Consider the following 115,343-nt stretch of genomic DNA (forward strand, 5'->3'; position numbering starts at 1 on the left):
GCCGAATGTAGGCCGGATAAAGTGCTTGCACCGCATCCGGCATAAAAACAGGTTGTCATTATCTATAAAGGGCGTAAGCCCCTCTGTTTATCGGGTTTAGCGCGCTATTGCCTGGCCACCGCTGAACTCCAGATTTTGAGGTGAAAACAATGAAAATGAATAAAAGTCTCATCGCCCTCTGTTTATCAGCAGGGGTGCTGGCGAGTGCGCCTGGAATCAGCCTGGCCAACGTCAACTACGTACCGCAAAACACCAGCGACGCGCCAGCCATTCCATCTGCCGCGCTGCAACAATTAACCTGGACACCGGTCGACCAATCTAAGACTCAGACGACCCAACTGGCGACCGGCGGCCAACAACTGAACATCCCTGGTATCAGTGGCCCGGTTGCCGCATACAGCGTTCCGGCCAATATTGGCGAGCTTACTCTGACGCTGACCAGTGAAGTGAACAAACAAACCAGCGTATTTGCGCCGAATGTGCTGATTCTTGATCAAAACATGACGCCATCGGCCTTCTTCCCCAGCAGTTATTTCACCTATCAGGAACCCGGCGTCATGAGTGCCGATCGCCTGGAAGGGGTTATGCGCCTGACGCCAGCACTGGGGCAGCAAAAGCTTTATGTTCTGGTCTTTACCACTGAAAAAGATCTCCAGCAGACGACCCAACTGCTCGACCCGGCAAAAGCCTATGCCAAAGGCGTTGGTAACTCGGTGCCGGATATTCCAGATCCGGTTGCCCGTCATACCACTGATGGCTTGCTGAAGCTGAAAGTGAAGACCAACTCCAGCTCCAGCGTGTTGGTAGGGCCGCTGTTTGGTTCTTCCGCTCCTGCTCCGGTTACGGTAGGCAACACGGCAGCGCCAGCCGTAGCTGCGCCTGCTCCAGTGTCAGCGAAGAAAAGCGAACCTATGCTCAACGACACGGAAAGTTATTTTAATACCGCGATCAAAAACGCTGTCGCGAAAGGTGATGTTGATAAGGCGTTAAAACTGCTTGATGAAGCTGAACGTCTGGGATCGACATCTGCCCGTTCCACCTTTATCAGCAGTGTAAAAGGCAAGGGGTAATTACGCCCCACAGTGCTGATTTTGCAACAACTGGTGCGTCTTCTGATGCACCTTTTTTTTCTCTCCCTTGGTGATTGTTGCGTTATTGTTGCGTATTAGATCACTTAATATGCTTTACATCTCCCGTTAACGCTTTTCTGCGATACAATGCCTTTACGTTATGTAACGGAGAGTTCGGCATGTCACACCCCGCGTTAACGCAACTGCGTGCGCTGCGCTATTTTGCAGAGATCCCTGCGCTGGAACCGCAACTGCTCGACTGGTTGTTGCTGGAAGATTCCATGACCAAACGTTTTGAACAGCAGGGAAAAACGGTGAGTGTGACGATGATCCGCGAAGGGTTTGTCGAGCAGAATGAAATCCCCGAAGAATTGCCGCTGCTGCCGAAAGAGTCTCGTTACTGGTTACGTGAAATTTTGTTATGTGCTGATGGTGAACCCTGGCTTGCCGGGCGTACCGTCGTTCCTGTGTCAACGTTAAGTGGCCCTGAGCTGGCGTTACAAAAATTGGGTAAAACGCCGTTAGGACGCTATCTGTTCACATCATCGACATTAACCCGGGACTTTATTGAGATAGGCCGTGATGCCGGACTGTGGGGACGACGTTCCCGCCTGCGATTAAGCGGTAAGCCGCTGCTGCTGACCGAACTGTTTTTACCGGCATCACCGTTGTACTAAGAGGAAAAAAATATGGAGTGGAGTCTGACGCAAAATAAGCTGCTGGCGTTTCACCGCTTAATGCGTACGGATAAGCCAATTGGCGCGTTACTGCTGCTCTGGCCAACTTTGTGGGCGCTGTGGGTGGCGACACCAGGTGTTCCCCAGCTCTGGATCCTGGCGGTGTTTGTTGCTGGCGTCTGGCTAATGCGCGCCGCCGGTTGTGTAGTGAATGACTATGCTGACCGTAAGTTTGACGGTCATGTTAAGCGCACGGCAAACCGACCGCTTCCCAGTGGCGCGGTGACTGAGAAAGAGGCGCGCACACTGTTTGTGGTGCTGGTGCTAATTTCGTTCTTACTGGTGCTGACGCTGAATACGATGACCATTCTGTTGTCGATTGCTGCGCTGGTGCTGGCATGGGTTTACCCATTTATGAAACGTTATACCCATCTACCGCAAGTGGTGCTGGGCGCGGCGTTTGGCTGGTCGATTCCAATGGCTTTTGCCGCAGTGAGTGAGTCAGTACCGTTAAGCTGCTGGCTGATGTTCCTCGCCAATATTCTCTGGGCGGTGGCTTACGATACTCAGTACGCGATGGTTGACCGTGACGACGACGTAAAGATTGGCATTAAGTCCACGGCAATCTTGTTTGGTCAATACGATAAGTTGATTATCGGCATTTTGCAGGTCGGCGTACTGGTACTGATGGCGATTATTGGCGAGTTAAATGGCTTAGGCTGGGGATATTACTGGTCAATTCTGGTAGCGGGCGCGCTGTTTGTTTATCAACAAAAACTGATTGCCAACCGCGAGCGTGAAGCCTGCTTTAAAGCGTTTATGAATAATAACTATGTTGGCCTGGTACTATTTTTAGGGCTGGCAATGAGTTACTGGCATTTCTGATGATGTAAAAAAAGTCGGATGATTATGGACTGCACCTTAATCAGTTGGGTGTCCAACTTTTGGGGTGCAGTCCATTATCCGGCTTTTTTCTGTGAAAAGCTGCCTGATGCGCTGCGCTTATCAGCTCTACATAACACATCGCAATTTATTGAATTTGCAGGTCATGGTAGGCCAGATAAGGCGGTTTCGCCGCATCCGGCAACGCTCACCAATTACCCTTCGCCCTGCGTCGCACTCTCAATCGTCAAACGCACATCGGATGTAATCAACTCCGCCAGCAACTGGTACACCTTCATCGTCTCTGCCGGTTCGGCGTCGCCGCTGTCGCTGATATACCCTTCATCACGCAGCGTCAGCACCAGAGAACTGAACACCGCTTTGTCGAAGAACTCCGGTGCGTTGATGCCGTGTAGCACAGAGAGACGTTGTGCCACGGTGCGGCTCTCTTTTTCCAGCGTACCGCGGTTGATTGACGGGTTGGCGCTCAGCAGCCAGAAAGTGATGGCATAACGTTGCAGCGTTTCTCGCGCACCTGCGGCAAGCAACTGAAGCGTGCGGGAATGCGCCGGGTTGATATGCAATTCATCATCTTGCAGCGTAATCAGCCCCTGACGTTGCATCTCATTCGCCAGCGCATCAATCACACCCGGTAATTCGTCGCGATCCCAGCGTAGGAACAGCTCTGCTTTCAGCATTGGATACAGCACATTGACGTGCTCCATCAATACGTCGCGGGAGATGTGGCGATGCTGCGTTACAATTGCCGCCATCAGTGAAGGCAGAACCAACATATGCGCAATATTGTTGCGATAGTAGGTCATCAGCACCGCTTGCTCACGCGGCAGAATGATGATGTCACCGATGGTGTCTTTCTCGACTTCAAACTTGTTCATCTGCAGCGCGTGATCGATAAGCTCACTGGCGCTGGCTGAAGGCACCGTTGAATCCGCGGAGTAAGGCACGTTGCGCATCAAATCGAGATAACAGTTGAGTTGCTCGGTTAACTGCTCGCGGGTGAGTGAGCGCTGACGTGACGCCAGAAGCGCAGTACAGCACAGGTTCATGGCGTTTGCCGCCCCTGCGTTGTTAATGCGTACCATCAGATCGGCGGCAATGTTATTCACCGTCGGCGTTAACCAGGCTGGACGCACCGCTTCGATGGGGTCGATTGATTCGCGCCAGTCCGGCACATGCTGGTTGAGATAGGTCATCAACGGCATTGGTTCACCGAAGTTGACATAGCCCTGTCCAAGATTACGCAGTTTGCTTAAGCCGCGCAGCATCTGTGGCAGGCTCTCTTTCTCTTTCGTCGCGCCGCGCAGTTCTTTGGCGTAAGTCCCCACTTCCATGACGTGCTCATAACCGATGTAGATCGGAATCAGCGTAATCGGGCGTGTACCGCCACGCAGCATCGCCTGAATGGTCATCGACAGGGTGCCGGTTTTTGGATCAAGCAGACGCCCCGTTCGCGAACGCCCACCCTCCACAAAGTACTCAACGGAATAACCACGGCTGAACAGTTCACCGAGATATTCGCGGAAAACTGTGGAGTAGAGTTTATTGCCTTTAAACGTACGGCGAATAAAGAACGCACCCAGACGGCGGAAAATCGGCCCGGCAGGCCAGAAGTTCAGGTTGATCCCAGCGGCGATATGCGGCGGCACCAGCCCCTGGTGATACAGCACGTAAGAGAGCAGCAGGTAGTCCATGTGACTGCGATGGCAAGGCACATATACCAGCTCATGACCGTCGTGGGCCAACTGGCGAACGCGCTCGGCGTTATGGACGTTGATGCCCTGATAAAGCCGGTTCCAGGTGAAGCCCAGAATACGGTCAGTCAGGCGGATCATCTCGTAAGAGAAGTTCGCCGCAATCTCTTCCATCAGCGCAATAGCGTTTTGCTGCGCTTTTTCATGGGAGATTTTTTTGCTGCGGGCTTCATCTTCTACCGCTTTGGCAATGGCGCGGGAGGCAAGTAGCTTATTGAACAAGTCCTGACGGGCAGGCAGGCGTGGACCCACGGCAGCAAGGCGCTGGCGGGCAAAGTGCATACGTGCCACGCGCGCCAGTTTCTGGGCGATAATTTTATCCGTGCCGTGTTCATCAGCCATGCGACGCAGCGAAACTGACGGCGAGAAACGCACAAAACTGTCGCGACCAAGCCACAGTACGGCGAAAAATTTCTGCACGCCGTTGAGTATACGCAACGGTGGGTTTACTTCGCCTTTTTCGCGCCCCGGCGCACGACCAAACATCACCGATACCGGCACCATCTGCACATCCAGATTCGGGTTGCTGCGGTGCAGGTCGAGATAATCGTGGAACAGCTTAATGGATTCTTCTTTTGGCGTGTAATAGGTGAAAACACGCGGCCCGCCGTGAATAAACACATAGCGTGGCAGCAGCGTGCCGTCGATCTCCAGCGGCTCTAATGGGTCGGGCAGATCATGTGCCAGACACTGGGCGCGCAACGTCAGCAAATCCGCTTTTGAGTTGTACGGTAAAACGTACATAATTGGACGAGAGGTATCGAGTCCCAGTTCCGGGGCAGGATCTGCCGGAATAGACTTGCTTTTTACCAGGATGCTTAATGGTAAATTCAGTAATTTGTAGTAAATTCGTGGCCAGCCGGACATAAACGATGTAAAGCCTCTGGTTAATAATGCAAATGCGCGGCAAGGATAGCAGAAAGTCATGGGAAATTCTGTGGTATCCGCTCATGTTTCGCGCGGCGTTATGCAAACCCGAGTCATCGGATTTAACGGTACACTGATATTGACGCTCATAATGTAAAAAGGTTCTTTCAATGGCCAATAATACCACTGGATTCACTCGAATTATCAAAGCTGCTGGCTATTCCTGGAAAGGGTTACGCGCAGCATGGATCAACGAAGCGGCATTCCGTCAGGAAGGCGTTGCGGTATTGTTGGCGGTGATCATCGCCTGCTGGCTGGATGTGGACGCGATAACCCGCGTACTGCTTATTAGCTCCGTCATGTTGGTCATGATCGTAGAAATTCTCAATAGCGCCATCGAGGCCGTAGTTGACCGTATTGGCTCCGAATACCATGAGCTTTCCGGGCGAGCGAAAGATATGGGGTCCGCGGCGGTGTTGATCGCGATTATCGTCGCAGTGATTACCTGGTGCATCCTGTTATGGTCGCATTTTGGATAACCCTTCCAGAATTCGATAAATCTCTGGTTTATTGTGCAGTTTATGGTTCCAAAATCACCTTTTGCTGTATATACTCACAGCATAACTGTATATACACCCAGGGGGCGGAATGAAAGCGTTAACGGCCAGGCAGCAAGAGGTGTTTGATCTCATTCGTGATCACATCAGCCAGACAGGTATGCCGCCGACGCGTGCGGAAATCGCGCAGCGTTTGGGGTTCCGTTCCCCAAATGCGGCTGAAGAACATCTGAAGGCGCTGGCACGCAAAGGCGTTATTGAAATTGTTTCCGGCGCATCGCGCGGGATCCGTCTGTTGCATGAAGAGGAAGAAGGGCTGCCGCTGGTAGGCCGTGTGGCTGCTGGTGAACCGCTTCTGGCGCAACAGCATATTGAAGGTCATTATCAGGTCGATCCTTCCCTGTTCAAACCGAATGCCGATTTCCTGCTGCGCGTCAGCGGGATGTCGATGAAAGATATCGGCATTATGGATGGCGATCTGCTGGCAGTGCATAAAACCCAGGATGTACGTAATGGTCAGGTCGTTGTCGCGCGTATTGATGACGAAGTTACCGTTAAACGTCTGAAAAAGCAGGGTAATAAAGTCGAACTGCTGCCAGAAAACAGTGAGTTTAAACCGATTGTCGTTGACCTTCGTCAGCAGAGCTTCACTATTGAAGGGCTGGCAGTTGGGGTTATTCGCAACGGCGACTGGCTGTAATATATCTCTGATACCGCGATGCCGCCTGGCGTCGCGGTTTGTTTTTCATCTCTCTTCATCAGGCTTGTCGGCATGGCATTCCTCACTTCATCTGATAAAGCACTCTGGCATCTCGCCTTACCCATGATCTTCTCCAATATTACCGTTCCCTTGCTGGGGTTGGTTGATACGGCGGTTATTGGTCATCTTGATAGTCCGGTTTATCTGGGCGGCGTGGCGGTTGGTGCAACGGCGACCAGCTTTCTCTTTATGCTGTTGCTGTTTTTGCGTATGAGTACTACCGGGCTTACTGCACAGGCTTTTGGTGCTCAAAATCCTCAGGCATTAGCGCGGGCGCTGGTGCAGCCGTTGCTGTTGGCGTTGGGGGCTGGGGCGTTGATTGCTCTACTGCGTACGCCGATTATCGATCTGGCGCTGCATATTGTTGGCGGTAGCGAAGCAGTGCTGGAACAGGCGCGGCGCTTTCTTGAAATCCGTTGGCTAAGCGCCCCGGCGTCGCTGGCGAATCTGGTGCTGCTTGGCTGGTTGCTCGGTGTGCAATATGCCCGTGCGCCAGTGATTTTGTTAGTGGTTGGCAATATCCTCAACATTGTGCTGGATATCTGGCTGGTGATGGGACTGCATATGAACGTGCAGGGCGCAGCGCTGGCGACGGTTGTTGCAGAATATGCGACGTTGCTGATTGGTCTGCTCATGGTACGTAAAATCCTCAAACTGCGCGGTATCTCCGGCGAAATGCTGAAAACAGCCTGGCGAGGAAATTTCCGTCGCTTACTGGCGCTTAACCGCGACATCATGCTTCGCTCATTGCTGTTGCAACTCTGCTTTGGCGCAATAACGGTTATTGGCGCGCGGCTGGGGAGCGATATTATCGCTGTTAACGCGGTTCTGATGACGTTACTCACCTTCACCGCCTATGCGTTGGATGGCTTTGCCTACGCCGTTGAAGCGCATTCTGGTCAGGCGTATGGCGCGCGTGACGGTAGTCAATTGCTGGATATCTGGCGCGCAGCGTGCCGCCAGTCAGGTGTCGTGGCACTGTTGTTTTCTGTAGTTTATCTGCTGGCAGGGGAACACATTATCGCGTTGCTGACCTCGTTAACCCAAATTCAGAATCTGGCCGATCGTTACCTTATCTGGCAGGTCATTTTGCCGCTGGTGGGAGTCTGGTGTTATCTGCTGGATGGCATGTTTATTGGCGCAACGCGCGCCGCCGAAATGCGAAACAGCATGGCAGTGGCAGCGGCAGGTTTTGCACTTACGTTACTCACATTGCCGTGGTTGGGTAATCATGGGTTGTGGTTGGCATTAACCGTCTTTCTGGCTCTGCGCGGGCTTTCTCTGGCGGCTATCTGGCGGCGTCACTGGCGCAATGGAACCTGGTTTGCTGAAACGTGATGGTTAAAAATTCTGAATAAATAATCCTGAGCCAAATTCCTGACTACACTTAATCCCACGTTCAGAAGAAAAGCGAGCGTACTCTCATTCACCACCTAACGATGAGGACTTGAATATGAATAAAGACGAAGTCGGCGGTAACTGGAAACAGTTCAAAGGTAAAGTGAAAGAGCAATGGGGAAAACTGACCGATGATGATATGACGGTCATTGAAGGTAAACGTGACCAGTTAGTGGGTAAAATCCAGGAACGTTACGGTTACCAGAAAGATCAGGCAGAGAAAGAGGTTGATAGCTGGGAAAAACGCCATGATTACCGCTGGTAATTAATCCCTCCTGCCCGATGTGTACAAGGAAGTACGCCCTCTTAACGTGGTTTCTTTTTCACCTGTACAGAGTGGTCATGCTGGCACTGATCATGATGGCGACACGCTTCTATTTCCACGCATGCTGCACATAATCCGTGCGCTTCAATCACATTATGCCGCAGGGCAAAACCCATTTTTGCCGCCAGTGTATGCATGATGTCTTCTACACCTTCCGCACACTCTTCTTTCACTGCGCCGCAGCGATCGCAAATAAACATTGCGGAGGTATGAGTTGGCTGATCGAACAGATGGCAGAGCACATAGCTGTTGGTGGATTCCACCTTATGTACAAAACCCTGCTCAAGCAGAAAATCTAGTGCGCGATAAACCGTTGGCGGCTTGGCTTGCGGCTCGGCTTCACGCAGCAAATCAAGCAGATCGTAGGCGCTGATTGCCCCTTCCTGCAGACTCATCAAACGCAACACTTCCAGGCGCTGCGGGGTCAGGCGCACATTTCGCTGCGCACAGAGTTTCTCAGCCTGCGCTAATAACTCCTGCGTTGTGGTCTTTTCCATTGGGCACCTCAAAGTGGGGTTAAGAATGTCCTTACTTTACCATAGTTCTCACTTAAACGCCGAGAACAGGGGACATAGCTGTCACATTGCCTGATCGCATATTCGTTATGCTATAGTAGCGCCCCAAATTCACCGGATGCTTAAAAAATCGCCATGTCAGCAGAATCACAAACCGCTTATCCCGCACACCGTTTCTCGATTGCTCCTATGCTCGACTGGACGGACAGACACTGCCGCTATTTCCTGCGTCTGCTTTCCCGCAATACGTTGCTCTATACCGAAATGGTGACCACCGGGGCGATTATTCACGGTAAAGGTGATTACCTGGCGTACAGTGAAGAAGAGCATCCGGTGGCGTTGCAGTTGGGTGGAAGCGATCCGGCGGCGCTGGCGCAATGTGCGAAGCTGGCACAAGCGCGCGGATACGATGAGATCAACCTGAATGTTGGCTGCCCATCTGACCGGGTGCAGAACGGGATGTTTGGCGCGTGCCTGATGGGCAATGCGCAATTGGTAGCCGACTGCGTGAAAGCGATGCGCGATGTGGTGTCGATTCCGGTGACGGTGAAAACGCGTATTGGCATTGATGATCAGGACAGTTATGAATTTCTCTGTGATTTCATCAACACTGTTTCCGGCAAAGGTGAATGCGAGATGTTTATCATCCACGCGCGTAAAGCCTGGCTTTCTGGTTTAAGTCCGAAAGAAAACCGTGAAATCCCGCCGCTCGATTACCCGCGCGTCTATCAACTGAAGCGTGATTTCCCGCATCTGACGATGTCGATTAACGGTGGTATTAAGTCACTGGAAGAGGCTAAAGCGCATTTGCAACATATGGATGGTGTGATGGTCGGGCGCGAGGCGTATCAAAACCCCGGCATTCTGGCGGCGGTGGATCGTGAGATTTTTGGTTCCTCGGATACCTATGCCGATCCGGTGGCGGTGGTACGAGCCATGTATCCGTACATTGAACGCGAGCTTAGCCAGGGTACGTATCTCGGTCATATCACCCGCCATATGTTGGGGTTGTTCCAGGGGATCCCTGGCGCGCGGCAGTGGCGGCGTTATTTAAGTGAAAATGCCCATAAAGCAGGTGCCGATATTAACGTGCTGGAACGCGCGCTCAAACTGGTGGCGGACAAGCGTTAATTTTTCACCATAAAGTAGTCAAATTCACTACGCCCTGCGCACGGTCGCGGGGCGTTTTCTTTGATAAATCAATATATTAGTTTTTGGCATGATTCTTGTAATGGCAGCAAGAGATTTCATTTTTGGGAGAACATCATGCTGGAACTACTTTTCGTTATTGGCTTTTTTGTCATGTTGATGGTCACTGGTGTTTCGTTGCTGGGTATTATCGCCGCGCTGGTTGTGGCGACGGCCATTATGTTCCTCGGCGGTATGCTGGCATTGATGATCAAGTTGTTGCCGTGGCTGTTGTTGGCGATTGCAGTAGTGTGGGTAATCAAGACGATTAAAGCACCAAAAGTGCCGAAATATCAGCGCTATGACCGCTGGCGTTACTAAGGGATTGTGCGGATGATCACAACCTAAGGTTTTATCCTTAGAACAAAATAGGAATTGATAATCAAATCTGTCACTATTGCGCGTCAAACAAATTCATCGAGCTGTACCCTACATACAGCCGAACTATAAAAGAAAGGGCTTCCCAGGTGGAAGCCCAATTTCTTTATGGGATCAGTAGACTGGAACCCTGCGTTGCCCGGCTTTCCAGAATCTCATGCGCGCGCCGCGCATCCTTCAGCGGATATTTTTGTTGCTCCGCGACATCGACCTTAATCACGCCGCTGGCAATTAATGAAAACAGTTCATTACTGGCTTCGGTTAACTCATCCCGCGTGGTGATATAGCCTTGCAAGGAAGGGCGCGTCACATACAGCGAGCCTTTCTGATTGAGAATGCCTAAGTTCACACCGGTAACCGCGCCTGATGAGTTGCCAAAACTGACCATTAAACCGCGACGTTGCAGACAATCCAGCGACCGTTCCCAGGTATCTTTGCCTACGGAATCGTATACCACGCGCACTTTCTTGCCGTCGGTGATCTCTTTTAATCGCTCGACCAGATTTTCGTCGCGATAGTTAATCACCTGCCATGCCCCGGCTTTTATGGCACTTTGTGCTTTTTGCGCGGTGCTCACGGTGCCAATAAGTTTCGCCCCTAAGGCTTTCGCCCACTGACAGGCTATCAGGCCCACACCACCCGCCGCGGCATGAAACAGGAATTGCTCGTCAGGTTTGATTTCATAGGTTTTACGCAGCAGATAATAAACCGTTAAGCCTTTCAGGAACGAGGCGGCAGCTTGCTCAAAAGAGATCGCTGCTGGCAGAATCGCTGCTTTATCAGCATTGACGTTATGCACAGAACTGTAAGCCCCTAATGCCGCCTGCGCATAGACCACGCGATCGCCTGCTTTAATATGTTTCACACTACTGCCGACTTTACTTACTATGCCAGCCGCTTCGGTGCCTAATCCACTGGGTAGTGATGGCGGCGGATAAAGGCCGCTGCGGATATACGTGTCGATAAAATTGATGCCAATCGCTTTATTTTCGACCTGGATTTCATTCTCTGCTGGATCGGCAGGAGTAAACTCCACGGCTTGCAGTACTTCCGGGCCACCATGCTTGTGAAATTCGATGCGCGTTGCCATTTAAACTCCTTTACTGAGCGACATATCTGTTTTAAGCCTAACAGTAGTCGCCAGGCCACGCGGGGATTTTTTCCGGTCTGCGGTCACAACCCGGAATATCTCTGGTCAGTATGAAACAGCGTCGCCAAAATCCAGTTTTGCCACTGGTGCTCAAAGTTGGTTAGCGTTAATACGCCTCGCTCACGGCACGGGCGAGTCCAGGTTTGGTAACTATTAGCATCCAGACAAACACAAATCATAAATTGCCGGGCATCCTGATTTTCAGGCCGAAAACGCCAGGTCAGGAGTGGCCCACCGGGTGTTTGCGGTGCGATACCGGCTTCACCATCATAGATCGCTCTGGCACCACGACTTCCTCCACCGTTTTCGATATAGCATTGTAAAGAGCGCAGTACCGCCAGCGCCAGTTGCGCACTTTGCCGCCACTGGAAAGATTGGGCGAGGCTGTTTTCATCGCTTTGAATACCTTCCCGGCGAATATCTTCACAGAGTGTTGCTATGGTTTGCGTGGCAGCGTTGAGCCCCTGTGTATGACACAAAATTGCGGCATGGTGGCTCATGGTATTTTGTATCGCTTCTCGCACGTCGTCGCGCAGCAGTCCTTGATTCAGGTACTGTTGCGCCTCGTTAATCGTACTGAGAATTTGTTGCCTCTCGAGAGGGAGGTTTTGGCTTTTCTGATGAGCAATATGCAATGCACAGCGGCGGGCAAAAACTTGCCCGGCATTGAGCGCTGATCCACCAGGGCGCGTGACACCATGTGTTCCGGCATTTTCTCCGACAGCATAACAACCAATTAGCGAGGTACGCCCCCAAATATCAACATCAATTCCGCCATTAAGATGTTGATTGTTTAACGTAAATTTTAGTGGTGAGGCAGTCAGGTCATGACCATGCATCTGATACAAACGAAGAGCCAGTGGATTCATCTGTGTTAATCGCGCCAGTGGTTGCGCCAACAGAGCGTGATTTTCTTGCAGATAGCCGATGACATCATCATCCAGTTCCTGCAGGTTGAATGGCGTTCCGTCCGCTGCGGGGGCCGGTTCCTGCAGAAAATCGAGGAAAACATCGCGCCCTTTTTGTGTCTCCTCATATACCGCGACATCTAGCAGGCTGGAGCCATAGTCCAGCATTCGTTCCGCGTGAAACGGCCATTGGTAACCTTTGCGAAATATAGCGGAGGCCAGCATACGAGTCGTGGGGTAATAAGCTGCCAGAAAATTATACTGACGTCCGGAGTGGTCCTGCGAGTAGATGCGCGGCATTGCTTGCATGTAAGTACCGGAAAGATTCCACGGAAACTGGCTGCGCGGTGTACCGATACCAAACTGACTTTCCGTAAGATTCACCAGGGTTATACCTGCTTCCAGTGCCATGCCCAACGCACTAAAGCAGTTCACCGGATAGACACTGTCACGATAAAGTTCACCAGGCCCGCCCGTGGCTAAAACCAGATGTTGGCAGCGAATCACTACCATTCGCCAGGGATTATCCCGACAGGCTTTATCGATTGCGATCACCCCTGCGACTCGTCTATTTTCTCCTTCATCACTGGTCAGGATACGAATCGCTGTTGTGTGATCGCAAAGAGGGATATTAAGGCGCATTGCCTCCTGAGCCAGCACCTTAACCATCAGGCGCGATGTGCGTGGGCCGCAACAGGTTGCGCGGCCAAACTCATCGTGATCGGTTTGATAACGCAACGTTGCGCCAAAGAGATCTTCTGGCAGATCCAGACCCAGATATTTCAGTACTTCACAGGTGTTCACTGATCCGACGGCCTCAACATATGCAGTGTCATAATCCATCGAACCACCCGCCGCCAGAGAGTCACTTAATGCCAGAAAATGGTCACCATTTGCACGAGTATTGGCGGTGTGAAGCGTTTGTTTATCAGAACCAGAACAGGCGGAAGTGCCCCAGAAGGCTTTGCTGGAGGCTACCATCACATCGACATTCTGTCGCTTGAGCTCAACTGCGGCACGCCACCCGGCGGCACCGCTTCCCAAAACCAGAGTGTTGCAAAGGTACTCTGGCAATAGTGAACCGTTGAGGTCGATATACCCGCTGGTCTGAGCCAGCGGTGCGTAATGGGGCATTTTCACGTCTATCAGGGAATCGATAATGGATTCAGAGACATTATGCGTCATGGTATGACCCCGTAGTTTGATTGCGTCGGGAGACGGTGATCACGCTTGCATCGGCCAGATCATCAAGATCACGATCGCGTGTTTCTGGCGCAAAAAAGGTCGCAATGATCGTGCCAACGGTCAACAGACTGAGGTAAATCGCAATTGGCATCCAGGCGGCAATACCGCTTGGATCGTTGGTGTGAATTACCCAGGAGATGATGGCTGAGCCAACCAGCGGGGCGATCCCACCCGCGATAACTGCAGAAACTTCCCTTGCCAGTGCTACGCCAATATAACGATGGCGGGCACCAAACAATTCCGGCAGGAAAGCGCCCTGAGCGCCGAACATCCCCCATGCCCCAACACCCAACGCCAGAGAAAGAGAGACAATCGTGACCGGAACATTGCCGTGGCTGAAAGACCACCATACCGGAAAGGTGATCAATAGCTGAAAAATTGCCAGGCTGCGATAGACAATAACCCTGCCGAAGCGGTCTGTCAGCCAACCAGCAACGGGCACCATAATTGCGCCTACCACCACCGCGGACATTAGACACAGTGTGCCGACCGATTTATCCAGCCCAACCACACCAACGATATAGCTAATAGCTAAAGCCTGATAAATCGAAGAGCCGCCGTTTTCTGCCAGGCGCAAACCAATCCCCACGAAGACGTTGCGGCGTGACGTTTTCAACAAATTGCGTAAAGGTGATTCTGTAACTTGTTGGCGAGCTTCAAGTTTGGCGAATGACGGTGACTCTTTAAGATGCAGACGAATATAAATGGCCACCGCGATAATCACCACGCTGGAGAGGAAGGGCAGACGCCACCACCAGGTTTCGGCAAGATTTGTCACATTGTGGAGCAGGATGAAGTAAACGGCAGATGCCATAAACGTGCCAATCTGAATACCAAGGAACGGCAGCGCAGCGTAATAACCCCGTTTGCCGTTGGGGGCATATTCGGTCATCAGTACAGCCGCTCCAGCCTGTTCCGCACCCGCGCCAAGCCCTTGTAACAGGCGTAATGCGATAAGCATGATCGGTGCCCAGATCCCTGCTGTTTCGTAGGTGGGTAAAACCCCAATCAACGTGCTGGCGATCCCCATTAACAACACCGTTGCGAGCAGGACAAATTTACGTCCCAGACGATCACCTAATGAGCCGAAGAGAATGCCGCCTACCGGTCTGACGGCAAACCCGAGAAAGTAAGTACCAAAACTGGCGATAAGCGCCATTCCCGGTTCCTGATTAGGAAAAAAGAGTGGCCCAAAAATAATGGCGGAGGCCAGGCTGTAAAGTGCGAAATCGTAGTATTCCAGTGCGCTGCCGAGAGAGCAGGTCCACGCCGCGCGACGCAGATCTGCTGATGAAACATTCGTTTTTTCAGCTAGTTGTGTAGGTTGCATGATGTATCTCCTTTCAGACGGATAAAAGAGATCCGCCCAAAATCAATGGGATTCTGCGTTGTTGTTAAAATCCAAAATGAAACGTTAAGTTATCGGGCGCTAAAGTTCGGTTGACGCTTCTCGGCAAATGCCTGACTGCCTTCACGAGCATCTTGAGTAGTGGAGGAAAAAGCGCCAGCCAGTGCTTCAAGCGTTGAGGCCACGGCAATACCTTCACCGGCATCAATAACCTGTTTGGCTAGCTGCACAGCAATGGGAGCGCGCTGGGCGATACGTTGTGCCAGTTGCTGCCCGGCATCGTGTAACGCTTCTCTGGCGACAACACGATTTACCAGTCCGCAGGACAGTGCACGTTGCGCATCCAGTGGTTCGCCCGTAAATATCAATTCTTTCACCAGTGAGCGCCCAATCAGTGCCGTCAGCCGCTGAGTACCTGACCAGCCAGGCACTGTCGCCAGCCCGGTTTCTGGTAGCGCCATCCGTGCTTCGTCGCTACAAATACGGATATCGGCGGTAGCAGCCAGTTCCAGGCCACCGCCATAGGCGAGGCCGTGCATCAGAGCAATTACGGGCTGTGGCAGTTGTGCCAGTGCGTCAAATGCCTGATGACCGCGACGGATCCAGTTGCGCCACATATCGAGCGCAGAAAGAGAGGACCAGCGATGAATATCCGCGCCGACACAAAATGCTTTTTCACTGGCACTGGTCAGTAGTACCACGCGGATCTCCGAATCAGTTTCCAGCGTATGGCAATGTGTCAGTAGCTGTTCAAGCATCTCCGGAGTTAATGCGTTGAGTTTCGCCGGGCGGTTAATCACCAGTGTGGCAACGAAATCGTTGCGCAGGAGGTCAATGGTGCCGTTACTCATGGTCACTTCCTTGTTGAAAATAGAGGGGATTCATTAACTTGAGATCGTCTGCCAGACGGAGTGGGGCATCGCTTTGGGAGAGAATGTCGCGTTCAGGCTCAATACCCGGGGCAATTTCCGTGACCAGTAACCCGTCTGGTGTTAATTCCAACACGCAGCGTTCAGTGATGTATTGCACTTGTTGACCTCGCGCCATCGCGCGTTTGCCAGAGAACGTCACGTGGGCGACTTCTTGCACCAGTTTTTTGGCTTTGCCTTCTTTAATGATACGTAGTTGGCCATCTTCCAGTTGTAGCTGTGCACCTGCATTGAAAAAGCCAGAGAAAATAATCCGCTTCGCATGTGAAGTGATATCAATAAAACCACCGCATCCGGCAGTCACATGTGGACGAGCGGGCAGATGCGAGACGTTTACTGAGCCATCTGCGCCGATTTGTAAAAATGACATCAGAGTGAGATCAAAGCCACCGCCCTGGAAATAGGTGAATTGCTGGGGAGAGGGCAAAAATGCTTCCGCATTAGAAGCGCAGCCGAACTGAAATTCCAGCAGTGGAACTCCGCCAATCGCCCCTTGTTCCAGCAGCCAGGTGACGTCACCGTGGCGACCTTGTTCCAGCAAAATACGCGGCACGTTGGCAGAAATACCAAAGCCAATATTTACCGCATCACCACGTTGTAGTTCTTGCGCGACTCGCTGGGCAATAACCCGCGCCGGGCTATGTTCCATATAACTAAAGTCTGACAGCGGACGACTGATTTCGCCGGAAATAGCAGGTTCGTATTGCGTTTGCGTGGTTTGTGTTTGTTCCGGTGCAATTACGATGTAATCCACCAATACACCAGGAATACGCACCTCTTTTGGTTTCAGGCTTCCGGCAGCAACCTGCCGTTTTACTTGCGCAATTACGATTCCACCGTTATTGCGAACGGCGGTGGCTTGTTCCAGTGGCCCAAGATAAGCCCCTTCATGTTCATAAGTCAGATTGCCGCGTTCATCGGCAGTAGTAGCGCGAATGATAGCCACCTGGGGCACGATACTGGGGAAAAACAGCCAGTCGTCGTTAGCAAATCGAACACGTTCAACCAGAGATTGTTGCGCCGCTTTTTCATTCATTGCACCGCCCTGCAACAGGGGATCTACATAAGTATCCATACCTGTTTGTGTCAGCACGCCAGGGCGATGAGCCGCGGCTTCCCGGTGCATATCAAATAAGATCCCGGAAGGCAGATTCCAGGCGGGGATCGCGTTGTCATTGATCATTTGCCAGATTAACGGAGGCGTCATTGATGATGGCCCGGAGGGGTAGGAGCCTGCGATCACTTTTGCCAGTAAGCCCGGTTGCGCCAGATGATCGACACCTTTTACGCCATACATATCACCTGCAGCGATAGGGTGGATGGTAGTGATGTTTTGCGGATGTCCGGCACGTTGAAAGCGTTCACCTATTGCCGCCAGCACGACATCCGGGCAACCCATTCCACTGGAGGAGGAGACGGTGACAACTGCGCCATCAGCAATCAAATCTGCAGCTTCCGATGCAGTGATCGTGCGTACAGAGCACATAATAATTTCCTTATTTCGATATAAAAATAATTAAAAATATGCATGTATAACAATGTAATAGTGATTATAAATTAATTGGAACGATCTAATTTATGCGTAATTTGTACGATTGGTGTGCAAAAAAAACAATAAGCGAAGTGTGAATCTGTGATCGAAACGACGATCTCCTGCGATCCCGGGGGTAACGGATCGCATGAGCAAAAGGAGATTATGATAAAGTAAATGCCTTGATCTTATGGGGGATTGGAGTAGTCATGGCGAAGTCGGATACAGGAAGAAAGCGGGTAACATTAACCGATGTTGCACGTGCGGCTGGCGTTTCGAAATCGACCGTGTCGCTGGTACTCAACGACAGTCCGTTGATCAAAAAAGAGACTCAACAAAAAGTCCAACAAGCCATTGAGCAATTAGGCTATGTCTATAACCGTTTTGCCGCCAATCTACGTTCGCAAAAATCACTGACTATCGGCGTGGTGATTGATGATTTGACCAACCCTTTCTTCGCTGAATTTACAATGGGCCTTGAGATGACGCTGGCGGAGCACGGTTTTATCACCGTAATGTCCAATACCTCCCAGCGTAGCGATCGGCAAAAACAGGTACTTGATACCTTGCTGGAACACCACGTCGCGGGCATTGTCCTCTGTCCAGTAAACAGCACCTCAGAAGCCGATTTACAGCGTTATGCCAACAGTTCCACACCCTTATTAATCACGATGCGCCCTCTGGACTGGCAACAATTGCCCGTCGATTACGTTGGCGTGGACAGCCACGCCGGTGTCCGGGAAGCTACGGAATATCTCATTCAACAAGGACACCGGGACATCGTGTTTATTGGGGGGCTTACGCACCATATGCGTTATCAGGGATATCTGGAGGCGATGAACCATCATGGTTTACAACCGTGGAGTACTGATGCTTTTTCGCTGCGTGCTGAACCGACTCAGGCCAACGGCTACCAGTTGATGCAACAACTGTTAGATATGCCTTCGCCACCGACAGCAGTAATTTGTTATAACGATCTCATGGCTTTTGGCGCGGAATCGGCGTTAGGCGAAAGAGGGGTGCTTGCCGGAAAAGATATTTCGCTGATTGGTAATGACGGCGTGGCGGCTTGCGCTTACAGTAACCCGCCGTTAACCACCATTGCGGTAGAACCACTGGCGCTGGGGAAACAAGCGGCGCAGCAAATTCTACGGCGTATCGCGCAACCTGATGCGCCGCTCAGCCATTACGTTTATCGCCCAACCCTGCAAATTCGCGCTTCCACCGGAAAGCAGGGGCGTTAAATGCTGTAGCGAGAAACCGTTTCTCGCTATACTCTCTTGTCCCCCGTTCAACATCAGGTAACACCATTCGTTATGGCAGGCAATAAACCCTTCAACAAACAACAAACTGAACCCCGCGAACGCGATCCACAAGTTGCCGGGCTGAAAGTGCCTCCGCACTCGATCGAAGCGGAGCAGTCGGTGTTGGGCGGTTTAATGCTGGATAACGAACGCTGGGATGATGTGGCCGAGCGTGTGGTGGCAGACGATTTCTACACCCGTCCGCACCGTCATATCTTTACTGAAATGGCGCGTTTGCAGGAAAGCGGTAGCCCCATCGACCTGATCACCCTGGCAGAATCGCTGGAGCGCCAGGGGCAACTCGACAGCGTTGGTGGTTTTGCCTATCTGGCGGAACTGTCAAAAAATACGCCAAGTGCGGCAAACATCAGTGCATATGCCGACATCGTGCGCGAACGTGCCGTTGTCCGTGAGATGATCTCGGTTGCTAATGAGATTGCCGAAGCCGGTTTTGATCCGCAAGGACGCACCAGTGAAGACCTGCTCGACCTTGCTGAGTCTCGCGTCTTTAAAATTGCCGAAAGTCGTGCCAATAAAGACGAAGGACCGAAGAACATCGCTGATGTGCTCGACGCCACGGTGGCGCGTATTGAGCAACTTTTCCAGCAGCCGCACGATGGTGTAACCGGTGTTAATACCGGCTACGACGATCTCAACAAAAAAACCGCGGGTTTGCAGCCGTCGGATTTGATCATCGTCGCGGCACGTCCGTCGATGGGTAAAACGACATTTGCGATGAACCTCGTTGAAAATGCGGCGATGTTGCAGGATAAACCGGTATTGATCTTCTCGCTGGAGATGCCATCAGAACAGATTATGATGCGTTCTCTGGCGTCACTGTCACGTGTTGACCAGACCAAAATCCGTACCGGGCAGCTTGATGATGAAGACTGGGCGCGCATTTCCGGCACGATGGGCATTTTGCTCGAAAAACGTAATATCTATATCGATGATTCCTCCGGCCTGACGCCAACGGAAGTGCGTTCCCGCGCGCGCCGTATTGCCCGTGAGCACGGCGGCATCGGGCTTATCATGATCGACTACCTGCAATTGATGCGCGTACCGGCGCTTTCCGATAACCGTACGCTGGAAATTGCAGAAATCTCCCGCTCGCTAAAAGCGCTGGCAAAAGAGCTGAACGTGCCGGTGGTGGCACTCTCGCAGTTGAACCGCTCTCTGGAACAACGTGCCGACAAACGCCCGGTCAACTCTGACCTGCGTGAATCCGGCTCCATCGAGCAGGATGCGGACTTGATCATGTTTATCTATCGTGATGAGGTTTATCACGAAAACAGTGATTTAAAAGGCATCGCGGAAATTATTATCGGTAAACAACGTAACGGCCCAATCGGGACGGTACGGCTGACCTTTAACGGTCAATGGTCGCGCTTTGATAATTACGCAGGGCCGCAATACGACGACGAGTAATAATTATTTTATAAATCAGGTAATTAAAGCAAACACTTATCAAGGAACACAAATGCAAGCGGCAACTGTTGTGATTAACCGCCGCGCTCTGCGACACAACCTGCAACGTCTGCGTGAACTGGCACCTGCCAGTAAACTGGTTGCGGTGGTGAAAGCGAACGCCTACGGTCACGGTCTGATTGAGACCGCGCGAACGCTCCCCGATGCTGACGCTTTTGGCGTCGCCCGTCTCGAAGAAGCTCTGCGGCTTAGAGCGGGGGGCATCACGCAACCTATTTTGTTACTGGAAGGTTTTTTTGAAGCAGACGATTTGTCGACGATCTCCGCTGAACATCTGCATACCGCCGTGCATAACGAAGAACAGCTTGCTGCTCTGGAAGAGGCTAATCTGGAGGAGCCAGTTACCGTCTGGATGAAACTCGACACCGGTATGCACCGACTGGGCGTGTTACCGGAACAAGCTGAGGCGTTTTATCAACGACTTACGCAATGCAAAAACGTCCGTCAGCCGGTGAATATTGTCAGCCACTTTGCTCGCGCTGATGAGCCAAAATGCGGCGCGACTGAGAAACAACTCGATATCTTCAATACCTTTTGCGAAGGCAGGCCCGGCAAGCGTTCAATCGCCGCATCGGGTGGAATCTTGTTATGGCCACAGTCGCATTTTGACTGGGTGCGCCCCGGCATCATTCTTTACGGTGTATCGCCGCTGGAAGATGGCTCCACCGGTGCTGATTTCGGTTGCCAGCCAGTGATGTCTCTGACCTCCAGTCTGATTGCTGTGCGTGGGCATAAAGCCGGGGAGCCTGTAGGTTATGGCGGAACATGGATCAGCGAACGTGATACCCGTCTTGGCGTTGTGGCGATGGGTTATGGCGATGGCTACCCTCGCGCAGCTCCGTCCGGTACGCCAGTGCTGGTCAATGGCCGCGAAGTGCCAATCGTCGGGCGAGTTGCGATGGATATGATCTGCGTAGACTTAGGCCCAGAGGCGCAGGATAAAGCGGGTGATCCGGTGATTCTGTGGGGTGAAGGTCTGCCGGTTGAGCGAATCGCTGCAATGACAAAAGTAAGTGCTTACGAACTTATCACGCGCCTGACGTCAAGGGTGGCGATGAAATACGTCGATTAATCGTTCAGCAATATTTGATTGTCTGTGCCGGGTGTGGTGTGAAAGCCTTATCCGGCCAGCAACGCGATGTAAATTCAATAAATTGATACACTCTTGTCGTTTGTGTCACTGGAGGTTTTGCGTTTTTCATCAGCCGCGCTACGTTATTAATTGCCGCTCATTGCTAAACATCCTCTCGATCTTCCCCATCTTCCGGTTTATTGTGTTTTAACCACCTGCCTGTAAACCTGGAGAACCATCGCGTGTTTCAAAAAGTTGACGCCTACGCTGGCGACCCGATTCTTTCGCTTATGGAGCGTTTTAAAGAAGATCCTCGCGGCGACAAAGTGAATTTAAGTATCGGCCTGTACTACAACGAAGACGGGATTATCCCGCAACTAAAAGCCGTCGCAGAAGCGGAAGCGCGCCTGAATGCGCAGCCTCACGGCGCTTCGCTTTATTTGCCGATGGAAGGGCTTAACAGCTATCGCCATGCTCTTGCGCCGCTGTTGTTCGGTGCGGACCATCCGGTGTTGCAACAACAGCGTGTGGCGACCATTCAAACCCTCGGCGGCTCGGGGGCATTAAAAGTGGGCGCTGACTTCCTGAAACGCTATTTCCCTGAATCAGGCGTCTGGGTCAGCGATCCTACCTGGGAAAACCACGTAGCAATATTCGCCGGTGCTGGATTCGAAGTGAGCACTTACCCCTGGTATGACGAAGCGACCAACGGTGTGCGTTTTAGCGACTTGCTGGCGACGCTGAAAACACTGCCCGCCCGCAGTATTGTGCTGTTGCATCCGTGTTGCCATAACCCAACAGGCGCCGATCTCACCAATGACCAGTGGGATGCGGTGATTGAAATCCTCAAGACACGTGAGCTTATCCCATTCCTTGATATCGCCTATCAAGGATTTGGTGCTGGTATGGACGAGGATGCCTATGCCATTCGCGCCATTGCCAGTGCCGGATTGCCCGCTCTGGTGAGCAATTCATTCTCGAAAATTTTCTCGCTGTACGGCGAACGTGTCGGCGGTCTTTCGGTAGTGTGTGAAGATGCCGAAGCCGCAGGCCGCGTGCTGGGGCAATTGAAAGCCACTGTGCGCCGTATTTACTCCAGTCCGCCGAATTTTGGTGCGCAGGTGGTGGCAACGGTGCTGAATGATGAGGCGTTGAAAGCCAACTGGTTGGCAGAAGTAGAAGAAATGCGTACCCGTATTCTGGCAATGCGTCAGCAACTGGTGCAGGTGCTGAGTACTGAGATGCCGGGGCGTAATTTCGATTATCTGCTTAAGCAACGCGGTATGTTCAGCTATACCGGTTTAAGCGCCGCCCAGGTTGACCGACTGCGTGAAGAGTTTGGTGTTTACCTGATCGCCAGCGGGCGTATGTGCGTGGCGGGGCTTAACTCTGCAAACGTGCAGCGTGTGGCAAAGGCATTTGCTGCGGTGATGTAAGGTTCGCCAGCAGGCGGTTGAATAGCCGCCTGCTCTATTATTCTATGGAAATACATTAAGTTATTAAATATTAACAAACATGGGCTGGTCTCATGTGATCCTGCTCCCTTTCTTCACAAAAGCCGCAGATAATCCTTCCTTTCTCACACTGCTGGCGTTATGGTCAGATGGTTTTTTCAACAAATATCACAATAAAAAGTTTCAACTTACTGACTATTTAGGGAAAAATATGCGCAAGATCACACAGGCATTGAGTGCCGTTTGCTTATTGTTCGCTCTAAACAGTTCCGCTGTTGCACTGGCCTCTTCACCTTCACCGCTTAATCCCGGCACTAACGTTGCCAGACTTGCTGAACAGGCACCTGTCCATTGGGTATCGGTCGCACAAATTGAAAATAGCCTCGCAGGGCGTCCACCAATGGCGGTTGGGTTCGATATTGATGACACGGTTCTGTTTTCCAGCCCCGGATTCTGGCGCGGCAAGAAAATATTCTCGCCAGAAAGCGAAGATTATCTGAAAAACCCGGCCTTCTGGGAAAAGATGAACAACGGTTGGGATGAATTCAGCATTCCAAAAGAGGTTGCACGTCAGCTAATTGATATACATGTCCGCCGCGGCGACGCTATCTTCTTTGTGACTGGCCGTAGCCCAACGAAAACAGAAACGGTTTCAAAAACATTAGCTGATGACTTTCATATCCCGGCAACCAGTATGAACCCGGTCATTTTTGCGGGCGATAAACCAGGACAAAACACAAAAACGCAGTGGTTGCAGGATAAAAATATCCGAATGTTTTATGGTGATTCTGATAACGATATCACTGCCGCGCGTGATGTTGGCATTCGTGGTATCCGTATTCTGCGAGCCTCCAACTCTACCTACAAACCCTTGCCACAAGCGGGTGCTTTTGGCGAAGAGGTGATCGTCAATTCAGAATACTGACAGAGCGGGAGAGTATGACACTCTCCCGAATGCTGTTTTTTTAATCAAACCTTTATCCTTTCGCTGTCTTGCTGCAAACTGATTAAGAGAGTTTTATCAAGGAGCAGCACATGTGGTATCAAAAAACGCTCACGCTTAGCGCCAAATCTCGTGGATTCCATCTGGTAACGGATGAAATTCTGAATCAACTGGCTGATATGCCGCGTGTTAATGTTGGTTTACTACACCTGTTGCTGCAACACACCTCCGCCTCTCTGACACTTAATGAGAATTGCGACCCCACTGTACGCCATGACATGGAGCGTTTTTTCCTCCGTGCGGTTCCCGATAACGATAGCTATGAGCATGACTATGAAGGAGCAGACGATATGCCTTCTCATATCAAATCCTCAATGCTGGGGGTATCGCTCGTATTGCCAGTGCATAAAGGGCGTATTCAGACCGGCACCTGGCAGGGGATCTGGCTGGGGGAACATCGTATCCACGGCGGATCGCGTCGCATCATCGCGACACTACAAGGGGAGTAAAAAATGACTATTTCGGAGTTGCTACAATATTGCATGGCAAAACCAGGCGCAGAACAGAGTGTGCATAGTGACTGGAAAGCAACGCAAATCAAAGTTGAAGATGTGCTGTTTGCGATGGTGAAAGAGGTGGAAAATCGCCCAGCGGTTTCGCTGAAAACCAGCCCGGAATTGGCGGATCTTCTGCGTCAGCAGCACAGTGATGTTCGCCCCAGCCGACATCTGAACAAAGCGCACTGGAGCACTGTTTATCTCGATGGCTCGCTGCCGGATTCGCAAATCTATTATCTGGTCGATGCGTCGTATCAGCAGGCGGTGAATTTGCTGCCGGAAGAAAAACGTAAATTGCTGGTGCAACTCTGAAAGGAAAAGACCGTTCAGCAAGCGGCCTGAGAATGATGACAAACACAAAATTGCCTGATGCGCTACGCTTATCAGGCCTACGTAATCCCTGCAATATATTGAAATTGCATGTTTTTGTAGGCCGGATAAGGCGTTCACGCCGCATCCGGCAAGAACAAAGCGCACTTTGTCAATAATCTGAGGCCGCTCAGAAAGCGGCCTTAACGATTACAGCATTGGCTTGAGGAAGCGCGCTGTATGCGATGCTTCACACTCTGCGACGGTTTCTGGCGTGCCGGAGACGAGGATCTCACCGCCGCCGCTGCCACCTTCTGGCCCCAGATCAACAATCCAGTCAGCGGTTTTGATCACGTCGAGATTGTGCTCAATCACCACAATGGTATTGCCCTGATCGCGCAGTTTATGCAGAACGTCGAGCAGTTGCTGAATATCGGCAAAGTGCAGACCGGTGGTCGGTTCATCGAGAATATACAGCGTCTGCCCGGTGCCGCGTTTTGACAATTCACGCGCCAGCTTCACACGCTGGGCCTCACCACCGGAAAGCGTGGTTGCTGACTGCCCGAGACGGATGTACGTCAGACCAACATCCATCAGCGTTTGCAGTTTACGCGCCAGTGCGGGCACAGCATCAAAGAACTCACGCGCTTCTTCGATGGTCATATCCAGCACTTCGTGGATGGTTTTACCTTTGTACTTAATCTCCAGCGTTTCGCGGTTATAACGTTTACCTTTGCACTGGTCGCACGGCACGTAAATATCCGGCAGGAAGTGCATTTCCACTTTGATTACACCATCGCCCTGACAGGCTTCGCAGCGCCCACCACGGACGTTAAAGCTGAACCGTCCAGGCGTATAACCGCGCGCACGGGATTCCGGTACGCCCGCAAACAATTCGCGTACAGGCGTAAACACGCCGGTATAGGTCGCCGGGTTGGAACGCGGAGTACGACCAATTGGGCTTTGGTCGATATCGATGACTTTGTCGAAATGCTCCAACCCCTGAATATCGCGATAGGGTGCAGGTTCAGCAATTGTTGCGCCATTCAACTGGCGTTGGGCAATCGGGAACAGCGTGTCGTTAATCAGCGTCGATTTACCAGAACCTGAAACCCCGGTGATGCAGGTAAACAGACCTACCGGCAGCGTCAGTGTCACATCTTTCAGGTTGTTGCCGCGCGCGCCTGTCAGTTTCAGCACTTTTTCCGGATCTGCGGGTACGCGTTTCTTCGGCACTTCAATTTTGCGTTTACCGCTCATGTACTGGCCGGTTAACGACTCCGGAACTGCCATAATCGCTTCCAGCGGACCTTCCGCGACCACTTCACCACCGTGTACACCTGCGCCCGGGCCAATGTCGATGACATGGTCAGCCGCGCGAATAGCGTCTTCGTCGTGCTCCACCACAATCACGGTATTACCGAGATCGCGCAGGTGGATAAGCGTACCCAGCAGGCGTTCGTTATCGCGCTGATGCAGGCCGATAGACGGTTCATCCAGCACGTACATCACGCCAACCAGCCCTGCGCCAATCTGGCTTGCCAGACGGATACGCTGGGCTTCACCGCCGGAAAGGGTTTCTGCCGAGCGGGAAAGTGTCAGGTAGTTCAGCCCGACGTTAACGAGGAATTTCAGGCGGTCGCCAATCTCTTTAAGGATTTTTTCCGCAATCTTCGCGCGTTGCCCGGCGAGTTTGAGATTGTTGAAGAACTCCATCGCATGGCCGATGCTCATGTCAGAGATGGCAGGCAGCGGTGTATTCTCAACATAAACGTGGCGTGCTTCACGGCGCAGACGCGTCCCTTCACAACTGGCGCACGGACGATTGCTAATAAACTTGGCTAACTCTTCGCGTACCGCGCTGGATTCCGTTTCTTTATAACGGCGCTCCATATTGTGCAGCACGCCTTCGAACGGATGGCGGCGGATAGACGTATCGCCACGATCGTTCATGTATTTGAATTCGATATTTTCCTTGCCAGAACCGTAAAGCACCACTTTATGCACGTTCGCACTCAGGCTGCCCCACGGCGCTTCGACGTCGAACTTATAGTGGTCTGCCAGTGATTTCAGCATCTGGAAGTAATAAAAATTACGGCGATCCCAGCCGCGGATCGCGCCGCCCGCCAGCGATAGTTCCGGATTTTGGATCACTCGGTCAGGATCGAAATATTGTTGAACGCCGAGGCCGTCACAGGTCGGGCAGGCGCCCGCCGGGTTGTTGAACGAAAACAGACGCGGTTCCAGTTCGCGCATACTGTAGCCGCAAATCGGACAGGCGAAGTTGGCGGAAAAGAGCAGCTCTTCCGCTTTCGGATTGTCCATATCGGCAACCACCGCCGTACCGCCGGAAAGCTCCAGCGCCGTTTCAAATGACTCCGCCAGGCGTTGGGTAAGATCGTCACGCACTTTGAAACGATCAACTACCACTTCAATCGTGTGTTTCTTTTGCAGTTCCAGTTTCGGCGGATCGGAAAGATCGCAGACTTCGCCATCAATACGTGCGCGGATGTAACCCTGACTCGCCAGATTTTCCAGCGTTTTAGTGTGTTCGCCTTTGCGCTCTTTAATGATTGGCGCGAGTAGCATCAGACGTTTGCCTTCCGGCTGCGACAGGACGTTGTCTACCATCTGGCTGACGGTTTGCGCCGCCAGCGGGACATCGTGATCCGGGCAGCGCGGCTCACCGACGCGAGCGTACAGCAGACGCAAATAGTCGTGGATTTCGGTGATTGTCCCCACCGTGGAGCGCGGGTTGTGGGACGTCGATTTCTGTTCAATCGAGATGGCGGGTGAAAGCCCCTCGATATGGTCGACATCCGGCTTTTCCATCAGTGACAGAAACTGCCGCGCGTAGGCGGAAAGGGATTCAACGTAACGACGCTGCCCTTCGGCATATAAGGTGTCGAAAGCGAGCGAGGATTTGCCAGAACCCGAAAGCCCGGTAACGACAATCAGTTTGTCGCGGGGGATAACGAGGTTGATATTTTTGAGATTATGGGTGCGGGCGCCCCGAACTTCGATCTTATCCATTCACCTTTCCCGGATTAAACACTTTTTGCCCGGCGGCATGGCGCTACCGGCGATCACAAACGGTTAATTATGACACAAATCGACCTGAATGAATATACAGTATTGGAATGCAGAATCCGGAGTGCTGTGTAACAATGTCGGACCATGTTTGTTTCCCGGAACCGAGGTCACATCGTGGTAAAACCGCTATTGGTAATGCTACAATCGCGCGTTTACACTTATTAGACCGTTTTTTTCAGGAGACACGAACATGGCCAGCAGAGGCGTAAATAAGGTTATTCTCGTTGGTAATCTGGGCCAGGACCCGGAAGTACGCTACATGCCAAATGGTGGCGCAGTTGCCAACATTACGCTGGCTACTTCCGAATCCTGGCGTGATAAAGCGACCGGCGAGATGAAAGAGCAGACTGAATGGCACCGCGTTGTGCTGTTCGGCAAACTGGCGGAAGTGGCCAGTGAATATCTGCGTAAAGGTTCCCAGGTTTATATCGAAGGTCAGTTGCGTACCCGCAAATGGACCGACCAATCCGGTCAGGATCGCTACACCACAGAAGTCGTGGTGAACGTTGGCGGCACCATGCAGATGCTGGGTGGTCGTCAGGGTGGTGGCGCTCCGGCAGGCGGTAACATCGGGGGCGGTCAGCCGCAGGGCGGTTGGGGTCAACCTCAGCAGCCGCAGGGTGGCAATCAGTTCAGTGGCGGCGCGCAGTCTCGCCCGCAGCAGTCCGCTCCGGCAGCGCCGTCTAACGAGCCGCCGATGGATTTCGATGACGATATCCCATTCTGATTTTGTTTTAAAACAATAGATTATATTGTTTTAAGGTAGGTGATTAACGCATCTGCCAGGGATAAAAAAGAAGCCTCCATATGGAGGCTTCTGCATATCACACCAAAATCATTGGCCATTGTGGCGGTGCCTGATTTGTGGTTTCCACTATTACCGACTCAATATTGTGCCAGATTGCGGCAATATCCATCATTGTGATTCCGAGCAGTCCCATCGCGAACCAGCAGGCGGAAACAACGCCCAGACCACTACTGATCACTGCCAGCCCGATATAATCAGACCGCCGAAAACGGATGTTGAGCGTACTAGCCAGAAACATCAGTATGGCGCTAAGAAGCTGCCAGCGAAGAAGAACCACGCCCGTGGTGAGGGTAGCCATCAAACATTTCCTCAGAAAATTGCCAGACCCTGGACAGCGCGGCATTTCTCACGGGAGGCGTGGTACACTCTGGCTATCGCGGGGCTTTCAGAACACAAAAATGAAACACTTTTGCTGTTTCATAAATTTCGTGAACTATATCACAATTGGTTGTTTGTTAGCCAGATTATGCCGCGACTTTATTACTGCACTAATGATGTGGTTTATTCAGTGATGTCGAGGCAATGTACAATAAAGAAATATTGTAATTTCCTGCCTGACCTGCATTTTTCCAACAAAGCTCTTTTGATATCAGCGAGTTATTTTTATGCAAATAACGATTATAAAGGTATCAATTTCAAATCAGGCAAAAGTGCTATTTATACCGTAAGATTTATCTAACGTCGTCGGTAGTCAAGGTTTTCACCTTGCAATGACCAGGTATAACCAGGCAGGGAATTGATAGAAATGAGTCAAAGTGCACGACGCAGGATGCTGGCGTTGCCGGGCATCATCTTTGTGGTACTCCTTCCTGTTATCCTTTCACTATGGATTGCCCTCCTTTGGGCTAAAGCGGAAGTGAATAATCAACTTCGTGCTTTTGCCCGGTTAGCCCTGGAGAAATCCGAGTTGGTCATTCAGCAGGCAGATTTAGCGAGCGACGATGCAGAACGCTATCAGGGACAAATTTGCACTCCCACTCATCAACAACAAATGCTGAATATTATCCGCGGTTATCTTTATATCAACGAATTGATATATGCCCACGATAACCTTTTTTTATGTTCAACATTAATAGTTCCCGTTAACGGCTACAGGATGGCGTCAGCAAACTATAAGCGTGAACCTGATGTCTCAATCTATTATTACCGTGATACGCCTTTTTTCTCAGGTTATAAAATGACCTATATGCAGCGAGGAAACTATGTCGCGGTAATTAACCCTTTATTCTGGAGCGAGGTAATGTCTGACGATCCGACGCTGCAATGGGGGGTTTATGATACGGTGACGAAAACCTTTTTCTCTTTAAGCAAACAGGCCTCCGCAGAAAATTTTTCACCATTGATTCATCAGAGGGAAATAACCGTACAGCAGAATGGTTATTTATATGCGATAGTTCATTCAACAAAACGTCCCATTGCCGCTATCGTAGCAACCTCAAACCAGCGTATTTTTTCGCATTTTTATAATCACCTTGTATTTGCCTTGCCGGCAGGTATTTTGGGCAGCCTGGTGCTGCTTTTACTCTGGTTGCGTATAAACCAGAAGTACCAGTCTCCTGAGCGTAAATTGCAACGTGCTCTCGAAAAACGGCAACTTTGTCTCTATTACCAGCCAATTGTTGATATTAAAACGAATAAATGTATTGGCGCTGAGGCGTTGCTACGTTGGCCGGGGACTCAGGGACAGGTAATGACGCCAGCGGAGTTTATTCCACTGGCGGAACAAAAGGGGCTAATTGAGCAGGTTACCAATTATGTCATTAATAGGGTGTTTGACGATCTCGGTGCCTGGCTGGCGAAACATCCTGAACTCTCTATTTCAGTTAACTTATCCGCCTCTGATTTTCATACTTCAAGGGTGATTGCCCTAACCAATCAAAAAATCGAGCAATTTACCGTGCGTCCGCAGCAAATTAAATTTGAAGTCACTGAACATGCGTTTCTTGATGTCGCCAAAATGACGCCGATTATTCTGGCTTTCCGTCAGGCTGGTTACGAAGTGGCGATCGATGATTTTGGTATTGGCTACTCCAACTTGCATAATCTTAATTCATTGAATATCGATATCTTGAAAATCGATAAATCGTTTGTTGAGACGCTAACCACGCACAAAACCAGCCATTTGATTGCAGAACACATTATCGAACTGGCACACAGTCTGGGTCTAAAAACGATTGCAGAAGGGGTGGAAACTGAGGATCAGGTCAACTGGCTGCGCAAACGCGGCGTGCGCTATTGTCAGGGTTGGTACTTTGCAAAGGCGATGCCGCCGCAGGTTTTTATGGCATGGGCAGAGCCAGTACCCGCGCATGACGTCATGCGCGGGCAGTAAACCCTAGATCCGGTGGCGATAATCGCTGGGAGTGCGATCAAACTGCCGACGGAAAACGCGGGAAAAAGTCTGCTGTGAGACATAGCCCAGATCCATCGCGATATCAAAAATAGGGCGTTCGGTGGTGCGCAACTCAACGGCAGCCAGTAGCAGGCGGCGTTGACGAATGTAATCGCCAAGCGTCTGATGTGTCACCGTACGGAACATCCGCTGTAAATACCACTTTGAATAACCTGATTTTTTCGCCACCACATCAATGTTCAGCGGCTGGTCGATATGCTCGTCAATCCATGCGATAAGATCCTGAATAATTTTCTGATGGGACATAAATCTGCCTCTTTTCAGTGTTCAGTTCGTTAATTCATCTGTTGGGGAGTATAATTCCTCAAGTTAACTTGAGGTAAAGCGATTTATGGAAAAGAAATTACCCCGCATTAAAGCCTTGCTTACTCCAGGCGAAGTGGCGAAACGTAGTGGAGTGGCGGTATCGGCGCTGCATTTCTATGAAAGCAAAGGTTTGATTACCAGTATCCGTAACAGCGGCAATCAGCGGCGGTATAAGCGTGATGTGTTGCGATATGTCGCCATCATCAAGATTGCTCAACGTATTGGTATTCCGCTGGCGACCATTGGTGAAGCGTTTGGTGTGTTGCCCGAAGGGCATACATTAAGTGCGAAAGAGTGGAAGCAACTCTCATCACAATGGCGTGAAGAACTGGACCGGCGAATTCATACCTTAGTTGCGTTGCGTGACGAACTGGACGGCTGTATTGGTTGCGGCTGCCTTTCGCGTAGCGACTGCCCGTTGCGTAACCCAGGCGATCGCTTAGGCGAAGAAGGTACTGGTGCGCGTTTGCTGGAAGATGAACAAAACTAAAGCGCCACAAGGGCGCTTTAGTTTATTTCCGGCCTTTGTCTTTCACTCTATCCCGCTGGTACACAGGAGGGTTTCCCCCGACGTCAACACACCTCATTCGAGCACGTGGTGGAGGTTCCGGTTGGTGTTGATACTTTAATTGTATGCCACCGCCGTTTCTTCGCCAGTGCAAAGTGATCCTTTTTAGCCGCAATATTTTTTTCATCTTGCGTGATTTTTTACCGCAAACTTTTGCTACAAGTTGCCTACAAATGCCGTAATTTTGCGCATCGACGATAACGTTTGCGCATCAGTTGCCTGGTTTTTCATCGTCAATACAAGAAAAGGGAAAAAAGCAGCAAACTTCGGTTGAAAAAGCCGCTATGATCGCCGGATAATCGTTTGCTTTTTTTTACCACCCGTTTTGTATGCGTGGAGCTAAACGTTTGCTTTTTGCGACGACCCCGATTGTCGCAAACCAGAAGCAGGAAGATAACGTTTCGCTGGCAGGGGATTGTCCGCCACGCATCTTGACGAAAAATAAACTCTCAGGGGATGTTTTCTTATGTCTACGCCATCAGCGCGTACCGGCGGTTCACTCGACGCCTGGTTTAAAATTTCACAACGTGGAAGCACTGTTCGTCAGGAAGTAGTTGCCGGGTTAACAACGTTTCTGGCGATGGTCTATTCGGTTATCGTCGTTCCGGGCATGTTGGGCAAAGCGGGCTTCCCGCCAGCGGCCGTTTTTGTTGCGACTTGTCTGGTTGCCGGGATGGGTTCTATCGCGATGGGGTTGTGGGCCAATCTACCATTGGCTATCGGCTGCGCCATCTCCCTGACTGCATTTACCGCATTCAGCCTGGTGCTGGGGCAACATATCAGTGTTCCGGTGGCGCTGGGTGCTGTGTTCCTGATGGGGGTGCTGTTTACGGTTATTTCCGCAACAGGTATCCGTAGCTGGATTTTGCGCAACTTACCGCACGGCGTGGCGCATGGCACGGGGATTGGTATCGGCCTGTTTTTGCTGCTGATTGCTGCCAACGGCGTCGGTCTGGTGATTAAAAACCCGCTTGATGGTTTGCCGGTTGCGCTGGGTGATTTCGCGACATTCCCGGTGATTATGTCGCTGGTAGGTTTGGCTGTGATCATCGGCCTGGAAAAACTGAAAGTACCGGGTGGCATTCTGCTGACCATTATCGGTATCTCGATTGTGGGCCTGATCTTCGATCCTAATGTCCATTTCTCCGGCGTTTTTGCCATGCCTTCATTGAGTGATGAGAACGGCAATTCGCTAATTGGCAGCCTGGACATTATGGGGGCACTGAACCCACTGGTCTTGCCGAGCGTGTTGGCGCTGGTGATGACGGCGGTCTTTGACGCTACCGGAACCATCCGTGCAGTTGCTGGTCAGGCGAATCTGCTGGATAAAGACGGGCAGATTATTGACGGTGGTAAAGCACTAACTACAGACTCCCTGAGTAGCGTTTTCTCCGGCCTGGTTGGCGCGGCACCGGCTGCGGTATACATCGAGTCTGCGGCGGGTACAGCGGCGGGCGGTAAAACCGGCCTGACGGCTATCACCGTTGGCGTGCTGTTCCTGCTGATTCTGTTCCTCTCTCCGCTCTCTTATCTTGTTCCGGGTTACGCAACGGCTCCGGCGCTGATGTACGTTGGCCTGCTGATGCTGAGCAACGTGGCGAAAATCGACTTTGCTGATTTTGTCGATGCAATGGCGGGTCTGGTAACGGCAGTATTCATCGTGCTGACCTGTAACATCGTAACAGGCATCATGATCGGCTTCGCGACTCTGGTGATTGGCCGTCTGGTCTCTGGCGAATGGCGTAAGCTGAACATTGGTACGGTCGTTATCGCTGTGGCGCTGGTCACCTTCTACGCGGGTGGCTGGGCTATCTAATCTTTAATAAGATTCTGAAAACGGGTAGCAATTGCTGCCCGTTTTTATTTTCTCCGTACATTGTGTGAGCTTTTGCGATATTCTGAAAAACTGAGAATCCGGGTATAAAACCTTTCTCAAATCATAAAAAACATCGCAAACAGGGAACGCATGGAAATCTTCTTCACCATACTGATAATGACCCTCGTGGTCTCGCTGTCCGGGGTGGTCACTCGTGTCATGCCCTTTCAGATCCCGCTTCCGCTTATGCAAATCGCCATTGGTGCGCTACTGGCGTGGCCGACGTTTGGTTTGCATGTGGAATTTGACCCAGAACTCTTTTTAGTCTTATTTATCCCGCCGTTGCTGTTCGCGGATGGCTGGAAAACGCCGACCCGCGAATTTCTTGAGCATGGCCGGGAGATCTTCGGTCTCGCGCTGGCGCTGGTCGTCGTCACCGTGGTCGGCATTGGCTTCCTTATTTACTGGGTGGTGCCAGGTATTCCGCTGATCCCCGCTTTTGCGCTGGCGGCGGTGCTCTCTCCGACCGATGCTGTAGCGCTCTCCGGGATTGTTGGAGAAGGGCGCATACCGAAAAAAATTATGGGCATCTTGCAGGGCGAAGCGTTGATGAATGACGCCTCCGGCCTGGTGTCGCTGAAGTTTGCCGTGGCAGTCGCGATGGGGACGATGATCTTCACCGTTGGCGGCGCGACGGTCGAATTTATGAAAGTGGCAATTGGCGGTATTCTCGCCGGTTCTGCGGTGAGCTGGCTGTATGGTCGCTCGTTGCGTTTCCTGAGTCGCTGGGGCGGTGATGAACCGGCAACGCAGATCGTACTGCTGTTCCTGCTGCCGTTCGCCTCTTATCTTATTGCCGAACATATTGGCGTTTCCGGCATCCTCGCAGCGGTTGCCGCCGGTATGACCATCACCCGCTCCGGTGTGATGCGCCGTGCGCCGCTGGCGATGCGACTGCGTGCCAACAGCACCTGGGCGATGCTGGAATTTGTCTTTAACGGTATGGTGTTCCTGCTGCTGGGCCTGCAATTGCCGGGCATTCTGGAGACGTCGCTGATGGCGGCGGAAATCGACCCCAACGTCGAAGTCTGGATGCTCTTTGTCGATATCGTGCTGATTTATGTCGCCTTAATGCTGGTTCGTTTTGGCTGGTTGTGGACGATGAAAAAGCTCAGTAACCGCTTCCTGAAGAAGAAGCCGATGGAGTTTGGTTCGTGGACCACACGAGAAATCCTGATCGCGTCTTTCGCTGGGGTGCGCGGGGCAATCACTCTGGCCGGTGTGCTCTCCATTCCTCTGCTGTTGCCGGATGGTAACGTCTTCCCGGCGCGTTATGAGCTGGTGTTCCTGGCGGCTGGCGTGATTCTCTTCTCGCTGTTTGTTGGTGTAGTGATGTTGCCTATTTTGCTGCAACACATTGAAGTCGCGGATCATTCCCAGCAGTTGAAAGAGGAACGCATTGCACGCGCGGCAACGGCTGAAGTAGCGATTGTGGCGATCCAGAAAATGGAAGAACGTCTGGCGGCGGACACCGAAGAGAACATCGATAACCAGTTGCTCACAGAGGTGAGTTCTCGTGTGATTGGTAACCTGCGTCGTCGCGCCGATGGGCGTAATGATGTTGAAAGTTCAATCCTGGAAGAAGACCTGGAACGCCGCTTCCGTCTGGCGGCACTGCGTTCTGAACGTGCTGAACTGTACCACCTGCGCGCCACGCGGGAGATCAGCAACGAAACGCTGCAAAAATTATTGCACGATCTTGATTTGCTGGAAGCGTTGTTAATTGAAGAAAATCAGTAACGCTCTGACGGCGTAAGATAGCCTGACGCAATCGGTAAAAAGGTGCAGTACATCGCACCTTTTTACCGTTGGTCAGGCGACCAGGGACAAACGGAGATTAATGCGCGCGGCCCTGCTCAACGCCAAAGCCGGTCTGGGAACGGATAAATTGCGCACGGAACAGTTCACGCTCGCGCGCGCCTTCCGCTGAATTATCGGTTGCCGAGAAGAACCAGATACCGAGGAATGCCACGGAGATGGAGAACAACGCCGGGTATTCATACGGGAAGATGGCTTTTTCGTGACCGAGGATCTGCACCCAAATCGTTGGGCCGAGGATCATCAACACTACCGCTGTAATCAGGCCTAACCAGCCGCCCAGCATCGCACCACGCGTAGTCAGTTTCGACCAGTACATGGAAAGCAGAATGATTGGGAAGTTACAGCTCGCGGCGATAGCAAACGCCAGACCCACCATGAAGGCGATGTTCTGATTCTCAAACAACACGCCGAGGATAATCGCAATCACACCCAAAATCAGCACGGTGATTTTCGATACCCGCAGCTCTTCACGTTCGGTCGCGCCTTTTTTGAAGACGTTGGCGTACAGATCGTGAGAAACCGCCGATGCGCCTGCCAGCGTCAGACCTGCAACCACCGCGAGGATGGTGGCGAAAGCAACCGCTGAAATAAAGCCGAGGAACAGGTTGCCGCCCACCGCATTGGCCAGGTGAACCGCCGCCATGTTGTTACCGCCAATAAGATGGCCCGCCGCATCTTTATATTCCGGATTTGCACCGACCAGCATGATCGCACCAAAGCCGATAATAAAGGTCAGGATATAGAAGTAACCCATAAAGCCGGTGGCGTAGAACACGCTCTTACGCGCTTCGCGAGCATCGCTAACCGTAAAGAAGCGCATCAGAATGTGCGGCAGACCTGCCGTACCAAACATCAGTCCCAGCCCCAGCGAGAGTGCGGAGATTGGATCTTTTACCAGCCCGCCCGGCTTCATGATGTCGACACCTTTCGGGTGTACTGCCATCGCTTCGCTGAACAGATTGTTGAAGCTAAAACCGACGTGCTTCATCACCATAAAGGCCATAAAGCTGGCACCGAACAGCAGCAAAACGGCTTTGATAATCTGTACCCAGGTGGTTGCTAACATGCCGCCAAACAGGACATACATCATCATCAATACGCCAACCAGAACCACGGCGATGTGATAGTTAAGGCCGAACAGCAGCTCGATCAGTTTACCCGCACCAACCATTTGGGCGATGAGATATAGCGCCACCACCACCAGAGACCCACAGGCCGAAAGAATGCGGATTGGCCCTTGTTTCAAACGGTATGAGGCGACATCCGCAAAGGTATAGCGACCCAGGTTACGCAGACGTTCGGCAATCAGAAACAGAATGATTGGCCAGCCTACCAGGAAGCCCAACGAGTAGATCAGGCCGTCATAACCGGAGGTAAACACCAGCGCGGAGATCCCCAAAAATGAGGCGGCAGACATATAGTCACCGGCTATCGCCAGACCGTTCTGGAAGCCGGTGATATTACCGCCTGCGGTGTAGTAGTCGTTACGGGAACGCACGCGTTTTGATGCCCAGTAGGTGATACCAAGCGTAAACACGACGAAAATCAGGAACATAATAATCGCCTGCCAGTTTGTTGGCTGGCGTTCTACGGCCCCGCTAATGGCATCCGCGGCGTTCGCTGCGAAAGGGAGTGTGGCGGCAAGCGCCGTCATAACTCTTTTCATGACGCTTGTACCTCATGCAGGACTTCGTTATTAAGGCGGTCGAATTCGCCGTTCGCCCGCCAGATGTAGATACCAGTGAGAACAAAGGAGATCACAATCACCCCGACGCCAACGGGAATACCGCGTGTGACGCTGGTGTTCGGATTCAGCGGAGTGCCCAGCCAGCCAGGCGCAAAGGCAATCAGTAAAATAAAGCTGATATAAACTGTCAGCATAATAATCGACAGGATGGTGGCAAACCGTTGCCGTTTTTCGACCAACTCCCTGAAATGCGCATTGTCTTCTATCCGCTGATAAATAGTGCCATTCATCACAGATTCTCCAGAGGTAATGTAGGGATTGTTTTAATTCCCGCTCCCTTGTGGGAGAGGGTTAACGCCCAGGTAACCCATAGCCTGATGCGCCTTTTCAGGCCTACAGCCGTTGCCGAATGTAGGCCGGATCGCATCAGGCAATTGTGGGTTACGATGGCATCGCGATAGCCTGCTTCTCTTCAAGCAGCTTCTCGACCACGCCAGGATCGGCAAGCGTCGAGGTATCGCCCAGGTTGCTGGTATCGCCCGCCGCAATTTTGCGCAAAATACGGCGCATAATTTTGCCGGAGCGGGTTTTAGGCAGGGAGTCGGTCCAGTGCAGCACGTCTGGCGTCGCCAGCGGGCCAATCTCTTTACGCACCCAGTTGCGGACTTCTGCGTACAGTTCTGGTGACGGTTCCTCCCCGTGATTAAGCGTGACGTAGGCGTAAATCGCCTGGCCTTTAATATTGTGCGGAATACCGACCACCGCGGCTTCGGCTATCTTCGGATGCGAAACCAGCGCCGATTCAATCTCCGCAGTCCCCAGACGGTGACCAGAAACGTTCAGTACATCGTCCACACGCCCGGTGATCCAGTAATAACCATCTTCATCACGACGCGCGCCGTCGCCGCTGAAATACATATTTTTGAAGGTGGAGAAATAGGTCTGTTCAAAACGTTCATGATCGCCAAACAGCGTACGCGCCTGGCCCGGCCAGGAGTCAGTCATCACCAGGCTGCCTTCGGTCGCGCCCTCCAGCGGATTGCCTTCGTTATCTACCAGTGCCGGTTGCACACCGAAGAACGGACGCGTTGCCGAACCGGCTTTCAGTTCGGTAGCGCCAGGAAGTGGGGTAATCATGAAACCGCCGGTTTCGGTCTGCCACCATGTGTCGACCACCGGGCATTTCTCGTTGCCGATTTTCTTCCAGTACCACTCCCACGCTTCCGGGTTTATTGGCTCGCCTACTGAACCGAGAATGCGCAGCGACGAACGGTCGGTGCCTTCAATCGCTTTATCGCCTTCCGCCATCAGTGCGCGAATGGCTGTTGGCGCGGTATAGAGAATATTGACCTGATGCTTATCCACCACTTGCGCCATACGGGCAGGCGTCGGCCAGTTTGGCACACCTTCAAACATCAGCGTGGTCGCGCCGCAGGCCAGCGGGCCGTACAGCAAATAACTGTGCCCGGTAACCCAGCCCACATCGGCGGTACACCAGTAGATATCACCCGGATGATAATCAAAGACGTATTTAAAGGTGAGCGCCGCGTAAACCAGATAACCGCCGGTAGTGTGCAGCACGCCTTTCGGTTTTCCGGTAGAACCGGAGGTATAAAGAATAAACAGAGGATCTTCGGCGTTGACCTCTTCCGGCTGGTGCTGATCGCTGGCTTGCTCAACCAGGTCGTGCCACCACAGGTCGCGGCCTTCCTGCCAGCCGATTTTTCCGCCAGTACGCTTCAGTACAATGACATGTTCAACGCTGGTGACATTCGGGTTTTTCAGTGCGTCATCAACGTTTTTCTTCAGCGGAATGCTGCGCCCGGCACGCACGCCTTCATCAGAGGTGATCACCAGTCGTGAGTTAGAGTCGATAATGCGCCCGGCCACCGCTTCCGGCGAGAAGCCGCCGAAAATCACCGAATGCACCGCGCCAATACGGGCGCAGGCCAGCATTGCGACCGCAGCTTCCGGCACCATTGGCATATAAATCGCCACAACATCGCCTTTTTTAATGCCCAGCCCGAGCAGGGTATTGGCGAAGCGGCAAACGTCGCGATGCAGCTCTTTATAGCTGATATGTTTGCTCTGGCTGGCGTCGTCGCCTTCCCAGATGATGGCGGTACGATTGCCGTTTTCTTGTAAATGGCGATCAAGGCAGTTTGCCGCCAGATTCAGCGTGCCGTCTTCGTACCATTTAATCGAGACGTTACCCGGGGCAAAGGAGGTGTTTTTCACCTTCTGGTACGGTTTGATCCAGTCGAGAATTTTTCCCTGTTCGCCCCAAAAAGTATCTGGTGCGTTAATGGATTGTTGGTACATCGCCTCATACTGCTGAGGGTTTATCAGGCAATGGTCTGCGATGTTGGCAGGAATAGTGTGTTTGTGAATTTGACTCATGCTTTTGTTCTCCTTGTAGGATGTTAATAATATGTGGCATAAGCGTTAAATGTAGGGGTATTGGTAGTTTTGTTTAGTATTTGGGCGGCAGATCACGCAAAAGCAGAATAGTGCAAATAAACGGCAGGGTATTTTTGAAGGTCACTAACAAAAGTTGATTAATTCTTTGAGGAACATGCAGTTATGCATACCGTTGGAAACGGGAAAAATACCGACTAACTCTAAAGTGGTATTTTACATGCGCTTACAATTGATTAAAGACAACATTCAGAGTGTGGTTATTTGTTACACATAGGGGCGAGCAATGTCATGACAGTGTATGTGCGGTTACTGTTATGAAAAAACAATAAAAACTGCCATTGCCTCAATGGCAAAATTTGGATGAAGCCCCTATGACAAGGATAAAAATAAACGCACGCCGTTTCTTCAGCTTGTTGGTTCCTTTTTTCTTTCTCACTTCTGTTCATGCTGAACAAACGGCCGCTCCCGCGAAACCTGTAACTGTGGAAGCGAAGAATGAAACCTTTGCCCCGCAGCATCCCGATCAATATCTCTCCTGGAAAGCCACCTCGGAACAGTCAGAGCGTGTTGACGCACTGGCGGAAGATCCACGACTGGTGATCCTGTGGGCGGGGTATCCTTTCTCGCGCGATTACAACAAACCGCGCGGTCATGCCTACGCCGTTACCGATGTGCGCGAAACCCTGCGTACCGGTGCGCCGAAAAATGCCGAAGATGGCACGATGCCAATGGCCTGCTGGAGTTGTAAAAGCCCGGACGTGGCGCGTTTGATCCAGAAAGACGGAGAAGATGGTTACTTCCACGGTAAATGGGCGCGCGGGGGCCCGGAAATCGTCAACAACCTGGGCTGCGCTGACTGCCATAACACCGCTTCGCCAGAGTTCGCCAAAGGCAAACCAGAGTTAACTCTTTCCCGTCCGTATGCGGCACGTGCGATGGAAGCCATTGGTAAGCCTTTTGAGAAAGGTGGTCGTTTTGACCAGCAGTCGATGGTCTGCGGTCAGTGCCACGTGGAGTATTACTTTGACGGTAAAGATAAAGCCGTTAAATTCCCGTGGGATAACGGCATGAAAGTCGAAAATATGGAGCAGTATTACGACAAAATTGCCTTCTCCGACTGGACCAACTCCCTGTCGAAAACGCCGATGCTGAAAGCGCAACACCCGGAATATGAAACCTGGACTGCGGGCATTCATGGCAAAAACAACGTGACCTGCATCGACTGTCACATGCCGAAAGTGCAGAACGCGGAAGGCAAACTCTACACCGACCATAAAATTGGCAATCCGTTTGATAACTTCGCCCAGACTTGTGCGAACTGTCATACCCAGGACAAAGCCACGCTGCAAAAAGTGGTCGCGGAGCGTAAACAGTCGATTAATGACCTGAAAATCAAGGTTGAGGATCAACTGGTTCACGCTCACTTCGAAGCGAAAGCGGCACTGGATGCAGGCGCTACGGAAGCCGAGATGAAGCCGATTCAGGACGACATCCGTCATGCCCAGTGGCGTTGGGATCTGGCGATCGCTTCCCACGGCATTCATATGCATGCACCGGAAGAAGGTCTGCGGATGCTCGGCACGGCGATGGATAAAGCCGCTGATGCGCGTACCAAACTGGCGCGCCTGCTGGCGACCAAAGGTATCACCCATGAAATCCAGATCCCGGATATCTCGACCAAAGAGAAAGCCCAGCAGGCAATTGGCCTGAACATGGAACAAATCAAGGCCGAGAAGCAGGACTTTATCAAAACGGTGATCCCGCAGTGGGAAGAGCAGGCACGTAAAAACGGTCTGTTAAGCCAATAACCCCGTTCCGCCTCGCAAGGGGCGGAAAACACAATGGAGTGAATATGAGCGTATTACGTTCGTTATTAACTGCCGGGGTGCTGGCGTCGGGCCTGTTGTGGAGCCTGAACGGAATTACCGCTACCCCTGCAGCGCAGGTATCTGATGATCGCTACGAAGTTACCCAGCAGCGTAACCCGGACGCCGCCTGTCTGGACTGTCATAAGCCAGACACCGAAGGTATGCATGGCAAACATGCTTCCGTTATCAATCCGAATAACAAACTGCCGGTTACCTGCACCAACTGTCACGGCCAGCCGTCGCCGCAACATCGCGAAGGGGTGAAAGATGTGATGCGCTTTAACGAGCCGATGTACAACGTTGGAGAGCAGAACAGTGTCTGTATGTCCTGTCATCTACCGGAACAGTTGCAAAAAGCATTCTGGCCGCACGATGTTCATGTCACTAAAGTGGCGTGCGCCAGTTGTCATTCCCTGCATCCACAGCAAGATACGATGCAGACGTTAAGTGACAAAGGACGGATTAAGATTTGCGTCGATTGCCACAGCGATCAGCGCACCAATCCGAACTTTAACCCGGCGTCTGTTCCGTTGCTTAAGGAGCAGCCATGACCTGGTCTCGTCGCCAGTTTCTCACCGGCGTCGGCGTGCTGGCAGCCGTCAGCGGCACCGCAGGGCGCGTGGTGGCGAAAACGTTGAATATCAATGGCGTGCGTTACGGCATGGTGCATGACGAGTCGTTATGCATCGGCTGTACCGCCTGTATGGATGCTTGTCGGGAAGTGAACAAGGTGCCGGAAGGTGTTTCGCGCCTGACGATTATTCGCAGCGAGCCGCAGGGCGAATTTCCTGATGTGAAATATCGCTTCTTCCGTAAGTCTTGCCAGCACTGTGACCATGCGCCGTGCGTTGACGTCTGCCCGACCGGTGCATCTTTTCGCGATGCCGCCAGCGGGATTGTCGATGTTAATCCGGATCTCTGCGTCGGTTGTCAGTACTGCATCGCCGCCTGTCCGTACCGCGTGCGCTTTATCCATCCGGTCACGAAGACCGCGGACAAATGCGACTTCTGCCGTAAGACCAATTTGCAGGCCGGTAAGCTGCCCGCGTGCGTTGAGGCTTGCCCGACGAAGGCGCTGACATTTGGCAATCTGGATGATCCCAACAGTGAAATTTCAAAACTGCTGCGCCAGAAAACCACTTACCGCTACAAGCTGGCGCTGGGAACCAAGCCGAAGCTGTACCGCGTGCCGTTTAAATACGGGGAGGTAAGCCAATGACTCAGGCTTCCGCATTTCATTTTGAATCGCTGGTGTGGGACTGGCCGATTGCCATCTATCTGTTTTTAGTGGGAATTTCTGCGGGGTTGGTGACGCTGGCTGTGTTGCTGCGTCGTTTCTATCCACAGGTGGGCGGTGCAGACAGTACGTTGCTGCGTACCACGCTGTTTGTCGGGCCTGGCGCGGTGATCCTCGGTTTGTTGATCCTCGTCTTCCACCTGACGAAGCCGTGGATCTTCTGGAAACTGATGTTCCACTACAGTTTTACCTCGGTGATGTCGATGGGGGTGATGCTGTTTCAGCTCTACATGGTGGTGCTGGTGCTGTGGCTGGCGAAAATCTTTGAACAAGATTTGCTTGCCCTGCAACAACGCTGGTTGCCGAAGCTGGGGATCGTGCAAAAGGTTCTGACCCTGCTGACGCCTGTTCATCGCGGGCTGGAAACGCTGATGCTGGTGCTGGCGGTGTTGCTGGGGGCTTATACCGGTTTTCTGCTGTCGGCGCTGAAATCGTATCCGTTCCTCAATAACCCGATTCTGCCGGTGCTGTTCCTGTTCTCCGGCATCTCGTCCGGTGCGGCAGTGGCGCTGATCGCCATGGCGATACGCCAGCGCAATAACCCGCATTCCACGGAAGCGCACTTTGTTCACCGTATGGAAATACCCGTTGTATGGGGTGAAATCTTCCTGCTGGTGGCGTTTTTCGTCGGTCTGGCGTTGGGCGATGACGGTAAAGTGCGGGCGCTGGTGGCAGCATTGGGCGGCGGTTTCTGGACAGGATGGTTCTGGCTTGGCGTTGTCGGGCTGGGGCTGATTGTGCCAATGCTGCTCAAACCGTGGGTGAATCGCAGTTCCGGCATTCCCGCCGTGCTGGCGGCGTGTGGAGCCAGCCTGATCGGTGTGTTGATGCTGCGCTTTTTCATTCTCTACGCTGGGCAGTTGACGGTGGCGTAGGCCAGAAAAGAGGTGGTTTCTGGACGTATTCCTTCCTGAAGTCGGTTTTCTGGCGTTGTTGTTAAGTCTCGGGGTCAACGTGTTGACCCCGTTGACGACCTTCGTGGGTGTGCGACTGCGCTGGCCTGCTATGATGCGGCTCACCAGCATCGGCACTCTGGCACAGTTCGCGCTCCTGCTGCTTGCCTTTGGCGTACTGACGTATTGTTTTCTCACCAGCGATTTCTCGGTTATTTATGTCGCTCAACATAGCTACAGTTTGCTGTCGTGGGAACTCAAACTGGCGGCGGTGTGGGGCGGTCATGAAGGTTCGTTGATGCTTTGGGTGCTGTTGCTTTCCGCCTGGAGCGCGCTGTTTGCCTGGCATTATCGGCAGCAAACCGGGTCGCTATTTCCGCTCACGTTAGCCGTTTTATCTCTCATACTCGCCGCGCTGCTGCTGTTTGTGTTGCTGTGGTCTGATCCCTTTGTGCGCATATTCCCACCAGCAATCGAAGGCCGCGATCTCAATCCGATGCTGCAGCATCCAGGTCTTATCTTCCATCCGCCGCTGCTTTATCTCGGCTATGGCGGTTTGATGGTGGCGACGAGTGTGGCGCTGGCGAGTTTACTGCGCGGCGAGTTTGATGCAGCCAGCGCCCGTGTCTGCTGGCGATGGGCGCTGCCGGGGTGGTGTGCATTAACGGCGGGGATCATCCTCGGTTCCTGGTGGGCCTATTGCGAACTGGGTTGGGGCGGCTGGTGGTTCTGGGACCCGGTGGAAAACGCCTCCTTATTACCCTGGCTTTCTGCCACTGCGCTGCTGCACAGTTTGTCTCTGACTCGTCGGCAGGGAATTTTCCGCCACTGGTCGCTGTTGCTGGCGATAGTTACGCTGATGTTGTCGCTGCTGGGTACGTTGATTGTTCGTTCCGGCATTCTGGTTTCGGTTCATGCGTTCGCGCTGGATAACGTTCGCGCCGTGCCGCTGTTCAGCCTGTTTGCACTGATTAGCCTTGCGTCTTTGGCGCTGTATAGCTGGCGGGCGCGGGACGGTGGCTCTGCGGTGCGTTTTTCGGGGGTATCGCGGGAAATGTTAATTCTCGCAACGCTGTTACTGTTTTGCGCGGTGCTGCTGATCGTACTGGTGGGAACGCTGTATCCGATGATTTACGGCCTGCTGGGCTGGGGGCGTCTCTCCGTTGGTGCGCCGTATTTTAATCGCGCGACATTACCGTTTGGTTTGTTGATGCTGGTGGTGATTGTGCTGGCGACGTATGTCTCTGGCAAACGTGCACCGCTTCCGGCGCTGCTGGCACATTCTGGTGTGCTGTTATTTGCCGCCGGGATCGTGGTTTCCAGCATTAGCCGTCAGGAGATCAGCCTGAATTTACAGCCGGGTCAGCAGGTGACGCTGGCGGGTTACACCTTCCGTTTTGAACGCCTCGATCTGCAAGCCAAAGGCAATTACACCAGCGAAAAAGCGGTAGTGGCGCTGTTTGACCATCAGCAACGTATTGGTGAACTGACGCCGGAGCGGCGTTTTTATGAAGCGCGCCGTCAGCAAATGATGGAGCCGTCTATTTGCTGGAACGGCATCCATGACTGGTATGCAGTGATGGGGGAGAAAACCGGGCCAGATCGATACGCTTTTCGTTTGTATGTACAAAGCGGCGTGCGCTGGATCTGGGGGGGAGGGTTGTTGATGATTGCGGGTGCATTGCTAAGCGGATGGCGGGGGAGAAATCGCGATGAATAAATTGCTTCTCACGTTACTGTTGATATTTGCCTGTTTTGCACACGCCCAGGTCGTAGACACCTGGCAATTCGCCAATCTGCAACAACAGGAACAGGCGTTAAATATTGCCAGTCAGTTACGTTGCCCGCAGTGTCAGAATCAGAACTTACTGGAATCCAACGCGCCGGTGGCAGTCAGTATGCGTCATCAGGTTTACAAGATGGTGGCGGAGGGGAAAAGCAAAGCTGAGATTGTCGGCTGGATGACCGAACGCTACGGTGATTTTGTCCGCTATAACCCACCGCTGACCAGCCAGACGCTGCTCCTGTGGGCGCTGCCAGTGGTGTTGTTACTGCTGATGGCGCTGATCCTCTGGCGGGTGAGGGGGAAACGATGAAACAGCCTCAAGTGCCGGTAAAAACGCTGGTGGCGCTGGCGGTTGTGATGGCGCTGCTCTGTATCGGCGGTTATCTGTTAAGTCCGAAATGGCAGGCGGCACGTGCGGAGTATCTGCGCCAGCGCGATCCGTTACATCAGTTTACCAGCCAGCAAACACCGGAGACACAGCTTCAGGCATTGCAGGATAAAATTCGCGCCAACCCGCAAAATAGCGAACAGTGGGCGCTGCTGGGCGAGTATTACCTGTGGCAAAACGATTACAGTAATTCGCTGCTGGCGTACCGTCAGGCGCTGCGACTGCGCGGTGAGAACGCTGAACTGTACGCGGCGCTGGCGACGGTGCTTTATTACCAGGCCAGCCAGCATATGACCGCCCAGGCTCGTGCGATGATCGACAAAGCCCTGGCGCTGGACGAAAACGAAATCACCGCCCTGATGCTGCTGGCTTCTGATGCGTTTATGCAGGCGAACTACGCGCAATCCATCGAACTATGGCAAAAAGTGATGGATCTCAACTCACCCAGGGTAAACCGGACACAGTTGGTTGAGTCGATTAATATGGCAAAACTGCTGCAGCGGCGATCGGATTAATCATCCGGAGCTGAAGATTATGTTATTGAGCTGCATAAAAATTAACCGAATGAACGCATTCAGAAAATAATCACCAATCAGTATTATTGCAAATTAAACAAATAAAAATCTTTCCATAACAAATGGTTATGCATTAATCTTGCCATAAACTCGCGTTATTATGCATTAATGCAGCGAAAAGCTCTGTTGTTAAAGGGTTGCGCAACATACCGCGCAAATGATACTGATCATAAGCGTTAAAAAAATCTACAAACCAACGCAACACAATTCATGCCCTGGCAGTATGTCACGTTCTCACGTTTTTGAACGGGAGAGCGGCGCTCCATTGAGGAAGTTATTCTGATGAAAAATATAAAATTCAGCCTGGCCTGGCAGATTCTGTTTGCTATGGTGCTGGGCATTCTCCTGGGAAGTTACCTGCACTACCATAGCGACAGCCGCGAATGGCTGGTCGTCAATTTGCTCTCTCCGGCGGGTGATATTTTTATCCACCTGATCAAAATGATTGTTGTGCCGATTGTTATCTCCACGCTGGTTGTTGGGATTGCAGGTGTTGGTGATGCTAAACAACTCGGACGAATTGGCGCGAAAACCATTATCTACTTCGAGGTGATCACCTCCGTCGCTATCATTCTGGGGATCACTCTGGCGAACGTCTTCCAGCCCGGTTCCGGGGTGGATATGTCGCAGTTGGCGACTGTCGATATTTCGAAATATCAGAGCACCACGGAAGCGGTACAAAGCAGTTCCCACGGCATAATGGGCACTATTTTGTCGCTGGTGCCGACGAACATTGTGGCGTCGATGGCGAAAGGCGAAATGCTGCCGATCATCTTCTTCTCGGTGTTGTTTGGTCTGGGACTTTCCTCCCTGCCCGCGACGCATCGTGAACCGTTGGTGACCGTGTTCCGCTCCATCTCCGAAACCATGTTTAAAGTGACTCACATGGTGATGCGTTACGCGCCGATTGGTGTGTTTGCGTTGATTGCGGTGACAGTAGCTAACTTTGGTTTTTCTTCTCTGTGGCCGCTGGCGAAACTGGTGCTGCTGGTGCATTTTGCCATTCTGTTCTTTGCGCTGGTGGTGTTGGGAATTGTGGCGCGCCTGTGCGGGTTAAGCGTCTGGATCCTGATTCGTATTCTGAAAGACGAGCTGATTCTGGCGTACTCCACTGCCAGCTCTGAAAGTGTGCTGCCGCGGATTATCGAGAAGATGGAAGCCTACGGCGCACCAGCGTCAATCACCAGTTTCGTGGTGCCAACTGGTTACTCCTTTAACCTCGATGGTTCGACGCTGTATCAAAGTATTGCCGCTATCTTCATCGCCCAGTTGTATGGCATTGACTTGTCCATCTGGCAGGAAATCATTCTGGTACTGACGCTGATGGTGACCTCGAAAGGGATTGCTGGCGTGCCGGGCGTGTCGTTTGTGGTGCTACTGGCAACGCTGGGTAGCGTGGGGATCCCGCTGGAAGGCCTGGCGTTTATTGCCGGTGTTGACCGTATCCTCGATATGGCGCGTACTGCGCTGAACGTGGTGGGTAATGCGCTGGCGGTGCTGGTAATTGCCAAGTGGGAACACAAATTTGACCGCAAAAAGGCGATGGCCTACGAGCGTGAAGTGCTGGGCAAATTTGATAAGACTGCGGATCAGTAATTGAAGATTGCCGGGAAGTTATATCCACCCGGCAATGTGTGGATGCCTGATGCGACGCTTACCGCGTCTTATCAGGCCTACGCCAGACTGCACAATAGCCTGATTTAGCGTAATTTTTGTAGGTCGGATAAGGCGTTTACGCCGCATCCGACACCCCAATTTTAGCCATTAGTTAACTTTTCAAATTCTTCACATCCGGTATCAAACCCTTCCATACAGCTCAGGTTCAACCAGTGCAGCGCCTTTTGTTTGTTCTTCTCGATAAAACCTTCTTCACCGTTTAAGAACATCATTCCCGCCCAGTACTCGGAATACCCGGTACGGGAAATGGTAGAGCTACGCTTGAAATACCAGGTTGCTTTGTCATCGTCGGCCTTGATGCCCACGCCGTTGGCGTAAATTAAGCCAAGCAGCATTTGGGCATCAACGGCGGAGTCGTTCTCCAAATCTTCCGAGGCGTTTTCTAACAGTGAAATCGCTTTCGGATAATCCGGTTTACCTGCCTGGGTATTAACCAGAATATGTGCCAGCGTCACTTCACCTTCTTTACTGCCAGCTTGCGCCGCTTTTTCGGCAAGCACTTTTGCTTGTGGATAGTCCAGACTGACCGGATTAGTGATTTTGATCTGCGCTAACAGCGCGCAGGCATCGGCATCACCGCTGTCAGCGGCTTTCTGTGCCCAATATTCGGCTTTGCTCAAGTCGCCGGAGCTAAACCAGCTATCGGCAAGAAAATATTGTGCGCGTTTATCTCCGGCCTCTGCTGCCTTTACATACTGGCTGCCTGGCTCGGAGTCGTCTGCGTGGGCAAAGAATGTCAAAAATAACATCAAAGTGATAATTTTTTTCATTTTGATAATGAGGTTTGGTAGGGTATAGACAGTATAAAGTGTTCGGATGGACAAAAAAACAACTGTAAAAAGACCTGCAGGCAGAATGATTTAATGCGATGTAAGGATTTTTAATCCATCCGATGCTCACCTTTTTCCAGAGCGTTGCGATCGAAAAATCGCTGAATTTTCCCCCCATCCATCATTGCCGCCCGGTCAGACATGTGCGCGATGACATCTGCATCGTGGCTGACCAGCAGATAGGTCATTTGGTGCTTCCGCTTCAGTTGATTCAACAAATTAAGAATTTCCGCTTGTACCGACATATCCAGTGCTGAGGTGGGTTCATCCAGCAGAAGAAGTTGTGGCCGTAATAATAGGGCGCGAGCAATAACCACACGTTGTCGCTGACCACCGGAAAGTTGATGCGGGTAGCGGCGAGCGGCGTCGGCAGGTAAACCAACTTGTTCCAGTGCGGTATGGACGTGTTTTTCTATTTCACGTTCACCACGGATTTTGAGTGGTTCAGCCAGCGTTCGCCACAACGTATGATTGGGATGCAATGAGGCATAGGGATCCTGAAACACCATTTGCACATTGCGGCGGAGATCGCCCTGAAAACGCATGCCTGGTTTGATGGTGCGCCCAAACAGCGATACCTGGCCGCGCCAGTCGCGCTGTAATCCGGCAATTACGCGCAAAATTGTGGATTTTCCACAGCCTGATTCGCCAATTAAGCTAAATGTTTCTCCGGCATTAACCGAAAAACTGGCGGCTGAAACTGCGGTTTTCTCAGCAAAAGTAACCTGCAAGTGATTAATTTCAACAATCGTCATGGTATTTCTCCGGCGTCATCGCCGTCCTGTCCAGCGTCGGCAGCATCTGTCCGTAAGTTTGCGCACTCGGGCGGCAAGTCCACAGTGTGCGCGTGTAAGGGTGTGTTGCTGTGGGTAGCGCATCGGCGCGCATTTCATCCACCTTACTTCCCTGATACATCACCAGCACCCGGTGGCAAAATTGGGCAACTAATGGCAGGTCGTGACTGATCAGCAGCATCGCCATCTGTCGTTGTTCACACAGGGTCACCAGCAGTTCCAGAATCTGATTGCGCAGGCGAACATCCAGTGCCGATGTTGGCTCATCGGCAATCAATACCCGGGGATTGTTGATGAGCGCAATTGCAATCATCACTCGCTGCCCCATCCCGCCAGAAAGTTCTCGTGGATAGCTTTGCAACACTCGCGTATTAAGGCCGACAGCCTGAATTGCGGTATTTATTTTCTCTTCTTTTTCGCGGCGACTCAGGCGTTGGTGAAGCGTAAGTGCCTCTTCCAGTTGCGCTTTCACAGTTTTCACAGGATTAAGTGCATAACGCGGATCTTGCAATACCATTGCGATATCGTTACCGCGCAGTTGTTGCCATCCACGCGCGTTAAGGGTGAGCGCATCACGACCCAGGATGTTAAGTGTGTCTGCGGTTACCACTCCGGGTTTGCGTACCAGCCCCATCAGGGCGCGGGCGGTCATGGACTTACCCGAACCTGACTCACCGACCAGCGCCAGACGCTCATTGCCTAATGTAAAACTGATATTGTTAACGACCCGGGAACCCGGATAGTCGACACAGAGATTGTTGATACTAAGGCGCGGATCAGTCATGTTGTGGCTCCAGAACATCGCGCAAGCCATCGCCCAGTAGATTAAAGGCCAGGCTGGCAATTAAGATAATTGCGCCGGGCGCGGCGGCAATCCACCATTGATCGAAAATGACCTGCATACCATCAGCGATCATGGCTCCCCATTCCGCCATTGGCGGACGAGCACCAAGACCAAGAAAACCCAGGCCAGCAGCCGCCAGAATGATGCCTGCTAAATCCAGCGCCAGGCGGACAATGGCCGATGGCAGGCACAATGGCAAAATATGACCAATAAGCAGACGCCAGCCGCGGATGCCCATCATCTCTGCAGCAGCAAGATAATCACTGTGTCGTAGACGTTGGATCTCACTGCGCGCCTGACGCGCATAAGCGGGCCAGGTGGTTAACGCCAGCGCCAGCGCGCCGTTAACCAGCCCCGGCCCCAGCATGGCAACGAAAGCAAAGGCCAGAATCAAACGCGGCATTGACATCACCACGTCAGTAAAACGCATCAGCACGCGTTCCAGCCAGCCACCATAGTATCCGGATAAAATGCCAATCAGCAGGCCGACCGGGAGTGTAATGATGGTCACCAGTGCCACCAGACCCAGCGCTGGTCGGCTGCCGTAGATTAAACGTGAAAGCAGATCTCGCCCGTAACTATCTGTTCCGAGCCAGTGCTGGCTACCCGGCGCTTGTAACCGTGCAGCCGCATCCTGCCAGTTAGGATCGTGAGGAGCCAGCCACGGCGCGAAGAGCGCAATTAGCATCAATAACAGGATAATTATCAAACCGCAGAACGCGGCGGGTGAATGACGCAAACGGCGTAAAAAGAGAAACATCGGCATCAGCGCAACCTCGGATCGGTCAGCCGGATCAGCAGGTCGGTGAGGTTATTTATCAACACAAAGCAGACGCCAATCAGCAATGTTCCCCCCATGATTGCTGTAGTGTCGCCCGCGAACAGCGCCGTGGTGAGATAGCGCCCAATGCCAGGCCATGAAAAGACAGTTTCTGTCAGTACCGCGCCTTCCAGCATCGATGTATAGGCGAGAGCGATAACGGTGAGCAAGGTGCCGCGAATGTTGGGCAAAACATGACGTAGCAAAATTGTCATCTCGCTGGCCCCTTTGGCGCGCGCCAGCAGAATATATTCTTTATTCATTTCGCCAAGACAAGCGGAACGTGTCAGGCGCGTAATACTGGCGAGTGAGAAGTACGCCAGTAATAAAACCGGCAGTATCAAATGGTTGATGGCATTGGTAAACGCCTCGCGATCGCCAGAAAGCCACGTATCAATCAGCGCAAATCCGCTGCGGGGGTCAATGGTGAATTGATAAATATCATCCAGCCGACCCGGTCCGGCACTCCATTGCAGTCTGGCGTAAAACAGTGCCAGCATCAGCAGACCAAGCCAAAAAATGGGGACGGAATTTCCCAGCAGAGTCAGTGTCCGCACGGCGAAATCCAGCGGTGAACCGACATAACGGGCGCAAAGTACACCCGCAATAACGCCGACAACGGAGCCGACAATAAGCGCCAACGTCGCCAGTTCCAGGGTCGCCGGAAACGCCGATAGCAAGTCCTGGAGAACCGGTTGCCCGGTAGCGCTGGCAATGCCGAGATCGCCGTGAGCCAGATTCACCAGGTAATGCCAGAACTGGACGGCTAACGGTTGATCTAACCCTAACTGGTGGCGCACCTGATCATAGGTGGACTGGCTGGCGTGATCGCCAACGATTTGCAGTACCCGATCGACCGGTGAGAGGGCCGAAAGCGCAAAGGTAATCAGCAGCAGGCCGAGCAACGTCAGAGAGACGGTAAACAGTCCCTGCAAGAGCGCGAGTAGAGGGCGTTTGCCTCGCCATCTCGCGTGAGTGGAAAAAGCGGCAGACATGATCTTTCCATACAGTGAAAAATCAGCGACTGGTCTGCAGTGCGGACCAGCCCTGGTAACCGCGCCCGATAACGTTGTCGGGCGCGAGTGGCGTACAGGATTATTTGGTTACCTGATCAAACCAGACCATATCGGCATTCAATCCTTGTTGATAACCCTGCACATTATCACGCATGACAATTTGCGTTTTGCCTTGATCAATAAAGACATACGGGGAACTACGTTGCAGTTCTTGTTGCATTTTTTTATATAAATCAAGACGTTTAGCATTATCGGGTTCAGCGACTGCCGCCAGCGTTTCTTTGTTCAGTTCCGGGATTTTCCAGCTATTTAACCCGGCAACGGTGCTGGATTTGCCATCGTTATAGGCGAAAGAGCTGGCGTTGGAATGTGCGTCAAAATAATCAGGCAACCACATACGAATGGCCCCCTGATGCTGATGGGCGCGAACCCGTGAGTAAACCTGGCTCCCCGCGGCTGGCAGCAAATCCACTTTTACACCACCCTGAGCAAAGCTGGCCTGAATTGACTGCGCGATGGTAATAAATGGCGGTTTATTTTCGACATCAAGCGTGAAGTGCGGGTCTTTGATTCCAGCTTTAGCGAGGATCTCTTTTGCTTTGGCAGGATTAAAGGTGAACGGTGTCTCTTCCAGTGCTCCGGGGAAACCTACTGGCAGGAAACTTTGATGGGTAAAGTATTGTCCTTTCAGCAGATTTTTGGTGATGCCGTCGTAATCGACCAACCAGCGAGCAGCTTCCCAGAACGCAGGATTACTCATCAGCGGGTTATCCTTGTTGCCGGTATTAAAGGCCAGATAGTTCTGCTCAGCGGAGGCAATACTCATCACTTTGACGCCAGGTTTACCCTGTAATGCATCAATTTGGTCTGCCCCCAGATCGCGAGCCATATCAGCATCGCCTTGTTGGATTAGCAGGCGACGCGTTGCAGGATCGGGAACATTTTTGATGATGACGCTTTTCAGCTTCGGTGCGCCGGTCGGTGAACTGGCGTTGGCTTCCATCACGATGGCCTGATGCGGTTGGTAGGTACGCATTTTAAACGCGCCGCTGCCAGCGGAATGCATCTTCAGCCATTCATTACCAAAGTCGTTATTTTTGGCGTTTGGCGCAACCAACTTCTCGTCAACAATTGAGGCAATTGGCGTAGAGAGAATATTCAGCGCCAGCGCCGGACTGACGTCAGCACTCCACTGTACCTGGACAGTATGGTCGTCGATTTTCTTCAACTGGCTGGCGATATTTTCCGGTTGCCAGCCCAGTACATTGAGAATAAACGCACCGGACTTATTCAGCGTGACGGCACGGATATAAGAGTAAATCACATCTTCCGGGCGCACCGGATTACCGGAGGCAAATTTCGCATCGCTTTTGAGTTTTATGGTCAGCGTTTTTGCTACAGGATCAGCCTGCCAGCTTTCGGCCAGAATCGGAGTGATTTTCGCGGGATCGTTACGATCCGGCTGCACAACGCGTTGATACAGGCTTGGTACAGTCTGAATACTGGAGAGTTCATTAGCTTCTGCCGGATCCAGACTCACAATATCATCCAGTCCCTGGGCAACAACCAACGTATTCGGCGGTGTCGCGGCAAAGGCGGTGGCGGAAATTGCGCTTAATACCAGTAAAGATAATAGTTTTTTAATCATATGCTTCCCAATCCCTGAAGTTACTTTGAGGTTATCAATACGCTATCTGACGGGGCATTACTGCATAAATTGCGCCAAAATATCCCTTTAATAGAGCATGTTAGACGGTCGATGATTTCTCACCTTGCCGAAATTTTAATCATCAAATGTAAAGTATTATTACGTTAGGCCGCGATGGGAATTGAGTAAAGATAATTCTCATTTGCACTTGTGATTGGATGAGAATAACAACGGAGAGGATGTCGCTGATAACCAGGATGGACTGGTCTGACTGCGCGGGTATGTATAAAAAATCCGGAAACGGATGAGCGTTCCCGGATTGATACAAAGGCGTTGGGTAATACCGTCGCCTTTAACGTGAGTTAAAGCGGTATTACGCCAGCGCCGCTTCGCGCAGGCGAGTTTTCAACTTGTTGTACTCGTCAATCACGTACTGCTCGGCGGCGCGCTGATCGGAAATCGGCTCGACGCGCACGGCGCAGTATTTGTACTCCGGCGTTTTGGTAATCGGGCTTAAGTTTTCGGTAACCAGCTCGTTACAGGCACCAATCCACCACTGGTAGGTCATGTAAATCGCCCCTTTGTTCGGACGATCGCTGACCTGCGCGCGGGTGATAATTTTGCCTTTACGCGAGTGCACCCAAACTAGTGCCTCATCTTCAATACCCAGACGTTTTGCGTCTTCGGTATTGATTTGTGCGTAGCCAGGTTCATCAGCCAGAGCTGCCAGTGCCGCACAGTTACCGGTCATCGAACGACAGGAGTAGTGCCCAACTTCACGCACCGTTGACAGTACCATTGGATACTCGTCGGTGAGTTTGTCGATTGGCGCTACCCAGTCGCAGGTGAAGAACTGCGCCAGGCCGTTCGGGGTATCAAACTTCTCTTTAAACAGATAAGAAGTCCCCTGATCGGCATCTGAAGTATCGCGGCAAGGCCACTGAATGAAGCCCAGTTCGCCCATTTTCTCGTAAGTCGCACCGTAGAAATCCGGGCACAGATGACGCAACTCATCCCAGATCTCCTGGGTATTGTTGTAGTGCATCGGATAACCCATACGGGTGGCAATTTCACTGATGATTTGCCAGTCCGTTTTCAGATCCCACTTCGGTTCAACCGCCTTGAAGAAACGCTGGAAACCACGGTCAGCCGCAGTATAGACACCTTCATGTTCGCCCCACGAGGTTGACGGTAAAATGACATCCGCCGCTGACGCAGTTTTGGTCATAAAGATGTCCTGGACGATGACCAGTTCCAGATCTTCAAAGGCTTTACGTACTGCCGACAGTTCCGCGTCAGTTTGCAGCGGATCTTCGCCCATAATGTACGCCGCACGGACTTCGCCATGCGCTGCGCGGTGCGGTAACTCGCTGATGCGGTAACCGGTATGGGCTGGCAGACTTTCTACACCCCAGGCTTTGGCGAATTTCTCGCGGTTAGCCGGATCTTTCACGTACTGATAGCCAGGATACGTATCTGGCAGTGCGCCCATATCGCAGGCACCCTGCACGTTGTTCTGACCACGAACCGGGTTAACGCCCGCATGCGGCTTACCGAGGTTACCAGTCAGCATTGCGAGGCTGGTCAGAGAACGCACGGTTTCCACGCCCTGATAGAACTGGGTAACACCCATGCCCCACAGAATGGATGCGCTTTCCGCCTGGGCATACATCCGCGCCGCCTGACGAATCTCACTGGCACTGACGCCGGTGATATCTTCAACCGATTCCGGCGTGTAGCCTTCAACGATTTTACGATACTCTTCAAAGCCTTCCGTACGGGAAGCGACGAACGCTTTGTCGTACAGATTTTCTTCAATAATGACATGGCCCATCGCATTTAACAGCGCGATGTTCGAGCCGTTTTTCAGTGCGATGTGCATGTCAGCAATGCGCGCAGTTTCAATTTTGCGCGGATCGCAGACGATAATTTTCGCCCCGTTACGTTTAGCGTTAATCACGTGATTCGCTACGATCGGGTGGGAATCCGCTGGGTTATACCCAAAGACGAACACTAAATCGGTATTATCAATTTCGTTAATGGCATTGCTCATTGCGCCGTTACCGACCGATTGGTGCAGACCTGCAACCGATGGGCCGTGTCAGACGCGAGCGCAGCAGTCAACGTTATTAGTACCAATAACGGCGCGCGCAAATTTTTGCATTACATAGTTGGTTTCGTTACCCGTACCGCGCGAGGAGCCGGTCGTCTGGATGGCATCCGGACCGTACTTCTCTTTGATGGCGCTCAGGCGCTCGGCAACGTAATTTAGTGCCTCATCCCAGGAAACAGGTTCGAGTTTGCCGCCACGCTGGCGACGGATCATGGGGGTTTTCAGGCGCGGGGTCAGGATCTGGGTATCGTTAATGAAATCCCAGCCATAATAACCCTTCAGACACAGAGTACCCTGGTTGGTTTTCCCCTGCGCTGCCTCCGCCCGGACGATTTTGCCGTTATCGACGACCAGGTTGATTTTGCAACCTGATGCGCAATATGGGCAAACCGTGACGACTTTTTTCATCGGTCTCGCTCCAGTTAATCAAATCACGCATACGCGCTCTCGACTACAGTATGCATCTTTTATGCCACCTTTTATTTGGGGACATTCCCTGATATTACGGGCGCTTTTTGTTCAAAACTCTGACGAAAAACAGGCTGTCGTCAGTTTTGACGTGACGAAACGATATGCCGCGTGACAGCCATCACGCGACGTCTGTTTTATTTCTTCTCAACGATCGGGGCAGCCTGATACCCGCCGCCCAGCGATTTCATCAACTGAATACTTTGAATCACGCGGCGACTATCCAGCATGAGTAAGGACATTTCTTCGGCAAGTACCGGCAACTGGGCTTCGGTTGCCTGTAAACGGCTGGTTAATCCACGTCTGTAGGCGGCGTCGGCGGCGCGCTGGGTGAAGCGAGTCGCTTCTACGCGTTCTGCCTGCATCTCCCGTTCTTCATTCAGCGTTTGCAAACGCGTGCCATTGACTGCAACGTCGCGCACCACGTTCAGTACTGACTGGTTGTAACGTTCAATCATTATGTTGCTGGCGGCGCGCGTGCCTTCGAGATTGGCATTCAGGCGTCCACCGTCAAACAGCGGCAATTTCAGACCTGGTATGAAGTTGAACTGGCGGCTGGTTTTTTTGAACAAGGTGTCCAGGTGAATGGAATCCAGTCCGAAAAACGCTTTGATATCAAAGCTCGGGTAGAACAGCGCCCGTGCGGAATCCACCTGATTTAATGACGCCTGAACATACCAGCGCATGGCTTGCAGATCCGGACGTCTGGCGAGCAACTCATAAGAGAGCGTCGCCGGAATGCCAGTCTGTACTTGCGGTAACGCCACCGGTTTGATCTCTGGCATATCGCTGGCTCCCGCGCCAATCAATGCGCGCAGGGATTCTCGCGTTTCGGTGATTTGCCCTTTGACGGCAGCAATTTGTTTATCGACCGCCAGAATCTGTGCCCGCGCGCCGTGGAAAGGCACTTGCGCTTCCAGACCATGCGTCACTTTACTCTGGTGCGCTCTCACCGCGTAATCAATCACACTGCGGGTTTGTTCTAACAGATCGAGCATCTGGTAGCTGGCCTGCATACTGTAATAAAGCTGCGCCACGCCAGTGGTCAGCGATAACTCCACCGCTGCGGTTTCTGCCAGAGCCGCGTTATGCGCGCCAATGGCGGCAGCAAGCGCTGAGCGATGCACACCCCACAAATCGAGATCCAGTCCAGCAAACAAACCTACTGTAGCTTCGGTATAGTACGGCCCGTCCATTCCCAGTGCGGGCGCATCCATCGCATAAGGGCTTAAAAAGCCGTTTGCCGAAACGCGCTGGCGGTTAAGCATCCCTAACGCCGCAACCTGTAATTGTGAACCGGCATCTAACAAATCAGCTTGCGACTGCGTTTTTTCCTCCCGCAATTTCGCTTCAGCGAGGGTGTGCGAACCGCTTAACGTCCGTTGGATCAGCGCATCCAGTTGTGGATCATGAAACTGTTTCCACCACTGTGCTTGTGGCCAACCGGAACTGGCCAGATGGATATCATCGGCAAGTTTGATTTGCTCTGGTTCAAGTTGTTGATGAGGGGCTGAATCCTTACGCACCAACGCACAACCGGAAATCAGCGTCGCGCTGCCGAGAATGCTGCACAACAACAAGCGTGAAAGTTGACGATTGATCATTGAGTGGCTCCTTGTGCCTGTTCCGTGGCGGGCGTTAATGCCGGGGCAGTCCAGTCTGGCAAGTGGGCGATGAGCTGACAGACGTGTTGCTCCTGTTTTAATAAGGTGGGCAGGATGGCCTGCGAGGCAGGTGTCTCTTCAAGCGCTATCACTGGCGAATGGCTGATTGTGGTTGCCAGACCCGTGGAGTATTTCTCCAGCGCCTCAGCAAACTGGCTTGCCCTGTCCGGCTGGAGCGCGTGATCCAGTGCCTGCGCCGAGTTCCAGGTAGCGTCCCAGGCGTGAAGAAGGTCACGGCTCTGGCGAATCACTGTTTGCGAACGTTCAACCAACAAAGCACGCTCTGAGCTATCTAGTTGACGCTCCAGCGCCACACGTTGACACATCTCTTCACAGGCATTAATCGCTGCATGCAGACCAATACGAATTTGTATATAGGTACGCAGCGTTGTAGCTTCCTGCTGGCGAGGAATACGCATCAGTTTGCTTAACATACCCAGCGCGCCAGCCAGTTTTTGCGGTAGTGTGCGCGCTTCGCTTTCAGGCCAGACAAAGGTGTAAATCACTGCCGATACCGCAGTGCCGATAAGAATACCGATGGCGCGATCGCGTATTTCCACCAGGTCATACACCGGACCAAAAACGTTTTCGAGTGTGGCGAGCGCGAAGGTCACCACCATCTGCGTTCCGATATAAGAAGAACGTTCAGAGCTGGTGGCAACCCACGCCCCCAACAGGAAAATCGGTGCCAGCACAAACAGCAATTCGACAATATTGTCCAGCCAGGGGATGACTAAAATGGTCATTAGCAGCGCCAGAATTGCCCCACAAAAAGCCCCGCCAAAACGCAACGCCATCTTCTGGTACGATGAACCAACATTTGGGTTAGCGACGATCACGCAGGTCAACATACAGGTGTGAATGCCTTCCCAGTCCACGCCGCTATAGAAGGTGTAACAGATTAAACAGGCCAGCAGCGTTTTCACTGCATAGCGCATATAGTCCGGATTGGTAAAGGCATCGGGTACGAATGAAGGTGGTTTGGCGGCGGGTGTCGGCGGCGTATGCGGGTCCATCTGACCAAGATGTAACAGCGTCTGGCAGATATTCTCCAGGTTACATTCCCGCGCCGCCATTGCTTCCTCTTCACTTAACCGCCAGTTGCTTTTCCAGCATTGACCTTGTGCAATAGCATGTTGCAGTTTGTTGATTTCCAGGGCTAGTTTTTGCCGGAACTCAATGATTGCCAGCGAGTCAGCAAACGCGGTGGGATCGTAGCGATTCAGCGTCGAGTAAATGTAGGTTACCGTTGCCACGCAGCTTTGCCACCATGCGCTATGGGTTCGCCAGTCGGCGTCATCCGCGAGGCAAAAGACACTGAGTTTTTGCAGCGCCAGCGCCTCTCTTTCAATCCGCGTTTCAGGTAGTGGCGTGAGGCTTTCTGTCATGTGGCTTACCGCTTCATCAAGTCGGTCATTAAGTGCCTGATGCATTTGCGTGATGGCGCGGCTGGGAAACCACAACACGCCGATTAACGTCATCAATAACGTCGGGTAGAGGCCGACAACAATACACCACAGCGTTAAGCGCACGACGACTTCCGGATAATCGAGCATGGCGGGGAAGGTTTGCCCGTAAATGGCGACGATAGCGACGGCAAAAAAGACCAGCCCCAGCCGATGGGTGCGCATCAAAAACATACAGCCCATCAGGATCGGCCCGGCGATGATCAGTCTGATCAACGGTTCGCTGTAAGACCATTTGTAGATCAAAAACAGGCTGCCGATCTCCAGCACTGTGGCGACCACAAACAGGAACGCCACAAATTTGGTGTAAAACGCGTTCGACTGAATACCGTAAAACAGCACTGCCAGTGATAACGCCACGAAGGGGATCTCGAAGGTCATCGAGATTAGCACTACCAGCAGGCAGCCTACCCAGAGCTGCACGGTCTGCGGCACGCGACCTGGCCGTTGCTCGCTTAGCTCTTCATGAAAGAACGCCAGCAGCCTGACCACCGGTAATGGCAGGGAGTTGAGGGCGCTCATTATTGCGGCTCAAGATTAGCGACTGCCGATGCGCCGATACGGAACATTTCCGGGTCAGGTTTATCGACCATGATTTTGACCGGAAAACGCTGGGCAACGCGGACCCAGTTAATAGAACGAGACACTTTCGGCAGACCGCCAAGCACCAGACCACCGTCATCCGGCAACACACCGTAGCCAATGGAATCTACTTTACCTTCGAAGGTTTTGCCGCTGTCGCTCATCAGGCGAATTGTCGCAGGCGTACCGGCATGAATGTTTTTCAGATCGGTTTCGCGGAAGTTGGCGATCACGTACCAGTGACGGGTGTCGATTAGCGTGAAAATAGGATGCATCGCGGAGGCAAATTGCCCAACCGAGGTTTTGAGGGAAATCACCCGACCATCGAACGGTGCGCGAACAGTGGCCATTTCCAGATGCAGTTTGGTCAGGGCAATATCCGCTTCGACCGCCGCGCGTTGCGCGACCAGTGCATCGACGCCGCTAACGGCGCTGGCGGCTGACTGTGCCTGCAACAATACAGCATTAAGATCGGCTTCTGCCGCACGCTGTGCGGTTCTCGCGCGGTCTACATCTTCCGCAGAGACAAAACCTTCCTTCAGTAGCGGCTCGGTACGGCGTAATGTATCGTTGGCCTGTTTGGCAGCGGCGCGAGCTTTTTCTACCGTGGCGTTAACCGAGTCAGCACCGAACTGTTGGGCATTAACGCTACGCTGAGTGAGCATAATTTGCTTATCCAGCGCGGCGAGGGAAGCTTCGGCTTTCGCCAGATTAGCTTCGTACGGGCGCGGGTCGATGCGAAACAGTAAATCACCTTGTTTAACTGCCTGGTTGTCGGTGACTGCCAGTTCTACAATGCGACCGCTGACTTCCGGTACTACATCAATGGTATCGGCTGACGCGTAAGCGTCGTTAGTTGATGGCGCACTGTCGACGCGCCAGATAACAAAAACAGCGGCAACCAGTGCCAGCGCAACCACCAGCAGGGCAGGGAATTTACTGCGAGGAGCTTTTTTCGGCGTACTTTCCATGAGCGCATCTCAAAATAGATTAGAAAAATGCCAGCCAGAACAGCATGGCGTAGAGAGCAAAAAGGGCGGTATAAATAATTCCGACAAATGCCAGATTGATATTTGCCCGCTGAATAATTCGCCTTGTGATGAGAGTCACAATAAGGCTGGCAATAACGCAGAAAAACCAGCCGGGATAATAAGCGCCGATTACCGGGATCGCCGGAGATAATGAGCATCCCGAAACCATGAAGACGGGAATTATCCAGGTTGCTTTTTTGAGTTGCATCACCATGCGAGAGAGAACTGTTGGCATAATAAATACATCCTGTCTGCTGCGAACAATATCTGTAGTGAATGTCAATATCCATTGAAGGCGTCAGTATGGCTATTTTCTTGTGGAATAAAAATAGCTTTATTCAGCCACCGCATTCATAACTTATTTATTTTATGTATTAGTTAATGATTTATATTTTTAATATAAATGCTTTCGGGAGCTTAATTGCCCCCGAAAGTGAGTGGAATTAATTTGGGGTAACGATATTCACCCACAAATCAAAATTATCCAGACAGGCAATAATTTCTTCCAGTTTCGCACCATTGCCAATAATTTTGGCTTTCTTCGCTTTTACCAGCTCTGCCATTTTCGCCTGTCCGGTCAGCACCGCGTGCAGATCTTCACGGCTGATGTAGAAAGCGGCGTTGGCTTCAGGCTGCAGCGTTTTACGGTAGTTAAGCACGCTATCGTTCAGCGTCAGGTTGAGGTTATCGCCGTTACTCATATTGAAGTTCAGGCTGATATTTTTGCCAGCGGCTTTTTCGCTATCGAGGCGCACGGACATAAATTCGAACAGCATTTCGACTGACATCCCGCGAATGGTGTCCGGGGAACCGGTGGTGCCGTGGCTGAACTTATGTACTCCTTCGCGCAGCTCTTTCGCACCAGTCAGGTAGAAACCGCGCCAGGTGGCGGACTCGGCCTGATAACCAAGCTGTTCAAAGTTTTTGGCTTGCAGATTTTTCGCTACCTGGTCACCCGGATTGGCGGCAATCACCTGTTTCAGTAATTCTGCCGACCAGCGGTAATCCCCTTGCTTATTCGCTTCCTGTGCCAGGTTGATCACGCGCGCGGAACCGCCCAGCGCCTGTACATAACGCTTGCCCATCTCCACCTGACCATATAGATGCAGGTTAGCCGGATTGCCATCGTAGTAGCCAAGATAGAAGTTATACACCGCGCGGGCGTTATGGCTAACAGAGCCATAGTAGCCGCGGCTGGCCCAGTTGTTGGCAAGTGCTGGCGGCAACTTAATCATGTCTCCGATTTCATTCATGGTGTAGCCCTGGTTTGCCAGGTGCAGGGTCTGATCGTGAATGTACTTGATGGTATCGCGATATTTACCAATATAATCATTGATATGCTTATTGCCCCAGACTGGCCAGGTGTGTGGCATAAACAGTACTTCCGCTTCGTTACCCCACATATCCAGCGTTTCGTTCAGGTACTCGGTCCACTTGCTGGTGTCGCGGGTTTTCGCGCCGCGCAGGGTGTAGAAGTTGTGCAGGGTGTGAGTGGCGTTCTCGGCGGTGCACAGCGCTTTCAGGGCCGGAATATAGAAATGCATTTCCGCGGGTGCTTCGCTGCCTGGGGTCATCAGGAAGTCAAACTCCAGACCATCGATAATCATCTTCTCGCCAGTTCTGACAATTGTTTTGGTTGGCGCAATAATGCTCGGGTCGCCGGTCGCCAGCGTAACACCGAGGCCATTACCCACGTTGCCCTGTGCGTTGTGCGGCAGTAACAGGCCGTAAGAGTAAAGGGCTCGGCGGCTCATGATGTTACCCGCCAGCACGTTTTCGCTGATAGCTTCGTCCATAAAGCCTGCCGGAGCGATTACCTGAACTTTCCCTGATTTAACATCAGCTTCAGTGATAATGCCTTTCACTCCGCCATAATGGTCGGCGTGGCTGTGGGTGTAGATAACGGCAACAATTGGTTTTTGCGGACGATGCTGGAAGTAAAGGTCAAGTGCGGCTTTCGCGGCTGGCGGCGTCACCAGTGGGTCGATAACAATAATCCCTTTCTCGCCTTCAACGAACGTAATGTTAGAGATGTCCTGACCGCGCACTTGATACATTTTATCGGTGACTTTAAACAGGCCAGAAATGCCGTTGATCTGCGACTGACGCCACAGACTGGGATTTACGGTTTCCGGTGCGGCGGCATTAATATCAAATTTGTAATCATCTGCCCGATAATAAACTTTTCCGTTAGCATCACGCAGAATACCTTCATCCAGTAGCGGGGCGATAAATCCACGTTGGGCATCGTCAAAATCCTGACGATCGCTAAACGGCAATGATTTGGCGTAGTTCTGGTTAATTTGCTGAGTATATTGGCTGGCAGCCTGAGCTTCTTCTTTCGCGTAAGCGGTATTTACCATCATGCCGCTGGCGGCGGTTAATGCAATAACAATCCTGCTCAAACGGAATAACCGTGAGTTATTCATATAAATCTCCATTTATCATTTGTGTCGTAAATATATGACCCATACAAAATACGTCATTTGAAACTGGCGTTATCATAATTGGGAAACTTCGACTTTAATAAGAGTAAGTGTGAGCAGAACACGCTATTTTATTAGGCATTAGTGCTGAAGAAGGAAGACGGCGATAGTTTTATTTTTTCTATAAATAATACGAAACGGTTTATTCTTTAATTATATATATTAACGGTAATATCGTTAGCATAGCGGGATTTTGATTTGTGGTACAGGTGTCGGCATTTCGATAGCGGCGAACAAGTTTGCCGGAGTTCGTGCGGTCGTCTGTAGCGAACCTTATTCCGCGCAACTCTCGCGGCAACATAACGACACCAACGTGCTGGCTTTTGGTTCACGAGTGGTTGGCCTCGAACTGGCGAAAATGATTGTGGATGCATGGCTGGGGGCGCAGTACGAAGGCGGTCGTCATCAACAGCGTGTGGAGGCGATTATGGCAATAGAGCAGCGGAGGAATTGAGATTCATCCACTGTTTGCATGGATGAGTAATGACTAATGTGGATAGAGTCTCTTTCTGAGGTTAGTTAATGAAACGCTATCCGCTGTTATTTTTATTTACCCTGCTCACGCTGACCGCTGTTCCGACTCATGCCGATATTATCGATGACACCATTGGCAATATTCAGCAGGCGATTAACGACGCTTATAATCCTGACCGTGGACGCGATTATGAAGATTCGCGTGATGACGGTTGGCAGCGTGAAGTGAGCGACGATCGTCGCAGACAATATGATGATCGCCACCGCCAGTTTGAAGATCGCCGCAGGCAACTGGATGACCGCCAGCGCCAGCTTGATCAGGAGCGTCGGCAACTGGAAGATGAAGAACGGAGAATGGAAGATGAGTATGGGCGTTAGTCGGATCGTTTTTGCCTGATTGCTGGTTAACCCCGGTTCCAGTTTATCCGCAACGATCGCCTTCAGAAGCGTAACTCACTCCTCGACTCTGTGTATAACAAAGTCACTTGTGACAAGAACGTCTGTTCACATCGCGGGAGGACGAGCCTCCCGGTGGGGCTTATTTTGTGGGCTGCTGTTTAACGACATTAATCATCCACGGCACTCCATATTTATCGGTGACTTTGCCGAAGCCATGCGCCCAGAAGGTTTCCTGCCAGTCCATTTCGATTTTTCCATTGGCAGCAAGGTTGTCAAACCAGCGTTTCCCTTCTTCGACCTGTTGCGAATCGAGCACCAGCGTAAAGCCGGAGTAGCTGGCTTTTCCTGACGGTATGGCATCGCTCATCATGATATCGCTACCGGCAATGCGCACGTTAGCATGGGCGATGGCAGTATCGGGGAATTGCATTCCTGATGGGCAGCCTTCGGCGCTTTCCTGTGCGGGTTTCGGCATTTCTCCGAAGCTGATTTTATACAGTAGTTCCGCGTCCAACGTGCGTTGATAATAGGCTATTGCGTCGGCACAGTTACCGGCAAAAGAGATGTAGGGACTTAACGGCATGATGGTAACCTCAGTGAAGAGAAGTCAGTTAAGTGTAGTTTGAATTTTGTACAGATGAAGAGTAGGCCTGATAAGACGCGGCGAGCGTCGCATCAGGCATTGGCACAGTTGCCGGATGGTGTGGGAATTTGTAGGCCTGATAAGACGCGGCGAGCGTCGCATCAGGCATTTGGCACCATTGCCGGATGCGGCGTAAACGCCTTATCCGGCCTACGGATAGCGCGGGAATTCCCCGGCCTGATACGATGTGCAAGCGTCGCATCAGGCATTGGCACCGTTGCCGGATGCTTCGCACCCGGCAATCGAAATCAGTTCTTTTTCACAAACTCAGATTTCAGTTTCATCGGGCCAAAACCATCGATTTTGCAATCGATGTTATGGTCACCTTCAACCAGGCGGATGTTTTTCACTTTGGTGCCGATCTTCAGCATCGAAGAGCTACCTTTTACCTTCAGGTCTTTAATGATGGTAACGCTGTCGCCGTCAGCCAGCAGGTTGCCGTTAGCATCTTTAACGATCAGCTCGTCGCTTTCCTGTGCAGGTTCAGCGTCGTTCCATTCGTAGGCGCATTCCGGGCAGATGTACATGCCGTTATCTTCGTAAGTGTATTCGGAGTTGCATTTCGGGCAGTTTGGTAATGACATGTGGATTTCCTCAAAGTCAGCAGGGCAAAAGCGCCAAAAAACGGCAGATTGCCGAAAAAGGCCGCAATTATACACAAAATCCCTGAGTTTGTCGGGGGTACTGCTGATTTTAGACGACAAACGTTTTCATTTGAAAGACAACGCAAAAAGAAAATAATCTTTTTGCCTCCATTTATTATTTAAGTTAAGGTTAGCTCTCTTCTTGTTCTTTTTTTAATTCAATTATTATTTCTATCTTTCTGACATTTTAAATGTATCGGAAGAGGCTTATTCATTCGGATAAAAACACTATATTAATTATAAGAGTTATTTACTGCTGTAATTATAAAATCCGAAAGCAGAACTAAAAAACAATCTGGCTAAATAAAAGTAATAAAATTTGCTTTAAGGAAGAATTTTCCATGTACACACAGACAATATATGAGTTAAGTCAGGAGGCTGAACGCCTGTTACAGCTTTCCCGACAACAGTTGCAGTTACTGGAAAAAATGCCTCTCTCTGTACCCGGAGAAGATACACCACCACTGACTTTGCCCTGGGGGCAGCATAATATCGACGAGCATCATGCCATGTTGAGTAATGAGCTGCGTAAAATCTCCCGTCTGGAAATGGTGCTGGCGATTGTTGGCACCATGAAAGCAGGGAAATCAACCACCATTAACGCTATTGTTGGCACTGAAGTTCTTCCTAATCGCAACCGTCCTATGACTGCGCTACCGACGCTTATTCGCCATGCTCCGGGGCAAAAAGAACCGGTGTTGCATTTTTCGCATGTCGCGCCAATCGACCGTTTAATCCAACAATTACAACAGCGCTTGCGTGATTTCGATATTAAACATCTGACCGATCTGCTGGAAATAGATAAAGATATGCGCGCACTTATGCAGCGGATCGAAAATGGCATCGCTTTCGAAAAATATTATCTTGGTGCCCAGCCTATTTTTCATTGCCTGAAAAGTTTGAATGATTTGGTGCGTCTGGCGAAGGCGCTGGACGTCGATTTTCCCTTTTCTGCTTATGCCGCCATTGAGCATATTCCAGTGATTGAAGTGGAGTTTGTCCATCTGGCGGGGCTGGAGAGTTATCCCGGGCAGTTAACGTTACTGGATACTCCCGGGCCAAATGAAGCCGGGCAACCACATCTACAAGAAATGCTTAACGAGCAACTGGCGCGCGCCTCCGCAGTGCTGGCGGTACTGGATTATACGCAACTGAAGTCAATCTCCGATGAGGAGGTTCGTGAGGCGGTTTTAGCGGTGGGGAAATCAGTACCGCTGTATGTACTGGTCAATAAGTTCGATCAGCAGGATCGGAACAGTGACGATGCCGAACAGGTGAGGGCGCTGATTTCCGGGACGCTGATGAAAGGTTGCGTTACGCCTGGGCAGATATTTCCGGTGTCGTCGATGTGGGGCTATCTGGCGAATCGGGCACGCCATGAGTTAGTCAACAACGGTAAATTACCAGCACCGGAGCAACAACGCTGGGTGGAGGATTTTGCTCATGCGGCGCTGGGCAGGCGCTGGTGTAACGCCGATCTGGCGGATATCGACCATATTCGTCATGCTGCCGATCAACTGTGGGACGATTCGCTATTCGCCCAACCGGTTCAGGCGTTACTCCATGCCGCCTACGCTAACGCGTCGTTATATGCTCTGCGATCTGCATCGCATAAGTTGTTGAATTACGCCCTGCAGGCGCGGGAATATCTGGATTTTCGCGCACACGGGCTGAACGTCGCCTGCGAACAATTGCGGCAAAATATCCGCCAGGTTGAAGAAAATATGCAGCTATTGCAGCTCAATCAGGTACAGGTGAGTGGCGAGATTAAACATGAAATCAAGGTGGCCCTGACGTCAGCCACCGACTTTCTGTGTCAGCAGCAAAATGAGGTGAATGCCCAGTTAGCTGCGCTGTTTCAACATGATTCGTGGCCGTTAAGTGAGATCCGCACCCGCTGCGAGACGTTGTTACAGACGGCACAAACCAAAATCAGCCGTGACTTCACGCTGCGTTTTACTGAACTGGAATCAACCCTTTGCCGGGTGTTAACCGATGTTATTCGTCCCATTGAGCAACGGGTTAAAACGGAATTGAGTGAGTCCGGGTTTCGTCCTGGATTTCATTTTCCTGCTTTTCACAGCGCAGCTCCCCACTTCAATACTCGTCAGTTGTTCAGCAATGCAATATCTCGCCAGGAAAAAACGGATGAGCAGATCACCCGTTTTGGCATTGTGCGTGAGACTTTCTCGCGCTGGCTGAATCAGCCCGACTGGGGGCGGAGTAGTGAGAAATCTCCGCCGGAGGCTATTGATTACAGCGCGCTACAACGAATGTTAACCGCGGAAGTCGACCTTTATTGCCAACAAATGGCTAAAGCTTTGGCGGTTCAGGTCGATGATTCTGTCACGGCAGACATGAGCACTTTTTTTGCTGATTTCGCTTTATGCTTGACGGAATTACAGACGCGTTTACGCGAAAGCCTGGCTCTGCGTCAACAAAATGAATCTGTAGTTAAGATGATGCAGCAGCAATTGCAGCAGACTGTGATGACTCACGGCTGGATTTATACGGACTCTCAGTTGTTACGCGATGATATTCAAACACTTTTCACGGCAGAACGATATTGACTAAGACGTTACTGGACGGCCCCGGTCGCGTGCTGGAGTCGGTTTATCCCCGCTTTTTAGTGGATCTGGCGCAGGGCAATGACGCCCGCTATCCACAAGCCCATCAGCAGCAGTTTCGCGAACGGCTGATGCAGGAGATCCTTGCTCGCACACAGCTTCAGACGTGGGCGAACGCAGGAATGTTAAATGCGCCGCTTAGCCTGCGCCTGACATTGGTGGAAAAACTGGCGGCGATGCTTGATCCCGCTCATCTGGCGCTGACGCAGGTCGCGCAACATCTGGCACTTTTGCAAAAAATGGATCACCGCCCACAATCTGCTTTCCCGAAACTTCCGCAGCAAATTGCCGCGTTGTATGGGTGGTTTTCCAGCCGTTGTTGCTGGAAGGAAAAAGCGTTAATGCAACGAGGATTACTGGTGCAGGCGGGCGAGCAGAGCGCGCAAGTTTTTACCCGCTGGCGTGCTGGTGCGTATAACGCCTGGTCGTTGCCTGGGCGTTGTTTCATTGTTCTGGAAGAGTTGCGCTGGGGGGCGTTTGGTGATGCCTGCCGTCTGGGAAGCCCGCAAGCGGCGGTGTTGTTGCTTGACGATTTGCGCGTGAAAGCGACGCAATATCTGGCCGAAAGTATCAACGCAGCACCGACTACTCGTCATTATTACCCTCAGTGGTTTACCTCTCCCACTACCCCGACTGGCGGAGATTATGCTGACTTTTTAAGCTGGCTGGGCAAGTGGTCCGATGCCGATAAACAGCCCGTTTGCTGGTCAGTAACCCAACGCTGGCAAACTGTCGCGCTGGGGATGCCACGGCTCTGCTCAGCACAGCGTCTGGCGGGGGCGATGGTAGAGGAAATCTTCACTGTAAATTAAGTGTAAATAATCGGTTACACCAATGAGTGTTAAACGAAATCCATGTGTGAAGTTGATCACAAATTTAAACGCTGGTAGGGTAAAAAGGTCATTAACTGCCCAATTCAGGCGTCAACAGGTTTGGTTGTACAGTTCTTAATCAGAACGTGTAAATAAACCCGCTACGCTTGTTACAGAGATTGCACCCTGCAATTCCCGCTCCCCTTTTGCGGGCGCCACGTCGATTTGCCTGACGTGTGCGGAAATGGGCTTACTCTGCGAGGAAAGCTATGCTGAAAAGGAAAAAAGTAAAACCGATAACCCTTCGTGATGTCACTATTATTGATGACGGTAAACTGCGAAAAGCCATTACTGCAGCATCGCTGGGTAATGCAATGGAATGGTTTGATTTTGGTGTTTATGGTTTTGTTGCTTACGCATTAGGTAAAGTCTTTTTCCCTGGGGCTGATCCCAGCGTGCAGATGGTTGCTGCACTTGCCACCTTCTCCGTTCCCTTTCTGATTCGACCGCTTGGCGGGCTCTTCTTTGGTATGTTGGGCGATAAATATGGTCGCCAGAAGATCCTCGCTATCACCATTGTGATTATGTCGATCAGTACATTCTGTATTGGATTGATACCGTCCTATGCCTCGATTGGTATTTGGGCACCGGTTCTGCTGTTGATTTGTAAGATGGCGCAAGGTTTCTCGGTCGGCGGCGAATATACCGGAGCATCGATATTTGTTGCGGAATACTCTCCTGACCGCAAACGTGGCTTTATGGGTAGCTGGCTGGATTTCGGTTCTATTGCCGGGTTTGTTCTGGGCGCGGGTGTGGTGGTGTTAATTTCTACCATTGTCGGTGAAGAGAACTTCCTCGACTGGGGCTGGCGTATTCCGTTCTTTATCGCTCTGCCGTTAGGGATTATCGGACTTTATCTACGTCATGCTTTAGAAGAGACACCAGCGTTCCAGCAACATGTTGAGAAACTGGAACAGGGCGACCGCGAAGGTTTGCAGGATGGCCCGAAAATCTCGTTTAAAGAGATTGCCACGAAGCACTGGCGCAGCCTGTTGACGTGTATTGGTCTGGTGATAGCCACTAACGTGACTTACTACATGCTGCTGACCTATATGCCAAGTTATTTGTCGCATAACCTGCATTACTCCGAAGATCACGGGGTGCTGATTATTATCGCCATTATGATCGGGATGTTGTTTGTGCAGCCAGTGATGGGCCTGCTGAGTGACCGTTTTGGCCGTCGTCCGTTTGTGATCCTCGGTAGTGTTGCGCTGTTTGCACTGGCGATCCCGGCGTTTATTCTGATTAACAGTAATATCATCGGTCTGATTTTTGCCGGACTGTTGATGCTGGCAGTGATCCTCAACTGTTTTACGGGCGTTATGGCCTCAACGCTGCCAGCGATGTTCCCGACGCATATCCGTTACAGCGCGCTGGCGGCGGCATTTAATATTTCGGTGCTGATTGCCGGTCTGACGCCAACGCTGGCGGCATGGTTGGTAGAAAGTTCGCAGGATCTGATGATGCCAGCGTATTACCTGATGGTAGTGGCGGTGATTGGTTTGATTACCGGCGTGACCATGAAAGAGACGGCGAATCGTCCGTTGAAAGGCGCGACACCGGCGGCGTCAGATTTGCAGGAAGCGAAGGAAATTCTCGTTGAGCATTACGATAATATCGAGCAAAAAATCGAAGATATTGACCACGAGATTGCCGATTTGCAGGCGAAACGCACTCGCCTGGTACAGCAACATCCGCGAATTGATGAGTAACCTGAAACGGATTACCTGATGCGACGCTGTCGCGTCTTATCAGGCCCCCAATCGGTCTGACCCGACTCTTAAGGTTCACTTAATCTCTGGCGTGCATACTCTCCTCCAGTTCAATGGAGGAGAGTGCAATGAAAAACCGTATTTATGAAAGTTTAACTACCGTGTTTAGCGTGCTGGTAGTAAGCAGCTTTCTTTATATTTGGTTTGCCACGTATTGATCTTTCTTCAGCCGTATCCAGGCGCGCGTGCCGGAAGTCTCTTCCCGGTTTTGCAGGAAAAACTGCCCGTGATGCAACTGCGTGATGCGGCTGACAATACTTAATCCCAGACCAATTCCGCCATAACGGCTGTCCATCCGTACAAACGCTTTGCTCAACTCTCCGCATTTACTCTCATCAATACCAGGCCCTTCATCTTCAACTGCCATTACCGCACCGCCATCTTCTTGCAGTTTAATCATAATGTTGCTGCCTTCGGGACTATAGCGATGGGCGTTTTCTACCAGGTTACGCAACAACATGCGTAGTAGAGTGGCGTCGCCCTGGACAGTGATGTCGGCGGCGCTTTCTGGCAACAGCAAGGTTTGCTGACGCTGGTCGAGCATGGTGCTGAGTTCGTCATAGGAGGGCAGGATCACATCATCCAGCAACTTTACATGCTGGTAATTACCCGAAGAGAATGACTGTCCGGCGCGCGCCAGTTGTAACAACTGGGAGACGCTGGCCATCATCTGATCGAGCCGCGCGACTAACGGCGCTACGTCAATGTTGTGCGTTTTCGCCATTAACTCCAGATGCAAACGTACCCCTGCCAGCGGCGTTCGTAGTTCGTGAGCGACGTCAGCGGTAAACAGCCGTTCGTTATCCAGCGTGCTGGTCAGGCGACTGACCAGATCGTTCAATGCAGAAACTACCGCTTCGATTTCGAGGGTGGCACTGTGAATAGCAATAGGTGTCAGGTTGTCGGCGGTACGCGCTTCCAGCTCTTTTTGCAGTTCCGCCAGTGGGCGGGTGATGCGAAGTACCGCCTGATAGCAGATAAACAGCGTCAGACTGACCATAAACACGCCAGGAACAATCAGACTGGCGACCGCCTCACGGATTTCACGCATGATGTGGCGATCGTTGTTGCGATTGTCGCGCAGCGCCTGCTCAAATAGCTGAATCTGCTCGGTGCTTTCATGCCATAGCCAGAAAACGCTGATCAGCTCAAATACCAGCAGAATTGCCCCAATGGTCAATATCAGCCGTTGACGCAGCGATATTGGTCGACGCAGAAAACGCATCAGGTTCAATTAGTTTTCCTCATTAGCGACCAGCATATAGCCAAAGCCGCGCACGGTGCGGATACGGGCTTTGCCCACTTTGTCGCGCAAGTTATGGATATGCACTTCCAGGGTATTCGTTGAGGGTTCGTTGTCCCAGTTGTAAATGTCGTTGTAGAGAATTTCCCGATGCACCGGACTACCCGCCTTGAGCATCAGGCGCGACAGCAGGGCATATTCTTTTGGTGTCAGGATCAGCTCTTCACCGCCCATCCATACCTGACGGCGACCCATATTCAGCGTCAGGTTGCCAACCTTCAGCTCGCTTTCGCCCTGATTATTATGGCGTCGCAGCAGGGCGCGGATGCGGGCGTGCAACTCTTCCAGCGCGAAAGGCTTCACCAGATAGTCGTCGGCACCGACATCCAGCCCGGCGATTTTGTCGGTAAGCGTGTCGCGGGCGGTGAGGATCAGTACCGGCAGGGTGTATTTTTTCTGCCGGATACGAGCGAGAAAATGCAGTCCATCTTCGTCGGGTAAACCTAAATCCAGCACCACCAGGCTGTAATGACCGGCTTCCAGGCTTTGTTCCGCCATCCGCGCGGTCGTGACGCCATCACACGCGTAGCCTTCAGTTTGTGCCGCCAGAATCAATCCCTGCAATAACAGTGTATCGTCTTCAACAATTAGAATTTTCATTCAGTCGTTCTCCTGCATGCCTGCAGAATATCATCCGCGGCTTGATAATACTTCGTCTCGACGCCGGTTAATCCCAACAGGGTTGAGAATAAATTGTCCTGTGAATAGTGCTGCGTTTGTGCTTGTTTTTGCAGGCAGCTTTGATCAACCTGATACCGTTTTTGATAATCCTCCGACAACCACAGCAGCATCGGAACCTGCTTTTGGCTATCCGGGGCGATGCTATAAGGCAAGCCGTGTAGATAGATGCCATTTTCACCTAACGATTCACCGTGGTCAGAAAGATAAATCAGGCTGGTGGTAAATTTATCCTGATGTTCTTTCAGCAGATTAATCGCTTTATCAACAATATAGTCGACGTAGAGCAACGTATTGTCGTAAGTATTGACCAGTTGCTCTTTGGAACAGGTCTGGATCTCGTTGGTGTCGCAGGTGGGAGTAAATTTCCTGAACTGCGGTGGATAGCGGTTGTAATAGGTCGGGCCGTGGCTGCCGATGGTGTGTAAGACAATCACCCCATCGCCTTGCAGATTATTGATGTACTCCTCCAGCCCGTGGAACAGCACTTCGTCATAGCATTCGCCGTTGATGCACTGACCGGGTAAGTTCAGGGCAGTGACGTTCTGATGAGGCACGCGGTCACATGCGCCTTTGCAGCCGCCATCGTTGTCATTCCATAGTACGTTGATGCCTGCCCGCTGAATGATATCCAGCACGCCTTCCTGGTGTTGTGCCAGCTCTTCTTTGTAATGCTCGCGCGGCATATCTGAGAACATGCACGGTACGGAGACAGCCGTTGCTGTGCCGCAAGACGCAGTATTAGGAAAATAGATCACGTTATCTTTCGCCAGTCGCGGGTTGGTTTCACGCGGGTAGCCATTGAGTGAGAAATTCTCCGCCCGCGAGGTTTCCCCGACGATCAAAATGGTCAGGTTTTTCCGGTTTCCTTTTTGCATTAACGGGTTGCGGTGTGCGTCCTCACCAATGCGTACCAGTGGCAGATTTGCCAGTCGCTGGTGGGAATACCATGACCAACTGGCAACAATGCTGTTGGAGGGGCTTAAAGATTTCACCAGCTCTTTGTTGTTGCGAAACAGCGAGGCGTAGTCTTTATAAAAAAGCACGGCAACCAGCACAATCAGCAGTACAGATATCAGGATACTGGCTCCACGGAAAAGAACACTGCGCAGGCGCGAGGCAGCAGGTTTGATTTTTATCCAGCAGGCAATCAGCGCAGCAAGTACGCCGCTTAACCCTAGCGTTAGTAACATGCGTGGCGTCATCAACGCATAACTTTCCGCCGGTGTGGTATCAATGATATTGGCAATCATCGAACGGTCGATGACGATGCCATAAGTCATGATGAAATATTGCGCAGATGCGCCAACGAGAATAAACAGACAGGCTAGTGGTCGATTAAGCCATAAGAAAGAGCCTAGTGTCAGAACAATATTAATCACGCTGAACGCGACGACTGGCATCGACAAGAAAACCAGCACGTTATGCAGCGAATCCAGCGGTAACGCCTGTAACACCTGTTTAAAAAAGGCAATGTTCAGGCAGATAGCAATATAAAAAGAGGCCAGCAATAGCCAGGCGAGTAAATTCAAAGAGGGTCTTTTTAAAAGGCGCTTTAACATCACGGTGTTTCCATCGAACAAAGTGCGCATATGCTCGCAAAGCAAAGTTAAGCCAACCTTAAGTTCTTAAGGTTGGCTTTTATGTTTGCTGGATTAAGGAGGCTTAATCTTTGCTAATGGGTGGATCTAAAGGATACGGGTTTTTATGCAGCCGGTTGTAGTTCAGCGTGTACATAGCGGTGATCACCATCAGAGTGACAAATGACCACATGACTTCTTGTGCACCAGAACCAACCACCGCCCAGATGCAATAAAGGAAGGCGATAGTTGTGATGACCAGATACGCCGGACGCGCTTTGCCAAAGTGACCGTGGCCTAAAAGCAGTAAAGCTGCACAGGTATAAAGATAAGGCACCAGGGTAAAGATAACCGATACGGAAGAGACCAGACCGAACTCTTTGGTTGCGTTTGGTGAGATGCTGCTGAACTGGAAGATAGTCATCAGGATACCAACGATGATCAACCCGGCTACCGGTGTGCCTGCTTTGTTGACGCGGGCAAAAATCGGTGGGAACAAACCGTCATCGGCAGCGGCTTTCGCCGTTTGTCCAGCCAGTAACGTCCAGCCGCCGAGCGAACCCAGGCAACCAGCCGCCGCACAGAAGGAGACAATGGCTCCTGCGGTATCACCCAGCGCCATCCGTGCAGCATCACCGAATGGCGAGGCGGAAACGCGCAGTGCGGCATTCGGGATCATCCCCATAATTGCCGTGGTCGAGAGCACATAGCAGACGGCAGCAATCAGTACCCCACCAATGGTGGCAATAGGGACGTTGCGTTTCGGGTTTTTCACTACACCCGCTGCAACAGAAGCACTTTCTACCCCGATAAATGACCACAGCGTTACGTTTAAGGTGCTTTGAATTGCGCCGAAAGTGCCCAGACCGCTAACGTTCCAGGCCGCCATATAGGTTTCTCCGTGGAACCAGAACCAGCCGAATACGGCAATCCCGACGATGGGGATCAGCGCCAGTACAGTGGCGATGGCCTGCACGCGGGTAATCATTTTCGGCCCGACGATATTAAGCAGAACGAAGATCCACAGCACCACAACACAGGTGATAGTTAATACCAACGGATCTTTCAGTACCGGGAAGAAATAGCTCAGGTAGCCGACGCCAATGACCACCATAGCAATATTGCCGATCCAGCAGGCCAGCCAGTAGAGAACGTTAGTTTGATACCCGAGGAAAGGACCAAAACAGCGGCGCGCGTAGGCATATGAACCGCCAGGGCTGGGATCGAGGAACGACATTTTGGCGTAAACCATCGATAAAGCCAAAGCACCGATAATTGTCACCAGCCAACCATATATAGCAATCCCCCCCGTCGAGGCCAGATTTGCAGGTAACAGAAAAACACCTGACCCCATAATATTCCCCGACACCATCAGGGTGACGGGGATTAAGCCCACTTTGTGAGCATCAGCATCCGAAGACATAATAAAACTCCTGCGAAGGCGAGCTTCGTGACAATAAATTACGTCATATCATACGCCTGCATTCGCGTGTTGAATTATCGTCGGCTGGCTTATCGCTGATGCTGTTATTAATATATCTCTTCGTTAAGGTTATAAATCAGGCGATAGAACGTTCTCTATGCTGGCTAACATAATGGAGTGGGGTCATGCCATAGAAATCTTTAAATACAGAAATAAAGTAAGACGTACTGTTGTAGCCACAGGACTGTGACACCTGTGAGATATTTTTACCATCCATCATTAATTCATTTACGGCATAACGCATCCGGCAGGTGGTTATTATTTGGCTATAACTGGTGTTTTCGCTTTTCAGCTTTTTCTTTAACAAACTTGGGCTAAGGCATAAACAACTGGCTACCATACTAAGATTCCAGTCTTTATGGATATCGCTTTCAATGATTTGATAAACGCTGTCGCTAACACAATTACGTAACATATGCATTAGCAGTGAAAGGAATTTTTTACTGTCGAGAAAACGAGATAGTACAGTGAATAATAATGCACGTGTTCGTTCCTTTTCCGACTCTGTTTCAGCGGGCATTATGCTGTGTTGCGCTGCGACGCGAAACACCTCTGGTGTCAGGCATGACAGGGAAATAAAAGGCGTGGCGCTACGCTGCCAGACCGGTATTTTCGAGAGATCTTTATTCAGAAAACGGAGATAATCTTTGATGATGTCGAGGCTAATATACGCAACCAAAGTGTTATTCAGAGAGGAGACGTCGATAATATTGTTTTCACAACTTAATAACGTTATATGGTTAGCTTTCAAACTTATAGGTTCTTTCCCATTCACTCTTAGCCAGACATCTTTTTCAGTTAATAAAACTATACAAGGTTGGTTGCTGCAAATCCTCATACATGTACTCCTGAAATGCAAAGAAAATAGTGGATCTCGCCAACATAGAGAGATACCGGGGACTGGTTATATAATTGTATGACGAATCAAAACATGCATAAAAATAACGTGTTTTGCTAATATTACAAATTTTTATAGTAATTTCTCATGTACAAAAATTTTTACAGAGTGAAGAAGTGTAAATAACAAACAAAAAAAGCGCGGGGTGGGACCGCGCAAAAAGTATGACATTTTTGTTTGCAGCAATTTTTATGAAAACGTTGCCATACTCAAAAGGCCTCAGGCCAGGCGGCGTAATGTTATTTAAACAATTACGCCTTCAGCGGAATAGTGGTTACGCTTTCACACACATTACGTGGTAAATACCGTCAATAATTTCGGTGCCTTCCGTTTCGTGTTCAAAACCAGGGAAATGATGATCCCAGGATTGCAGTGAGCGTAAATAGCTTACTTGTGGGCTGTTTTTATCGCCAAAGTTTTCACCGGAAAGCAGCATTGGGATCCCGGGCGGATATGGGATGACTGAGTTCGCCGCAATACGTCCCGGCAGGTTTTCAATGGATACCAGTTCAACGTTGTTATCGACAATTGCGTTGTATGCTTCGCGCGGAGTGATTTCTGCCACCGGCAGGCCGGAATAGGCTTCGTTCAATCGTGCGCCAGGATTGTTTTCTTTCAGCCAGGCAAACATTTTGTCGCCCAGATCGTGAATACCCATGTTCGCATAAGTGTCAGGATATTGTTCAACAAGTTCCGGCATTACCTGAGCCAGCGGGGTGTTAGCGTCGTAGTGGCGTTTGAAGGAACAGAGGGTGTTAGCCAGCGTTCCCCATTTCCCACGGGTTACGCCCATTGAGAACAGGAACATAATCTGGAAGTCGGTGGTACGGGTGGGCACAATGCCGTGGCGACCCAGCCATGCGGTAACCAGTGCCGCCGGAACACCGGTTTCTTCCAGTTCACCGTCTTCACCCATCCCCGGAGCGAGGATGCTGACTTTAATCGGGTCAAGCATACTCCAGTTATCCGGAATATCTTTGAAGCCGTGCCAGCTTTCGCCCGGATGCATTACCCAGCAGTCCTGAACGGTGGTCAGCAGTTTGTGCGGTGCGTCGGCAAAGTCATAGGTTTTGCCGGTTTCCGGATCGGTAACCACTTCTTTATTCCACGGCTTAAAGAACCAACTACCTTCGTCAGCAAACTCTTTATACAACCGTGCCATTGCCTGGCGGAAATCGACCGCTTCGTCGATCACTTCCTGAGTCAGCGACAGGCCGCTGTTGCCGTCCATCATTGATACAGCCACATCGTTTGACGCGCAGATGGCATATAGCGGGGAAGTGGTGGCATGCATCATGTATGCCTGATTAAAGCGGGAGAAGTTAATCGCGCCGCGGCCTTCACGTACATGAATATAAGACGCCTGCGACAGTGCATTCAGCAGTTTATGAGTGGAGTGAGTGGCGAAAACGGTAGGACCGCTGTGATCACCCGGCTCACCGCGCATCGCGTAGTGATCGGCATAGATCGGATTAAAACGTGCGTAACCGTACCAGGCTTCGTCGAAGTGCAGACGATCGGCGGTTTTTTCCAGCAGATCCTGCGCGTCTTTGGCGTTATAGCATACGCCGTCATAGGTGCAGTTGGTTACCACGCAGTAAGAGGGTTTTTGCCCGACTTTGTCTTTGGTCAGCGGGCTTTCGCTGATTTTCTTCTGCAAGGTTTCAGGCTGCATTTCCTGCGGATAGATTGGCCCGATAATGCCGTAGCGGTTGCGGCTTGGCACCATGTATACCGGTTTCGCGCCAGTCAGCATTAAACCTTGTTCGATGGATTTGTGGCAGTTACGGTCAACAACAACCACGTCGTTATCTGTCATGCAGGCTTGCATGATGGTGCGGTTAGACCCTGAAGTGCCGACGACGACTGACCAGGAGTGGTCGGCACCAAATACGCGCGCGGCATATTTTTCGCTTTCGCCAAATGCGCCAGTATGGTCAAGTAAAGAACCGAGGGAAGTTCGTTCGATGCCCATGTCGGTGCGGAACAGGTTTTCACCATAGTAGTCATGGTAGAAACGTCCGGCGGGGGTTTTAGTGAAGCCAACACCGCCCTGGTGACCTGGCGCGGCCCAGGAGTACTCATGGATGCCGCTATATTTCATCAGCGCGCTGAACAGTGGCGGCAATAGCTGTTGGCGGTAACGGGACATCGCTGCGATGGCGCGTCCGGCGATAAAGTCAGCGGTATCTTCCAGAATCCAGGCGAATTCATCGACAAGCTCCAGCAGATCGCGATCCAGCGCGGCGATTGATTTTTCCCGGTCGCCTAACAGGAATACCGGCACATTTTGCTGACGCTCATGAAGCTTACCGATCAATTCTCTGACATTTTGGTGTTCGTCCGGATGCTCCATTTGATAACTGAACATCAGACAATCAATGGCTTCATTTGAAGAGAGAATGGCAAAGCCATCATCAAAGGAGGTGGATTTAATCACGGTAACATTTTGTTGGCTCAAGGCATTTGCCAGACGCTCAACGGCGCTACCGACCCAGGTGTCCTGATGTAGAAACTCGCTTTCAACAATTAATACTTTCATCATTGCTTACCCGGTTGTGAAGGAATCTTCGCTGCGGGCAAGTATCTTCCGGGCATTTCAGGCTGTAAAGTGATTGAAAAACAAGCGTTTTTAAAATTTTTATATTATAAACAAAAGTTTAAATTAATTTTTTAATTGATTTTCAATGTTTATTATCGACAGCTAAATTATTTTTTTGGCTGATACTGATATCGTTTTTAGCCGGGAAGCATCTGGCGGCGTTGTTGGCTAAGTTTTCGGTATTGTTGCGGCGACATGCCGACATATTTGCCGAACGTGCTGTAAAAACGACTACTCGAACGAAAGCCTGCCGTCAGTGCAATATCGAGAATACTTTTATCGGTATCGCTCAGTAATGCGCGAACGTGGTTGATGCGCATCGCAGTAATGTACTGTTTCATCGTCAACTGCATGACCCGCTGAAATATCCCCATTGCATAATTGGCATTAAGTTTGACGTGCTCGGCCACATCGTTGATGGTCAGCGCCTGATCATAGTTATCCGCAATAAAGCCCAGCATCTGGCTGACATAAAACTGCGCATGGCGCGAGACGCTATTTTTGTGCGTGCGCGAAGTTTTATTGACCAGAATAGGCTCCCAGCCGGAGAGGCTAAATCGCTTGAGCATCAGGCCAATTTCATCAATGGCGAGCTGGCGGATTTGCTCGTTTGGGTTGTTCAACTCCTGCTGCCAGCGGCGTACTTCAAACGGACTAAGTTGCTGTGCCACCAGTGATTTAATCACCATGCCGTGAGTCACATGGTTTATAAGGTCTTTATCCAGTGGCCAGGAGAGAAACAAATGCATTGGCAGATTAAAAATTGCCATGCTCTTGCAGGTTCCGGTATCGGTTAGCTGGTGCGGCGTACAGGCCCAGAACAGCGTGATATGGCCTTGATTGATACTTACGTGTTCATTGTTGATCAGGTATTCCACATCGCCATCGAAAGGCACATTTACCTCAACCTGACCATGCCAGTGGCTGGAGGTCATGACATGCGGCGCGCGAAATTCAATTTCCATCCGCTGATATTCCGAGTATAGCGACAGCGGGCTGCGGGTCTGCTTTTCATCACTGCTGCACATAAATGTGTCTGTATTCATCGATAGCCCTCTTTCCTGGATTATCAGAATCATGGCAGAAGTTGGCAGGGGTGACTGCGAATGACGACACAAAACGTAAAGAGAGAGGAATGGACAGGGCTTTATAAGGGCTAATTACTCTGTTTTTTAGGCAATTTATTCCCGAAAACTCAGATTTACTGCTAAGCAACCCAGGATCTGAGTTTTTGGGAATGCTCAACGGGGAAGCCGGAGGTTTTCTGCGAAATCGCCTGCCATGATGAAATCATTCAAGCAAGCCAGGAGACCTGAATGATGTCTGCACCCAAAATTACTTTTATCGGCGCTGGTTCGACGATTTTCGTTAAAAATATTCTTGGTGATGTGTTTCATCGCGAGGCGCTGAAAACGGCGCATATTGCCCTGATGGATATCGATCCCACCCGCCTGGAAGAGTCGCACATTGTGGTGCGTAAGCTGATGGATTCAGCAGGAGCCAGCGGCAAAATTACCTGTCATACCCAACAGAAAGAAGCCTTACAGGATGCTGATTTCGTGGTGGTGGCATTTCAGATTGGCGGTTATGAACCCTGTACGGTCACCGATTTTGAGGTTTGTAAGCGTCACGGTCTGGAACAAACTATTGCCGACACGTTGGGGCCGGGCGGCATTATGCGCGCGCTGCGTACCATTCCGCATCTGTGGCAGATTTGTGAGGACATGACGGAAGTGTGCCCCGACGCCACCATGCTGAACTACGTTAACCCGATGGCGATGAATACCTGGGCAATGTATGCCCGCTATCCGCATATCAAACAGGTAGGGTTGTGCCATTCGGTGCAGGGAACGGCGGAAGAACTGGCGCGCGATCTCAATATCGATCCCGCTACACTGCGTTATCGTTGTGCAGGTATCAACCATATGGCGTTCTACCTGGAGCTGGAGCGCAAAACCGCAGACGGCAGTTACGTGAATCTCTATCCGGAACTGCTGGCAGCCTATGATGCGGGCCAGGCACCGAAGCCGAATATTCATGGTAATCCCCGCTGCCAGAATATTGTGCGCTATGAAATGTTCAAAAAGCTGGGCTACTTCGTCACGGAATCATCAGAACACTTTGCTGAATATACGCCGTGGTTTATTAAGCCAGGCCGTGAGGATTTGATTGAACGTTATAAAGTGCCGCTGGATGAGTACCCGAAACGCTGCGTTGAGCAACTGGCGAACTGGCATAAAGAGCTGGAGGAGTATAAGAATGCGTCCCGGATTGATATTAAACCGTCGCGGGAATATGCCAGCACAATCATGAACGCTATCTGGACCGGTGAACCGAGTGTGATTTATGGCAACGTTCGTAACGATGGCCTGATTGATAACCTGCCGCAAGGATGTTGCGTGGAAGTCGCCTGTCTGGTTGATGCTAATGGCATTCAGCCGACTAAAGTCGGTACGCTACCTTCGCATCTGGCAGCACTGATGCAAACCAATATCAACGTACAAACGCTGCTGACGGAAGCGATTCTCACGGAAAATCGTGACCGTGTTTACCACGCCGCGATGATGGATCCGCACACCGCCGCTGTGCTGAGCATTGACGAAATTTATGCTCTTGTTGACGACCTGATTACCGCCCACGGCAACTGGCTACCCGGCTGGTTGCACCGCTAATACGCTACTGCGCCGGGGTATGTCTTCCGGCGCACACCTCTGACGATACCAATAACAGAAGGCGGGCGTTGGTAACAGCGACCCGATACCCTATGAGCATTTCAATGACGACAAAACTCAGTTATGGATTTGGAGCGTTCGGGAAGGATTTTGCGATCGGCATTGTGTATATGTACCTGATGTATTACTACACCGATGTTGTCGGGCTGTCGGTTGGTTTGATTGGTACTTTGTTTCTGGTGGCGAGGATCTGGGATGCTATTAACGATCCGATTATGGGGTGGATCGTAAATGCTACGCGATCGCGATGGGGTAAGTTTAAGCCCTGGATCCTGATCGGTACGTTGGCTAACTCTGTAATCTTATTTCTTCTCTTTAGCGCGCATCTGTTTGAAGGTACTACTCAGATTGTCTTTGTTTGCGTGACCTACATTCTTTGGGGCATGACTTACACCATAATGGATATTCCCTTCTGGTCACTGGTTCCAACCATAACCCTCGATAAACGTGAGCGAGAACAACTGGTTCCTTATCCGCGCTTTTTTGCCAGTCTGGCGGGTTTTGTTACGGCAGGCGTGACGCTGCCATTTGTTAATTATGTCGGCGGCGGCGATCGGGGATTTGGCTTTCAGATGTTCACACTGGTGCTGATTGCGTTTTTTATTGTGTCGACCATCATCACTCTGCGTAATGTGCATGAAGTCTTTTCGTCAGATAATCAATCGTCTGTCGGAGAAAAACACCTGACACTAAAAGCCATCATTGCGCTTATTTATAAAAACGATCAGCTTTCCTGCCTGTTGGGAATGGCTCTTGCTTATAATATTGCCAGCAACATTATCACCGGCTTTGCTATCTATTATTTCTCGTATGTTATCGGTGATGCGGATCTGTTTCCCTATTACCTGTCGTATGCGGGAGCAGCTAACCTGGTGACGTTAGTGTTCTTCCCGCGTTTAGTTAAATCATTATCCCGACGTATTTTATGGGCCGGAGCCTCTATTCTTCCGGTATTAAGCTGTGGTGTTCTTCTGTTGATGGCATTAGTGGGCTATCACAACGTCGCTCTTATTGTGATAGCCGGTATTTTGCTGAATGTGGGGACGGCGCTGTTCTGGGTATTACAGGTCATCATGGTGGCAGATACCGTTGACTACGGTGAATATAAATTGCACATCCGCTGTGAGAGCATTGCTTATTCCGTGCAGACGATGGTGGTGAAGGGCGGTTCGGCATTTGCGGCTTTTTTCATTGCAGTTGTGTTGGGGATGATTGGCTATGTCCCGAATGTTGAACAGTCTACGCAAGCCATATTAGGTATGCAGTTTATTATGATTGCTCTACCTGCTCTGTTCTTCATGGTCACGCTGATTCTCTACTTCCGTTTCTATCGCCTCAATGGCGACACGCTGCGCAGGATCCAGATCCATCTGCTGGATAAATATCGTAAAGTGCCCCCCGTACCTGTTCATGCTGATATTCCGGTCGGTGCAGTGAGCGATGTGAAAGCCTGACGGACGTTGGCAATAGCGAATGAAAACATTGCCTGATGCGACGCTGGCGCGTCTTATCAGGCCTACAATAAGAAATGTAATTGATTGAATTTGCACATTTTGTGGGCAAAATAAGGCGTTTACGCCGCATCCGGCATAAACAAAACGCAGGTTGTCATCCGGTTATCAAGCCATAGCGCCGTAACTGGTGGCAGTGAAAGCGAGCGAGGAATATCACCGCGGTTAATGCGCCCAGCAGCGCACAGAACATATCGGATTGCGTATCCCACTGGTCGCCCTGGGTGCCGAGAAAATCATCCGCGCCCTGGCCCATCGCCAACGCTGCCCACCACTCAACCAATTCATACATTGCGCTTATCGCCAGCGCCACGCAGCAGACCAGAAACGCTACCATTTTACGTCCGCGCACGTACATCCCACGCACAAGGATCTCTCGCGCCACCAGTGCAGGCACCAGCCCCTGAAAAAAGTGCCCCAGCTTGTCATACGGATTACGACTCAGCCCCAGCCATTCCTGCACTTCAAAACCGATGGGAACTTTTGCGTAGGTATACTGACCGCCAACCATCAGGATGATGGCGTGAAAGAAAATCAGCGTATAGAGCAAGGGCGTTAATGGATAACGTCTGGCGGTGGCAAGCAGCAACGGTACGACAATAATCACTGGCGTCACTTCCATCAACCAGGTCAGTTTGTCATGAGCCGAAATGCCGGTGTAAATCAGGATGAATGTTAGCGCCAACGCGCCAGTGTTAAGAATTAACGGCTTGAGTGTGCGGATCATGGTGAGTTCGCAAGTCAGGGAAAATACTGACTATTCACCAGTAAGCGTGAAATTACAATCGCAAAAGAGGTGGCCCGGGGGGATCACCTGGCAGTATACCGCCAGGCGCCGGGCCGAAGAGGTTACTTAGTGCAGTTCGCGCACTGTTGATTGACGATCTGCTGGAAGAAGTCGTTGCCCTTGTCATCGACCAGGATAAACGCCGGGAAATCTTCCACTTCGATTTTCCAGATAGCTTCCATACCCAGCTCCGGATAGGCAACACATTCCAGATGCTTAATGCTCTGCTGTGCCAGCACTGCCGCCGGGCCGCCAATGCTGCCGAGGTAGAAGCCGCCGTGTTTATGACAAGCGTCGGTGACCTGCTGACTGCGGTTACCTTTCGCCAGCATGATCATGCTGCCGCCGTGGGATTGCAGCAGATCCACATAGGAGTCCATACGTCCTGCGGTAGTTGGGCCAAGTGAACCGGAAGGATAACCAGCAGGCGTTTTGGCCGGACCTGCGTAGTAGATCGGGTGATCTTTGATGTACTGCGGCAGTTCTTTACCGGCGTCGATCAGTTCTTTCAGCTTAGCGTGCGCAATATCGCGACCAACGATAATCGTGCCGGTGAGCGACAAACGGGTGGAAACCGGATACTGCGAAAGCTGGGCGAGGATCTCTTTCATCGGACGGTTAAGGTCGACTTTCACCGCTTCGCCTTCACCTGCCTGACGTAGCTCTTCCGGAATGTACTGGCCTGGGTTGTGCTCCAGTTTTTCTATCCAGATACCTTCGCGGTTGATTTTTGCTTTGATGTTACGGTCAGCGGAGCAGGAGACGCCCATACCTACCGGGCAGGATGCGCCGTGACGCGGCAGACGGATCACGCGGATGTCGTGGGCGAAGTATTTACCGCCAAACTGCGCGCCGAGGCCGAGCTTCTGGGCTTCTTCCAGTAGTTCCTGTTCAAGCTGGACATCGCGGAATGCCTGACCGTGTTCGTTCCCTTCCGTCGGCAGTTCATCGTAATAGTGAGCACTTGCTAACTTAACGGTTTTCAGGTTGGTTTCAGCGGAAGTTCCACCAATCACAAATGCGATATGGTACGGCGGGCAGGCTGCGGTGCCGAGGGTGCGCATTTTCTCAACGAGGAAGTTTTTCAGTTTGCCGGGGGTTAGCAGGGCTTTCGTTTCCTGGTAGAGATACGTTTTGTTGGCAGAGCCGCCACCTTTGGCAACGCAGAGGAATTTGTACTCGTCGCCATCTACCGCGTACAGGTCGATTTGCGCAGGCAGGTTAGTGCCGGTGTTAACCTCTTTGTACATATCCAGCGGCGCGTTCTGTGAATAGCGCAGGTTATCTTCGATATAGGTGTTATAGACACCTTTTGACAGGGCTTCTTCATCACCGCCGCCGGTCCATACGCGCTGACCTTTTTTACCGACAATGATCGCGGTGCCGGTATCCTGGCAGGTCGGCAGCACGCCTTTGGCAGCGATTTCAGAGTTTCTCAAGAATTGCAGCGCCACATACTTATCGTTTTCGCTGGCTTCTGGGTCGTGAAGAATAGACGCAACCTGTTTCTGGTGGGCCGGACGGAGCATGAAAGATGCGTCGTGGAAGGCTTGCTGCGCCAGCAGGGTCAGGGCTTCTGGTTCCACTTTCAGAATGGTTTCACCGTCAAATTCGGCAACGCTGACGTAATCGGAGGTGAGCAGATAATATTCGGTATTGTCTTTCCCCATCGGGAAAGGTGCCTGGTAGATAAATGGTTTGTTTGACATAGCTTCCAGCCTGTAACTCTGTATTTGTTATACGAAAATTGCGTGCCGCACAGCGACGGGCAGCACGCATAGTGCAATTACAAGAACCCGTACATCGCGGCGAAGATCCAGCCAAAGACGCAGGATACGCTCACGCCAATCAACCCTGGCAGAATGAAGCTGTGGTTGATGACGAAGCGACCGATGTGGGTGGTTCCGGAACGGTCAAACTGAATCGCTGCCAGGTCGCTAGGATAGGTCGGCAGGATGTAATAACCGTAGCAAGCCGGTGCTGAAGCCACGATGTATGCCGGGTCAACGCCGATCGCCAGTGCAACCGGAACAATGGCTGCCAGCGCTGCGGCCTGGGAGTTCACAAACTTGGAGACCAGCAACAGAACAATGGCATAAGCCCACGGATACTCTTTCACCATTTCGCCCAGTACGCCCTGAATTTCAGACATATGCGCACCGAACATGGTTTCCGCCATCCACGCGATACCGTACACCGCCACGATGGCGATCATACCGGAACGGAAGACTTCGTTTTTTGAGATAGACGCGGGATTGGTTTTGGTCAGGATAATAATCAGCGCCCCGGTCAGCAGCATAAACATCTGAATAACCAGTACCATTGATAGCGGTTTGCCACCAAAAGATGGACGCAGGTCTGAATCAGCACCGAGAAGCGCGACCACGGCGATTGCCCCGAGGAAGATCCACATTGCCAGCCAGTTGCTTTTCGGCAGTTTTTTATCCAGCAGCGTAGCGGTATCACCGTAAACATACTCTCGGTTTTCCGGTACAGAGATGAATTTCTGGAATTCTTCGTCTTTATCCAGATCTTTACCGCGGAACCAACTGAAGATACCGATCGCCAGGATTCCTAACAAGGTAGATGGGATGGTGATAGCGAGCAGGTCAAGGAATTCAAGATGACGACCGTCAAAGGTGACGTTACCCAGCATTGCGACGAGTGATACTACCGCAACGGACACCGGACTGGCGATAATTCCCATTTGCGCGCCGATAGAACTCGCCGCCATCGGGCGTTCCGGGCGAATGTTGTTCTTAATGGCGACGTCATAGATGATCGGTAGAATGGTGTAGACCACGTGGCCAGTACCGCAAAGAATGGTCAGTATACAGGTGACAAACGGCGCGACAATGGAGACATATTTCGGGTTGCGGCGCAGCAGTTTTTCGGCAATTTGCAGCATGACGTCAAGGCCGCCAGAGGCTTGCAAGGTCGCAGATGCCGCCACCACCGCGATGATGACCAGCATTACATCAACGGGGGGTTTACCCGGCTGAAGGTGGAAGACGAAGACCAGAATGACCAGGCCGATACCGCCTAATAACCCCAGCGCGATACCGCCCTTTCTGGCACCATAAAACAGACATATCAGTATTATGATAAGTTGGATAGTAAATAACATGTGTGAACCCTCGCGATAATCCCATTTAAATTCTTGTCGAATAGATCACAGTCACGTTCTGTTTTGGATGAACTGTTTTCAGAGCCTGACTAAATATCCGTTTGGTCGTTACTGGCTTGAGTAAATACTTCACAGTAAATATTGGCTGATTAAAACAGCAGAAAATTTATGCACTGTGATAAGTGACTTTTTCAGAGAGAAATACTCTCTGGCGATGGGTTTATCGTTTATGTTTTGCAGATGTTAATGACTTGTTTGTTTGCTATCTTGTTGATATTTATCAGTCTGTTTTTGTTCTACAGGAAGATGTCATTAAGTTTATAGATTATTCTGATCTACCTATTTGTGGGTAAAAATACACATAATGCAGGTAACATAATAGTTAATTAACTTTTGTTAGCGTTTTGAAATTAAAAACTCTATTTATCCGAAAGGATATTAATTTGCTGGACTGAAGAAGGGAAATTATATTTGATCTGGCACAAGTTTTACTGATAGGGGATGTAACTTGTGCCAGTGCTGGTTTGCGTTACTACAATAATTGTTACTTCCAGATAACGAATAACGCTTTATTGACAATATTGCTTCAGTAATGAGTAATGCTCTGCCTGAATACGGTAACGATAAACCGGACGACCAGTGACACCATAATGGATGCTGGTAACTAAGATGTGGCAATTCACCAGCCAGATCAAATATTTACGGCACGAAACGCGTGAGATGTTAACCTCGTTGGCCAACTCGTCGGTTGAAAACTCATAGTCCTGATGAGCGTCAATCCACTGGCACAGCGTGCGTAAAGTCTGTGGCGTTAAGCCTTTCGGCAGACGACGCGTATCCTGTTCGTTGGATGAACTGCCATGAATTAGCTGGTCCAGTTCCGCCTGGTCGTAATACTGCTGCTTCTCCAGCGCCATTTTTTTTTGTCGCCAGCCGGTGAGTGCCTCTTCAAAACGTGATGCCTGGAAGGGTTTAATCAGGTAATCAACGACGCCGTAATGTAGTGAATCTTTAATAGTTGCGGCATCGGCAGCGGAAGAGATGACAATCACATCGCTTTTGCAGTGAGCGTTGTGCAGGGCGGGCAGTAAATCGAGTCCATTCTCTTTTTGCATATAGATATCGAGTAATATCAGGTCGATGGAGGTGTCGCTGTTGAAGATAATCTCTTTGGCTTTCTCAAGCGTAGAGGCGGTGCCGCAGCACTGAAAGCCCGGTATCTGTGCGACATAGCGGCGATTTAGTTCCGCTACCATTGCGTCGTCATCGATAATTAATACATTAATCATTTGCTCGACCTCTCCCCATCCCAGGGTAATTGGACAAAAAATTGTGTGAAAATTCCGGGTTCTGATTCCACGGCAATGCTGCCGCCGAGATTTTCAACCTGTTGTTTGACAAGTGCCAGACCGATGCCTCGTTCGCTTCCTTTTGTCGAGACACCTTTGTCAAAAATGTGATCGATTTTATCGGGGGGAATCCCCGGCCCATCATCGTTAATTTCACAGTGCAGCAAGCCGTGACGATAGTGTAACGTGACGCTGATTTCGCCACCAGGTTGCGGCCCTAATGCCTCCAGCGCGTTTTCTATCAGGTTTCCCAGCGTGGTAATTAGCGTCGCGACCTGATCTTCACTACCACTGTCTGGCAACTGGCTTTCACTGTTTAAAATCAGCGTATGGCCTAAATCGGTCGCACGGTTAATCTTGCTGATTAAAAAACCAGCGATAACCGGAGATTTGATCTTACCCAGCAGAGAGCCAATCTCTTCCTGATAGTTGTTGGCTGTTTTGAGAATGTAATCTTCCAACTGCTTATAACTCTTCAGATGCAATAATCCGAGAATCACGTGCAATTTGTTCATAAATTCGTGGGATCGTTCACGAAGGGCATCGGCATAGTTGACCAGACCGTCCAACCGTTGCATCAGCTTACGAACTTCTGTTTTGTCTCTGAAGGTAGAGATGGCTCCGATGATAATGCCATTACTGCGCACCGGAACGGTGTTGATCAGTAAGAGTCTGTCTTTAACGGTCACCTCTTCATCTCGTCGCGGCGTGCCGTCGCGTAACACTTCCGAGACATCAACTACCTGCGACCATGCCTGACTAAGTGTCGATAACTTTTCGTCATCCTGCGATTTGTGGTAGTTGAGCAGTTCTTGCGCGGCATCATTAATTAGTGTGACTTCGCCACGAGCGTCCACGGCAACGACGCCTTCCTTGATCGATTGCAGCATTGCCTGGCGTTGCTCAAACAGAGTAGAGATTTCGTAGGGTTCCAGGCCGAACAGGATGCGCTTAAGTACTTTGACCAGTATCCAGGTGCCCAGACCGCCAACCAGCACACCGAATAAAATTGACCAGATAATGCTCCAGCGGCTGTCATTGATCTGCTGTGTTACACGGCTTAACTCCAGACCAATCGCCACCACGCCGATCTGTTTATGATTTTCGTCGTAGACAGGGGTAAATACGCGTAAGGCTTGCGCCAGAAAACCGTGATTAATAGCAACATTTTCCTCGCCGTTCAAAGCTTTAAGGATGTCATCACCTTTAAATGGCTGACCAATTCGCGGGGCTTCAGGGTGTGAGTAGCGAAGACTTTGCATATCGGTAATGACAATAAACAGCAGATCGTTCCGTTTGCGTACATCTTCAGCGATGGCCTGGATACCGCTCTCCTGCGGTGTTTTTTGTAAGCCCCGTCGGATTTCCGGCGAGTCAGCAAGGGTTCGCGCCACAGCCAGCGCCTTGTTGGCTAGTCCGTCACGCGTCATATCGCTGATCTGCGAGAAGTAAATCAGATGCACTACCAGCAACACCGAGAACAGCACTGCGCTGACCATTAAGATCACCGTGGTACTGAGTTTCATCGGACGTTTGCGTAACATGCGGCAGGGCAGTGAATGTCTCATCAGCTTCCTTGTATGACAAATTTCCTAAGCATTATCCCTGATGATGCGGGTAATTCAAAGGGAGTAAGGGGGATTGGCTATTTGGAGCAGAGGAGCTGGTCATTGAAACTGCCAGTGTCGTCTGGCGATTCGGGAGCTATGCTTATAGCGAAAACCATACTTTTGATGGGGGAAGGTCATGGATCAAGCTCTACTGGATGATGGTTATCGCTGCTATACCGGCGAAAAGATAGATGTCTGGTTCAACACCGCGATGTGTCAGCATTCCGGCAACTGCGTACGTGGCAACGGCAAGTTATTTAATCTCAAACGTAAGCCGTGGATTATGCCGGATGAAGTTGACGTCGCTACCGTAGTGAACGTTATTGATACGTGCCCAAGTGGCGCACTGAAATACCGTCATAAATAAGCGAGGGAAAAATGGAAATACGTGAGGGCCATAATAATTTTTATATTAATGATGCGCAGGGAAAGCAAATAGCAGAAATTGTCTTTGTGCCAACCGGAGAAAATTTAGCCATTATCGAACATACCGATGTTGATGAAAGTTTGAAAGGGCAGGGGATTGGTAAACAACTGGTGGCAAAAGTCGTGGAAAAAATGCGCCGGGAGAAACGAAAAATTATCCCGCTGTGTCCGTTTGCGAAACACGAATTTGATAAAACGCGTGAGTATGATGATATTCGTAACTGATGGGAGAGTGTGGAGTAATGATATTTTCATGTTCTGCGTAACGTCATTCAGGAGAGTATCTGAAGGGTAGGGGGATGCACAAATAATGGTCAGAGAGAGCGTTTTTTTGTCCCAAATCATCCCCTCTATTGAGCAAAAAAAAAAGAATATCTCCTATATGAGAATCATCAATCGGGGTTAATAAACTTTGCATCCCCAGGGCGTATAATATTGATAGGAGTCATTTTATGGAAGGTATAAACAGGTTCAAAACTTACGTTGTTTCTTTTGATTATCCATCATCTTATTACTCAGTTTTCTTAAGGTTAAGGTCGTTAATGTATGATATGGATTTCTCCTCTATAGTTGCTGATGAATATGGAATACCACGACAATTGAATGAGAATGCTTTCGCAATAACGACATCATTAGCCGCAAGTGAAATTGAAGATTTAATCAGGCTCAAATGCTTAGACTTACCAGATATTGATTTTGACCTCAACATTATGATAGTCGATGACTATTTCCGTCAGTTCTACAAATAGATGGGAAGGATAAGAAGATATTCAAAATGGCACTATTCTCTAAAATATTAATTTTTTATGTGATTGGTGTGAACATATCCTTTGTCATTATCTGGTTTCTCTCACATGAGAAAACACATATTCGTTTACTTAGTGCATTCCTGGTAGGAATAACCTGGCCAATGAGCCTGCCCGTGGCATTACTTTTTTCTCTCTTTTAGGAGCTGTGGTTGAGTGGACCCGCTGGTTATCTTGAAACGAAGCGTCTCTCCTCAAAGCTGGACTTGCGGAACGACGAACGAAGCAGTCATCAGGCTGCTTCGTTCATTAAAGTAAAACTTATTTCTGTGGGCGCATAGCCGGGAAGAGAATAACGTCGCGGATAGTATGACTGTTAGTAAACAGCATAATCATTCGGTCGATACCAATACCTAAACCAGCGGTTGGCGGCAGACCATATTCCAGCGCAGTAACGTAATCTTCATCGTAGAACATGGCTTCGTCGTCACCTGCAGCTTTAGCGTTAACCTGCTCCTGGAAACGTTCGGCCTGATCTTCTGCGTCGTTTAATTCGCTAAAACCATTACCGATTTCACGACCACCGATGAAGAATTCAAAACGGTCGGTGATTTCCGGGTTAACATCATTACGGCGCGCCAGCGGCGACACTTCCGCCGGATACTCAGTAATAAAGGTTGGCTGAATCAGATGTGCTTCTGCCACTTCATCAAAGATTTCGGTGACAATACGTCCCAGCCCCCAGCTTTTCTCTACCGTAATACCGATAGATTCGGCTAATGCTTTAGCGGCATCAAAATTATCCAGGTCTGCCATATCGGTTTCTGGACGATATTTTTTGATTGCTTCGCGCATGGTGAGTTTTTCAAACGGTTTGCCAAAATCAAACACATGCTCACCATAAGTGACTTTAGTTGTACCCAGTACCTCTTGTGCCAGGGTGCGGAACAGTGACTCCGTCAGTTCAATCAAATCGTGGTAATCCGCATACGCCATGTAGAGCTCCATCATCGTGAACTCAGGATTATGACGAACAGAAATACCTTCATTACGGAAGTTACGGTTGATTTCGAATACTCGTTCAAAACCACCTACAACCAGGCGTTTCAGATACAACTCTGGCGCAATACGCAGGTACATATCCAAATCAAGAGCATTGTGATGGGTAATAAATGGGCGAGCAGATGCCCCACCTGGAATTACCTGCATCATCGGGGTTTCTACTTCCATAAACCCACGAGCGACCATGAACTGGCGGATAGCGGCCAGAATTTTTGAACGAACAACAAAAGTTTGACGGGATTTATCGTTAGCGATCAGGTCCAGATAACGTTGACGATAACGGACTTCCTGGTCCTGTAAGCCATGAAATTTATCTGGCAAGGGACGCAGTGCCTTAGTCAGCAGGCGTAACTCAGTACAGTGAATGGAAAGCTCGCCAGTTTGTGTCTTAAACAGCGTACCGCGTGCGCCGATAATGTCACCCAAATCCCATTTTTTAAACTGGTCGTTATAAACACCTTCTGGCAGGCTATCTCGCGCAACGTACAGTTGAATACGGCCACCTACATCCTGCAACGTTACAAAGGAGGCTTTCCCCATGATGCGACGGGTCATCATTCGGCCAGCAACCGAGACTTCAATGTTTAAGGATTCCAGTTCCTGGTTATCCTTCGCATCAAATTCCTCGTGCAACTGGTCAGAGGTATGGTCGCGGCGAAAATCATTGGGAAACGCCACACCTTGCTGACGCAGTGCTGCCAGTTTTTCGCGACGATTTCTCAGTTCATCATTAAAATCAATAGCCTCATTGGCTCCCCGTGTTTCTTGTTCAGACATTTTGGTTCCTCTAAATCCAGCTTTCAATTTAGCGTAGATAAAGAGACAGATCGGTACACTGTATTATCTGCCTCGACTATTAATAACTCAGTTTATCTTATCGAAACCAACGCTCACCTCAAGTTGATATCACTAATAAATAATCATAAAAATAGTTTAAATATCTTATTAATCTTGATTTGCTAGAGTGATTAACTAAAAGTCAATTTATTCATAACCAATTGTTTTCACGGCAGTTAATCGTTGCTTTCCTGTATCATATTGGTCGGCGTGCTAAACAGAAATCGGGTAGCAAAGGCCAATACCACGATGATCGCGACACAAGCCAACGTCCACTCTCCCATCTGGGAAAAGAATCGCTGGTAAGCTGCAATTGCCATACCGCTAATTTGCGACTCTGTCGTCTGTTGTGCCACTACGCCTGCCAGCCAGTTGGCGACCGCGCCTGTTGCCAGCATATAAATACCGGTTAATACGCCAGACATTTTCAGGCGCGTGATTTGCGCAATCGCCACCGGATCAATAAAGAGTTCGGCAAAGCCCATTAGCGCCAACCCGGATATCATCACGCCCATTGACGCTTGACCGCCAGCCGCTGCATGTCGGGCATCAAATGCCAGCAACATAAAGCCACAAGCCATCAGCAGTAAGCCAAAGGCAAACTTCAGCCAGACGCGCAATGTTGAGTTGCCGCGGCTTTCTGGCGACGCCAGCCAGGCAAGTACAACCCCAGCGAGCATCACCGCAATTGCATTCACCGACTGGAATAGCGCAGTAGGTACTTCAATATTGAATGCCTGACGATTCACAAAGCGATCGATAAACAAGCTGATGGTACTGCCGCCCTGTTGTGCCAGTACCCAGAACAACGTCCCGACAAACATCAACAATACAATTTGCCAAAGAGCACGGCGGTGTTCGGGGAATTTGATCATCATGCGGGCAATGATTTGTGCAGCAATAAGGCAAACGATCGCCAGCAAATATCCGGACCAGTCGTTTTCCAGCAATAGGGTAAAAAATACCGGGGCTAAACAGAGCATCACCACCAACCAACTCCATACCGGCAAGGCAAACTTCACGCGAGTGAGTGCTTTTTTATCCATACCTCGCGTGGATTGGAAATGACGATGACCACTCAGGAATATCAACAAACCGATAAACATGCCGCCGCCCGCAAGGGCAAAGCCAACATGCCAACCATACCACTGTGCAGCCAGGCCACAGGCGATGGGGGCGGCGATAGAACCGATATTGCCCGCGGCATATAGCAGCGAAAAACCACCATCACGTCGATGATCGTCCGCGTCATAGAGCTCGCCAAGTAAACAGCTAATGTTTGATTTGAATAAACCGTAACCACAAATAATGATTGCCAGCGCCAGATACAGGCTAAAGGTTGAATTTGTATCAATGCCCAGTACCACATGGCCAAGGGTCATTAACAGCGCGCCGGCAATTACTGCAGTGCGGTTGCCGAGCAGGCGGTCGGCAAGCCAGCCGCCGAGAATAGGGGTAACATAAACCAGAGATGCATATGCGCTGAACAGGCTGATGGCATGGTTATCATCAAAACCAAGCTGATGGGTGAGATAGAGAATGAGTAAGGCACGCATGCCGTAAAAACTGAAGTACTCCCAGATCTGGATCGCCACGATATAGTATATCGCGCGCGGCTGTGAGGGTGTTTTCATGTGTTCTCCTTATGAGCAAAAAAGGGAAGTGGCAAGCCACTTCCCTTGTACGAGCTAATTATTTTTTGTTTTCTTCTTTCAATACCTTAACGGTATAGCGGCCATCAGCCTGACGGTATGCACCGTGAATGTCGGTTTCAAAGCCCGGATAGTGAGCGCCGATTTCACACAGCATCTGCAGGAACTCCAGAACCGGACGGCTTTCTTCGGTGATCATTTCACCCGGCATTACCAGAGGAACTCCCGGCGGATACGGAAGGATCATATTGGCGTTAATACGACCTACCATTTCGTCGAGGTAAACTTCTTCGGTCATACCGTGCAGCTCTTTCTGGAACGCAGCATACGGAGTCATTACCATCGTCGGCAGAACTTCAAATGCGCGATACATCAGATCCGGCAGATTGTGGTGAACAATCAGTTTGTGGATATTCTGCGCCAGTTCCTGAATACGCATGTTTTCATAGAATTCAGGATCTTCACGATACAGAGACGGCAGCATGTTTTTCACACGCAGGTTCAGGTCGAACGCACGTTTGAAGTCAGTCAGAGCACGCAGCAGGCTCAGTGCTTTGGTCTTATCGATACCGATGCTGAACAGGAACAGCAGGTTATACGGACCGGTCTTCTCAACAACGATGCCATGTTCGTCGAGGTATTTCGCCACGATGCTGGCCGGAATACCGAACTCGCTCATGGTGCCGTCTTTTTCCATCCCCGGAGTCAGCAGGGTGACTTTGATCGGGTCAAGATACATGTGTTCATTATCGATGTTTTTGAAGCCGTGCCAGGTGCTGTCAGAACGCAGCGGCCAGCATTCAGTGGTATCGATATGATCCGGCTGCCATACATCAAAGAACCAGCCATCAGATTCCGTTCTCAGGCGTTTGATCTCTTTACGGAACTTGATCGCACGTTCAATGGAACCGTTGATCAGACGCTTACCGGCATTACCTTTCATCATCGCCGCAGCGGTTTCAGTGGAGGCCACGATACCGTAGTGCGGAGAGGTGGTGGTGTGCATCATGTAGGCTTCGTTAAAGGTTTCTTCGTTTACATCACCTTTAACGTGGATCATGGAAGCCTGAGAGAATGCCGCCAGCAGTTTGTGAGTGGACTGGGTTTCATAAATCACTTTCCCTTCTACACGGCCACCGCTCATACCACATTTACCTTCGTAAATTGGAGAGAAGTTGGTGTAAGGCACCCATGCGGAGTCAAAGTGGATGGATTTTACATCCAGTGTTTTCTTGATGAAGTCGGTGTTGTACAGCAGACCATCATAGGTAGAGTTAGTAATTACGGCATGTACCGGCCAGGTTGCGTTTGGTGTTTCTTTAACGCGCTTAGCAATGGTAGCGTGCTGGAATTCACTCTGTGGGATACCACCAAGAATACCGTAAGCGTTACGGGTCGGGCGGAAATAGATTGGTGTAACATCGCTCATCATCATCAGATGGGTCAGCGATTTGTGGCAGTTACGGTCAATCAGAATGGTGCTGCCTGCCGGAGCCGAGTACATACCGACAATTTTGTTGGCAGTGGAAGTACCGTTAGTCACCATGTAGCTGCGGTCTGCGTTAAATACGCGGGCGATATACTGTTCTGCTTCTTTGTGTGGACCGCTGTGATCCAGCAGAGAACCCAGTTCAGATACTGAAATGGAAATATCAGATTTCATGGTGTTCGGACCAAAGAAATCATAGAACAGGCTACCTACCGGGCTTTTCTGGAATGCAGTACCGCCCATGTGACCAGGAGTACAGAAAGTATATTTACCTTCACGAACATATTTAAACAGTGCTTTGGTCAGCGGAGGCAGAATAGTGTTGATATATTCGTCAGTGGTCTGCTTGATCTTGTTAGCAATATCATCAGCAGCACCCAGCGCATATTCAAAGAAGCTAATCTGTAAACGCAGATCGTTCAGGCTTACATCGAGAGTGGAATACGTATTAGCGAACGCGTACAACGGCAGGTTCTCGTTCATTTTGCTAATTTCTTCGCACAGCTCGAGATTATATTTATCCCAGTCAAAAATAACACCGCACAGACGCGCATTGTTTTCGATCAATTTTAATAAGTCGTCACGGTCGTTCGGGTAAACAATCTGGAAGTTCAGACGTTCAAGCGCGCGATGAAGTTCACGGATGGGTTCTTCTTTAAAATAAACCCCCATGTGATTCAATATTGCAATAACGTTCATAGTCATATCTCCAGGTAAAGAAGGCCCCTCCCAACACATGGGACAAAATGAAAGGAGGAGCCTCGGAAAATACTTTTAATTAATGTGCGTTAGATGCTGTGTGGTTATCCATTGAGTGGCTCTGGCGCTCGTGCATTTTGCGAGCGTAGAACATCAGGATAATCAGGCTGACGATGAAGGTTCCTGCCAGCTCGAAGGAGCTTGCACCCATCAGAGCGATGAAGCAGAACACGCAACCCAGTACAGAGCAGATCAGGCTGACAAAGTTGCGGATGTTAACGCCTTCAAAACGAATCAGGTCAACGCAAGAGTAGAAGTACGGCAGCATAGTCAGCAGTACTGCGATACCGGTCAGTTCACCAAACAGGTCAGATGCTTTACCACCGGCAGAGTTCATCAGGGTGATCAGGATCATCAGGGCAGTCATTTTCACAGCAGCCAGCAGCAGACCTTTTTTCGGAATACCGTTGCTGTCGACTTCGCCATAAACTTTCGGGAAGTTACCGTCGTTAGCGGCACGCACACCTGCCTGGCCTACCAGCATCATCCAGGAACCCAGAGACGTCAGGCATGCAAAGGCGGTGAATGCAGAAACCAGCGGCGCAGCCCAGTTACCCAGGATAGTAGAAGCACTGATTGCAAACGGAGCACCGGAAGCTGCCATTACAGAAGACGGATACATACCGGAAAGCACTTGAGTTGCAGCAATATAAACAATACCTGCTAAACCAGTACCCAGCATGGTTGCCAGTGGAACGGTACGTTTCGGGTTTTTAACCATACCCGTACTTACCGCTGCGGATTCCACACCCACAAAGGCCCACAGGCAGAGCAGAATACTTTTAATGATCGCATGGCCATCAGTGGTATTAGCAGTGTTCCAGTTAGCTGCATAAGTTGCAGCATCAAACCAATGCCAGCCAACAATAGCAGTCATAACTACAGGAATAAGAACCAGCACCAGACCAATAGTGGTTAAACGGCTTACCCAAGTACCGCCGAGCATATTTACAAAGGTAAATATCCAGACGATAGCAATACAGGCGATACCCGCCGGGACAGGATCATTTAATACCGGGAAGAAGGTGGAAAGATAAGATACAGCGGTAATACCAATCGCCAGGTTACCAATCCAGTTAGCATGGTAATAAAGAACACCTGTCTGAAAACCAAATGCAGGAGAAATTTCTCCGGCATAAGCAATTGGGCCACCTTGTTGCGGGTTTTTTGTTGCCAGTCGGGCATATACATAAGCCAACGACATTGCACCAATAATAGAGATAATCCAACCCCAGATAGCAATACCACCGATACTTGCAAGGTTCGCAGGTAATAATGCAATACCGCTCCCCATCATATTACCGGCAACAACACCGGTACAGGCAAATAGCCCGATCTTCTTGGCAGAACTCATGCTCTTCTCCTAATTTCATTTTTGAATTTGGAGTCCGGGTCATGATGCGTAACTATTTACTGACCAGACCAAACTGGCGACAAGATTACTCAAAAAAAAAGATTAATCCTAAAGATTAGGTGAAATAATACAAAAGTTTATGTAAGTGAGAATTTGAGCTCTCCATTAACAGATAAGAATCGCAAGTTGATATCATGAAAAGATAAACATTTAATGTTTACAATGGGTTATGTTCAGGTTTGTGGTTAAAATTATGTAATAAAAATTATGCGACAAATAAAATGCCGCAACATATTATACCAATAAAAACACACAAAAATTCAACATCCAGTATTCCCGTGCATGAATCAACGCGGGAGTCACTTATTCTGAAGCGAGAAATTTATCGAGATAAGGAACAACATAAGGAACAGAAGTCTGGAATATACCATTTTCAATCCAGTAAAGGGTGTTTGTACCAGGACGTAAATTAAAGGCTGTGAGATATGCATCAGCAGCTTCACGGTTCATCCCCTTCATTTCGTAAACTTTGCCAAGCAACACATAGTTTAGCCAGGACATTTCAAGATCAATTCCAGTATTTATCGCCTGATACGACTCCTCTATTTTTCCATTTTCCAGGGCACTGACAGCTTTTATTTGATAGAAAATGGCTAGATTATTCATGCCCGGCATTGTAGCAATGTTATCAATTTCTGTATTCAGTGCTGCTAATTGTTTTTCATCTAAAGGGTGCTGAGAATGACGTACTATATCAACTAATGCTTTTTCTGCTCTCGCATAGATAAATTCAGGAGATGATTCAATAATCTCACCTAATAATTCACTGGCACGGTTCAATGATTTTTCATCACCATGCATTAAATAATCATGCGCTTGATAAAAATTAGTTAATAAAGCACCTCGATGAGGCAATATTTGTTGGAACATCTCCTGCATTCGTTGTGGCCACGGTTGATTCAATGCCTTTGATAAACTCTCAAGTAAATCATTTTGAATTGCCAACTGGTTACCGTTAGTGATGACATAACGTTTATCCAGCATGGTTGAACCATCTGCATTGTCTACCAATTTCACCGACATAAAGCACTGCTGAGCGCGGTATTGGCGTTGATTAACAAATGCAATAGATAACGTTTTACCAGAGCTGCTCGGTTCATCAATGTTGTAGTTAATTTTGTCATGCACCATAAAGGTGGAGAAGGTATTAAGTGACGTAGCCACCAAATCGCCCACACCTATCGCGTAAGAGCGCTGATACGGAGAAGTCCAATTGTTACAACTGTTATTCACCATATTAATGTCAATATCGCGTGGATTGAGCAAAATACGCGATTTACTCAAAGGAAGACGCGTTTCCAGGCTGGAGAATGCCACGAGTACGACACAGATACCTAACGACAACAGGAAAAAAAACCATACCCAAAAGGCAGTTAATCGTTTGCATCTAACTGGGGGATGTTCAGGTGGCTTTGGGGGGTATTGGATATCTGGACTGTGGATGGGGGGATCTGTGTCAGGAGTCGCCTCTGGTATAGGAGGAGACGAAGATAACATCATTTCCTCCCCTTCCTCTTCGCTGCACCATATAACCGGAACCATTAATTTATAACCGCGCTTCGGTACAGTAGCGATATAGACAGGACTATCTTCATCATTATCTTTTAATGACTTACGCAGTTCTGAGATACTCTGTGTTACAACGTGATTGGTGACGATACTCCTCTTCCACACATTATCGATAAGTTCATCTCTACTAAGTACTTCACCACTATGTTGAGCAAAGAAAACCAGAAGATCGATTAATCGTGGCTCCAGGGTTAGTTGACGCCCGTTGCGACTTATTTGGTTTATGGACGGAGTAACAAGCCATTCGCCAACGCGAACTACAGGTTGTTGCATAATAGAAACTCACTCGAAAAGGGACTGGCCCAATGATAATTGCCATAACCTATTTTTACCATCTATTGATGAATGTCTTTACATATTATTGGTGAATAGAATACGTTATTCTTACCAGCCATAAACTTCTTGATTACATAGCCTTACGAAAGAACTTTAATGAGAACCAGAAGTAATTTGCCTTACCATCAAAATTCATCATCTTTGCCAAAGAAAAATGTTCAGAAAATAATTCCCGGAAAATGGCCCGAAGCGCTTACTATTTTAATGGATTGTTAGTCTTTGCATGAGCAAACGGACTGATACATTTTTCTTTGTTCGCATTCAGAATCTCATCAGTCGGCGTTCTGTTTATGGATGCATTACGCTCCTGATGACGTCATTTGACGTTCAACAGCATTACGGGGCCGCGCGACATTTCGCGTCAGTCAGTGCTATAGCTTAGGGACAAATTTTCTCGAACCGGGATATACCCGCAAAATGCTGGTGATGTGGGGGAGAATCGGGTTGAGTTCGGCAGAATTGATTTGGAGGCAGAACGCTTAAATTGTGGCGTCCTGAAACGAAAAACGGACCTCCGTGGAGGTCCGTTTATATGAATTTGGTGCCCGGACTCGGAATCGAACCAAGGACACGGGGATTTTCAATCCCCTGCTCTACCGACTGAGCTATCCGGGCAACGGGGCGCATTAAACCGTAATCTGCACATCTCGTCAACCTAATTTCAGTAAAAACGATTCAATTGCTTAAGTTTGCGGCAAATCGCTTGTTTTCTGTATTTCTGTCAGGTCAGTGCCCCGCCCTGACGGCAGCGGGCGAAGCGCAGGATATCTTCCGCCAGTCGGTGTGCGGTGTCGACATCCGCCTGGCTGCGATTCACCAGCATGCGACTTAAACACCCTTCCAGCACCAGTTCCATCTGCTTTGCCACCATTGCCGGGTCGTCAACTTCCAGGGTGGTTAACAGTTCGTGGGTGAAATCATACGCCGCGCTTTTTTGCTGATCGGCCAGTTGATGGATAGGGTGGTCGGGATCGGGATAAAACGTGCAGGCAGCGATAAACAGACAGCCCGGATAGCGGTTGTTTTTAACGCATTCTGATAATGCCTGATAACGCGCCAGCAGCTTTTGTTCAGCAGACTGCGTTTCATCCAGCATCAGTTGACGACGCCAGACATCTATCTGTTGGCTAAGATAGCGCAGCGCATCGTAGAGGATGGCCTCTTTGTCTGGCCAGAAACGCTGGAGCGCTTCCAACGGATAATCCACTCGTTCAGCAACCATCTCCAGCGTAGTGTTAGCAATCCCTTGTAACTCTAATAATTTCAGGGCTTCTCCCAGTACATCTTCACGTTGCACGCTATTTTCCTCCGTCTTTCCCACTGAAGTGTCGTTCACGGTTGGCGATCGCGCAAATGTGCGCTGAAGGTTTCTGCATCCATAAAGCCCGTGACTCGTGCTTGTGGATGCTCCTGACCTTGTCCGTCAAAAAACAGAATCGTCGGTAGGCCAAGGACATTTAGATGTTTTAACAGCGCCACATCTTGTGCGTCGTTGGCAGTGACGTTGGCCTGAAGTAATACCGTGTCTGCTAACGCTTTTTGCACCTGCGGGTCACTGAAGGTGTATTTTTCGAACTCTTTACAGGCGACGCACCAGTCGGCATAGAGATCTAGCATTACCGGTTTGCCTTTGGCTGCAACGAGCGCCTGATTTAACTCATCTACTGTTTTGATTTTTTTAAAGTTGAGATGGGCCTGAGATTGTGCCGTGCTCGTCGCGCCAAACGCCCAATCCTGGAGTGGGCGCACGCTTACCAGCGCGGCTGCCAGCAGGATAATTTGTACCATGCGCATCCAGCCGCGTTTGGCTTGTAAGCTGGAGACAAACGCCCAGCCAAAGAACGCGACGCCAAGCGCCGACCACAAGCGTAATCCCCAGGCATCGCCAATCACCCGCTCCAGCAGGAAGACCGGCAGCGCCAGGATTACAAAACCAAACGCGGTTTTGACCTGTTCCATCCACGGACCGCTTTTCGGCAGCAGACGGTTGCCGAAGACAGTAATGAGTATCAGCGGTAGTCCCATGCCCAGCGCATAGAGATAAAGTGTACCGCCGCCCAGCCACATGTTCCCGCTTTGGGCGATATACAGCAGAATCGCGCTAAGTGGCGCGGTAGTGCATGGTGAACAGATCAATCCGGCAATTGCGCCCATAACAAACACACCGCCAGGCGAGCCGCCTTGCTGGCGATTACTCATCAGCGTGAGGCGTGTTTGTAGGGAAGAGGGAAGTTGCAGGGTAAACAAGCCAAACATCGACATCGCCAGCAAGGTAAAGACGATAGCGAGGCCGATAAGCACGTAAGGATGCTGTAGCGCCGCCTGGAACTGTAATCCCGCGGCGGCAACCACCAGACCCAGTGCCGTGTAAGTCAGCGCCATCCCCTGAACATAAATAAAGGTCAGCAGCAATGCTCTGGCGGTGGATAGCCGCTGTTTACCGCCCAGTACGATGCCGGAAATCAGCGGGTACATCGGCAGCACGCATGGTGTGAAGGCGATGCCGATACCGATCAACAGCGCCCAGAGTGCAGAAAAGGGCAGTTGCGCGGCGGGTTGCTCTTGCTGCGGAACTGGCGCAGGTTGTGGCGCCGCGTTGTTGGTGAGCACTTCGCTTAACGGCACTATTTTAGTTTCTGGCGGATAACAGAAACCGGCGTCGGCGCATCCCTGGTAAGTAATCGTCAACGTCGCACCAGCACCCGCCTGATTGATGGTAACGGGAAGCGTCAGCCGCCCACGGTAAATCTCGCTTTTGCCGTAAAACTCATCTTCATGCCAGACACCTGACGGCAGTTGCACGTCGGCAATCTTCGCCTGTTCAGGCGTAATACGGATCTGTTTACGGTAGAGGTAATAACCGTCTTTGATCTGCCAGCTCAGATTAAGGTCATGCTGGTTTTGCTGAAAATCAAAAGCAAAGGCTTGATCCGCGGGGACAAATTGGGAACGTCCAGGCGCGTCGAATAATCCGGCAAAAACGGAAGTGCTGCAAAATAGCAGGATCAGCGTAAAGATGCGTTGAGCCATGAGAGGTAATCTGTGTCTCCATGTGTAACAGGTAAAACCAGAAGTTCAGGTGTTTGATAAGGATGATGAGCCTTCAGGCATTCCAGCAGTGCCTGCTGGTGAGCTTTATCGGTTTTTAAGATCATCTGTACTTCATATTCCTGTTCCAGCTTACCCTCCCAGTAATAGAGAGAGGTTGCACCGGGGATCAGGGTTGCGCAGGCCGCCAGTTTTTCTGCCAGCGCTTTGGCAGCCAGATCCTGGGCTGTCGCTTCATCCGGCGCGGTACACAGCACCACGACAGACGCGGTATTCGAACTTTTTTCATCAAGCATAAACACCTCGCTAGAACAGATGGAACCGCAAGAGAGAGGTCACTATACAACGGACGAGGGAAGGATGTTAGTCGGTGGGAAAGAAAGCGGGGCGTGAACGCCCCGCGATTTGTTATTACAGCATCACACTGCCCAGCAGGAAGCCGAAGCAAACGGCCAGGGCAACACCCAGAGTACCCGGGATGAAGAACGGATGGTTGAAGACGAATTTACCGATACGAGTTGTACCCGTGTCATCCATCTGTACCGCAGCAACCAGCGTCGGGTAGGTCGGCAGAATGAACAGGCCAGACACGGCTGCGAAAGAAGCAACAGCGGTCAGCGGAGAAACGTTCAGCGCCAGAGCCATCGGCATCAGTGCTTTTGCGGTTGCAGCCTGAGAGTACAGCAGAGCAGAAGCAAAGAAGAAGATGACAGCCAGCAGCCACGGATGACCCTGAATCACTTCACCAGCGGTATCTTTGATCCAGTCGATGTTGTTGGAAACGAAAGTATCGCCCAGCCATGCAACACCCAGGATACAAATACAGGCGCTCATACCTGCTTTGAAGGTGCTGGAGTTGAGGATGTTGTCGGTATCCACTTTGCAAAGAATAGTGGTCAGGGTTGCAACACTCAGCATGATAATCAGGATGGCGTTAGTGGTGTTCATCAGCGGTTTCTCAACCAGACCCATGCTCGGGCTGTTGATGATCGCATAGATAACCACGCCGACTACGCCCAGCAGGAACAGCCAGACGGACGCTTTCGCGCCTTGTTTGATTTCAATCTGCTTCTCACCGCGCAGTTCAACTAAACCTTCTTCCAGACGCTTGCGATAAATCGGATCGTCAGACAGCCTGGAATTGAACAGCATGGTGACCAGGAAGGACATCACCAGAACCGCCAGCAAGGTGGACGGGATGACCACGGAGAGCAAATGGAGGTAGCTGATGCCGTGACCTTCCATTACGGAAGACATGTAAACCACTGCCGCAGAGATTGGCGATGCGGTGATCGCAATCTGCGCGGAAACTACCGCAGTAGACAGTGGACGGCAAGGTTTAACGCCTTGTTCCTTCGCTACTTCAGCGATAACTGGCAGCGTTGCCAGAGAGATGTTGCCAGTGCCCGCAAAGATGGTCAGGAAATAGGTCACGATCGGTGCGAGGATCGTGATGTATTTCGGGTTACGGCGCAGCAGCTTTTCTGTCTGGTGAACCAGATAGTCCAGACCGCCAGCAACCTGCATGGCAGAAATAGCAGCGATAACCGCCATGATAATGGAAATTACATCGAACGGAATGTTACCAGGCTTGACGCCGATAGCGGCAAGAACCAGCACCCCCAATCCACCTGCAAAACCAATACCAATTCCCCCTAATCTGGCGCCCAAAAAGATCGCCAGCAAAACGATGATGAGTTCTACAACTAGCATATTAGCCTTCCTTGTTTTTTAACAAGTTGATATCAGGTTGTTGTTTTTAAGTTACTGCTCACAAGAAAAAAGGCACGCCATCTGACGTGCCTCTTTTATTTGTACTACCCTGTACGATTACTGTTCGCTTTCATCAGTATAGCGTTTTGCTTTGTAAGCCGGATGCATCAGGTTCTGTACGGAGAAAATATCGTCTAGTTCCGCTTCAGTCAACAGACCGCGCTCCAGAACGACTTCGCGCACGCTCTTACCTGTTTCGGCACAGATTTTACCCACGATGTCACCGTTGTGGTGACCGATGAACGGGTTCAGGTAAGTGACGATACCGATAGAGTTGTAAACGTAACCTTCACACACTTCTTTGTTAGCAGTGATGCCGTTAATGCATTTTTCCAGCAGGTTGTAGCAAGCATTGGTCAGAATGTGAACGGATTCAAACATCGCCTGGCCAATGACCGGCTCCATAACGTTCAACTGAAGCTGACCTGCTTCTGCTGCCATGGTAACAGTGGTGTCGTTACCGATGACTTTGAAGCATACCTGGTTAACTACTTCCGGAACTACCGGGTTTACTTTTGCTGGCATGATAGAAGAGCCTGCCTGCAGTTCCGGCAGGTTGATCTCATTCAGGCCGGCACGTGGGCCAGAAGAGAGCAAGCGCAGGTCGTTACAGATTTTGGACATCTTCACAGCCAGGCGTTTCAGCGCGCCGTGAACCATAACGTAAGCGCCGCAGTCAGAGGTCGCTTCGATGAGGTCTTCAGCCGGAACGCATGGGAAGCCAGTGACTTCAGCCAGTTTTTTCACTGCCAGCGGAGAGTACTCTTTCGGCGTGTTCAGGCCAGTACCGATGGCAGTTGCGCCAAGGTTAACTTCCAGCAGCAGTTCAGAGGTACGTTGGATGTTTTTCACTTCCTCTTTCAGCAGGATGCTGAAAGCGCGGAATTCCTGACCAAGGGTCATTGGTACTGCGTCCTGCAGTTGGGTGCGACCCATTTTCAGGATGTCCTGGAATTCGACAGCTTTACGCTCAAAACCTTCGCGCAGTTGGTTAATAGCATCTACCAGTTTAATCAGGGAAGAGTAAACTGCGATGCGGAAACCGGTCGGGTAGGCGTCGTTGGTGGACTGACATTTGTTAACATGGTCGTTCGGATTCAGGTACTGATATTCACCTTTCTGGTGTCCCATCAGTTCCAGACCGATATTGGCCAGCACTTCGTTGGTGTTCATGTTTACGGAAGTACCTGCGCCGCCCTGGTAGACGTCTACCGGGAACTGATCCATGCATTTTCCGTTATTCAGGACTTCATCACATGCAGCAATGATTGCATTCGCTACACTTTTAGGAATGGTTTGCAGCTCTTTGTTTGCCATAGCTGCGGCTTTTTTAACCATTACCATACCGCGAACAAATTCAGGAATATCGCTGATTTTGTTGTTGCTGATATAGAAGTTTTCAATCGCTCTCAGAGTGTGAACACCATAGTAGGCATCAGCTGGAACTTCCCTGGTACCCAACAGATCTTCTTCGATACGAATGTTGTTTGACATGTGAACCTTCTTTTTCAAGCTGCCAATGATTTGCTTTAAACACACAGAATATATGTGGTTTCGAATGTTTTTCGACCGACGATTATCCCCTGCATCAGTCGAATACTCGGGATCATATGTTGCTTGAGGATTTCTACCGTAATCTGGATCACTTTAAGTGTCGGTTTTTACCCCTTAATTATTAATTTGTGAAATAGATCACCGCTTTGGGATTACTACCAAAAATAGTTGCGCAAACGTCTTGAAATTTTGCTAATGACCACAATATAAGCTGAACGCGATTCGCAACCCATTCAGGCGGCCGGATTTAACCGGTTGCTATTACAGGAGAAACCTTTGCGCTGGTTACCTTTTATTGCCATTTTCCTTTATGTCTATATTGAGATTTCAATCTTTATTCAGGTTGCCCACGTATTGGGGGTATTACTCACTCTTGTGTTGGTTATATTCACGTCAGTTATTGGTATGTCGCTGGTACGTAACCAGGGATTTAAGAATTTTGTGCTGATGCAACAAAAAATGGCGGCGGGAGAAAATCCGGCGGCGGAAATGATTAAAAGTGTTTCGTTGATCATTGCCGGTTTGCTGCTTTTATTACCGGGCTTTTTCACCGATTTCCTCGGTCTTCTTCTTTTATTGCCACCAGTGCAGAAACATCTGACCGTGAAGTTGATGCCGCATTTGCGTTTTTCCCGTATGCCGGGCGGTGGATTTAGTGCCGGAGCCGGTGGCGGCAATACTTTTGATGGTGAATATCAGCGTAAGGATGACAACCGCGATCGCCTTGATCATAAAGACGATCGTCAGGATTAATGTTGAAACGCCGGATTATGTGGTTATGCCATTTTCCGGCGTTTTTCGTTTCGGCAGGAACAACCACAGCCCCGCCAGCATGATCAATGCATACACGCTTTTCCAGCCGACCATCGCCAGCAACAGGATGCATAGCAGTCCGCCAATCACCGCCAGTAGCCGATAACGTCCCTTCAATAATTTACAGCCAGCCAGCATGCACAGCAGATAGATCATAATAAAGATGCCGTTGGCATAAATGATGAGTGCGTCCAGATTGATCTCTAAAGTGTGAATCACCAACGTGCTCACCACGCAACAGCCGAGCACTGCATTGAGGGCATTGTTCGGGATATGGCGAGAAGAGAGGCGCGCCAGGTAGTGGTTGGGTTTATCTTGCGCCTGCGACCAGACCAGGCGGGCGAAACTCTGTATATAAATGTTGAGGCTGGCAAAGCAGGCCAGATAGCCAATCACGCAGGCAATCCACAGCGCCCCTACACCGAACAGTTGCACCACAATTTCCGGAAGCGATGCTGCCGCCGCCATTTTTTCACCGTAGGCGTCGAAGTGTAAGACGACAACCGTACCCCCCCAGTAGACTAAACCTGCCAGCACCAGACCAATCATCAGAGCGCGGGGGAAATCACGCTCCGGATTTTTAAATTCTGAGGCAAGGTGAGCAAACGCCTCCAGACCGACAAAGCACCAGAACATTACCGATAACGCAGCAAATAGCCCGGAAAGTTCGATATCACCTGGCGCAGGGAAGGGGATATTCGCAGGTTTAATATCGGCCGCCCACCAGACGGCGACAATCAGCGCGACGATAAGTCCGGCAATAACCGTTTGTAGATTCGCACTGGAACTGGCACCGCGAGTACCGATATACCACACCAGCGCCAGCGTACCGAGTTCAGCCATCAACAGTTGCCAGCCATGCCAGCCAAACATCGCCTGGCCGAATCCGGCGGCAATTTGCAGCGCAGCGGGCAAGCCAACGGGAATAACTGATAAAAATAACCAGCCTGTGACTCGCTCAAGCCGCGAACCGAACGCCATGCCGACAAAATGCGCCACACCGCCCGCGCTGGGGTAGTGGCGACCCAGAATCGCAAACACGATCGCAATCGGGAAAACTAAGATTATCAGAACAGGCCAGGCCCACAGGCTATTATTGCCTGCCACCAGGGCGGCTAAGGCAGGAACGGCAAACACGCCGGTGCCTAACAATGAAGTCGATAACAGGCCGATGCCCTGGGCCAGCCCCAGTTCTTGTTTGAGTCCACTCATGGGTTGATGTCCGATTGCGCCCAAATTTTGGGCAACTGCGCAGGTTTTTGATGGTAGCACAATCAGATTCGCTTATGACGACGATGTCGAAATTGCGATGAAACGTGAGGTGAATCAGGATTTTTACCCGATTTTGTGCTGATCAGAATTTTTTTTCATTTTCCCCCTTGAAGGGGAGAGGCCTCATCCCCATTTCTCTGGTCACCAGCCGGGAAACCACGTAAGGTCCGGCGTCACCCATAACAGATACGGACTTTCTCAAAGGAGAGTTATCAATGAATATTCGTCCATTGCATGATCGCGTGATCGTCAAGCGTAAAGAAGTTGAAACTAAATCTGCTGGCGGCATCGTTCTGACCGGCTCTGCAGCGGCTAAATCTACCCGTGGCGAAGTGCTGGCTGTAGGCAATGGCCGTATCCTTGAAAATGGCGAAGTGAAGCCGCTGGACGTGAAAGTTGGCGACATCGTTATTTTCAACGATGGCTACGGTGTGAAATCTGAGAAGATCGACAATGAAGAAGTGTTGATCATGTCCGAAAGTGACATTCTGGCAATTGTTGAAGCGTAATCCGCGCACGACACTGAACATACGAATTTAAGGAATAAAGATAATGGCAGCTAAAGACGTAAAATTCGGTAACGACGCTCGTGTGAAAATGCTGCGCGGCGTAAACGTACTGGCAGATGCAGTGAAAGTTACCCTCGGTCCGAAAGGCCGTAACGTAGTTCTGGATAAATCTTTCGGTGCACCGACCATCACCAAAGATGGTGTTTCCGTTGCTCGTGAAATCGAACTGGAAGACAAGTTCGAAAATATGGGGGCGCAGATGGTGAAAGAAGTTGCCTCTAAAGCGAATGACACTGCAGGCGACGGTACTACCACCGCAACCGTACTGGCTCAGGCCATCATCACTGAAGGTCTGAAAGCTGTTGCTGCGGGCATGAACCCGATGGACCTGAAGCGTGGTATCGACAAAGCTGTTACCGCTGCAGTTGAAGAACTGAAAGCGCTGTCTGTACCGTGCTCTGACTCTAAAGCTATTGCTCAGGTTGGTACTATCTCCGCTAACTCCGACGAAACCGTAGGTAAACTGATCGCTGAAGCGATGGACAAAGTCGGTAAAGAAGGCGTTATCACCGTTGAGGACGGTACTGGTCTGCAGGACGAACTGGACGTGGTTGAAGGTATGCAGTTCGACCGTGGCTACCTGTCTCCTTACTTCATCAACAAGCCGGAAACTGGCGCAGTAGAACTGGAAAGCCCGTTCATCCTGCTGGCTGACAAGAAAATCTCCAACATCCGCGAAATGCTGCCAGTTCTGGAAGCTGTTGCAAAAGCAGGCAAACCGCTGCTGATCATCGCTGAAGATGTTGAAGGTGAAGCTCTGGCAACTCTGGTTGTTAACACCATGCGCGGCATCGTGAAAGTGGCTGCGGTTAAAGCACCGGGCTTCGGTGATCGTCGTAAAGCAATGCTCCAGGATATCGCTACTCTGACCGGTGGTACTGTAATCTCTGAAGAGATTGGTATGGAACTGGAAAAAGCAACCCTGGAAGACCTGGGCCAGGCTAAACGTGTTGTGATCAACAAAGACACCACCACCATCATCGATGGCGTGGGTGAAGAAGCTGCAATCCAGGGCCGTGTTGCTCAGATCCGTCAGCAGATTGAAGAAGCAACTTCTGACTACGACCGTGAAAAACTGCAGGAGCGCGTAGCGAAACTGGCAGGCGGCGTTGCAGTTATCAAAGTGGGTGCTGCTACCGAAGTTGAAATGAAAGAGAAAAAAGCACGCGTTGAAGACGCCCTGCACGCGACCCGTGCTGCGGTAGAAGAAGGCGTGGTTGCTGGTGGTGGTGTTGCGCTGATCCGCGTAGCGTCTAAACTGGCTGACCTGCGTGGTCAGAACGAAGAGCAGAACGTGGGTATCAAAGTTGCACTGCGTGCAATGGAAGCTCCGCTGCGTCAGATCGTACTGAACTGCGGTGAAGAGCCGTCAGTTGTTGCTAACACTGTTAAAGCTGGCGACGGCAACTACGGCTACAACGCTGCAACCGAAGAATACGGCAACATGATCGACATGGGTATCCTGGATCCAACCAAAGTAACTCGTTCTGCTCTGCAGTACGCAGCTTCTGTGGCTGGCCTGATGATCACCACCGAGTGCATGGTTACCGACCTGCCGAAAAACGATGCGGCTGACTTAGGCGCTGCTGGCGGTATGGGCGGCATGGGTGGCATGGGCGGCATGATGTAATTGCTCTGCACCTCGCAGAAATAAAGAAACCCTCAGGCAGAAATGTCTGGGGGTTTTTCTTTTAGTCATCTTTCTAGTATAAGATTCAAACACGGACGACGCGAGGGGCGTCCAGCTCATTGATTATGGGGAATAACATGCACGTAAAATACTTAGCAGGGATTGTCGGTGCCGCGCTACTGATGGCGGGTTGTAGCTCCAGTAACGAATTGAGTGCTGCCGGTCAGAGTGTTCGCATTGTGGACGAGCAACCAGGCGCAGAGTGCCAACTTATTGGTACTGCGACAGGTAAGCAAAGTAACTGGCTTTCCGGACAACACGGCGAAGAAGGCGGTTCTATGCGTGGTGCGGCAAACGATCTGCGCAATCAGGCTGCCGCAATGGGCGGTAACGTGATTTATGGTATTAGCAGCCCGTCGCAGGGGATGTTGTCCAGCTTCGTTCCGACTGATAGCCAGATTATCGGCCAGGTTTATAAGTGCCCGAACTGATGTGATTCCGAGGCTGGGTGACAAACGTATAATTGCCTGATGCGCTTCGCTTATCAGGCCTACATCAGGCATTGCAACTGATTGAATGCTTGAGAATTTATAGGCCGGATAAGGCGTTTACGCCGCATCCGGCATGATCAACGATCACGTTATCAGTCATTTCAGGCTGGATGGCTCCAGCCTCGCATTAGCAAAGATGGGATTATTTCGCTTGTAGCGCGGCTTTGCTGATGGACTGAACACGTAAGTGATGCAGTATGCGTAAGCATTGATCCTGGGTCAGCGGTTGGGCGTTATTTGCCGCTACGGTGCGAACGTAGACCTGACACGGCACTCCAGCGAGCTTTTTCAGTCGAGGGCTGAAATCAAGCATCCGGCGGGTGATGGCCTCCACTTCTTTACCTGCTGTCGCTTCACGTGTTTTCACCACTGCACCGCTAAATTGTTCTTTGCCACTTTCATCTTTAAAGCGATAAAGCACCGCCAGATAATGGCTAAACAAGTTTTGTTTCCATTCTGGCTGTGAATAGGTGTCATATTCCAGATTACCATTATCCTGGCAGTCGACGTCATATAATGGCAGGAAATCTAACAGCGATGTAATACGTAATGCCAGTTCACGCATTTCCGCATTATTAATTGCGTGAATGATTGCTCGCGCCAGCATTTCAATTTGCAGTTCATTGACAACTAATTCAGATTTGCTGCCGTCATGCAGAGTTAATAGGAATGTGAGATTTTCACCCTGATTATCGGTAAGTTCCAGTGTATTTACACGGCGATTAATATCAGCATTTTTAAGTTCTTCAATCTGAATTTGAGGAATATTTTCTGCCATCTTTTTCATGGCCTTATCGCGCGCTTGCTCATACTGAAGACGGTGATCAGCCTCCAGTTTATGCTTTTGATGCAGACGGCTTTCCAGCGCTATCAGCAGGTCGCGCAGTTCCATCACAGACATGAAGAACAACGATTCTTTATTGCGAGGCTCTTTTATTTTCAGTGCCAGTGCAATGAAGTTATTACTCTTGCGAATAACACCAGTGTTAACACCCTTGATGCTTATGGCCATGTAGGTTCTCCCTAACCATTTCTCAATAAAATAAATAATATTAATTTATAAGCCAGATAAATGGGCTTGGTAGTAATAGTTGTTAAAATAACATAAATAGCGGCGCTCGCTCTATATAAACAGAAAAGAAAGGTTAATTATTGATATCAGCTATATAAATAATAAAAATAGCAAAGCATATGAATAATTAATGGTTATGCAACGGAAAAGATTAAACTTCCCTATTTAATGACAGGTCGCTGTACGCGTGTTCGTTGCTCTTGCCGGATGCGACGTAAACGCCTTATCAGGCCTACAGTTCATTGAAAATTCAATCAGTTGCAATGCATCATGTAGGCCTGATAAGCGCAGCACATCAGGCAATTTCACATTTATCATCAGCTTCAACTTCCCTGTTGAATCAGTTATTGCTGACGTAGCTGCAAATCCAGCGGTGTTTTGCTGGGTTCTCCGCCTATCTCACGCGCCAGTTTTGGCACCAGATATCCCGACACCAGCGTCAGCAACTCACGCATAATCTGCCGTGCTTCATCATCGCTCACCATGAAATGCGCCGCGCCCTGCACTTTATCGAGCACATGCAGGTAATAGGGCATCACGCCCGCGTCAAACAACGCATTACTCAGGTTTGCCAGCGTTTGCGCGTTGTCGTTCACGCCACGTAACAGAACACTCTGGTTAAGCAGGGTGACGCCCACGCGTTTTAACTTAGCCATCGCCTGACGGAATGTTTCATCCACTTCATTGGCATGGTTGATGTGATTCACCAGCAGGATTTGCAGCGTAGAACGGGCAAAGCGTTCAACCAGCGCCTCAGTGATGCGCGCCGGGATCACAATCGGCAGACGGCTGTGAATACGCAGACGTTTGATGTGCGGGATGGCTTCCAGTTGCGTGAGCAACCAGTCCAGTTCGCGATCTTTCGCCATCAGCGGATCACCGCCGGAGAAAATGATCTCGTCCAGTTCTGGATGTGCGGCAACATACTCAAGTGCAGTCTGCCAGTTACGCTTGTTGCCCTGATTTTCGGCATACGGGAAGTGGCGACGGAAGCAATAGCGACAATTTACCGCACAGCCACCTTTCACCAACAGTAATGCCCGGTTGTGGTATTTATGCAACAAACCAGGCACCACGCTGTGCTGTTCTTCCAGCGGGTCGGTGGAAAAACCGGGGGCAGTGATATACTCATCTTGCGAGGTAAGTACCTGACGCAAAAGTGGATCGTCAGGATTGCCTTTTTCCATGCGATCGATAAATGAGCGGGGCACGCGCAGGGCAAACAGCTTTTTGGCGCTGCGTCCGGCCAACAGTTTTTCGTCCGCGTCTATATTCAAAAGACGCAGAAGTTCATCAGGATCGGTCACAACATCGGCAAGTTGCGCTAACCAATCTTCTCTGGATGGGGTGTTTAGGGTTACAATATGCGCCATTTTGTGGCTTAGCTACCAATTAACAAATTTCAGAGGGCCTTATGGCAACGTACTATAGCAACGATTTTCGTGCTGGTCTTAAAATCATGTTGGACGGCGAACCTTACGCGGTTGAAGCAAGTGAATTTGTGAAGCCGGGTAAAGGCCAGGCATTTGCTCGCGTTAAACTGCGTCGTCTGCTGACCGGTACTCGTGTAGAAAAAACCTTTAAATCTACGGATTCCGCTGAAGGCGCTGATGTTGTCGATATGAACCTGACTTACCTGTACAACGATGGTGAGTTCTGGCACTTCATGAACAACGAAACCTTCGAACAACTGTCTGCTGATGCAAAAGCAATTGGCGACAACGCGAAATGGCTGCTGGATCAGGCAGAGTGCATCGTGACTCTGTGGAACGGCCAGCCGATTTCCGTTACTCCGCCGAACTTCGTTGAACTGG

The 115,343-nt window shown here is 50.6% G+C and carries 97 protein-coding genes, 1 tRNA gene and 1 pseudogene (1 of these 99 cut by a window edge); 46 read left to right on the plus strand and 53 right to left on the minus strand.

What is annotated here, in order from left to right; translation table 11 throughout:
* Positions 1-149: 149 nt before the first annotated feature.
* The 3 genes from malM to ubiA all read left to right on the plus strand — a co-directional run bounded on the left by malM (position 150) and on the right by ubiA (position 2,632).
* On the plus strand, positions 150-1,070 hold the full coding sequence (gene malM, locus A1SC_RS04705; RefSeq protein WP_001517567.1) for a maltose operon protein MalM: 921 nt from the start codon (positions 150-152) through the stop codon (positions 1,068-1,070).
* Between the two features lie 179 nt (positions 1,071-1,249).
* On the plus strand, positions 1,250-1,747 hold the full coding sequence (gene ubiC / locus A1SC_RS04700; RefSeq protein ID WP_000019214.1) for a chorismate lyase: 498 nt from the start codon (positions 1,250-1,252) through the stop codon (positions 1,745-1,747).
* 12 nt (positions 1,748-1,759) lie between these two features.
* Positions 1,760-2,632, plus strand: coding sequence for a 4-hydroxybenzoate octaprenyltransferase (gene ubiA, locus A1SC_RS04695; protein ID WP_000455236.1), 873 nt, complete (start codon positions 1,760-1,762; stop codon positions 2,630-2,632).
* A 212-nt stretch (positions 2,633-2,844) separates the two neighbouring features.
* Here the strand turns inward: ubiA and plsB are convergent, their stop codons facing one another.
* Entirely contained in the window at positions 2,845-5,268 is a 2,424-nt protein-coding gene (gene plsB / locus A1SC_RS04690; protein WP_001517568.1) for a glycerol-3-phosphate 1-O-acyltransferase PlsB, read from the minus strand.
* A 170-nt stretch (positions 5,269-5,438) separates the two neighbouring features.
* Here plsB and dgkA point away from each other — a divergent pair, with 170 nt between their 5' ends.
* The 4 genes from dgkA (at position 5,439) to A1SC_RS04670 (ending at position 8,248) form a co-directional block, all read left to right on the plus strand.
* Positions 5,439-5,807 carry a diacylglycerol kinase gene (gene dgkA, locus A1SC_RS04685; RefSeq protein WP_000002905.1) on the plus strand — a complete coding sequence of 123 codons (369 nt, stop codon included), beginning with the start codon at positions 5,439-5,441 and terminating at the stop codon, positions 5,805-5,807.
* Between the two features lie 109 nt (positions 5,808-5,916).
* The gene (gene lexA, locus A1SC_RS04680; protein ID WP_000646076.1) at positions 5,917-6,525 is read left to right on the plus strand and encodes a transcriptional repressor LexA; all 609 of its coding nucleotides are present in this window, start codon (positions 5,917-5,919) and stop codon (positions 6,523-6,525) included.
* Between the two features lie 72 nt (positions 6,526-6,597).
* Positions 6,598-7,923: an MATE family efflux transporter DinF gene (gene dinF / locus A1SC_RS04675; RefSeq protein ID WP_001517569.1), complete on the plus strand. Its 1,326-nt coding sequence runs from the start codon at positions 6,598-6,600 to the stop codon at positions 7,921-7,923.
* Between the two features lie 115 nt (positions 7,924-8,038).
* On the plus strand, positions 8,039-8,248 hold the full coding sequence (locus tag A1SC_RS04670) for a CsbD family protein (protein WP_001030602.1): 210 nt from the start codon (positions 8,039-8,041) through the stop codon (positions 8,246-8,248).
* A gap of 41 nt (positions 8,249-8,289) precedes the next feature.
* Here A1SC_RS04670 and zur read toward each other — a convergent pair whose 3' ends face one another.
* On the minus strand, positions 8,290-8,805 hold the full coding sequence (gene zur / locus A1SC_RS04665) for a zinc uptake transcriptional repressor Zur (protein WP_016262772.1): 516 nt from the start codon (positions 8,803-8,805) through the stop codon (positions 8,290-8,292).
* A 153-nt stretch (positions 8,806-8,958) separates the two neighbouring features.
* Between zur and dusA the strand changes: the two genes are divergently transcribed.
* Entirely contained in the window at positions 8,959-9,954 is a 996-nt protein-coding gene (gene dusA, locus A1SC_RS04660) for a tRNA dihydrouridine(20/20a) synthase DusA (protein WP_016262773.1), read from the plus strand.
* A gap of 135 nt (positions 9,955-10,089) precedes the next feature.
* Positions 10,090-10,332: an envelope stress response protein PspG gene (gene pspG, locus A1SC_RS04655; protein WP_000891405.1), complete on the plus strand. Its 243-nt coding sequence runs from the start codon at positions 10,090-10,092 to the stop codon at positions 10,330-10,332.
* A 163-nt stretch (positions 10,333-10,495) separates the two neighbouring features.
* Here the strand turns inward: pspG and A1SC_RS04650 are convergent, their stop codons facing one another.
* From A1SC_RS04650 to A1SC_RS04630, 5 genes are all read right to left on the minus strand, one after another.
* The gene (locus tag A1SC_RS04650; RefSeq protein WP_000235536.1) at positions 10,496-11,479 is read right to left on the minus strand and encodes a quinone oxidoreductase; all 984 of its coding nucleotides are present in this window, start codon (positions 11,477-11,479) and stop codon (positions 10,496-10,498) included.
* Positions 11,480-11,562: 83 nt separating this feature from the next.
* Positions 11,563-13,632 carry an FAD-dependent oxidoreductase gene (locus A1SC_RS04645; protein ID WP_016262774.1) on the minus strand — a complete coding sequence of 690 codons (2,070 nt, stop codon included), beginning with the start codon at positions 13,630-13,632 and terminating at the stop codon, positions 11,563-11,565.
* Entirely contained in the window at positions 13,622-15,022 is a 1,401-nt protein-coding gene (locus A1SC_RS04640) for an MFS transporter (RefSeq protein ID WP_016249467.1), read from the minus strand. The genes A1SC_RS04645 and A1SC_RS04640 overlap by 11 nt, the downstream gene beginning before the upstream one ends.
* Before the next feature lie 89 nt (positions 15,023-15,111).
* Positions 15,112-15,891: an enoyl-CoA hydratase/isomerase family protein gene (locus A1SC_RS04635; RefSeq protein WP_000064839.1), complete on the minus strand. Its 780-nt coding sequence runs from the start codon at positions 15,889-15,891 to the stop codon at positions 15,112-15,114.
* Positions 15,884-17,455, minus strand: coding sequence for an acyl CoA:acetate/3-ketoacid CoA transferase (locus A1SC_RS04630; RefSeq protein ID WP_000337274.1), 1,572 nt, complete (start codon positions 17,453-17,455; stop codon positions 15,884-15,886). Before A1SC_RS04630 ends, A1SC_RS04635 begins: the two co-directional genes overlap by 8 nt.
* 254 nt (positions 17,456-17,709) lie before the next feature.
* Here A1SC_RS04630 and A1SC_RS04625 point away from each other — a divergent pair, with 254 nt between their 5' ends.
* The 7 genes from A1SC_RS04625 to A1SC_RS04595 all read left to right on the plus strand — a co-directional run bounded on the left by A1SC_RS04625 (position 17,710) and on the right by A1SC_RS04595 (position 24,630).
* Positions 17,710-18,744, plus strand: coding sequence for a LacI family DNA-binding transcriptional regulator (locus A1SC_RS04625; protein ID WP_001129779.1), 1,035 nt, complete (start codon positions 17,710-17,712; stop codon positions 18,742-18,744).
* A gap of 72 nt (positions 18,745-18,816) precedes the next feature.
* Positions 18,817-20,232, plus strand: a complete 1,416-nt coding sequence (dnaB, locus tag A1SC_RS04620) for a replicative DNA helicase (protein WP_001517572.1) — start codon at positions 18,817-18,819, stop codon at positions 20,230-20,232.
* 52 nt (positions 20,233-20,284) lie between these two features.
* Entirely contained in the window at positions 20,285-21,364 is a 1,080-nt protein-coding gene (gene alr, locus A1SC_RS04615; protein WP_001147291.1) for an alanine racemase, read from the plus strand.
* A gap of 242 nt (positions 21,365-21,606) precedes the next feature.
* Complete coding sequence (gene tyrB, locus A1SC_RS04610) at positions 21,607-22,800, plus strand: aromatic amino acid transaminase (protein ID WP_016262775.1); 1,194 nt, start codon at positions 21,607-21,609, stop codon at positions 22,798-22,800.
* A gap of 229 nt (positions 22,801-23,029) precedes the next feature.
* Positions 23,030-23,743, plus strand: coding sequence for an acid phosphatase AphA (gene aphA / locus A1SC_RS04605; protein WP_010377498.1), 714 nt, complete (start codon positions 23,030-23,032; stop codon positions 23,741-23,743).
* Between the two features lie 110 nt (positions 23,744-23,853).
* The gene (locus A1SC_RS04600) at positions 23,854-24,270 is read left to right on the plus strand and encodes a secondary thiamine-phosphate synthase enzyme YjbQ (RefSeq protein WP_016262776.1); all 417 of its coding nucleotides are present in this window, start codon (positions 23,854-23,856) and stop codon (positions 24,268-24,270) included.
* Positions 24,271-24,273: 3 nt separating this feature from the next.
* On the plus strand, positions 24,274-24,630 hold the full coding sequence (locus tag A1SC_RS04595; protein ID WP_000155671.1) for an MmcQ/YjbR family DNA-binding protein: 357 nt from the start codon (positions 24,274-24,276) through the stop codon (positions 24,628-24,630).
* 207 nt (positions 24,631-24,837) lie between these two features.
* Here the strand turns inward: A1SC_RS04595 and uvrA are convergent, their stop codons facing one another.
* A complete protein-coding gene (gene uvrA, locus A1SC_RS04590) occupies positions 24,838-27,660 on the minus strand; it encodes an excinuclease ABC subunit UvrA (RefSeq protein ID WP_000357769.1) in 2,823 nt (940 codons plus the stop codon).
* Between the two features lie 250 nt (positions 27,661-27,910).
* Between uvrA and ssb1 the strand changes: the two genes are divergently transcribed.
* The gene (ssb1, locus tag A1SC_RS04585) at positions 27,911-28,447 is read left to right on the plus strand and encodes a single-stranded DNA-binding protein SSB1 (protein ID WP_000168305.1); all 537 of its coding nucleotides are present in this window, start codon (positions 27,911-27,913) and stop codon (positions 28,445-28,447) included.
* 97 nt (positions 28,448-28,544) lie between these two features.
* Here ssb1 and A1SC_RS04580 read toward each other — a convergent pair whose 3' ends face one another.
* Positions 28,545-28,826 (minus strand): YjcB family protein, encoded by a 282-nt coding sequence (locus A1SC_RS04580; RefSeq protein ID WP_000224316.1) that lies wholly within the window; start codon positions 28,824-28,826, stop codon positions 28,545-28,547.
* 447 nt (positions 28,827-29,273) lie between these two features.
* Between A1SC_RS04580 and A1SC_RS04575 the strand changes: the two genes are divergently transcribed.
* Positions 29,274-30,860 carry an EAL domain-containing protein gene (locus A1SC_RS04575; protein ID WP_016262777.1) on the plus strand — a complete coding sequence of 529 codons (1,587 nt, stop codon included), beginning with the start codon at positions 29,274-29,276 and terminating at the stop codon, positions 30,858-30,860.
* A gap of 3 nt (positions 30,861-30,863) precedes the next feature.
* Here A1SC_RS04575 and soxS read toward each other — a convergent pair whose 3' ends face one another.
* The gene (gene soxS / locus A1SC_RS04570) at positions 30,864-31,187 is read right to left on the minus strand and encodes a superoxide response transcriptional regulator SoxS (protein ID WP_000019357.1); all 324 of its coding nucleotides are present in this window, start codon (positions 31,185-31,187) and stop codon (positions 30,864-30,866) included.
* 85 nt (positions 31,188-31,272) lie between these two features.
* Here soxS and soxR point away from each other — a divergent pair, with 85 nt between their 5' ends.
* The 3 genes from soxR to A1SC_RS04555 all read left to right on the plus strand — a co-directional run bounded on the left by soxR (position 31,273) and on the right by A1SC_RS04555 (position 35,431).
* The gene (gene soxR / locus A1SC_RS04565) at positions 31,273-31,737 is read left to right on the plus strand and encodes a redox-sensitive transcriptional activator SoxR (protein ID WP_000412428.1); all 465 of its coding nucleotides are present in this window, start codon (positions 31,273-31,275) and stop codon (positions 31,735-31,737) included.
* Between the two features lie 544 nt (positions 31,738-32,281).
* Positions 32,282-33,631 (plus strand): guanine/hypoxanthine transporter GhxP, encoded by a 1,350-nt coding sequence (gene ghxP, locus A1SC_RS04560; protein ID WP_000106896.1) that lies wholly within the window; start codon positions 32,282-32,284, stop codon positions 33,629-33,631.
* Between the two features lie 150 nt (positions 33,632-33,781).
* Complete coding sequence (locus A1SC_RS04555) at positions 33,782-35,431, plus strand: Na+/H+ antiporter (protein WP_016262778.1); 1,650 nt, start codon at positions 33,782-33,784, stop codon at positions 35,429-35,431.
* A 97-nt stretch (positions 35,432-35,528) separates the two neighbouring features.
* Here A1SC_RS04555 and actP read toward each other — a convergent pair whose 3' ends face one another.
* From actP to acs, 3 genes are all read right to left on the minus strand, one after another.
* Positions 35,529-37,178, minus strand: coding sequence for a cation/acetate symporter ActP (actP, locus tag A1SC_RS04550; RefSeq protein WP_000832601.1), 1,650 nt, complete (start codon positions 37,176-37,178; stop codon positions 35,529-35,531).
* Positions 37,175-37,489: a DUF485 domain-containing protein gene (locus A1SC_RS04545; RefSeq protein ID WP_001517575.1), complete on the minus strand. Its 315-nt coding sequence runs from the start codon at positions 37,487-37,489 to the stop codon at positions 37,175-37,177. The genes actP and A1SC_RS04545 overlap by 4 nt, the downstream gene beginning before the upstream one ends.
* 151 nt (positions 37,490-37,640) lie before the next feature.
* The gene (gene acs, locus A1SC_RS04540; protein WP_000078190.1) at positions 37,641-39,599 is read right to left on the minus strand and encodes an acetate--CoA ligase; all 1,959 of its coding nucleotides are present in this window, start codon (positions 39,597-39,599) and stop codon (positions 37,641-37,643) included.
* 392 nt (positions 39,600-39,991) lie between these two features.
* Here acs and nrfA point away from each other — a divergent pair, with 392 nt between their 5' ends.
* The 8 genes from nrfA (at position 39,992) to gltP (ending at position 48,023) form a co-directional block, all read left to right on the plus strand.
* Positions 39,992-41,428, plus strand: coding sequence for an ammonia-forming nitrite reductase cytochrome c552 subunit (nrfA, locus tag A1SC_RS04535; protein ID WP_000196871.1), 1,437 nt, complete (start codon positions 39,992-39,994; stop codon positions 41,426-41,428).
* Positions 41,429-41,472: 44 nt separating this feature from the next.
* On the plus strand, positions 41,473-42,039 hold the full coding sequence (gene nrfB / locus A1SC_RS04530) for a cytochrome c nitrite reductase pentaheme subunit (RefSeq protein WP_010377524.1): 567 nt from the start codon (positions 41,473-41,475) through the stop codon (positions 42,037-42,039).
* Entirely contained in the window at positions 42,036-42,707 is a 672-nt protein-coding gene (nrfC, locus tag A1SC_RS04525) for a cytochrome c nitrite reductase Fe-S protein (protein ID WP_000220276.1), read from the plus strand. The genes nrfB and nrfC overlap by 4 nt, the downstream gene beginning before the upstream one ends.
* Positions 42,704-43,660 carry a cytochrome c nitrite reductase subunit NrfD gene (gene nrfD / locus A1SC_RS04520; RefSeq protein WP_016262779.1) on the plus strand — a complete coding sequence of 319 codons (957 nt, stop codon included), beginning with the start codon at positions 42,704-42,706 and terminating at the stop codon, positions 43,658-43,660. Before nrfC ends, nrfD begins: the two co-directional genes overlap by 4 nt.
* Positions 43,661-43,679: 19 nt before the next feature.
* A complete protein-coding gene (locus A1SC_RS04515; RefSeq protein ID WP_072024168.1) occupies positions 43,680-45,398 on the plus strand; it encodes a heme lyase CcmF/NrfE family subunit in 1,719 nt (572 codons plus the stop codon).
* The gene (gene nrfF / locus A1SC_RS04510) at positions 45,391-45,774 is read left to right on the plus strand and encodes a heme lyase NrfEFG subunit NrfF (protein WP_001037812.1); all 384 of its coding nucleotides are present in this window, start codon (positions 45,391-45,393) and stop codon (positions 45,772-45,774) included. The genes A1SC_RS04515 and nrfF overlap by 8 nt, the downstream gene beginning before the upstream one ends.
* Complete coding sequence (nrfG, locus tag A1SC_RS04505; RefSeq protein ID WP_016262781.1) at positions 45,771-46,367, plus strand: heme lyase NrfEFG subunit NrfG; 597 nt, start codon at positions 45,771-45,773, stop codon at positions 46,365-46,367. Before nrfF ends, nrfG begins: the two co-directional genes overlap by 4 nt.
* A gap of 342 nt (positions 46,368-46,709) precedes the next feature.
* The gene (gene gltP / locus A1SC_RS04500) at positions 46,710-48,023 is read left to right on the plus strand and encodes a glutamate/aspartate:proton symporter GltP (RefSeq protein ID WP_016262782.1); all 1,314 of its coding nucleotides are present in this window, start codon (positions 46,710-46,712) and stop codon (positions 48,021-48,023) included.
* 161 nt (positions 48,024-48,184) lie between these two features.
* On the opposite strand, the gene yjcO is transcribed toward gltP, so the two are convergent.
* The 12 genes from yjcO to yjcS all read right to left on the minus strand — a co-directional run bounded on the left by yjcO (position 48,185) and on the right by yjcS (position 63,809).
* Positions 48,185-48,874: a Sel1 family TPR-like repeat protein YjcO gene (gene yjcO / locus A1SC_RS04495; protein WP_000720930.1), complete on the minus strand. Its 690-nt coding sequence runs from the start codon at positions 48,872-48,874 to the stop codon at positions 48,185-48,187.
* Positions 48,875-48,984: 110 nt separating this feature from the next.
* Positions 48,985-49,689, minus strand: coding sequence for an ABC transporter ATP-binding protein (locus A1SC_RS04490; RefSeq protein WP_016262783.1), 705 nt, complete (start codon positions 49,687-49,689; stop codon positions 48,985-48,987).
* A complete protein-coding gene (locus A1SC_RS04485; protein WP_016262784.1) occupies positions 49,676-50,512 on the minus strand; it encodes an ABC transporter ATP-binding protein in 837 nt (278 codons plus the stop codon). Before A1SC_RS04485 ends, A1SC_RS04490 begins: the two co-directional genes overlap by 14 nt.
* A complete protein-coding gene (locus A1SC_RS04480) occupies positions 50,505-51,338 on the minus strand; it encodes an ABC transporter permease (RefSeq protein WP_001131973.1) in 834 nt (277 codons plus the stop codon). Before A1SC_RS04480 ends, A1SC_RS04485 begins: the two co-directional genes overlap by 8 nt.
* Positions 51,338-52,387: an ABC transporter permease gene (locus A1SC_RS04475; RefSeq protein ID WP_016262785.1), complete on the minus strand. Its 1,050-nt coding sequence runs from the start codon at positions 52,385-52,387 to the stop codon at positions 51,338-51,340. The genes A1SC_RS04480 and A1SC_RS04475 overlap by 1 nt, the downstream gene beginning before the upstream one ends.
* Positions 52,388-52,487: 100 nt before the next feature.
* A complete protein-coding gene (locus A1SC_RS04470; RefSeq protein ID WP_016262786.1) occupies positions 52,488-54,056 on the minus strand; it encodes an ABC transporter substrate-binding protein in 1,569 nt (522 codons plus the stop codon).
* A gap of 373 nt (positions 54,057-54,429) precedes the next feature.
* On the minus strand, positions 54,430-56,577 hold the full coding sequence (fdhF, locus tag A1SC_RS04465; protein WP_077627668.1) for a formate dehydrogenase subunit alpha: 2,148 nt from the start codon (positions 56,575-56,577) through the stop codon (positions 54,430-54,432).
* 197 nt (positions 56,578-56,774) lie between these two features.
* Positions 56,775-58,241, minus strand: coding sequence for a multidrug efflux transporter outer membrane subunit MdtP (mdtP, locus tag A1SC_RS04455; RefSeq protein WP_016262787.1), 1,467 nt, complete (start codon positions 58,239-58,241; stop codon positions 56,775-56,777).
* Positions 58,238-60,289 (minus strand): multidrug efflux transporter permease subunit MdtO, encoded by a 2,052-nt coding sequence (gene mdtO, locus A1SC_RS04450; RefSeq protein WP_001517587.1) that lies wholly within the window; start codon positions 60,287-60,289, stop codon positions 58,238-58,240. Before mdtO ends, mdtP begins: the two co-directional genes overlap by 4 nt.
* Positions 60,289-61,320 (minus strand): multidrug efflux transporter periplasmic adaptor subunit MdtN, encoded by a 1,032-nt coding sequence (gene mdtN / locus A1SC_RS04445; protein ID WP_000446339.1) that lies wholly within the window; start codon positions 61,318-61,320, stop codon positions 60,289-60,291. Before mdtN ends, mdtO begins: the two co-directional genes overlap by 1 nt.
* Positions 61,321-61,339: 19 nt before the next feature.
* Complete coding sequence (locus tag A1SC_RS04440; protein ID WP_001517588.1) at positions 61,340-61,615, minus strand: YtcA family lipoprotein; 276 nt, start codon at positions 61,613-61,615, stop codon at positions 61,340-61,342.
* A 208-nt stretch (positions 61,616-61,823) separates the two neighbouring features.
* Positions 61,824-63,809 carry an alkyl sulfatase YjcS gene (gene yjcS, locus A1SC_RS04435; protein WP_016262788.1) on the minus strand — a complete coding sequence of 662 codons (1,986 nt, stop codon included), beginning with the start codon at positions 63,807-63,809 and terminating at the stop codon, positions 61,824-61,826.
* Between the two features lie 244 nt (positions 63,810-64,053).
* On the opposite strand from yjcS, the pseudogene rpiB reads away from it, so the two are divergent.
* Both rpiB and yjdP read left to right on the plus strand, forming a co-directional pair.
* Positions 64,054-64,320, plus strand: a pseudogene (rpiB, locus tag A1SC_RS04430) (bifunctional allose-6-phosphate isomerase/ribose-5-phosphate isomerase RpiB); the annotation flags it as partial.
* A gap of 68 nt (positions 64,321-64,388) precedes the next feature.
* Entirely contained in the window at positions 64,389-64,718 is a 330-nt protein-coding gene (gene yjdP / locus A1SC_RS04425; RefSeq protein WP_016262789.1) for a DDRRRQL repeat protein YjdP, read from the plus strand.
* Positions 64,719-64,878: 160 nt separating this feature from the next.
* On the opposite strand, the gene yjdN is transcribed toward yjdP, so the two are convergent.
* Both yjdN and A1SC_RS04415 read right to left on the minus strand, forming a co-directional pair.
* On the minus strand, positions 64,879-65,322 hold the full coding sequence (gene yjdN / locus A1SC_RS04420) for a VOC family metalloprotein YjdN (RefSeq protein WP_001131293.1): 444 nt from the start codon (positions 65,320-65,322) through the stop codon (positions 64,879-64,881).
* Between the two features lie 308 nt (positions 65,323-65,630).
* Positions 65,631-65,966, minus strand: coding sequence for a zinc ribbon domain-containing protein YjdM (locus tag A1SC_RS04415; RefSeq protein ID WP_000056775.1), 336 nt, complete (start codon positions 65,964-65,966; stop codon positions 65,631-65,633).
* 401 nt (positions 65,967-66,367) lie between these two features.
* Here A1SC_RS04415 and crfC point away from each other — a divergent pair, with 401 nt between their 5' ends.
* The 4 genes from crfC to pmrR all read left to right on the plus strand — a co-directional run bounded on the left by crfC (position 66,368) and on the right by pmrR (position 71,455).
* Positions 66,368-68,596, plus strand: coding sequence for a clamp-binding protein CrfC (gene crfC, locus A1SC_RS04410; protein ID WP_016262790.1), 2,229 nt, complete (start codon positions 66,368-66,370; stop codon positions 68,594-68,596).
* A complete protein-coding gene (locus A1SC_RS04405) occupies positions 68,593-69,465 on the plus strand; it encodes a diguanylate cyclase regulator RdcB family protein (RefSeq protein WP_016262791.1) in 873 nt (290 codons plus the stop codon). The genes crfC and A1SC_RS04405 overlap by 4 nt, the downstream gene beginning before the upstream one ends.
* Positions 69,466-69,734: 269 nt before the next feature.
* Entirely contained in the window at positions 69,735-71,237 is a 1,503-nt protein-coding gene (gene proP / locus A1SC_RS04400; RefSeq protein ID WP_001517596.1) for a glycine betaine/L-proline transporter ProP, read from the plus strand.
* 128 nt (positions 71,238-71,365) lie between these two features.
* Positions 71,366-71,455, plus strand: a complete 90-nt coding sequence (gene pmrR / locus A1SC_RS24075) for an LpxT activity modulator PmrR (protein ID WP_001517597.1) — start codon at positions 71,366-71,368, stop codon at positions 71,453-71,455.
* On the opposite strand, the gene pmrB is transcribed toward pmrR, so the two are convergent.
* The 7 genes from pmrB to melR form a co-directional block, all read right to left on the minus strand.
* Positions 71,431-72,531 carry a two-component system sensor histidine kinase PmrB gene (pmrB, locus tag A1SC_RS04395; RefSeq protein ID WP_001052120.1) on the minus strand — a complete coding sequence of 367 codons (1,101 nt, stop codon included), beginning with the start codon at positions 72,529-72,531 and terminating at the stop codon, positions 71,431-71,433. The two genes, pmrR and pmrB, sit on opposite strands and share 25 nt — an antisense overlap.
* The gene (basR, locus tag A1SC_RS04390; protein WP_000697920.1) at positions 72,532-73,200 is read right to left on the minus strand and encodes a two-component system response regulator BasR; all 669 of its coding nucleotides are present in this window, start codon (positions 73,198-73,200) and stop codon (positions 72,532-72,534) included.
* Positions 73,197-74,840: a phosphoethanolamine transferase EptA gene (gene eptA / locus A1SC_RS04385; protein ID WP_001517598.1), complete on the minus strand. Its 1,644-nt coding sequence runs from the start codon at positions 74,838-74,840 to the stop codon at positions 73,197-73,199. The genes basR and eptA overlap by 4 nt, the downstream gene beginning before the upstream one ends.
* A gap of 103 nt (positions 74,841-74,943) precedes the next feature.
* Complete coding sequence (adiC, locus tag A1SC_RS04380; RefSeq protein ID WP_000093135.1) at positions 74,944-76,281, minus strand: arginine/agmatine antiporter; 1,338 nt, start codon at positions 76,279-76,281, stop codon at positions 74,944-74,946.
* A 136-nt stretch (positions 76,282-76,417) separates the two neighbouring features.
* Positions 76,418-77,179, minus strand: coding sequence for an AraC family transcriptional regulator (locus A1SC_RS04375; RefSeq protein ID WP_001217088.1), 762 nt, complete (start codon positions 77,177-77,179; stop codon positions 76,418-76,420).
* A gap of 334 nt (positions 77,180-77,513) precedes the next feature.
* The gene (adiA, locus tag A1SC_RS04370; RefSeq protein ID WP_077767253.1) at positions 77,514-79,781 is read right to left on the minus strand and encodes an arginine decarboxylase; all 2,268 of its coding nucleotides are present in this window, start codon (positions 79,779-79,781) and stop codon (positions 77,514-77,516) included.
* Between the two features lie 197 nt (positions 79,782-79,978).
* Positions 79,979-80,887 carry a transcriptional regulator MelR gene (gene melR, locus A1SC_RS04365; protein ID WP_016249487.1) on the minus strand — a complete coding sequence of 303 codons (909 nt, stop codon included), beginning with the start codon at positions 80,885-80,887 and terminating at the stop codon, positions 79,979-79,981.
* A gap of 270 nt (positions 80,888-81,157) precedes the next feature.
* On the opposite strand from melR, the gene melA reads away from it, so the two are divergent.
* Together melA and melB are read left to right on the plus strand one after the other, a co-directional pair.
* Positions 81,158-82,513, plus strand: coding sequence for an alpha-galactosidase (gene melA, locus A1SC_RS04360; protein ID WP_000986613.1), 1,356 nt, complete (start codon positions 81,158-81,160; stop codon positions 82,511-82,513).
* A gap of 92 nt (positions 82,514-82,605) precedes the next feature.
* Positions 82,606-84,027 (plus strand): melibiose:sodium transporter MelB, encoded by a 1,422-nt coding sequence (melB, locus tag A1SC_RS04355; RefSeq protein ID WP_000028086.1) that lies wholly within the window; start codon positions 82,606-82,608, stop codon positions 84,025-84,027.
* Between the two features lie 154 nt (positions 84,028-84,181).
* Here the strand turns inward: melB and A1SC_RS04350 are convergent, their stop codons facing one another.
* From A1SC_RS04350 to A1SC_RS04330, 5 genes are all read right to left on the minus strand, one after another.
* Complete coding sequence (locus tag A1SC_RS04350) at positions 84,182-84,811, minus strand: DUF2238 domain-containing protein (protein WP_000621498.1); 630 nt, start codon at positions 84,809-84,811, stop codon at positions 84,182-84,184.
* Between the two features lie 122 nt (positions 84,812-84,933).
* Positions 84,934-86,580: a class I fumarate hydratase gene (gene fumB, locus A1SC_RS04345; RefSeq protein WP_016249488.1), complete on the minus strand. Its 1,647-nt coding sequence runs from the start codon at positions 86,578-86,580 to the stop codon at positions 84,934-84,936.
* 77 nt (positions 86,581-86,657) lie between these two features.
* Complete coding sequence (gene dcuB / locus A1SC_RS04340; protein ID WP_000899515.1) at positions 86,658-87,998, minus strand: anaerobic C4-dicarboxylate transporter DcuB; 1,341 nt, start codon at positions 87,996-87,998, stop codon at positions 86,658-86,660.
* Between the two features lie 569 nt (positions 87,999-88,567).
* Entirely contained in the window at positions 88,568-89,287 is a 720-nt protein-coding gene (gene dcuR, locus A1SC_RS04335; RefSeq protein ID WP_000611294.1) for a two-component system response regulator DcuR, read from the minus strand.
* Positions 89,284-90,915: a sensor histidine kinase gene (locus tag A1SC_RS04330; RefSeq protein WP_001216442.1), complete on the minus strand. Its 1,632-nt coding sequence runs from the start codon at positions 90,913-90,915 to the stop codon at positions 89,284-89,286. The genes dcuR and A1SC_RS04330 overlap by 4 nt, the downstream gene beginning before the upstream one ends.
* Before the next feature lie 178 nt (positions 90,916-91,093).
* Here A1SC_RS04330 and yjdI point away from each other — a divergent pair, with 178 nt between their 5' ends.
* From yjdI to ghoT, 4 genes are all read left to right on the plus strand, one after another.
* The gene (gene yjdI / locus A1SC_RS04325) at positions 91,094-91,324 is read left to right on the plus strand and encodes a 4Fe-4S mono-cluster protein YjdI (RefSeq protein ID WP_000371696.1); all 231 of its coding nucleotides are present in this window, start codon (positions 91,094-91,096) and stop codon (positions 91,322-91,324) included.
* 11 nt (positions 91,325-91,335) lie between these two features.
* The gene (locus A1SC_RS04320) at positions 91,336-91,608 is read left to right on the plus strand and encodes a GNAT family N-acetyltransferase (RefSeq protein ID WP_000405652.1); all 273 of its coding nucleotides are present in this window, start codon (positions 91,336-91,338) and stop codon (positions 91,606-91,608) included.
* Positions 91,609-91,835: 227 nt separating this feature from the next.
* A complete protein-coding gene (ghoS, locus tag A1SC_RS0122360) occupies positions 91,836-92,132 on the plus strand; it encodes a type V toxin-antitoxin system endoribonuclease antitoxin GhoS (protein WP_001517605.1) in 297 nt (98 codons plus the stop codon).
* A gap of 26 nt (positions 92,133-92,158) precedes the next feature.
* Complete coding sequence (gene ghoT / locus A1SC_RS04315) at positions 92,159-92,332, plus strand: type V toxin-antitoxin system toxin GhoT (RefSeq protein WP_001173345.1); 174 nt, start codon at positions 92,159-92,161, stop codon at positions 92,330-92,332.
* 118 nt (positions 92,333-92,450) lie between these two features.
* Here ghoT and lysS read toward each other — a convergent pair whose 3' ends face one another.
* The 11 genes from lysS to aspA all read right to left on the minus strand — a co-directional run bounded on the left by lysS (position 92,451) and on the right by aspA (position 107,562).
* Positions 92,451-93,968 carry a lysine--tRNA ligase gene (lysS, locus tag A1SC_RS04310; RefSeq protein ID WP_001295074.1) on the minus strand — a complete coding sequence of 506 codons (1,518 nt, stop codon included), beginning with the start codon at positions 93,966-93,968 and terminating at the stop codon, positions 92,451-92,453.
* Positions 93,969-94,204: 236 nt separating this feature from the next.
* Positions 94,205-95,662 carry a dipeptide/tripeptide permease DtpC gene (gene dtpC / locus A1SC_RS04305; protein ID WP_001517606.1) on the minus strand — a complete coding sequence of 486 codons (1,458 nt, stop codon included), beginning with the start codon at positions 95,660-95,662 and terminating at the stop codon, positions 94,205-94,207.
* 58 nt (positions 95,663-95,720) lie between these two features.
* Complete coding sequence (cadA, locus tag A1SC_RS04300) at positions 95,721-97,868, minus strand: lysine decarboxylase CadA (protein ID WP_001517607.1); 2,148 nt, start codon at positions 97,866-97,868, stop codon at positions 95,721-95,723.
* A gap of 79 nt (positions 97,869-97,947) precedes the next feature.
* Positions 97,948-99,282, minus strand: a complete 1,335-nt coding sequence (gene cadB / locus A1SC_RS04295; RefSeq protein WP_001517608.1) for a cadaverine/lysine antiporter — start codon at positions 99,280-99,282, stop codon at positions 97,948-97,950.
* Positions 99,283-99,645: 363 nt separating this feature from the next.
* Positions 99,646-101,184, minus strand: coding sequence for a lysine decarboxylation/transport transcriptional activator CadC (gene cadC, locus A1SC_RS04290; protein WP_001187163.1), 1,539 nt, complete (start codon positions 101,182-101,184; stop codon positions 99,646-99,648).
* Positions 101,185-101,786: 602 nt separating this feature from the next.
* Positions 101,787-101,862, minus strand: a tRNA-Phe gene (locus A1SC_RS04285).
* A 106-nt stretch (positions 101,863-101,968) separates the two neighbouring features.
* Positions 101,969-102,544 carry a transcriptional regulator gene (locus A1SC_RS04280; RefSeq protein WP_001188522.1) on the minus strand — a complete coding sequence of 192 codons (576 nt, stop codon included), beginning with the start codon at positions 102,542-102,544 and terminating at the stop codon, positions 101,969-101,971.
* A 35-nt stretch (positions 102,545-102,579) separates the two neighbouring features.
* Positions 102,580-104,277 (minus strand): protein-disulfide reductase DsbD, encoded by a 1,698-nt coding sequence (gene dsbD / locus A1SC_RS04275; RefSeq protein WP_016249490.1) that lies wholly within the window; start codon positions 104,275-104,277, stop codon positions 102,580-102,582.
* Positions 104,253-104,591: a divalent cation tolerance protein CutA gene (gene cutA, locus A1SC_RS04270; RefSeq protein WP_001517610.1), complete on the minus strand. Its 339-nt coding sequence runs from the start codon at positions 104,589-104,591 to the stop codon at positions 104,253-104,255. Before cutA ends, dsbD begins: the two co-directional genes overlap by 25 nt.
* A gap of 115 nt (positions 104,592-104,706) precedes the next feature.
* A complete protein-coding gene (gene dcuA, locus A1SC_RS04265; RefSeq protein ID WP_000961962.1) occupies positions 104,707-106,008 on the minus strand; it encodes an anaerobic C4-dicarboxylate transporter DcuA in 1,302 nt (433 codons plus the stop codon).
* Between the two features lie 117 nt (positions 106,009-106,125).
* On the minus strand, positions 106,126-107,562 hold the full coding sequence (aspA, locus tag A1SC_RS04260) for an aspartate ammonia-lyase (RefSeq protein WP_001517611.1): 1,437 nt from the start codon (positions 107,560-107,562) through the stop codon (positions 106,126-106,128).
* A gap of 336 nt (positions 107,563-107,898) precedes the next feature.
* Here aspA and A1SC_RS04255 point away from each other — a divergent pair, with 336 nt between their 5' ends.
* A complete protein-coding gene (locus tag A1SC_RS04255; protein WP_001267441.1) occupies positions 107,899-108,375 on the plus strand; it encodes an FxsA family protein in 477 nt (158 codons plus the stop codon).
* Positions 108,376-108,390: 15 nt separating this feature from the next.
* On the opposite strand, the gene yjeH is transcribed toward A1SC_RS04255, so the two are convergent.
* Positions 108,391-109,647, minus strand: coding sequence for an L-methionine/branched-chain amino acid transporter (yjeH, locus tag A1SC_RS04250; protein WP_016262793.1), 1,257 nt, complete (start codon positions 109,645-109,647; stop codon positions 108,391-108,393).
* A 275-nt stretch (positions 109,648-109,922) separates the two neighbouring features.
* Between yjeH and A1SC_RS04245 the strand changes: the two genes are divergently transcribed.
* From A1SC_RS04245 to A1SC_RS04235, 3 genes are all read left to right on the plus strand, one after another.
* On the plus strand, positions 109,923-110,216 hold the full coding sequence (locus A1SC_RS04245) for a co-chaperone GroES (RefSeq protein ID WP_001026276.1): 294 nt from the start codon (positions 109,923-109,925) through the stop codon (positions 110,214-110,216).
* Positions 110,217-110,259: 43 nt separating this feature from the next.
* The gene (gene groL / locus A1SC_RS04240) at positions 110,260-111,906 is read left to right on the plus strand and encodes a chaperonin GroEL (RefSeq protein WP_000729132.1); all 1,647 of its coding nucleotides are present in this window, start codon (positions 110,260-110,262) and stop codon (positions 111,904-111,906) included.
* 137 nt (positions 111,907-112,043) lie between these two features.
* Entirely contained in the window at positions 112,044-112,397 is a 354-nt protein-coding gene (locus A1SC_RS04235) for a DUF4156 domain-containing protein (RefSeq protein ID WP_000558209.1), read from the plus strand.
* A gap of 202 nt (positions 112,398-112,599) precedes the next feature.
* Here the strand turns inward: A1SC_RS04235 and A1SC_RS04230 are convergent, their stop codons facing one another.
* Entirely contained in the window at positions 112,600-113,469 is an 870-nt protein-coding gene (locus A1SC_RS04230) for a YjeJ family protein (RefSeq protein ID WP_016262794.1), read from the minus strand.
* A gap of 404 nt (positions 113,470-113,873) precedes the next feature.
* Entirely contained in the window at positions 113,874-114,902 is a 1,029-nt protein-coding gene (epmB, locus tag A1SC_RS04225) for an EF-P beta-lysylation protein EpmB (RefSeq protein WP_016262795.1), read from the minus strand.
* 41 nt (positions 114,903-114,943) lie between these two features.
* Here epmB and efp point away from each other — a divergent pair, with 41 nt between their 5' ends.
* Positions 114,944-115,343: the 5' portion of an elongation factor P gene (efp, locus tag A1SC_RS04220; RefSeq protein ID WP_000257278.1), read on the plus strand. Its footprint extends 167 nt past the window's final position; 400 of the gene's 567 nt are visible here — the first part of the coding sequence; the start codon lies at positions 114,944-114,946; its stop codon lies off the right edge, out of view.

Source organism: Escherichia sp. KTE52 (assembly GCF_000408325.1).
Taxonomy (GTDB): domain Bacteria; phylum Pseudomonadota; class Gammaproteobacteria; order Enterobacterales; family Enterobacteriaceae; genus Escherichia; species Escherichia marmotae.

Coding starts and splice junctions, on each gene's coding strand:
- malM (WP_001517567.1), top strand. CDS start 150: ATGAAAATGAATAAAAGTCTCATCGCCCTCTGTTTATCAGCAGGGGTG.
- ubiC (WP_000019214.1), top strand. CDS start 1,250: ATGTCACACCCCGCGTTAACGCAACTGCGTGCGCTGCGCTATTTTGCA.
- ubiA (WP_000455236.1), top strand. CDS start 1,760: ATGGAGTGGAGTCTGACGCAAAATAAGCTGCTGGCGTTTCACCGCTTA.
- plsB (WP_001517568.1), bottom strand. CDS start 5,268: ATGTCCGGCTGGCCACGAATTTACTACAAATTACTGAATTTACCATTA.
- dgkA (WP_000002905.1), top strand. CDS start 5,439: ATGGCCAATAATACCACTGGATTCACTCGAATTATCAAAGCTGCTGGC.
- lexA (WP_000646076.1), top strand. CDS start 5,917: ATGAAAGCGTTAACGGCCAGGCAGCAAGAGGTGTTTGATCTCATTCGT.
- dinF (WP_001517569.1), top strand. CDS start 6,598: ATGGCATTCCTCACTTCATCTGATAAAGCACTCTGGCATCTCGCCTTA.
- A1SC_RS04670 (WP_001030602.1), top strand. CDS start 8,039: ATGAATAAAGACGAAGTCGGCGGTAACTGGAAACAGTTCAAAGGTAAA.
- zur (WP_016262772.1), bottom strand. CDS start 8,805: ATGGAAAAGACCACAACGCAGGAGTTATTAGCGCAGGCTGAGAAACTC.
- dusA (WP_016262773.1), top strand. CDS start 8,959: ATGTCAGCAGAATCACAAACCGCTTATCCCGCACACCGTTTCTCGATT.
- pspG (WP_000891405.1), top strand. CDS start 10,090: ATGCTGGAACTACTTTTCGTTATTGGCTTTTTTGTCATGTTGATGGTC.
- A1SC_RS04650 (WP_000235536.1), bottom strand. CDS start 11,479: ATGGCAACGCGCATCGAATTTCACAAGCATGGTGGCCCGGAAGTACTG.
- A1SC_RS04645 (WP_016262774.1), bottom strand. CDS start 13,632: ATGACGCATAATGTCTCTGAATCCATTATCGATTCCCTGATAGACGTG.
- A1SC_RS04640 (WP_016249467.1), bottom strand. CDS start 15,022: ATGCAACCTACACAACTAGCTGAAAAAACGAATGTTTCATCAGCAGAT.
- A1SC_RS04635 (WP_000064839.1), bottom strand. CDS start 15,891: ATGAGTAACGGCACCATTGACCTCCTGCGCAACGATTTCGTTGCCACA.
- A1SC_RS04630 (WP_000337274.1), bottom strand. CDS start 17,455: ATGTGCTCTGTACGCACGATCACTGCATCGGAAGCTGCAGATTTGATT.
- A1SC_RS04625 (WP_001129779.1), top strand. CDS start 17,710: ATGGCGAAGTCGGATACAGGAAGAAAGCGGGTAACATTAACCGATGTT.
- dnaB (WP_001517572.1), top strand. CDS start 18,817: ATGGCAGGCAATAAACCCTTCAACAAACAACAAACTGAACCCCGCGAA.
- alr (WP_001147291.1), top strand. CDS start 20,285: ATGCAAGCGGCAACTGTTGTGATTAACCGCCGCGCTCTGCGACACAAC.
- aphA (WP_010377498.1), top strand. CDS start 23,030: ATGCGCAAGATCACACAGGCATTGAGTGCCGTTTGCTTATTGTTCGCT.
- A1SC_RS04600 (WP_016262776.1), top strand. CDS start 23,854: ATGTGGTATCAAAAAACGCTCACGCTTAGCGCCAAATCTCGTGGATTC.
- A1SC_RS04595 (WP_000155671.1), top strand. CDS start 24,274: ATGACTATTTCGGAGTTGCTACAATATTGCATGGCAAAACCAGGCGCA.
- uvrA (WP_000357769.1), bottom strand. CDS start 27,660: ATGGATAAGATCGAAGTTCGGGGCGCCCGCACCCATAATCTCAAAAAT.
- ssb1 (WP_000168305.1), top strand. CDS start 27,911: ATGGCCAGCAGAGGCGTAAATAAGGTTATTCTCGTTGGTAATCTGGGC.
- A1SC_RS04580 (WP_000224316.1), bottom strand. CDS start 28,826: ATGGCTACCCTCACCACGGGCGTGGTTCTTCTTCGCTGGCAGCTTCTT.
- A1SC_RS04575 (WP_016262777.1), top strand. CDS start 29,274: ATGAGTCAAAGTGCACGACGCAGGATGCTGGCGTTGCCGGGCATCATC.
- soxS (WP_000019357.1), bottom strand. CDS start 31,187: ATGTCCCATCAGAAAATTATTCAGGATCTTATCGCATGGATTGACGAG.
- soxR (WP_000412428.1), top strand. CDS start 31,273: ATGGAAAAGAAATTACCCCGCATTAAAGCCTTGCTTACTCCAGGCGAA.
- ghxP (WP_000106896.1), top strand. CDS start 32,282: ATGTCTACGCCATCAGCGCGTACCGGCGGTTCACTCGACGCCTGGTTT.
- A1SC_RS04555 (WP_016262778.1), top strand. CDS start 33,782: ATGGAAATCTTCTTCACCATACTGATAATGACCCTCGTGGTCTCGCTG.
- actP (WP_000832601.1), bottom strand. CDS start 37,178: ATGAAAAGAGTTATGACGGCGCTTGCCGCCACACTCCCTTTCGCAGCG.
- A1SC_RS04545 (WP_001517575.1), bottom strand. CDS start 37,489: ATGAATGGCACTATTTATCAGCGGATAGAAGACAATGCGCATTTCAGG.
- acs (WP_000078190.1), bottom strand. CDS start 39,599: ATGAGTCAAATTCACAAACACACTATTCCTGCCAACATCGCAGACCAT.
- nrfA (WP_000196871.1), top strand. CDS start 39,992: ATGACAAGGATAAAAATAAACGCACGCCGTTTCTTCAGCTTGTTGGTT.
- nrfB (WP_010377524.1), top strand. CDS start 41,473: ATGAGCGTATTACGTTCGTTATTAACTGCCGGGGTGCTGGCGTCGGGC.
- nrfC (WP_000220276.1), top strand. CDS start 42,036: ATGACCTGGTCTCGTCGCCAGTTTCTCACCGGCGTCGGCGTGCTGGCA.
- nrfD (WP_016262779.1), top strand. CDS start 42,704: ATGACTCAGGCTTCCGCATTTCATTTTGAATCGCTGGTGTGGGACTGG.
- nrfF (WP_001037812.1), top strand. CDS start 45,391: ATGAATAAATTGCTTCTCACGTTACTGTTGATATTTGCCTGTTTTGCA.
- nrfG (WP_016262781.1), top strand. CDS start 45,771: ATGAAACAGCCTCAAGTGCCGGTAAAAACGCTGGTGGCGCTGGCGGTT.
- gltP (WP_016262782.1), top strand. CDS start 46,710: ATGAAAAATATAAAATTCAGCCTGGCCTGGCAGATTCTGTTTGCTATG.
- yjcO (WP_000720930.1), bottom strand. CDS start 48,874: ATGAAAAAAATTATCACTTTGATGTTATTTTTGACATTCTTTGCCCAC.
- A1SC_RS04490 (WP_016262783.1), bottom strand. CDS start 49,689: ATGACGATTGTTGAAATTAATCACTTGCAGGTTACTTTTGCTGAGAAA.
- A1SC_RS04485 (WP_016262784.1), bottom strand. CDS start 50,512: ATGACTGATCCGCGCCTTAGTATCAACAATCTCTGTGTCGACTATCCG.
- A1SC_RS04480 (WP_001131973.1), bottom strand. CDS start 51,338: ATGCCGATGTTTCTCTTTTTACGCCGTTTGCGTCATTCACCCGCCGCG.
- A1SC_RS04475 (WP_016262785.1), bottom strand. CDS start 52,387: ATGTCTGCCGCTTTTTCCACTCACGCGAGATGGCGAGGCAAACGCCCT.
- A1SC_RS04470 (WP_016262786.1), bottom strand. CDS start 54,056: ATGATTAAAAAACTATTATCTTTACTGGTATTAAGCGCAATTTCCGCC.
- mdtP (WP_016262787.1), bottom strand. CDS start 58,241: ATGATCAATCGTCAACTTTCACGCTTGTTGTTGTGCAGCATTCTCGGC.
- mdtO (WP_001517587.1), bottom strand. CDS start 60,289: ATGAGCGCCCTCAACTCCCTGCCATTACCGGTGGTCAGGCTGCTGGCG.
- mdtN (WP_000446339.1), bottom strand. CDS start 61,320: ATGGAAAGTACGCCGAAAAAAGCTCCTCGCAGTAAATTCCCTGCCCTG.
- A1SC_RS04440 (WP_001517588.1), bottom strand. CDS start 61,615: ATGCCAACAGTTCTCTCTCGCATGGTGATGCAACTCAAAAAAGCAACC.
- yjcS (WP_016262788.1), bottom strand. CDS start 63,809: ATGAATAACTCACGGTTATTCCGTTTGAGCAGGATTGTTATTGCATTA.
- yjdP (WP_016262789.1), top strand. CDS start 64,389: ATGAAACGCTATCCGCTGTTATTTTTATTTACCCTGCTCACGCTGACC.
- yjdN (WP_001131293.1), bottom strand. CDS start 65,322: ATGCCGTTAAGTCCCTACATCTCTTTTGCCGGTAACTGTGCCGACGCA.
- A1SC_RS04415 (WP_000056775.1), bottom strand. CDS start 65,966: ATGTCATTACCAAACTGCCCGAAATGCAACTCCGAATACACTTACGAA.
- crfC (WP_016262790.1), top strand. CDS start 66,368: ATGTACACACAGACAATATATGAGTTAAGTCAGGAGGCTGAACGCCTG.
- proP (WP_001517596.1), top strand. CDS start 69,735: ATGCTGAAAAGGAAAAAAGTAAAACCGATAACCCTTCGTGATGTCACT.
- pmrR (WP_001517597.1), top strand. CDS start 71,366: ATGAAAAACCGTATTTATGAAAGTTTAACTACCGTGTTTAGCGTGCTG.
- basR (WP_000697920.1), bottom strand. CDS start 73,200: ATGAAAATTCTAATTGTTGAAGACGATACACTGTTATTGCAGGGATTG.
- eptA (WP_001517598.1), bottom strand. CDS start 74,840: ATGTTAAAGCGCCTTTTAAAAAGACCCTCTTTGAATTTACTCGCCTGG.
- adiC (WP_000093135.1), bottom strand. CDS start 76,281: ATGTCTTCGGATGCTGATGCTCACAAAGTGGGCTTAATCCCCGTCACC.
- A1SC_RS04375 (WP_001217088.1), bottom strand. CDS start 77,179: ATGAGGATTTGCAGCAACCAACCTTGTATAGTTTTATTAACTGAAAAA.
- adiA (WP_077767253.1), bottom strand. CDS start 79,781: ATGAAAGTATTAATTGTTGAAAGCGAGTTTCTACATCAGGACACCTGG.
- melR (WP_016249487.1), bottom strand. CDS start 80,887: ATGAATACAGACACATTTATGTGCAGCAGTGATGAAAAGCAGACCCGC.
- melA (WP_000986613.1), top strand. CDS start 81,158: ATGATGTCTGCACCCAAAATTACTTTTATCGGCGCTGGTTCGACGATT.
- melB (WP_000028086.1), top strand. CDS start 82,606: ATGAGCATTTCAATGACGACAAAACTCAGTTATGGATTTGGAGCGTTC.
- A1SC_RS04350 (WP_000621498.1), bottom strand. CDS start 84,811: ATGATCCGCACACTCAAGCCGTTAATTCTTAACACTGGCGCGTTGGCG.
- fumB (WP_016249488.1), bottom strand. CDS start 86,580: ATGTCAAACAAACCATTTATCTACCAGGCACCTTTCCCGATGGGGAAA.
- dcuB (WP_000899515.1), bottom strand. CDS start 87,998: ATGTTATTTACTATCCAACTTATCATAATACTGATATGTCTGTTTTAT.
- dcuR (WP_000611294.1), bottom strand. CDS start 89,287: ATGATTAATGTATTAATTATCGATGACGACGCAATGGTAGCGGAACTA.
- A1SC_RS04330 (WP_001216442.1), bottom strand. CDS start 90,915: ATGAGACATTCACTGCCCTGCCGCATGTTACGCAAACGTCCGATGAAA.
- yjdI (WP_000371696.1), top strand. CDS start 91,094: ATGGATCAAGCTCTACTGGATGATGGTTATCGCTGCTATACCGGCGAA.
- A1SC_RS04320 (WP_000405652.1), top strand. CDS start 91,336: ATGGAAATACGTGAGGGCCATAATAATTTTTATATTAATGATGCGCAG.
- ghoS (WP_001517605.1), top strand. CDS start 91,836: ATGGAAGGTATAAACAGGTTCAAAACTTACGTTGTTTCTTTTGATTAT.
- ghoT (WP_001173345.1), top strand. CDS start 92,159: ATGGCACTATTCTCTAAAATATTAATTTTTTATGTGATTGGTGTGAAC.
- lysS (WP_001295074.1), bottom strand. CDS start 93,968: ATGTCTGAACAAGAAACACGGGGAGCCAATGAGGCTATTGATTTTAAT.
- dtpC (WP_001517606.1), bottom strand. CDS start 95,662: ATGAAAACACCCTCACAGCCGCGCGCGATATACTATATCGTGGCGATC.
- cadA (WP_001517607.1), bottom strand. CDS start 97,868: ATGAACGTTATTGCAATATTGAATCACATGGGGGTTTATTTTAAAGAA.
- cadB (WP_001517608.1), bottom strand. CDS start 99,282: ATGAGTTCTGCCAAGAAGATCGGGCTATTTGCCTGTACCGGTGTTGTT.
- cadC (WP_001187163.1), bottom strand. CDS start 101,184: ATGCAACAACCTGTAGTTCGCGTTGGCGAATGGCTTGTTACTCCGTCC.
- dsbD (WP_016249490.1), bottom strand. CDS start 104,277: ATGGCTCAACGCATCTTTACGCTGATCCTGCTATTTTGCAGCACTTCC.
- cutA (WP_001517610.1), bottom strand. CDS start 104,591: ATGCTTGATGAAAAAAGTTCGAATACCGCGTCTGTCGTGGTGCTGTGT.
- dcuA (WP_000961962.1), bottom strand. CDS start 106,008: ATGCTAGTTGTAGAACTCATCATCGTTTTGCTGGCGATCTTTTTGGGC.
- aspA (WP_001517611.1), bottom strand. CDS start 107,562: ATGTCAAACAACATTCGTATCGAAGAAGATCTGTTGGGTACCAGGGAA.
- yjeH (WP_016262793.1), bottom strand. CDS start 109,647: ATGAGTGGACTCAAACAAGAACTGGGGCTGGCCCAGGGCATCGGCCTG.
- A1SC_RS04245 (WP_001026276.1), top strand. CDS start 109,923: ATGAATATTCGTCCATTGCATGATCGCGTGATCGTCAAGCGTAAAGAA.
- groL (WP_000729132.1), top strand. CDS start 110,260: ATGGCAGCTAAAGACGTAAAATTCGGTAACGACGCTCGTGTGAAAATG.
- A1SC_RS04235 (WP_000558209.1), top strand. CDS start 112,044: ATGCACGTAAAATACTTAGCAGGGATTGTCGGTGCCGCGCTACTGATG.
- A1SC_RS04230 (WP_016262794.1), bottom strand. CDS start 113,469: ATGGCCATAAGCATCAAGGGTGTTAACACTGGTGTTATTCGCAAGAGT.
- epmB (WP_016262795.1), bottom strand. CDS start 114,902: ATGGCGCATATTGTAACCCTAAACACCCCATCCAGAGAAGATTGGTTA.